118 protein-coding genes and 1 tRNA gene (1 of these 119 only partly in view) are annotated in these 92095 nt (G+C 70.8%); 39 read left to right on the forward strand and 80 right to left on the reverse strand.

Annotation, left to right across the window (positions count from 1 at the left end; all coding sequences use genetic code 11):
* The 7 genes from ACFYY8_RS33620 to ACFYY8_RS33650 all read right to left on the reverse strand — a co-directional run.
* On the reverse strand, positions 1–208 hold the start of the coding sequence (locus tag ACFYY8_RS33620) for a phage major capsid protein (RefSeq protein WP_390048026.1). It extends 1277 nt beyond the left edge of the window; the window shows 208 of its 1485 coding nt (coding positions 1–208); the start codon lies at positions 206–208; its stop codon lies off the left edge, out of view.
* Positions 208–1182 carry an HK97 family phage prohead protease gene (locus ACFYY8_RS33625; RefSeq protein WP_390048028.1) on the reverse strand — a complete coding sequence of 325 codons (975 nt, stop codon included), beginning with the start codon at positions 1180–1182 and terminating at the stop codon, positions 208–210. Before ACFYY8_RS33625 ends, ACFYY8_RS33620 begins: the two co-directional genes overlap by 1 nt.
* 25 nt (positions 1183–1207) lie before the next feature.
* Positions 1208–2578: a phage portal protein gene (locus ACFYY8_RS33630; protein WP_390048030.1), complete on the reverse strand. Its 1371-nt coding sequence runs from the start codon at positions 2576–2578 to the stop codon at positions 1208–1210.
* Positions 2578–2799, reverse strand: coding sequence for a hypothetical protein (locus ACFYY8_RS33635; RefSeq protein WP_352015356.1), 222 nt, complete (start codon positions 2797–2799; stop codon positions 2578–2580). The genes ACFYY8_RS33630 and ACFYY8_RS33635 overlap by 1 nt, the downstream gene beginning before the upstream one ends.
* Positions 2800–2812: 13 nt before the next feature.
* On the reverse strand, positions 2813–4327 hold the full coding sequence (locus tag ACFYY8_RS33640) for a terminase large subunit domain-containing protein (RefSeq protein WP_390048033.1): 1515 nt from the start codon (positions 4325–4327) through the stop codon (positions 2813–2815).
* The gene (locus ACFYY8_RS33645) at positions 4311–4754 is read right to left on the reverse strand and encodes a hypothetical protein (RefSeq protein WP_386197152.1); all 444 of its coding nucleotides are present in this window, start codon (positions 4752–4754) and stop codon (positions 4311–4313) included. Before ACFYY8_RS33645 ends, ACFYY8_RS33640 begins: the two co-directional genes overlap by 17 nt.
* A 381-nt stretch (positions 4755–5135) precedes the next feature.
* Positions 5136–5465 (reverse strand): HNH endonuclease, encoded by a 330-nt coding sequence (locus tag ACFYY8_RS33650; protein WP_352015359.1) that lies wholly within the window; start codon positions 5463–5465, stop codon positions 5136–5138.
* Between the two features lie 246 nt (positions 5466–5711).
* Between ACFYY8_RS33650 and ACFYY8_RS33655 the strand changes: the two genes are divergently transcribed.
* Complete coding sequence (locus ACFYY8_RS33655; RefSeq protein ID WP_390048036.1) at positions 5712–6029, forward strand: hypothetical protein; 318 nt, start codon at positions 5712–5714, stop codon at positions 6027–6029.
* A gap of 12 nt (positions 6030–6041) precedes the next feature.
* Here the strand turns inward: ACFYY8_RS33655 and ACFYY8_RS33660 are convergent, their stop codons facing one another.
* The 34 genes from ACFYY8_RS33660 to ACFYY8_RS33825 form a co-directional block, all read right to left on the reverse strand.
* A complete protein-coding gene (locus ACFYY8_RS33660) occupies positions 6042–6311 on the reverse strand; it encodes a hypothetical protein (protein ID WP_390048038.1) in 270 nt (89 codons plus the stop codon).
* 181 nt (positions 6312–6492) lie between these two features.
* A complete protein-coding gene (locus ACFYY8_RS33665) occupies positions 6493–6654 on the reverse strand; it encodes a hypothetical protein (protein WP_390048040.1) in 162 nt (53 codons plus the stop codon).
* Between the two features lie 79 nt (positions 6655–6733).
* Positions 6734–7228 carry a hypothetical protein gene (locus tag ACFYY8_RS33670; RefSeq protein WP_390048042.1) on the reverse strand — a complete coding sequence of 165 codons (495 nt, stop codon included), beginning with the start codon at positions 7226–7228 and terminating at the stop codon, positions 6734–6736.
* A 9-nt stretch (positions 7229–7237) separates the two neighbouring features.
* A complete protein-coding gene (locus tag ACFYY8_RS33675; RefSeq protein WP_390048044.1) occupies positions 7238–8086 on the reverse strand; it encodes a hypothetical protein in 849 nt (282 codons plus the stop codon).
* Positions 8087–8111: 25 nt separating this feature from the next.
* Entirely contained in the window at positions 8112–8510 is a 399-nt protein-coding gene (locus ACFYY8_RS33680; RefSeq protein ID WP_390048046.1) for a hypothetical protein, read from the reverse strand.
* Entirely contained in the window at positions 8507–9082 is a 576-nt protein-coding gene (locus tag ACFYY8_RS33685) for a hypothetical protein (protein WP_390048048.1), read from the reverse strand. Before ACFYY8_RS33685 ends, ACFYY8_RS33680 begins: the two co-directional genes overlap by 4 nt.
* Positions 9079–9375, reverse strand: coding sequence for a hypothetical protein (locus tag ACFYY8_RS33690; RefSeq protein ID WP_390048050.1), 297 nt, complete (start codon positions 9373–9375; stop codon positions 9079–9081). The genes ACFYY8_RS33685 and ACFYY8_RS33690 overlap by 4 nt, the downstream gene beginning before the upstream one ends.
* Positions 9372–9980, reverse strand: a complete 609-nt coding sequence (locus ACFYY8_RS33695; protein WP_390048051.1) for a hypothetical protein — start codon at positions 9978–9980, stop codon at positions 9372–9374. The genes ACFYY8_RS33690 and ACFYY8_RS33695 overlap by 4 nt, the downstream gene beginning before the upstream one ends.
* Positions 9977–10897: a hypothetical protein gene (locus ACFYY8_RS33700; protein WP_390048053.1), complete on the reverse strand. Its 921-nt coding sequence runs from the start codon at positions 10895–10897 to the stop codon at positions 9977–9979. The genes ACFYY8_RS33695 and ACFYY8_RS33700 overlap by 4 nt, the downstream gene beginning before the upstream one ends.
* A gap of 112 nt (positions 10898–11009) precedes the next feature.
* Positions 11010–11219 (reverse strand): hypothetical protein, encoded by a 210-nt coding sequence (locus tag ACFYY8_RS33705; protein ID WP_390048055.1) that lies wholly within the window; start codon positions 11217–11219, stop codon positions 11010–11012.
* Between the two features lie 48 nt (positions 11220–11267).
* Positions 11268–11750 carry a hypothetical protein gene (locus ACFYY8_RS33710; RefSeq protein ID WP_390048057.1) on the reverse strand — a complete coding sequence of 161 codons (483 nt, stop codon included), beginning with the start codon at positions 11748–11750 and terminating at the stop codon, positions 11268–11270.
* Entirely contained in the window at positions 11747–12481 is a 735-nt protein-coding gene (locus ACFYY8_RS33715) for a hypothetical protein (RefSeq protein ID WP_390048059.1), read from the reverse strand. The genes ACFYY8_RS33710 and ACFYY8_RS33715 overlap by 4 nt, the downstream gene beginning before the upstream one ends.
* Before the next feature lie 258 nt (positions 12482–12739).
* Positions 12740–13087: a hypothetical protein gene (locus tag ACFYY8_RS33720; protein WP_390048061.1), complete on the reverse strand. Its 348-nt coding sequence runs from the start codon at positions 13085–13087 to the stop codon at positions 12740–12742.
* The gene (locus tag ACFYY8_RS33725; protein ID WP_390048063.1) at positions 13084–13518 is read right to left on the reverse strand and encodes a WhiB family transcriptional regulator; all 435 of its coding nucleotides are present in this window, start codon (positions 13516–13518) and stop codon (positions 13084–13086) included. Before ACFYY8_RS33725 ends, ACFYY8_RS33720 begins: the two co-directional genes overlap by 4 nt.
* Complete coding sequence (locus ACFYY8_RS33730) at positions 13515–14645, reverse strand: ParB/RepB/Spo0J family partition protein (protein ID WP_390048065.1); 1131 nt, start codon at positions 14643–14645, stop codon at positions 13515–13517. The genes ACFYY8_RS33725 and ACFYY8_RS33730 overlap by 4 nt, the downstream gene beginning before the upstream one ends.
* Positions 14642–14962 (reverse strand): hypothetical protein, encoded by a 321-nt coding sequence (locus tag ACFYY8_RS33735; RefSeq protein WP_390048067.1) that lies wholly within the window; start codon positions 14960–14962, stop codon positions 14642–14644. The genes ACFYY8_RS33730 and ACFYY8_RS33735 overlap by 4 nt, the downstream gene beginning before the upstream one ends.
* On the reverse strand, positions 14959–15465 hold the full coding sequence (locus ACFYY8_RS33740; RefSeq protein WP_390048068.1) for a RusA family crossover junction endodeoxyribonuclease: 507 nt from the start codon (positions 15463–15465) through the stop codon (positions 14959–14961). The genes ACFYY8_RS33735 and ACFYY8_RS33740 overlap by 4 nt, the downstream gene beginning before the upstream one ends.
* Positions 15462–15770, reverse strand: coding sequence for a hypothetical protein (locus tag ACFYY8_RS33745; protein WP_390048070.1), 309 nt, complete (start codon positions 15768–15770; stop codon positions 15462–15464). Before ACFYY8_RS33745 ends, ACFYY8_RS33740 begins: the two co-directional genes overlap by 4 nt.
* Positions 15767–15961 carry a hypothetical protein gene (locus ACFYY8_RS33750; RefSeq protein WP_390048072.1) on the reverse strand — a complete coding sequence of 65 codons (195 nt, stop codon included), beginning with the start codon at positions 15959–15961 and terminating at the stop codon, positions 15767–15769. The genes ACFYY8_RS33745 and ACFYY8_RS33750 overlap by 4 nt, the downstream gene beginning before the upstream one ends.
* Positions 15952–16083 carry a hypothetical protein gene (locus ACFYY8_RS33755; protein ID WP_390048074.1) on the reverse strand — a complete coding sequence of 44 codons (132 nt, stop codon included), beginning with the start codon at positions 16081–16083 and terminating at the stop codon, positions 15952–15954. The genes ACFYY8_RS33750 and ACFYY8_RS33755 overlap by 10 nt, the downstream gene beginning before the upstream one ends.
* A complete protein-coding gene (locus tag ACFYY8_RS33760) occupies positions 16080–16253 on the reverse strand; it encodes a hypothetical protein (protein WP_390048076.1) in 174 nt (57 codons plus the stop codon). The genes ACFYY8_RS33755 and ACFYY8_RS33760 overlap by 4 nt, the downstream gene beginning before the upstream one ends.
* On the reverse strand, positions 16246–17121 hold the full coding sequence (locus ACFYY8_RS33765; protein ID WP_390048078.1) for a VVA0879 family protein: 876 nt from the start codon (positions 17119–17121) through the stop codon (positions 16246–16248). Before ACFYY8_RS33765 ends, ACFYY8_RS33760 begins: the two co-directional genes overlap by 8 nt.
* A complete protein-coding gene (locus tag ACFYY8_RS33770) occupies positions 17118–17333 on the reverse strand; it encodes a hypothetical protein (protein WP_390048080.1) in 216 nt (71 codons plus the stop codon). The genes ACFYY8_RS33765 and ACFYY8_RS33770 overlap by 4 nt, the downstream gene beginning before the upstream one ends.
* Positions 17330–17875, reverse strand: coding sequence for a hypothetical protein (locus ACFYY8_RS33775; protein ID WP_390048082.1), 546 nt, complete (start codon positions 17873–17875; stop codon positions 17330–17332). Before ACFYY8_RS33775 ends, ACFYY8_RS33770 begins: the two co-directional genes overlap by 4 nt.
* 55 nt (positions 17876–17930) lie before the next feature.
* Positions 17931–18314 (reverse strand): hypothetical protein, encoded by a 384-nt coding sequence (locus ACFYY8_RS33780; RefSeq protein WP_390048084.1) that lies wholly within the window; start codon positions 18312–18314, stop codon positions 17931–17933.
* Positions 18314–19342, reverse strand: coding sequence for a PD-(D/E)XK nuclease family protein (locus tag ACFYY8_RS33785; RefSeq protein ID WP_390048086.1), 1029 nt, complete (start codon positions 19340–19342; stop codon positions 18314–18316). The genes ACFYY8_RS33780 and ACFYY8_RS33785 overlap by 1 nt, the downstream gene beginning before the upstream one ends.
* Entirely contained in the window at positions 19342–19518 is a 177-nt protein-coding gene (locus ACFYY8_RS33790) for a hypothetical protein (RefSeq protein WP_390048087.1), read from the reverse strand. The genes ACFYY8_RS33785 and ACFYY8_RS33790 overlap by 1 nt, the downstream gene beginning before the upstream one ends.
* Positions 19518–20342 carry a hypothetical protein gene (locus ACFYY8_RS33795; protein WP_390048089.1) on the reverse strand — a complete coding sequence of 275 codons (825 nt, stop codon included), beginning with the start codon at positions 20340–20342 and terminating at the stop codon, positions 19518–19520. The genes ACFYY8_RS33790 and ACFYY8_RS33795 overlap by 1 nt, the downstream gene beginning before the upstream one ends.
* Entirely contained in the window at positions 20339–20764 is a 426-nt protein-coding gene (locus tag ACFYY8_RS33800) for a hypothetical protein (RefSeq protein WP_390048091.1), read from the reverse strand. The genes ACFYY8_RS33795 and ACFYY8_RS33800 overlap by 4 nt, the downstream gene beginning before the upstream one ends.
* Positions 20761–20937: a hypothetical protein gene (locus ACFYY8_RS33805; RefSeq protein ID WP_390048095.1), complete on the reverse strand. Its 177-nt coding sequence runs from the start codon at positions 20935–20937 to the stop codon at positions 20761–20763. Before ACFYY8_RS33805 ends, ACFYY8_RS33800 begins: the two co-directional genes overlap by 4 nt.
* A complete protein-coding gene (locus ACFYY8_RS33810; protein WP_390048098.1) occupies positions 20934–21395 on the reverse strand; it encodes a hypothetical protein in 462 nt (153 codons plus the stop codon). Before ACFYY8_RS33810 ends, ACFYY8_RS33805 begins: the two co-directional genes overlap by 4 nt.
* Positions 21392–21673 (reverse strand): hypothetical protein, encoded by a 282-nt coding sequence (locus tag ACFYY8_RS33815; protein ID WP_390048100.1) that lies wholly within the window; start codon positions 21671–21673, stop codon positions 21392–21394. Before ACFYY8_RS33815 ends, ACFYY8_RS33810 begins: the two co-directional genes overlap by 4 nt.
* Positions 21674–21748: 75 nt before the next feature.
* Entirely contained in the window at positions 21749–22072 is a 324-nt protein-coding gene (locus tag ACFYY8_RS33820; protein ID WP_390048102.1) for a hypothetical protein, read from the reverse strand.
* Positions 22069–22296, reverse strand: coding sequence for a helix-turn-helix domain-containing protein (locus ACFYY8_RS33825; protein ID WP_390048104.1), 228 nt, complete (start codon positions 22294–22296; stop codon positions 22069–22071). The genes ACFYY8_RS33820 and ACFYY8_RS33825 overlap by 4 nt, the downstream gene beginning before the upstream one ends.
* 152 nt (positions 22297–22448) lie before the next feature.
* On the opposite strand from ACFYY8_RS33825, the gene ACFYY8_RS33830 reads away from it, so the two are divergent.
* From ACFYY8_RS33830 to ACFYY8_RS33840, 3 genes are all read left to right on the forward strand, one after another.
* The gene (locus ACFYY8_RS33830; RefSeq protein WP_390048106.1) at positions 22449–22922 is read left to right on the forward strand and encodes a hypothetical protein; all 474 of its coding nucleotides are present in this window, start codon (positions 22449–22451) and stop codon (positions 22920–22922) included.
* A 164-nt stretch (positions 22923–23086) separates the two neighbouring features.
* The gene (locus tag ACFYY8_RS33835) at positions 23087–23473 is read left to right on the forward strand and encodes a hypothetical protein (protein WP_390048108.1); all 387 of its coding nucleotides are present in this window, start codon (positions 23087–23089) and stop codon (positions 23471–23473) included.
* A 7-nt stretch (positions 23474–23480) separates the two neighbouring features.
* Positions 23481–25016, forward strand: coding sequence for a tyrosine-type recombinase/integrase (locus ACFYY8_RS33840; RefSeq protein WP_390048110.1), 1536 nt, complete (start codon positions 23481–23483; stop codon positions 25014–25016).
* A 15-nt stretch (positions 25017–25031) separates the two neighbouring features.
* On the opposite strand, the gene ACFYY8_RS33845 is transcribed toward ACFYY8_RS33840, so the two are convergent.
* The 4 genes from ACFYY8_RS33845 to ACFYY8_RS33860 all read right to left on the reverse strand — a co-directional run bounded on the left by ACFYY8_RS33845 (position 25032) and on the right by ACFYY8_RS33860 (position 28195).
* Positions 25032–25104: transfer RNA gene (locus ACFYY8_RS33845), tRNA-Thr, on the reverse strand.
* A 197-nt stretch (positions 25105–25301) separates the two neighbouring features.
* Positions 25302–26270 carry a 23S rRNA (guanosine(2251)-2'-O)-methyltransferase RlmB gene (gene rlmB / locus ACFYY8_RS33850; RefSeq protein WP_390048112.1) on the reverse strand — a complete coding sequence of 323 codons (969 nt, stop codon included), beginning with the start codon at positions 26268–26270 and terminating at the stop codon, positions 25302–25304.
* Between the two features lie 23 nt (positions 26271–26293).
* A complete protein-coding gene (cysS, locus tag ACFYY8_RS33855) occupies positions 26294–27691 on the reverse strand; it encodes a cysteine--tRNA ligase (RefSeq protein WP_390048115.1) in 1398 nt (465 codons plus the stop codon).
* A 114-nt stretch (positions 27692–27805) separates the two neighbouring features.
* Complete coding sequence (locus ACFYY8_RS33860; RefSeq protein WP_390048118.1) at positions 27806–28195, reverse strand: PPOX class F420-dependent oxidoreductase; 390 nt, start codon at positions 28193–28195, stop codon at positions 27806–27808.
* A gap of 67 nt (positions 28196–28262) precedes the next feature.
* On the opposite strand from ACFYY8_RS33860, the gene ACFYY8_RS33865 reads away from it, so the two are divergent.
* Positions 28263–29534: a DUF2637 domain-containing protein gene (locus tag ACFYY8_RS33865; RefSeq protein ID WP_390048120.1), complete on the forward strand. Its 1272-nt coding sequence runs from the start codon at positions 28263–28265 to the stop codon at positions 29532–29534.
* Between the two features lie 97 nt (positions 29535–29631).
* Here ACFYY8_RS33865 and ACFYY8_RS33870 read toward each other — a convergent pair whose 3' ends face one another.
* The 4 genes from ACFYY8_RS33870 to ACFYY8_RS33885 all read right to left on the reverse strand — a co-directional run bounded on the left by ACFYY8_RS33870 (position 29632) and on the right by ACFYY8_RS33885 (position 31404).
* Positions 29632–29898, reverse strand: coding sequence for a GlsB/YeaQ/YmgE family stress response membrane protein (locus ACFYY8_RS33870; protein WP_352014675.1), 267 nt, complete (start codon positions 29896–29898; stop codon positions 29632–29634).
* Positions 29899–29991: 93 nt separating this feature from the next.
* A complete protein-coding gene (locus ACFYY8_RS33875; protein WP_352014674.1) occupies positions 29992–30258 on the reverse strand; it encodes a GlsB/YeaQ/YmgE family stress response membrane protein in 267 nt (88 codons plus the stop codon).
* 166 nt (positions 30259–30424) lie between these two features.
* On the reverse strand, positions 30425–30904 hold the full coding sequence (gene ispF, locus ACFYY8_RS33880; protein ID WP_390048123.1) for a 2-C-methyl-D-erythritol 2,4-cyclodiphosphate synthase: 480 nt from the start codon (positions 30902–30904) through the stop codon (positions 30425–30427).
* Positions 30905–30921: 17 nt separating this feature from the next.
* A complete protein-coding gene (locus tag ACFYY8_RS33885; protein WP_012887713.1) occupies positions 30922–31404 on the reverse strand; it encodes a CarD family transcriptional regulator in 483 nt (160 codons plus the stop codon).
* 262 nt (positions 31405–31666) lie between these two features.
* On the opposite strand from ACFYY8_RS33885, the gene ACFYY8_RS33890 reads away from it, so the two are divergent.
* A complete protein-coding gene (locus ACFYY8_RS33890) occupies positions 31667–32317 on the forward strand; it encodes a copper chaperone PCu(A)C (protein ID WP_390048125.1) in 651 nt (216 codons plus the stop codon).
* 353 nt (positions 32318–32670) lie between these two features.
* On the opposite strand, the gene ACFYY8_RS33895 is transcribed toward ACFYY8_RS33890, so the two are convergent.
* Both ACFYY8_RS33895 and ACFYY8_RS33900 read right to left on the reverse strand, forming a co-directional pair.
* The gene (locus tag ACFYY8_RS33895; RefSeq protein ID WP_390048127.1) at positions 32671–33360 is read right to left on the reverse strand and encodes a response regulator; all 690 of its coding nucleotides are present in this window, start codon (positions 33358–33360) and stop codon (positions 32671–32673) included.
* On the reverse strand, positions 33357–34535 hold the full coding sequence (locus ACFYY8_RS33900) for a sensor histidine kinase (protein WP_390048237.1): 1179 nt from the start codon (positions 34533–34535) through the stop codon (positions 33357–33359). The genes ACFYY8_RS33895 and ACFYY8_RS33900 overlap by 4 nt, the downstream gene beginning before the upstream one ends.
* A 159-nt stretch (positions 34536–34694) precedes the next feature.
* Here ACFYY8_RS33900 and phoU point away from each other — a divergent pair, with 159 nt between their 5' ends.
* Positions 34695–35366 (forward strand): phosphate signaling complex protein PhoU, encoded by a 672-nt coding sequence (gene phoU, locus ACFYY8_RS33905; protein ID WP_390048129.1) that lies wholly within the window; start codon positions 34695–34697, stop codon positions 35364–35366.
* A 93-nt stretch (positions 35367–35459) separates the two neighbouring features.
* Here phoU and ACFYY8_RS33910 read toward each other — a convergent pair whose 3' ends face one another.
* From ACFYY8_RS33910 to mshA, 3 genes are all read right to left on the reverse strand, one after another.
* Entirely contained in the window at positions 35460–36203 is a 744-nt protein-coding gene (locus ACFYY8_RS33910; protein WP_390048131.1) for a phosphoglyceromutase, read from the reverse strand.
* Between the two features lie 83 nt (positions 36204–36286).
* A complete protein-coding gene (locus ACFYY8_RS33915) occupies positions 36287–36766 on the reverse strand; it encodes a YbjN domain-containing protein (protein ID WP_352014668.1) in 480 nt (159 codons plus the stop codon).
* A 9-nt stretch (positions 36767–36775) separates the two neighbouring features.
* Entirely contained in the window at positions 36776–38062 is a 1287-nt protein-coding gene (gene mshA / locus ACFYY8_RS33920; RefSeq protein ID WP_390048134.1) for a D-inositol-3-phosphate glycosyltransferase, read from the reverse strand.
* Between the two features lie 113 nt (positions 38063–38175).
* Between mshA and ACFYY8_RS33925 the strand changes: the two genes are divergently transcribed.
* From ACFYY8_RS33925 to ACFYY8_RS33985, 13 genes are all read left to right on the forward strand, one after another.
* The gene (locus ACFYY8_RS33925; RefSeq protein ID WP_390048136.1) at positions 38176–38913 is read left to right on the forward strand and encodes an SDR family NAD(P)-dependent oxidoreductase; all 738 of its coding nucleotides are present in this window, start codon (positions 38176–38178) and stop codon (positions 38911–38913) included.
* Between the two features lie 3 nt (positions 38914–38916).
* Positions 38917–39705: a class I SAM-dependent methyltransferase gene (locus ACFYY8_RS33930; protein WP_390048138.1), complete on the forward strand. Its 789-nt coding sequence runs from the start codon at positions 38917–38919 to the stop codon at positions 39703–39705.
* Positions 39706–39749: 44 nt separating this feature from the next.
* The gene (locus ACFYY8_RS33935) at positions 39750–40271 is read left to right on the forward strand and encodes a GNAT family N-acetyltransferase (protein ID WP_390048140.1); all 522 of its coding nucleotides are present in this window, start codon (positions 39750–39752) and stop codon (positions 40269–40271) included.
* Between the two features lie 61 nt (positions 40272–40332).
* Positions 40333–40689, forward strand: a complete 357-nt coding sequence (locus ACFYY8_RS33940) for a BlaI/MecI/CopY family transcriptional regulator (protein ID WP_184712514.1) — start codon at positions 40333–40335, stop codon at positions 40687–40689.
* Complete coding sequence (locus tag ACFYY8_RS33945; protein WP_390048142.1) at positions 40686–41615, forward strand: M56 family metallopeptidase; 930 nt, start codon at positions 40686–40688, stop codon at positions 41613–41615. Before ACFYY8_RS33940 ends, ACFYY8_RS33945 begins: the two co-directional genes overlap by 4 nt.
* Positions 41616–41674: 59 nt before the next feature.
* A complete protein-coding gene (locus ACFYY8_RS33950) occupies positions 41675–42181 on the forward strand; it encodes a helix-turn-helix domain-containing protein (protein WP_390048144.1) in 507 nt (168 codons plus the stop codon).
* Positions 42182–42186: 5 nt separating this feature from the next.
* The gene (locus ACFYY8_RS33955) at positions 42187–42603 is read left to right on the forward strand and encodes a hypothetical protein (RefSeq protein WP_390048146.1); all 417 of its coding nucleotides are present in this window, start codon (positions 42187–42189) and stop codon (positions 42601–42603) included.
* A 235-nt stretch (positions 42604–42838) separates the two neighbouring features.
* Entirely contained in the window at positions 42839–43171 is a 333-nt protein-coding gene (locus tag ACFYY8_RS33960) for a DUF2516 family protein (RefSeq protein WP_390048148.1), read from the forward strand.
* 43 nt (positions 43172–43214) lie between these two features.
* Entirely contained in the window at positions 43215–43796 is a 582-nt protein-coding gene (locus ACFYY8_RS33965; RefSeq protein ID WP_390048150.1) for a GNAT family N-acetyltransferase, read from the forward strand.
* A 118-nt stretch (positions 43797–43914) separates the two neighbouring features.
* Positions 43915–44451: an NUDIX domain-containing protein gene (locus tag ACFYY8_RS33970; RefSeq protein ID WP_390048152.1), complete on the forward strand. Its 537-nt coding sequence runs from the start codon at positions 43915–43917 to the stop codon at positions 44449–44451.
* A gap of 226 nt (positions 44452–44677) precedes the next feature.
* On the forward strand, positions 44678–44806 hold the full coding sequence (locus ACFYY8_RS33975; protein ID WP_390048153.1) for a hypothetical protein: 129 nt from the start codon (positions 44678–44680) through the stop codon (positions 44804–44806).
* 54 nt (positions 44807–44860) lie between these two features.
* Positions 44861–45457, forward strand: a complete 597-nt coding sequence (locus ACFYY8_RS33980; protein ID WP_390048155.1) for a TetR/AcrR family transcriptional regulator — start codon at positions 44861–44863, stop codon at positions 45455–45457.
* A gap of 76 nt (positions 45458–45533) precedes the next feature.
* A complete protein-coding gene (locus tag ACFYY8_RS33985) occupies positions 45534–46493 on the forward strand; it encodes an NAD-dependent epimerase/dehydratase family protein (protein ID WP_390048157.1) in 960 nt (319 codons plus the stop codon).
* Here the strand turns inward: ACFYY8_RS33985 and ACFYY8_RS33990 are convergent.
* Positions 46453–47142, reverse strand: coding sequence for an SGNH/GDSL hydrolase family protein (locus tag ACFYY8_RS33990; protein ID WP_390048159.1), 690 nt, complete (start codon positions 47140–47142; stop codon positions 46453–46455). The two genes, ACFYY8_RS33985 and ACFYY8_RS33990, sit on opposite strands and share 41 nt — an antisense overlap.
* 186 nt (positions 47143–47328) lie before the next feature.
* Positions 47329–48231: a neutral zinc metallopeptidase gene (locus ACFYY8_RS33995; protein WP_390048161.1), complete on the reverse strand. Its 903-nt coding sequence runs from the start codon at positions 48229–48231 to the stop codon at positions 47329–47331.
* Between the two features lie 327 nt (positions 48232–48558).
* On the opposite strand from ACFYY8_RS33995, the gene ACFYY8_RS34000 reads away from it, so the two are divergent.
* Together ACFYY8_RS34000 and erm are read left to right on the forward strand one after the other, a co-directional pair.
* Positions 48559–50202, forward strand: a complete 1644-nt coding sequence (locus ACFYY8_RS34000; RefSeq protein WP_390048163.1) for a DUF2207 domain-containing protein — start codon at positions 48559–48561, stop codon at positions 50200–50202.
* A gap of 220 nt (positions 50203–50422) precedes the next feature.
* Entirely contained in the window at positions 50423–51247 is an 825-nt protein-coding gene (gene erm / locus ACFYY8_RS34005) for a 23S ribosomal RNA methyltransferase Erm (RefSeq protein WP_390048165.1), read from the forward strand.
* 64 nt (positions 51248–51311) lie between these two features.
* Here the strand turns inward: erm and ACFYY8_RS34010 are convergent, their stop codons facing one another.
* Positions 51312–52505, reverse strand: a complete 1194-nt coding sequence (locus ACFYY8_RS34010; protein WP_390048167.1) for a serine hydrolase domain-containing protein — start codon at positions 52503–52505, stop codon at positions 51312–51314.
* Between the two features lie 231 nt (positions 52506–52736).
* Between ACFYY8_RS34010 and ACFYY8_RS34015 the strand changes: the two genes are divergently transcribed.
* Both ACFYY8_RS34015 and ACFYY8_RS34020 read left to right on the forward strand, forming a co-directional pair.
* Complete coding sequence (locus ACFYY8_RS34015) at positions 52737–53921, forward strand: sensor histidine kinase (RefSeq protein WP_390048169.1); 1185 nt, start codon at positions 52737–52739, stop codon at positions 53919–53921.
* A complete protein-coding gene (locus ACFYY8_RS34020) occupies positions 53918–54601 on the forward strand; it encodes a response regulator (RefSeq protein WP_390048171.1) in 684 nt (227 codons plus the stop codon). Before ACFYY8_RS34015 ends, ACFYY8_RS34020 begins: the two co-directional genes overlap by 4 nt.
* Positions 54602–54828: 227 nt before the next feature.
* On the opposite strand, the gene ACFYY8_RS34025 is transcribed toward ACFYY8_RS34020, so the two are convergent.
* Positions 54829–55440: a TetR/AcrR family transcriptional regulator gene (locus tag ACFYY8_RS34025; protein WP_390048173.1), complete on the reverse strand. Its 612-nt coding sequence runs from the start codon at positions 55438–55440 to the stop codon at positions 54829–54831.
* 45 nt (positions 55441–55485) lie between these two features.
* Here ACFYY8_RS34025 and ACFYY8_RS34030 point away from each other — a divergent pair, with 45 nt between their 5' ends.
* The 4 genes from ACFYY8_RS34030 (at position 55486) to ACFYY8_RS34045 (ending at position 59459) form a co-directional block, all read left to right on the forward strand.
* On the forward strand, positions 55486–56391 hold the full coding sequence (locus ACFYY8_RS34030) for a CPBP family intramembrane glutamic endopeptidase (protein WP_390048175.1): 906 nt from the start codon (positions 55486–55488) through the stop codon (positions 56389–56391).
* A gap of 235 nt (positions 56392–56626) precedes the next feature.
* Entirely contained in the window at positions 56627–57499 is an 873-nt protein-coding gene (locus ACFYY8_RS34035) for a putative protein N(5)-glutamine methyltransferase (protein WP_390048177.1), read from the forward strand.
* Positions 57500–57527: 28 nt separating this feature from the next.
* Entirely contained in the window at positions 57528–58901 is a 1374-nt protein-coding gene (locus ACFYY8_RS34040) for a serine hydrolase domain-containing protein (protein ID WP_390048179.1), read from the forward strand.
* Between the two features lie 138 nt (positions 58902–59039).
* A complete protein-coding gene (locus ACFYY8_RS34045; RefSeq protein ID WP_390048181.1) occupies positions 59040–59459 on the forward strand; it encodes a hypothetical protein in 420 nt (139 codons plus the stop codon).
* Between the two features lie 127 nt (positions 59460–59586).
* Here ACFYY8_RS34045 and ACFYY8_RS34050 read toward each other — a convergent pair whose 3' ends face one another.
* Positions 59587–60531 (reverse strand): asparaginase, encoded by a 945-nt coding sequence (locus ACFYY8_RS34050; RefSeq protein WP_390048183.1) that lies wholly within the window; start codon positions 60529–60531, stop codon positions 59587–59589.
* Positions 60532–60612: 81 nt separating this feature from the next.
* Between ACFYY8_RS34050 and dtd the strand changes: the two genes are divergently transcribed.
* Positions 60613–61038 (forward strand): D-aminoacyl-tRNA deacylase, encoded by a 426-nt coding sequence (gene dtd / locus ACFYY8_RS34055; protein WP_390048185.1) that lies wholly within the window; start codon positions 60613–60615, stop codon positions 61036–61038.
* A 118-nt stretch (positions 61039–61156) separates the two neighbouring features.
* On the forward strand, positions 61157–62002 hold the full coding sequence (locus ACFYY8_RS34060) for a hypothetical protein (protein WP_390048187.1): 846 nt from the start codon (positions 61157–61159) through the stop codon (positions 62000–62002).
* A 54-nt stretch (positions 62003–62056) separates the two neighbouring features.
* Here ACFYY8_RS34060 and ACFYY8_RS34065 read toward each other — a convergent pair whose 3' ends face one another.
* From ACFYY8_RS34065 to ACFYY8_RS34085, 5 genes are all read right to left on the reverse strand, one after another.
* Positions 62057–63043 carry a YgfZ/GcvT domain-containing protein gene (locus tag ACFYY8_RS34065; RefSeq protein ID WP_390048189.1) on the reverse strand — a complete coding sequence of 329 codons (987 nt, stop codon included), beginning with the start codon at positions 63041–63043 and terminating at the stop codon, positions 62057–62059.
* A 20-nt stretch (positions 63044–63063) separates the two neighbouring features.
* A complete protein-coding gene (locus ACFYY8_RS34070; protein ID WP_352014639.1) occupies positions 63064–63477 on the reverse strand; it encodes a Fur family transcriptional regulator in 414 nt (137 codons plus the stop codon).
* A 352-nt stretch (positions 63478–63829) separates the two neighbouring features.
* The gene (locus tag ACFYY8_RS34075; RefSeq protein WP_390048192.1) at positions 63830–65062 is read right to left on the reverse strand and encodes an acyltransferase family protein; all 1233 of its coding nucleotides are present in this window, start codon (positions 65060–65062) and stop codon (positions 63830–63832) included.
* Positions 65063–65720: 658 nt separating this feature from the next.
* A complete protein-coding gene (locus ACFYY8_RS34080) occupies positions 65721–66026 on the reverse strand; it encodes a DUF2470 domain-containing protein (protein WP_352014635.1) in 306 nt (101 codons plus the stop codon).
* Between the two features lie 159 nt (positions 66027–66185).
* Positions 66186–67340 carry a sensor histidine kinase gene (locus ACFYY8_RS34085; protein ID WP_390048194.1) on the reverse strand — a complete coding sequence of 385 codons (1155 nt, stop codon included), beginning with the start codon at positions 67338–67340 and terminating at the stop codon, positions 66186–66188.
* Positions 67341–67508: 168 nt separating this feature from the next.
* Here ACFYY8_RS34085 and ACFYY8_RS34090 point away from each other — a divergent pair, with 168 nt between their 5' ends.
* Together ACFYY8_RS34090 and ACFYY8_RS34095 are read left to right on the forward strand one after the other, a co-directional pair.
* Complete coding sequence (locus ACFYY8_RS34090; RefSeq protein ID WP_390048196.1) at positions 67509–67739, forward strand: hypothetical protein; 231 nt, start codon at positions 67509–67511, stop codon at positions 67737–67739.
* A 50-nt stretch (positions 67740–67789) separates the two neighbouring features.
* Positions 67790–68728 (forward strand): hypothetical protein, encoded by a 939-nt coding sequence (locus ACFYY8_RS34095; protein ID WP_390048198.1) that lies wholly within the window; start codon positions 67790–67792, stop codon positions 68726–68728.
* Positions 68729–68976: 248 nt separating this feature from the next.
* Here ACFYY8_RS34095 and ACFYY8_RS34100 read toward each other — a convergent pair whose 3' ends face one another.
* Positions 68977–69462 carry an FABP family protein gene (locus ACFYY8_RS34100; RefSeq protein ID WP_352014631.1) on the reverse strand — a complete coding sequence of 162 codons (486 nt, stop codon included), beginning with the start codon at positions 69460–69462 and terminating at the stop codon, positions 68977–68979.
* A 67-nt stretch (positions 69463–69529) separates the two neighbouring features.
* On the opposite strand from ACFYY8_RS34100, the gene ACFYY8_RS34105 reads away from it, so the two are divergent.
* Complete coding sequence (locus tag ACFYY8_RS34105; protein ID WP_390048200.1) at positions 69530–69892, forward strand: DsrE family protein; 363 nt, start codon at positions 69530–69532, stop codon at positions 69890–69892.
* A 55-nt stretch (positions 69893–69947) separates the two neighbouring features.
* Here the strand turns inward: ACFYY8_RS34105 and ACFYY8_RS34110 are convergent, their stop codons facing one another.
* From ACFYY8_RS34110 to ACFYY8_RS34125, 4 genes are all read right to left on the reverse strand, one after another.
* Positions 69948–70664, reverse strand: a complete 717-nt coding sequence (locus tag ACFYY8_RS34110) for a type 1 glutamine amidotransferase (RefSeq protein WP_390048202.1) — start codon at positions 70662–70664, stop codon at positions 69948–69950.
* Complete coding sequence (locus tag ACFYY8_RS34115) at positions 70654–71967, reverse strand: MurT ligase domain-containing protein (protein WP_390048204.1); 1314 nt, start codon at positions 71965–71967, stop codon at positions 70654–70656. Before ACFYY8_RS34115 ends, ACFYY8_RS34110 begins: the two co-directional genes overlap by 11 nt.
* Positions 71968–72199: 232 nt before the next feature.
* Positions 72200–75169, reverse strand: a complete 2970-nt coding sequence (locus tag ACFYY8_RS34120; RefSeq protein ID WP_390048206.1) for an ATP-binding protein — start codon at positions 75167–75169, stop codon at positions 72200–72202.
* Between the two features lie 172 nt (positions 75170–75341).
* A complete protein-coding gene (locus ACFYY8_RS34125) occupies positions 75342–77288 on the reverse strand; it encodes a hypothetical protein (protein ID WP_390048208.1) in 1947 nt (648 codons plus the stop codon).
* A 165-nt stretch (positions 77289–77453) separates the two neighbouring features.
* Between ACFYY8_RS34125 and ACFYY8_RS34130 the strand changes: the two genes are divergently transcribed.
* From ACFYY8_RS34130 to ACFYY8_RS34140, 3 genes are all read left to right on the forward strand, one after another.
* Complete coding sequence (locus tag ACFYY8_RS34130) at positions 77454–78095, forward strand: hypothetical protein (RefSeq protein WP_390048210.1); 642 nt, start codon at positions 77454–77456, stop codon at positions 78093–78095.
* Positions 78095–78757 carry a hypothetical protein gene (locus ACFYY8_RS34135; RefSeq protein ID WP_390048212.1) on the forward strand — a complete coding sequence of 221 codons (663 nt, stop codon included), beginning with the start codon at positions 78095–78097 and terminating at the stop codon, positions 78755–78757. The genes ACFYY8_RS34130 and ACFYY8_RS34135 overlap by 1 nt, the downstream gene beginning before the upstream one ends.
* Positions 78758–79509: 752 nt before the next feature.
* On the forward strand, positions 79510–80646 hold the full coding sequence (locus ACFYY8_RS34140; RefSeq protein ID WP_390048214.1) for a hypothetical protein: 1137 nt from the start codon (positions 79510–79512) through the stop codon (positions 80644–80646).
* Here ACFYY8_RS34140 and ACFYY8_RS34145 read toward each other — a convergent pair.
* Positions 80636–81922: a hypothetical protein gene (locus tag ACFYY8_RS34145; RefSeq protein WP_390048216.1), complete on the reverse strand. Its 1287-nt coding sequence runs from the start codon at positions 81920–81922 to the stop codon at positions 80636–80638. The genes ACFYY8_RS34140 and ACFYY8_RS34145 overlap by 11 nt on opposite strands.
* A gap of 460 nt (positions 81923–82382) precedes the next feature.
* Here ACFYY8_RS34145 and ACFYY8_RS34150 point away from each other — a divergent pair, with 460 nt between their 5' ends.
* Positions 82383–83315 carry a DsbA family protein gene (locus tag ACFYY8_RS34150; RefSeq protein ID WP_390048218.1) on the forward strand — a complete coding sequence of 311 codons (933 nt, stop codon included), beginning with the start codon at positions 82383–82385 and terminating at the stop codon, positions 83313–83315.
* A 57-nt stretch (positions 83316–83372) separates the two neighbouring features.
* On the opposite strand, the gene ACFYY8_RS34155 is transcribed toward ACFYY8_RS34150, so the two are convergent.
* The 9 genes from ACFYY8_RS34155 to ACFYY8_RS34195 all read right to left on the reverse strand — a co-directional run bounded on the left by ACFYY8_RS34155 (position 83373) and on the right by ACFYY8_RS34195 (position 88138).
* Positions 83373–83669, reverse strand: a complete 297-nt coding sequence (locus tag ACFYY8_RS34155) for a DUF1416 domain-containing protein (protein WP_352014620.1) — start codon at positions 83667–83669, stop codon at positions 83373–83375.
* Complete coding sequence (locus ACFYY8_RS34160; RefSeq protein WP_390048220.1) at positions 83669–84508, reverse strand: sulfurtransferase; 840 nt, start codon at positions 84506–84508, stop codon at positions 83669–83671. The genes ACFYY8_RS34155 and ACFYY8_RS34160 overlap by 1 nt, the downstream gene beginning before the upstream one ends.
* A 15-nt stretch (positions 84509–84523) precedes the next feature.
* Complete coding sequence (locus ACFYY8_RS34165; RefSeq protein ID WP_352014618.1) at positions 84524–84922, reverse strand: DUF4395 domain-containing protein; 399 nt, start codon at positions 84920–84922, stop codon at positions 84524–84526.
* A gap of 62 nt (positions 84923–84984) precedes the next feature.
* Positions 84985–85095: a putative leader peptide gene (locus ACFYY8_RS34170; RefSeq protein ID WP_390048222.1), complete on the reverse strand. Its 111-nt coding sequence runs from the start codon at positions 85093–85095 to the stop codon at positions 84985–84987.
* Between the two features lie 62 nt (positions 85096–85157).
* Positions 85158–85574 (reverse strand): TlpA family protein disulfide reductase, encoded by a 417-nt coding sequence (locus ACFYY8_RS34175; RefSeq protein WP_390048225.1) that lies wholly within the window; start codon positions 85572–85574, stop codon positions 85158–85160.
* A gap of 94 nt (positions 85575–85668) precedes the next feature.
* A complete protein-coding gene (locus ACFYY8_RS34180; RefSeq protein WP_390048227.1) occupies positions 85669–86484 on the reverse strand; it encodes an anti-sigma factor family protein in 816 nt (271 codons plus the stop codon).
* A complete protein-coding gene (locus ACFYY8_RS34185; RefSeq protein WP_184712468.1) occupies positions 86481–87032 on the reverse strand; it encodes a sigma-70 family RNA polymerase sigma factor in 552 nt (183 codons plus the stop codon). The genes ACFYY8_RS34180 and ACFYY8_RS34185 overlap by 4 nt, the downstream gene beginning before the upstream one ends.
* Positions 87033–87059: 27 nt before the next feature.
* Positions 87060–87740 carry a DUF2993 domain-containing protein gene (locus ACFYY8_RS34190; RefSeq protein WP_390048228.1) on the reverse strand — a complete coding sequence of 227 codons (681 nt, stop codon included), beginning with the start codon at positions 87738–87740 and terminating at the stop codon, positions 87060–87062.
* Between the two features lie 146 nt (positions 87741–87886).
* Entirely contained in the window at positions 87887–88138 is a 252-nt protein-coding gene (locus ACFYY8_RS34195) for a MoaD/ThiS family protein (RefSeq protein WP_352014615.1), read from the reverse strand.
* 205 nt (positions 88139–88343) lie between these two features.
* Between ACFYY8_RS34195 and ACFYY8_RS34200 the strand changes: the two genes are divergently transcribed.
* Positions 88344–89057: a winged-helix domain-containing protein gene (locus ACFYY8_RS34200; protein WP_390048231.1), complete on the forward strand. Its 714-nt coding sequence runs from the start codon at positions 88344–88346 to the stop codon at positions 89055–89057.
* Positions 89058–89105: 48 nt separating this feature from the next.
* On the opposite strand, the gene ACFYY8_RS34205 is transcribed toward ACFYY8_RS34200, so the two are convergent.
* A complete protein-coding gene (locus tag ACFYY8_RS34205) occupies positions 89106–90935 on the reverse strand; it encodes a bifunctional metallophosphatase/5'-nucleotidase (RefSeq protein ID WP_390048232.1) in 1830 nt (609 codons plus the stop codon).
* A 131-nt stretch (positions 90936–91066) separates the two neighbouring features.
* Here ACFYY8_RS34205 and mshD point away from each other — a divergent pair, with 131 nt between their 5' ends.
* Positions 91067–91975 carry a mycothiol synthase gene (mshD, locus tag ACFYY8_RS34210; protein WP_390048234.1) on the forward strand — a complete coding sequence of 303 codons (909 nt, stop codon included), beginning with the start codon at positions 91067–91069 and terminating at the stop codon, positions 91973–91975.
* The last annotated feature ends 120 nt before the right edge of the window (positions 91976–92095 follow it).

Raw genomic sequence — 92095 nt, forward strand, 5'->3', positions numbered from 1 at the left:
CGGTCGCGGTGGCCGCGGCCCGCACCCGCTCCAGCGCGCTCTTGCGCTCCAGCTGGCGGCGGTGGTTGTCGACCTCGGCGAACTCGCGGGTGAGCTCGTCGAAGGTCTGCTCGTCTTCGGCGGTCAGCTCAGGCTTCTCGCCGAGCCGCTCCAGCTCGGCCTTGATGTCCTTCAGGCGGATCACCGCCTGCTGGTGGGACAGCTCCACTACGTCTCCTTCGGAATGGTCGCCAGCCGCTCCGCCATCAGGCCCGCGATCTCGCGGATCTGGCCTCGGAGCCGGTCAGCGGATGGTGGGGGCGCCGACGGGTGCCCACCAGGGGGCGGCGCGTCGGGAGACGCCGGCGGGTGCTCGTCAGGGAGCGGCGCGCCCTCGTCATGAAGAAGCCCCGCACGTTGGCGGGGCTCAGAGGTGGACGGGTGCCCATCATCGGGCGGCGCGTCCGAAGCCTGGTCGCCGAAGAGGATGGCGCGGGCCACCTCACGGCGGGTGTCCGGGTCGCCCAGGTCCTCGATGCCAGAGGCCGGGCGGGGAATCGTCTCGCGGGCCAGCGACGCGCGCACCTCGTGCGCCAGGACCCGGTCACGGCCGATCAGCTCAGCGACCTCACGGGCGCGCACACCCACACTGGTGCCCGCGTAGGCAGGAAAGACCACTGGCCCGAGTTCGGCGACCCGCAGCTCGATCAGTTCGCGCTGCAGCGGACCGCGCTCGCCTGGGTCCCAGAGCAGGCGGCCGAGCTCGTCCTCTCTGACGAGCTTGCCGTTGACGTCGCGCCACTCCTCACGGATCACCGTGAAGCGGAAGCTCATGCCGTCGATGGAGCCCTCGGCGATCGCCTGGCGGACCGGCTCGACGAGCCAGTTGTCCGACAGGCGAGCGGAGACCGCCAAGCCCTGATCGTCCTCGCGCAGGTCATGGATGGCGCCGATGGGGATGGAGCCGATGAGGGGGTGATGGCCATGGTCAAACTGCAGGACCGGTGTCCGCTCCCGGATGCTCTTACGGAAGGCGCCTTTCCTGATCGACTCGTCGAACATGCCCTCCCATGAGTCGATGCGGGTCGCCTGGCCGAAAACGGCCGCGTAGCCGTGCAGAGTCAGGCCGTCGTCGGTGTCGTCGCCTTCGGCGCGGACGATCTCGAACGGAACCGACCTGAGCAGTCCCTCGCGTGCGCTCACGTCCTCGTCCTCTCCTCGTCGAGGCTCATCCGGTGCCTCCTTCGTCGCCAGCACCGATGGCCGGCGCCGTGCTCGTTCCGGGCGGCTGCAGCTGCACGGAGTACAGGCCGCTGTGCTCCAGCAGCGACATGTCGTCGGCCTCCACGGCCGCCTTGACCGAGTCCGAGGTGTAGCCCGCATCTCCCAGCGTCCTGATGGTGGCGGCCCGGATCTGCTGGATCTCGGCGGCGTCCTTGGCGTCCTCGCGAAGGAACGGCACATTCCTGGTGTCGAACCACAGCCGAGCACCCGGAGGCGGAGAGACGATCTGCTGCAGACTCCCAGCGGCCGAAGACCACAGTGCATGCATGGTGCCGTCGGCGAACTGCCTGCGCGCCTGGCCGAAGTTGCCGGCGTTCAGACTTGACCCCTGCAAGCCCTCGGAGAAGCCGACGATCGTCACCGGGACGCCGGCGGCGGCCGCCAGTCTGGTCTCGCCCCGACCTTGGACCCCAGTGAACGCCATCTGGTCGAAGTTGGCGCCGACCACGGTCACGTCGGCGCCGCCGCCCACCATCAACGTTCTGTAGGCGTTCTCCACACCCTCGTGCCGCTCCCGGAACTTCGCGACGAAGCGCTCCATCATGTCGGGCTTCACCGCGGCGTCCAAGCTGATGACCATGTTCGGCGTCGCGCCGTTCTCGAAGAACTTCCGCTGATGGACCTGCATGAGCTTGTCGTTCTGCAGCTCCCGCAGGACCGGCGTCAGCCACGACATACCGCGGTAGGTGGCCAGCGGGTCCGGCTCCATCGTGAAGTGGCACACCTCGTCCGGCAGCAGCGGGATTCCGCCACCGTCCCCGTAGCCGAGGCCGCCCTCCTGGTACAGGTAGCCGATCCGGCGATAGCCAAGGGTGCCTCCACGGAACTGGCGCGGCTCCAGCACGATGCTCACCCAGTCGGGCCGCAGCCTCACCAGCTCGCCACCCACCCGGGTGAAGTACGAATTACCTGTCAGGTCCAGGTCCACGATCATGGCGGTGAGCAGATCCTGGGTGGTCCCGCCCACCCAGGGCGTCTCCAGCAGCGACAGATCGGAGTTCCCGAAGAACTTTCCAGGCCGGCCGTTGCCGCCACGCACCTGCTGCCAGACCAGCCGCACCGAGGAGAACACGCGCATCCGCACGGCCATCAGCGCGAACACCGGCCCGTGCGCGGCGTACGCCGCCGACGCCAACCCGGCCAGGTCGACGGTGATCCGCTCGGCCTGCCCGGCGATCGTCTGCTGCACTCCGCCGCCGTACAGCGCCCCGCCGTACATGAACTGGCTGACCGCCAGGGCGTACTCGTCGATTGTCGTGATCGACCGCGCCGCAGGGCGGCCCCGAGCGTTGGCGATCCGCTCCAGAACACTCATCAGCGCCGCGCACCCCTGCCGCGTTCATCCGACGCTCCCGCAGGGCCCGACTCCCAGCCGACCCTGACCGCTGCGACCGCGAACGACGCCACGAACCACACCGCGCGAGCCGTCCAGCCGAGCGCGAGCGGCAGCGCCGCCAGGCACAGCAGGAAGAACCGCGCCGGGTCATAACCACGAGCCTGCTCGGCCACCCGCTCGACTGGGATGTTCAGGGTCACCACCGCGTCCTCCTCACACCCACGCTGCCCATGGCTCGGCCCCATCCTCGACCGGGGCGCACGCCCGCCACAGCGCCATCACGGCGGCGATGGCCAGGTCGATCTTCCGAGGGCTGTTGCGGGCGTCCTTCATGATCCGGCTGCCCCGCTGGTCCGTCTTGATCGTGCAGTTGTCGAAGTGCCGCGCCAGCCTGGGGTCTCCCGAGTGCGTGACCTGCCGATTCACGACCGCCTCATACATCCGCTGGGTGGCCGGCACCATGCGGGCAGGGCTCTGCGGGAACTCCACGATGGGCAGGCCTTCCTCTTCGAGGATCTGGTAGGTGCGCGACCACCGGTAGGGGTCGCAGCAGATCTCCCGCACACTCCACCGGCGGCACGCCTCCCGGATCGCGTCCTCCACGTCGGCGATCGGCACCCGCCAGTCCTGACCCGCCTCGGGCGGACGCTCCCAGCACGCCGCGACGTCGATGTGCGGCACGTCGCCCACCTCCACGACCACGAGGGCCGTGCTGTCGTTGGAGAACGATCCGTCGAACCCCAGCACGACCTCGGCGCCGTCGGGGATCGGCCGCTCATCGGCGCACGCCGCCCAGGTGCCGGTCGGCAGCCACGCCTTCGCCGTACTCACCCACTGGTTGCAGCGCTTGGTGCGGAACTCGGCCTCCGGGGTGCGCAGCACCGCCGCGGTGAAGTCCTCAGCCGCCACCAGGTCGCCGTAGCCGGGGTTGGCCTGCCGCCAGGTGTCCTGGCCTCGGTGGTCGGCCGCCGCGTCACCCGGCTCCCACCACGCCATCAGGAACGACGGGTCGTCGACCTCACCCGCGGCGACCCGCTTGCCGTACTGGTACAGGCCGTAACACAGCGAGTCCGACCCGGTGGAGTCCGTCCGCACGCCCGCCGTGGTGATCCCGACCATGAGCGGCTCGACCCGGGCACCCATGGCCAGCGCCATCACGTCCCACAGCTCACGGGTGGGCTGCACGTGGACCTCGTCGAAAAGGACCGTCGTCGGGTTCAGGCCCTCCTTGGTGAAGGCCTCCGCCGACAGGACCCGATACACCGACCCGGTCGCCGGGACCTCGATCGCGTCCCGGTAACACTTGCAGATATCGGCGAGCTCCGGCTCCATCTCCACCATGCGGCGCGCGGTGCCGAACACGATCCGGGCCTGCTCCTTCTCGCCCGCGCAGGAGTAGACCTCGCCGCCCTCGGGGCCCATCACCAGCCCGTACAGGGCCAGGCCCGCACCGAGCGCGCTCTTGCCGTTCTTGCGGGCGACGCCGATGAGCGCCTGGCGGTGCCGGTAGCGGCCGTCCGGCCGGCGCGCGAGCAGATGCCCCAGGACCTGCCGCTGCCAGCCCCGCAGGGCGATCGCCGACCCGGCGCCGCCCGCCACGCTGTCCTTCGTCACCCGGCACAGCGCCTCGATGAAGTCAGCGCAGTGCTCACCGTCGCCCCGCTTCACGTCGGCGGCCGGCACCGGCGTCAGCCACCGAGGCGGCCACCCGTCAACGCTTCTGGGCACGCAGCGCCTCCAGCTTCGACACCCGGGTCACCTCGGCCACGCCGAGCCGGGTCCGGGAAGCCGGGTCGAACCCCAAGGCGCCGAGCGCCGCGGCGAGCTCCCGGTGGAAGGTCGCCACCATCCGGCCGTCGGCCGGCTCCCGGGTCGCCCGGTACCGGTCGCGGGCGATCGCAACATCGTCGGCCAAGCGGCACGCCTGCTCAGCCGCCTCCGCGTCGCTCTTGGGCGAGATCCAGGTGACGCCGTCCTGCCAGATCCGCTCCCACAGCCGCCGCGCTTCCAGCCCGAAGTCGGCGGGCGGCTCGGGGATGCCGTCGGCCATCGGCAGGGCGACCACGGTCGCCACATCCGGTGTCCGGTCGGGGCGCGCCGTACCGCGGCGGCGCTTGATCTCGTTGGGGACGGGCGGGCGACCGGCGGGTGCCATAAGTCACCCCCGGCCCGGAATCGAGAATTTCGACGATAAAAGTGCAAGCACGAAACACGGGTCAGGTCGCGCTGCTCTGGCTTACGTGACCGCCCCACCCCCCTGGGGGTACTCCCTGGGTGTGTATGTCCGCTTTCGTACAGTTCGGAGAGTTGATCGTGATCTTGTGATCCGCTCTCGGCTCAACGGGCGAAGCGCTCGCGTCGAGCCATCGAGCGCGAGCGTTGGTGAGCGACCACACGTCCTGCCGTGCGGGACGGGTGGGCGGCAGGCAGGTGGGTGGAGCGGGGGCAGGACCCTGGGGTGGGGGTGGCCGCCCCTCAGGGCCGCGGCGATCCGAAGCGGTTCAGCGGACCGCAGCGGACGTTGATCCGATGAGCGTCAGCGTCCATGCTGACGCTTGCCGTAGTTGCAGCGCTGGCACTCGGGTTGGTAGTTGTCCAGCTCGTTCGTGCCGCCGTCGACGCGGGCGATGATGTGGCCTGCGGTCAGCGGGTTGTCCTCGGTCGGTGGGAGTCCGCAGATCGCGCACGTTGTGGCGTCTGTGAGGACGAGCTTGGCTGCCTGCTGGTGTGACCACCCGAGGCCTCGCTCCGTGGTGGTTCCGCGTGCTGCGTCGCGTGCTCGGTCTTGCTGGGTGGTGCAGGGCCCGCAGCGTGGCCCCGTCCCCCGATGTAGCCCCCGGCAGGTGAGGCACTCCCGTAGAGGCATCGCGCACCTCCTGCACCCTCGTGACTGAGAGGTTGAGCGAGCACGGGCCGGACGCCTCGTGCGTCCCCGACGATGTGGCCCCGAGTCGAGTGCCCGCCCGGTTCGACGGGGCGCCCCTGAAACCCTGGGCCCCGGTGCTTCGATGTACCGGCTGTGAGAACGCCCGCTCGATACGTCGCCGCTCTGGTCCTGCTCTCCGCCTGTGGCCAGTCGCCACCGCCACCTGCTCAGCCTGCCGCTCTGACGGTGAGCGGGACGGTAACCGTCGCGGACTTCTCCGCCGTCACGACGATGGACGAGGTCAGGTGCGCCACCCGCGGCGGCTACTCCGACATCCAGGAGGGCGCTCAGGTCGTGGTGACAGACGCCTCGTCGACCACGATCGCGCTGGGGCGGCTCGCCTACGGGTCGTGGAACAGGCACACGGGGTGTGTCTTCCTCTTCAACGTTGAGGGCGTGCCGGGTGGCCACAAGTTCTACGGCGTCGAGGTCAGCCACCGCGGGCGCCTGCAGTACACCGCCGAGCAGGTCGCTCAGCCGCTCGCGTTGACGATCGGCGGGTGAGGGGGCCTTCGCCTACTGGGCCCTGATCCAGGCGAGGGCAGTGGCCACGTGGCCCTGGATCACGGACAGGCTCGGGCACGGCCCGGTGATGTCGACCGACACGGGGATGAGCGGGTCTCCAGCCGAGTCGTAGCCGACGAACTGGAGCCAGATGTGAGGGATCTCGCCGCCGGGCCGGTAGGTGATGACCATCATCACTTCGTGGTCGATGACCTCGCCGGGCAGCGTCTGGTCGGCGAGGGCGGTGGTGATGAACTCGGAGACGCGGTCGGTCAGGCGCACAGGAGCTCCTTCGTGATGGTGCGGGCGGGCGGCCCGCCGCAGCGTCAGGCCACCCGCCCGGCCGAGAGGCGGCCCGGCCCACAGCGCTCCTCAGTCGCCGGGGCCGGGCCGCGGGGCTCACGCACCCACGGGTTGGGGGCCTGGGTGCGGAGCCGGGCGCACTCCCGCCAGGGGTGCGCGTCTAGTGCTCGTCGAGGTCGAGCAGGGCGTACGCCAGTTCGCGTCGCTGCTGAGGGTTGAGCCGCACCGGCCAGAGGGCGGGCAGCAGGAGGACGTCGTCCTCGTCGAGGATGGGGACGATGTCGAGCGGACGCGGGAAGACGATCACAGGTGCCGTTCTCATGCGAAAGGCCCGCTCGGTGGCGGGCCTTCGTGTCGTAGCTGAGCACATGGTGGCGTTCGCGCAGGTCGCTGTCAAGCGATCACTGCCGCGCCTTGAGCGCCTCCACCTCCTCGGCGAGGAGTGCAGCCCCGGCGACAAGCTTCTCCAGACCTTCTGGCGCGCACCTTGCGAGGTACTTCTGCAGGGTCTCTCGGTCGCCGTGGTAGGCCATCCACAGCGCCATTTTCACCGCGTCCCTGTTCTCGACTTCGGGGTCGAGAGATTCTTTGCCCACCTGGCGCATCGCCGCGTCGAGCAGTGCGCCAGCATCACTGGGCTCGCCGTCCAGGACTCTTTCCAGGTCCCAAGGGCCAGCCCACCCTCCGAAGCTTCCCCTGCCCCAGAAGGGGCCTTCATCTCCGTCCCACTGCACGTAGACGCAGAAACAGATCCCCTCCTGATTGACGAGGTGCGCCGCACCAGAGTCCTGTGCTTCAGGAGGAGATTGGGCGATCGCGCCAGCCCTGTCGTGAACCCGGTGACGGACTCGGGTGCCGATGGGGAGGTGCTTCCGTGCCTGTTCGATGGTGAGCATCGGGCCTTCTCATAAGACCAGGTCCAGTACGTCTCCGACACGGTACAGCGGGCGACCAAGCTCGTTCTCGCCTTTTGCGGTGATCCTGCCGCGGTGGGCGTAGCCGCGGATCATGGCCGGCGTTAGGCGGTCATGGAAGCCGTGCAGGGCGCGGGCGATCTCGGCGGCGGTGCCGAGGACGTCGGCGACCTGGTCGAGGAGCCATTCCTCCCGAGCGGCGGCGTCGTGGGCGGCCCGGCAGGTGTGGCAGCGAATAGTGCGGACTCCGTGTCGGGCGTACAGGTCGGCGGTGCAGTCCCGCACTCCGCAGGGCCCTGCGTACCAGGTGGCGGCTGGTCGGTCGATGGCACGCCTGGCCTGCCGTACGGCGTCCGCCAGCTCGTCGACGGCCTCTTCGACGGCCGGGTGGGCGAGGAGCGCGCGCCGCTGCTGGATGAGCCATCGTGCGAGTGCGGGCAGCGTGTCGGTGGGGGTGCGGCTGGCGGCGATCCACACGCAGCTCGGGTGGTCGCAGGCCTGGCAGGTCGGCCCGGGTCGCTCGTCGTCGGCCAGGAGCACGCGGACCCACCCGACGAGCGCGCTCCGCAGGACGTCCCTGGCCTCGCGGGCTCGCTGGTCCCAGGGCAGCGGGGTTCGCCGGAGGGTGAGCCCGACCTCGGGGTCGATCTCGTCGGAGGCCTCGGCCCGGCCGCCGGACGTGCCGAGTTTGGCCTGCCGGGTGAGGGCCAGGTCCAGGTGCAGGTCGAGTGAGGGCACGTCAGTGAGATCTCGGAGCAGGCCGGTGGAGCAGGCCCGGCAGACGGTGAGGTTGCCGGGCATGGTGCGGGTGCAGGTCGGGACGGGGCAAGGGCGGGACAAGGGGGCTCCGTGGTGCTGGTCGGGGTCAGACGGGGTGTACGGCGGCGGGGGTGTCAGGCATCTCGTTCGGTTCCTCGTCGTCAGCGGGGTCCCAGGTGGCGAGTGGGTCCCGCTCTTCGGTGGCCCACACGTAGGTCGGGCAGGGCCACGGGTTCCCGCATTCGGTGCAGCAGCCGGACGTCATGCCGCCCTCGGTGATCTCCTTGGTGTGGGCGTGGGCGATGCGTCCGAGCCGGTCTGCGGCGGAGGTCAGGACGATGTGGTGGCCGCGGATGGCCTTGATGTCGGCGAGCGGCTGGGTGTCGATGGTCGAGGGGTTGCTGCGCCAGCGGATGGTGGCGGTGCGGTCGGGCCAGAGGATGCCGTCGGCGACGGTGGTGTTGTCGTGGTCGCGGGTGAGGTGGAAGCGGCGGGGGCCGTTCATCGGGTTGCTCCTGCGAGTGCGGCGCGTGCGGCCGCTGCGCCTCGCGCGGCTGTGGTGGCCTGTGAGGCTTCGTGAGGCTTGGGGGTGGCCCGTTGTGTGCGTGGCGCGGTTCCGCCCGTCTCCGTGGCTCTCAGCGCCTCCTGGGGGCCAATGTGGGGCCGGGCGAGGGTGACGATGTACGGCTGCCCGCAGTGCGCCATCCGGTAGCGCCTGCCGTACTGGGCGGCGTGCCAGTGGACCCGCGTGCAGAACGGGCAGGTGACGACGGCGATCTTCCTGCCGGGCTCGAATCCGTGGATGCCGACGACGACCCGCGCGGTGACGTGGACGGTGACGAGGCACACCTCCACCAGGTCGGCCTGGGCGACGTGGACGCAGGTGACCGAGCAGCGGGGGCTGCACAGTCCGCGCCCTTCGGCCTTCCCGCACACCAGGCAGGAGGGCTCGCAGGGTTCGGCCTGGCTCTCCCGGGTCCGGCGGGGCCGGGGTGTGTGGGTGGGGCGGCGCGGCGGGCGCGCGGGCTCGGCGGGTTCGTCCCAGAGCGCGGGCTGGTCGAGGACGGCGCGGGTCATGCCACTCGCCTCCGCGCGGCGATCAGCTCGGCTTCGAGTTCGGCCCGGTGCTCGGCGGCCTGCCGTTCGGAGACGGGTGGTGCGCCGCGGGTCCAGTCGGCGAGCGTGGTGAGGGCCTGGTCGTCCGGCACCAGGGCGGCGAGAACGACGGCGAGCGCGCGCAGCTCGACGAGCCCGAGGCGGTTCAGCACGTCGTGGGAGGCGCGGTCGTCGCGGTCGTGGACGGCGGCGATGAGGCGGGTGGCAGGCCAGAGCATGCGGTCGGCCAGCTGGTCGAGGTCGGTGGTGCTCACGACTGCGCTCCGAAGAGGACAGCGCGGCGCACGCCGTTGACGTCGCGCCACTCGGCGAGCCCGGCATCAACCAGGCGCCCTTCGTGGGCGGGGGCTCCGGGCAGGCGGCGTCCGGCGGCGTTGACGCAGGACTGGCCGACGGCGGCCCGGCAAGGCTGCCAGGGGCACGGGACCTGGTTGGCGGCGACGCGGAGCGGGTCGCGGTCGGCGCCGCGGGCCTGGGTGTACTCGGGGGTGGGTGGAGCGCCGGTGCCGGTCGCGATCGCCGCTCTGGGGATGTGCGCGCCGTTGGCGAGACGCTCGATGGAGGCCGCCAGCCGGGCCTTGTAGGCGTGGGCGTTGTCGGCGAGTTCGGCGGGCGGTGTGGGGACCGGGTGGCGGGCGATGCGCTCTTCCCGGATGCGGCGGACCTCGCTCACGATCTCGGCGAGCGAGGTGAAGGGGTGGAGTTTCACCAGCCGGTCGACGGCTTCGGCGGCGTCGTCGGGGTTGATGTCCTTGAGGGCGGCGGCGTACCAGGCGTCGGGGGTGCCGTCTTCGAGGCGTTGCTGGGGCCAGAGGCGGCCGACGTGGCGGACGAAGCGGACGGCTTCGGTGGGGGTCATGAGGCGAGTTCTCCTCTCACGGGGTCGGTGCGGGCGGCCATGGCGGCTTCGGCGGCGAGGGCGCGCTCCATGGCGGCGTCGAGGATCTGGGCGTTGCGGGACTTGCCGGGTTGGGCCGGGGTGGTGCGGTTCATGACCTCGTTGACCACGGCGGGCAGCGTGCTGGGGCTGAGGCCCTTGGCGGCCCAGGCGGTCATGCCGTCGCGGACTGCGTCGGGCGGGATGCCGTCGTCGAGCAGCTGCTTGACGCGTTTGCCGAGTTGGCCGAGGACGTCGCTGGGGGGCCGGTGGCGGCAGGTGTCGATGTATTCGGCGACGAGGGTCTGCGCGGTGACGGCGGCGGCGGGGTGTTCGTCGGCGGCACCGGGCGGGGCGGGCGCGCGGCGCGGCGGAGCCGTGCCCGCCGAAGGCGGAATCCCTGCTCCCTGCTCCCTGCTCCCTGCTCCCTGCTCAGGGGCGAGGATCTCCGGAGGGCTCTGGAGACCCTCCGGAGGATTTCCGGAGGGTGGGTGAGGAGGTTCGGGTTCGGGGTCGTTTCTGCTGGTCGCAGCGTTGAGCGCCGCTTCGATCTGCTGCTCGGAAGGCCGGGGGTAGCGGGGTTTCGCGGGGTGGGAGACCTTCTGGTGTTCATCCCAGCTGCGGATGAACAACAGGGGCTTTCCGGAGGCCTCATACCGCACGATCAGACCCGCCGTGGAGAGTCTCCGGAGATCCTCCCGAGTCCTCTGGAGGGACTCGCGAGGGTCGTCCTCAAGCGGCCAGATGGCCGCGTTGATGAGCTTCTCGTTGTCAGGGGCGACACCGTTGTCGTCCACGTGCGTCCACAACCCGATGAACAACAGCCGCGCCGACAGGGGCAGTGTTGCGATCTTCTCCGAGGTGAAGAAGTCGGGTTTGATACTGCGAATCCGCGCCACGGAGGCGTCTCCCTTGATGCTGGTAGGGCTTATTGGGACAGCGGGAGCAAGGCCTGTCTTCGGCGCGTGGGCACGCCGAGGAGGGCTCCTGGCGACGTTGGCGCTGCGGCGGTCAGAACAGGGCGGCCTGCTCCTGCTCCTCGTTCGGCTGCCCGTACGGCTCCTCGACGAGGGGCCCGGCGGCGCGGGCCTTCTCCCGGTGCCGTGGCGCGCACGCCGTGCAGCTCAGGGCGGCGTAGTAGCTGCGCCCCGGGGTCCTGCCGGTGATGACCAGCGTTGCGGGGCGTCTGCAACTGCTGCAGGTGCTGGGCGGCCAGGGCATGGTGGACTCCGCGGGTCCGGGGGCTGCTGCGGGTGTACCCGGTGCGGATCATGGCGTCATCTCCCGCTTCAGGAGGACGATCCGCCCGAACAGCGGAACCGGGGTCGCGCAGCACTCGTCGTCGGCGCACCCGTTCGCGCACCAGCCGCACTCCTGGAGGCAAGCGCCGTCGGGGCGGTGGGCGGTGCAGGTGGGGTCACACACGCAGCACTCGGCCCGCTGGGCTCCGGGGGCGGGGCATCCGGGGTGCGGGTGAACGCAGGCGTGCAGGCCGAGGACGGTGACGCCGCCGGGCTGGTAGGCGCCGACCGCGATGCCGAGGGCGGTGGCCGACAGTACGCCGGTCGCCTTCTTGCCCTTGCCGAACATCATCTCGTCGGCCTGGGTGGCGATCAGGTCGGCGTCGGCCGCGACGCGTTCCTGCCGCTGCTCGAAGGTGGTGCCGCGCAGTTCGGCGATGGCCAGCGGCACCAGGCCGAGGAGGGCCCCCTGGAGATTGGCGTAGGTGTCGGCGATCGTGCGCACGGTCATGCCGCCTCCTGCCGTTCGGCGCGGCGCTGGGCGTCGCGGGCACGGCGGGCCAGGACCTTCGTCGGCCTGTCGTGGCGGCGGTCGGCGCGCCGGTCGGTCCCCCAGGGCCTCGACGGGGTCTCGCCTTCGTGCCACAGTTCGCGGAAGCGCTGTCGCCCCTTGGCGATGTGGCTCTTGAACGTCGCGGGGGTCATGTCGAGGAGCGCGGCGGCGGCCTCGTACAGGTCGGCGGCGGCCAGCGCGTAGATCGCCTCTCGCTGGCGCGGCGTCAGGCTGGGGAGGATCTGCTCAAGGGCGAGCCGTTCCACGACCGCCCCTTCGGGGGAAGCGGTGTGGCGGGTGATGTACTGCCAGTACTGCTGGTACTTCGGTGAGGACCCGGGCCCGTGGGCCTGGCCGTCGGTGTGCTCCCGGTAGAAGCCCATCTCCCGGTACTCGGACCTGATGAGGGCGTAGATGGCGTTGCGGCCGACTTCGACCAGCTGGTGGGCGGTGGGTGGTTCCGTGCTGGTGTAGAGGTGTTCGACGATCGCGGACCAGGCTTCGTCACGGCGGTCGAGGTAGTGCATGACGATCTTGCGGCCGGTGTTGGTGGCCAGGGCGGCGATGCGGTCGAGCTGGGCGAGGGTGTAGCCGTGCTTCAGCTCTGCGGGGTTCCACGGCGGGTCGTAGTGGACGTCGGGCGCGGCATCTTCGCGGGTCCGGGGCGGGTAGTAGGTGAGCTGGGTCATGGTGCTGCCTCCTTGGGGAGCGAGGCGTCGTGCTTGGACGGGGTGTCGCCTTGTCTTGCTGAAGCCGACGTCGTCGGCGAGAAGTGGGCGCCGGGCTCCGGTTCGCCCGCGAGGGCGGCCGGGGTGTGGCGGGGACAGCGGGGCCCGGCGATGAAAGGCCTCACGTCACTGACCGCGCCGCAGCGGCGCGCCTCGGTGGGGATCCAGTACCTGCAGGCCCGGCCGCGGGTGGCGGCCGGGCTGGAGGCGATGGTCCGGTCAGGCACGGAGGTCCTGGGCGATGGTGGAGGCCTTGGGTCCCAGCGGCTTCGCACCCGGGTAGGTGAGGTGGTCGGGGGCGGTCGGCAGGGTGCGCGCGGTGGTGGGGTTGCCGAGCTGGGCCTTGTAGGTGTCGGCCTGTTCCTCTAGCCACGCGATCGCGTCGAGCGTCGGCGGTTCCTCTTCGCCCTGGCAGGCTCGGCAGGTGGGGACCATGGCGTCGGGCGGTACCGTCTGCCACAGTTCGCCCGGGTCGGTGGTGTCGAGGCCGCACACCGTCTTGTCGCCGTCGAGGGGGTGGTGGGCGTAGGTGAGGGCGCGGCGTGCGGGTGCGATCCGGCCGGTCATGCGGGCACCCCGGCGTCCTGCTCGGCGACCCACGCCCAGGCGCGCTCCATCGCGTCGGGGTTCATGCGGCGGCCGGAGCCAAGCTTGCTGACGAGGGCCTCGGTGACGCCGAGGGCGTCGGCGACCTGACGCCACGTCCAGTCGAGCCGCTCACGGCAGGCGTTCAGGGCCTGACGGAGCTGGAGAGCACCAACGTCAGGAGCGGACGCACGGGGGCCGCGGAGAAGTTCGGCGCGCTCAGCCGGGGTGAGGCCACCCCAGATCCCGTCGGGTTCGGCCGCTTCCAGGGCGTAGGTGCGGCAATCGGCCAGGATCGGACAGCCGGAGCAGACCGCCTTGGCTGCGTCCACCGCGGGGCGGATGGTGTAAGAGACCGGGAAGAACAGCTCGGCGTCAACCCGTCGGCATGCGGCCCGCTCGACGCCTTTCACGAGGCGCTCCCCTGGTGCTCGGCCTCGGTGGCGATGACGACGCGCTCGTCGCCCCTGATGACGGTCTCCCAGCACTGGCCGCACGCGACCCGCCCGATCCGGCGGCGGGCGGTGTGCTCCCTGGCCTGACACAGCCGGGAGGCCTTCTTCGCGAGCGGGTGAGTGGTGGTCAGGTAGTCGGGCTCCCACGACCACGCCGGAACCGCGGAGGACCCGGCGGCGCGGGCTTCGCGGGCCTTCTTGCGCAGGCGGCGGACGGCGGCGACGGCGTCGGTGGCGGTCAGCTCGCCGGTACGGACCCGCTCCTTGGAGGCGTCGTCGAGCTCCAGGAGCGCCAGGAGGTAGGAGACGGTGCCGGAGGCTATGCCGGTGCGGGCGGTGATGAGGGCGCCGGAGTAGCCCTGGTCGCGCAGCGCGCCGAGCGCTTCGGCTTTCTCGATCGGGTTGAGGTCTCTCCTCTGCACGTTCTCGACCAGCATCACCTCGATCGCCTGGGTGTCGGTGACGTCGTGGCGGATGACGGCCGGAACGGTGGTGAGGCCTGCCTGGAGGGCGGCGGCGCGGCGTCGGTGGCCGGCGAGCAGTTCGTAGTGGCCGGGCTTGGCCGGGTGGGGGCGGACGGTGAGGGGCTGCAGGAGTCCCTGGGCGGCGATGCTGGCGGCGAGCTCGTCAAGGTCGCCGAGTTCGCTGCGGATGTTGCCGGGGTGGTCGTGGATCGCGGCCAGAGGCAGGTCGACGGCGGCGGCGCCCTTGACGGGGCGGGGGCTGCTGGCGGCGGGGGGCTTCGGGTGCGGCGCGGCGGTCGGGGCGGGCTTCGGCGGGGCGGCCGGTGTCGCGGGGGTGGGTGCCTGGAACTGGATGGTGCGGGGGGTTCCGTCGAGAAGGCTGCGCGCCCAGGTGAGGTCCTCGGTGGGTACGTCGTCGGGGACCTGGGCCTTGTACTTCGGTTTGCTGGGGTCGTAGACGCGGCCGTTCTTGTCGATCATCCAGCCCTTTTGGCCGTTGGCGAGGCCGCGGACGGCGGAGATGGGCCAGCCGGTGTGTTCGGCGACGGCGTGGATGGTGTGGCCGGCGGCGAGGAGGGCGAGGGCCTTGCTTGTGTCGGGTCGCATGGCGGTTGCGGTCATGCGGCGGCGCTCCTTTCGGTGGTCTGGGCGGTCTGGTGGCGGTGGGCGGCGGCGTAGCGCTGGATCTGCCGCTCGCCGAGGGACAGCTCCCACCGGATGCGGGCCGGGGAGGCTTTCGCGGCGAGGAGCGCGGCGTACTGCGCCAGGAGGCGTCGGCCCCGGGCGCTGACGGGGGTCCAGATGGGGGCGGCGCCGACGGTGCGTGGGTAGCGGTCCAGGGTGTTGTGGACGCGGTGGCGGGTGTAGCAGGCGGTGGTAAGGCCGCGAGCGTGGTGGGTGCCGGGGCGTCCGCAGCAGGCGCAGGCCACGGTGGTCACGGCGTCACCGCCCAGATGCGGATGACCACACCCGGCGCGAGGAGGGCGTCGGGGTCGGTGTCGCCGACGTAGAGCTTGCGGGGGTTGTGGTAGCGGACGACTCGGGCGTCGTCGGCCCAGATCCCAGCTGCGGTGAGCGCGTCCTCGGTGGACCTGATCAGCTTGGACAGGTCGGGGTAGGTGGTGTGGTGGGGGCGTTTGACGGTCTTGCCTCGGTGGAGGGTGAAGGCCATCTCGACGATGAGCGGCTGGTCGAGGGGTTCCCATTCGACGAGGCCGAGGGCGGCGCAGGCGGGGTCGGTGGCTTCGACGGCGGCCTGCCGGACACTCGCCCGCCAGGGGGCGACCTTCTTGGAGGACTCGATGAGGCGGCCGTCGCCGACGTGCCGTTTGCTGCCCTGGGGGCCGGGGGTGCCGTAGACGACGACGGTGATGAGGGGCGGGGTGGTGCCCGCCGCCGGGCTGGGGATGGGCTCGGCGGCGGGGGTCGTGGGGGCGGTCACCGGACAGCTTCGCTCTCGAGGGCGAGCCGGATGGCGGTCGCCCACTCCTGCGGGATCTGGGCGCGGACAGCGGCCACGAACGCCGCTGGGTCGGGCTGGCCGGAGTTGAGGTAGACGTCGGCGATGGCCGACTCCTCCCGCAGGCTGGCGAGGTGGTCGCGGGCGCCATCCCACCGTCCGGCGTCCAGGGCGGCCAGGGCGCGGCCGAGGTGCTCGATCATGAGCGCGAAGTGCTTCGCGGCTTCGCGGTCGCGAAGGGCGTTGGCAGCGACGCGCGGCAGTTCGGCGAGGGTCTGGGTGCTCATGCCTGGGCCTCCAGGACGGTGTGGGGAGCCTGCTCGGGCTCGGCGGGGATGAGGAGGAGGGTCGCGGCCACGGCGGCGAGGTAGAGGGTGAGCGCGAGGGCGGCCAGCCAGGTGATGCGGCGGCGGGAGGCCCAGATGCTGACGCCTGCTGCGGCGATGGCGGCGAGGGCGGTGAGGATGCTCAGCAGCACGTTGTCCTCCGGCGGATGTCGTCGAGGCCATCGCGCACCGGAACCTGGTCGGCGAGGTCGCGCATCGTGGCGAGCGCGAGTTCGACGTCCGTCTCGTCGAGGCGTGAGGGGCGGTCGGTCACTGCCGCCTCCACTTGTCGAGGGAGACCAGCCCGTCGTAGTCGTCGTCCGGGTCCGCCAGCTGTTCCAGCGGCTTGGAGCGGCGGGGCATCGGGGACAAGAGGAGGTAGAGCAGGGCGGTGATGGCCAGGCCGATGAGGGCGGCGCCGGTCCACAGGAGGAGGTCACGCATCGGGAGCCACCCCCACCACGGCGTCGGCGAGCGGGAAGCACCACATGCTGCGCCCGTCCGTCAGGGTGACCTCCCACGGCCCACGGAACAGGCCGTAAGCGACCCAGGTGCAGCCGCGGCCCGTCCAGCTCCCGGCGCGGCCCTTCAGGGCGCCGAGGGTCCGGCCGATGCACTCCTGGCCGATGACGTCGGACGCCAGGACCGGCTTCCTGTTGCTGTGCTTGCGAGGGTGGGCGGCCAGCGCGTCCTTGAAGTCCTGGCCGGTGGCGACGTCGCCGCAGCTGGGGCACTGGAACGCCCACTTCATGGGGTCCTTGCCGAATTGCTTGGCCGCTTCGGCGAGAAGTTCGGCCTGAGTGAGGGTGCGGTGGGTGCTGGTGGCTCCACCGCCGTTCGGCGCGTCGACGAGAAGGAGGTCGTCGGCGGCGGCGCGTAGCGCGTCCACCACCGTCTCCTGGGTTTGCGGCCGGTCGTTCCACTCACGCCCGACCGCCACCTCCAGGCGGTTCGAGCGGACCTGCTGCCGGTAGGGGGTTGCTACGTCGTCGGTGGGAAGGCCGAGCCGGAGGTGCTTCGCGAACGCTTCGGCGGCGGCCAACGCCGCTTCGAACTGGTCGGGGTCGATCGGCTCGACCTCGCTGATGGGGTCGACCTGCTTGATGGTGCTTGCCCAGGCGGTGGGCGGGAGGCCTGCGGCGATGGCGATGGCGCCGAGGGAGCAGACGCGGCAGTCGCGGCTGGAAGTGCCTTCGCAGATCTGCTGGTCTTCGTCGTAGTAGTCGGCGATCATCAGGCCGTTGCGGTCGATGATGGTGGCGGCTCTGCGGAGGATGGCGGCCGGGGACAGGTCGAGTGTGGTGGCGCTCATCGGGGCGTCCTTCCGTGGTGGGGTGCGCGGGGGTGGAGGGTGATGCCGCGGACGGTGGCGGCGAGAGTGGCGCGGGCCGCTCGGGCCCGGCGGGCAGCCAGCGCGGTGATGCGGTGGCGGAGGGCGGGCCGGTGGCGCAGGTGCTGGGCGGCCAGGGCGACGGTCAGCAGGGCGGCCAGCAGCCAGCCCGTGCCGGGTAGGAGGGCGGTCACTGGTCGGCCCCCGGGTTCAGGACGGGGTGGACGCCGGTCGGGGTCGGGTCGATGTACGGCGGGTGACCGACCGCGGAGGCGCGGAGACCGAGCGGCTCCTCGACCTCGACCGGCGTGGCCGGCGACTCCGTGGTGTTCCGGTCGCGCCAGGAAGCGGCCACGTCCATACGCTGCTCGTCGGTCAAGTCGGCCAGGAGGTCCATCACCTCCTCCCGCACGGCGTCCAGGTGGCGGACGCGGGCGGGCGAGTCGGAGGGCAACGTCGACGCGGCCACAACGCTGTACAGGGCGCGGGCCAGCTGCAGCAGCTGCCCTTCGGTCCAGACGGGGCCGGTGTGGGTGATGGCGTCCAGGACGTTCGCGCCCGCTCCGGCTGCGGAGGCCAGGGCGCGCAGCCAGGCGGAGTCGTTGGTCCACAGAGCCCGGCGGGGGCCGAGGGCGATCGATACTCGGGGGCCGTGCTCGTCCTGGACGAGTTCGCCGGCGACCGGCTTGCCGATCTCTTCGGTGGTGGTTTCGGTGAGGTAGGCGGTGTCGCCCATGAGGTTCTCCAGGCGCGAGGGGCCCCGCCCGCCGGGGCGCGGCGGGGCCTGTGGTTCAGGGGTTCAGACCGGCGGCTTCGCGATCACGGGAGACATCCCAATTGCCGCGGTAGTCCAGGCAGCGGGCGATCTCACAGCCGCTGCATTTGCACTCGGCCACCACGTCGCGGTCGCCCTCGGGAGTCCAGGCGAACGTCTGGTGACCCCGCAGGACGTCGTTGAAGACCCGCTGTGCTCTGGCGCGTTCGGCGCGCCACTCGGCCAGGCCCTCGGCGTGCGCCGCTTCCCGGCAGTCGCACGCGGTCCGGTGGTCGATGCAGGCGGCGTAGCGCGGGTCGAGGGTGCTCTTGGGCAGCGGGTACGGCAGCGTCACCTCGACCCGGTTCTCCCAGGGGCCGAACCTGATGACGGTTCGTCGGACGAGTTCGGTGGAGGCCATCACCCCTCACCGCCCGGCACGAACACCTCGTCGCCGGCGTCGACCAGCTCGAGCTTCACTTCGCCCTTGAGCGGCTTCTTCGTCGGCACCGGGCGCCCCGCGGCGGCGTAGTCCTTGCGGACCTGCGCCGTGTCGATGCGCTCGGGGAAGGAGACGGTGTACTTCAGGACCTTGTCGAACCCGGGGATCGCCACCAGTTCGGCACCGGCGGTGTTTGGGCGGATCGCGTCCAGGGCGCCCTTGGCTTCCTTCTCGTCGGTCTCGGCGGCCTTCTTGCGGGCGCGGGCGTCCTCAAGTTTGGTGGCCCAGGAGGCGGCGTCGGGGTCCTCGACGAACAGCACGCTGCGGGGGTCGCGGTCGGTGACGGCGCCTTCCCAGCACAGGTCGCGGAACGGGCAGTGCTCGCACCAGGCGGAGTCGGGCTGGTGGTCGCGGGGCAGCTCGTCCAGCGGGGTGGCGCGCACCTCGGTGACCCATTCCAGGGCGTCGCGGACGTGCTGCGGGTCGAAGCGGCCCGTCCAGCGCCACTGTTCGCCGGTGTCGCGGGCCAGGTAGTCGATGACGATCCGCTTGACGGTGCGGCCCTGGGCGATCAGGGCGGCGCCGTATCCGTGGGTCTGCCACAGGTGCGAGGTCGGCGGCCCCTGGACCTTCAGTTTCCGCAGCCACCGGTCGGAGGTCGTCTTGATGTCGACCAGCGACGCGGTGGCCGTCTCGTACCGGTCGAGGTGGCCGAGGATCCCGGCGAAGGACACTTCGTGCTCGATCAGGTCGTCGGCCGGGATGACTCCGGCGGCCTGCTGGTCCTTCAGGACGGCGGCGGCGGCTTCGTGGATCGCGGTGCCCATGACGGCCTGCAAGGAGCCGCCGGTGTTGGTCGCGGCGGTTCCGGCGAGCCGGTATCCGGCGCGGCGGCGGCAGTCGCCGAGCTCGGACATGCCGAACGCGGTCTGCAGGCTGCGGGGGCGGGTGCGGTCCCAGTCGAGCAGCAGGTCAGCGGTGGTGTACGTGGCGATCGTGGTGGCCATCAGAACGGGGGCACCTCCTCGATCGCGGCGAGCACGCCCGCCAGGCCGGTTTCGAGTCGGCCCCACCAGCGGGCCGCGTCGACCTGCTTGCCGTCGGCGTCCTGGGACTCCTTCAGCAGCTGGCGTGCCGCCGTCACGCGCGCGTCGCGGTGCAGCTGGTCCGCGGTCGCGCCCATCAGCGCACCGCCCCGGAGGTCGGGCACTCGTCCTCGAAGTGCTCGCCGAGCGCGCCGCAGATGCACTCGTAGTCGGCCGGGACGCCGTCGGGCCGGGTGTGCTGGGCGGCCAGTTCGAGGAGTTCCTGGCGGAGTTCTTCCTCGCTGGGTTCGTCTTCGACGAGGTCGGCGTCGACCGTGTCCTCCGGCTCCGCTGGGGTGGAGCGGGTGCGGGCGTCGACGGCGACGGCGAGCGCCACCTCGGGGGCGGGGTTCGGCTGGTCGGGTTCGGGGAGTTCAGCGCCGAAGCCCATGGCGACCTCGGGGCAGATCGCGGTGGCGCAGTTGGCGACGGCCCGCCACAGCAGCATCCGCTTGGGGTGCTGCTGGTAGGTGTCCTTGCTGAGCAGCTTGGCCCGGCGGGCGTCTTCGATGGTGAAGGTCTCTTCCCAGTCCTCGCCGGTGTCGCCGCGTGTGATCTTGATGGTGCACACCTCGGCGGTGTGCTCGATCTTCTCGACGCGGTGGCCGGCTTCGCGGACCTTGGCCAGCCAGAGCCGCCCGGAGATCTGGGGGCGGCCGTTGACGACGTAGATCTCCTGGATGGACTGCATCGGGGCCAGGCCGAGTTCGGCGCCGTACAGCAGGATCAGCGTGACGTTGGCTTGCGTCGTCTTCGGGTTCTTGGTGAGGCTGGCGGGCAGGAGGCTGGACTGGCCGAGGTTGCCGGCCAGCCGCCAGACCTGGTCCAGGCTGCTCAGGGGCTTGGCGAGCGGGACAGAGACCTTGGTCGGCGCGGCCTGGGCGCGGGCCGGGCTGTTGTGGTTGACGGTGTCGATGGTCACCGTGCGTCTCCTTCGGGGAGGTCGTCGAGGCGTTCGCGCCGGATCTGGTCGAGGTCGTAGGCGTCCAGCTGGACCGGGGGTTCGGCGCGGACGGTGACGATGAACACCTGGCCGTCGGCGTGGCGGACACCGATCACTCCGTCGCCGGGCTCCACGGCGGTGATGCCGGGGATGGTGCGGATCCGCTGGGCGGCCGCCTGCACGAAGGCGGGCAGGTCGGCGGGGGCGGGTTCGGTCCAGAGGCGGCCGATCTTGCCGTGCTTGATGAGCAGGCCTTCGTCGGCGAGCCGGTTGAGCAGCACCCGGGCCCTGCCGGACGTGATGGTCGCGTGCAGGGCGTCGACGGCGCGGCGGGTGGTCCAGTCGCCGCCGCGCTTACGGACGGCGGCGCGCAGCTGGTCGAGGTAGGTGGGGGCGCTCACGCCTTCCTCCCGTCGGCGTAGGGCTGGCGGGTGTCGGTGGGCCTGATCGCCGCGAGGTGCTCCGCGGCCTCGACCTCGACGGCGGCGTTGCGGGTGCGCCAGCGGGCGAGGTAGGCGAGGAGGGCCTGCGTCGCCCACGTCGGCCGGTGCGGCAGGTGGGGGTGTGCTCTCATCGGACGCCCAGCGCGAGGTCCAGGAACAGCAGGTCCTGGTGGCTAGCCACCTGTAGGCGAAGGGCCCGGTGCACGTCGGTGCGGGCGACCTCAACGTCGGTCCACGACCCGGCCAGCTGGTGCCAGCCGTCGGCTTCCCGCCGGAATCCGTACAGCACGGGGCGGCCGCCGGGCTTGGTGTGGGCGACGATGGCGTCGAGGGCTCCGCCGGGGCGAGCGTGGGCTTCGATGAGTTCGCGGGCGCCGTCGGCGGTGGCCAGGAAAGCCAGCCTGTCGGTCGGCTCCTGGTCAGCCTTGGGCTGCTTGTCCCTGGCGCGGCGCTCGACCAGCATGTCGAGGGCGTAGCCGAGGTGTTCCGGCGCCCGAACCGCCAGCGCGCCGAGCAGGAAGCGGGCCTCGCGCTCGTCCGGGACGATCTCCTGGAGTCGGGCGAAGACATCGTCAGCGGGGACGTTCACTGGGCCGCCTCCGTCCGGGTCGTGACGAGCGGGTACGGCATGGGCCGCAGACCGGCCCCGGCCTGCTCGACGCGGGCCACGTACACCAGCTCGGCGGCGTCGAGTACGGCCTGAACGCCGTTCGATCCGGGCTCGCGGAGAAGGTTCTCCAGGTCGATCCGCACGCGGTGCTGAGCGCGGTCGCCAGTGAGCTCCAGGTCGGCGATGCGGCGGGCCAGCGTCATGGCCTGATCCGGCGGGGCGGTGGGGGTCGTGTGGGGTGGTGCGAGAATCGTCATGCGACGCGTCCTCTCAAGGTGGGGATGTGGTCGAAGCGGGGGCCTGGCCGGGGCACGGCTGGGCCCCTGCGCATGTCAGGAGGCGTAGCGGCGGCCGGGCTTGGACCGGAGCGGCGTCACACCAGCGGCGACAGTGATCTCCTGCGGCTTCGGCTTCTGCCGGGAGGTGCGAGTCGACGGGCTGGGCCGCGCGGCGGGCTGCGAGGTGAGCGAGCCGCCGCGGGCGTGGTACGCGATGGCCGCCGCGATCTGGGCGTCCGTCCACAGGAGCTTGCCGCCCGCGTAGGTGGCCTCGACCACACGCGCGGCGGCGACCCTCTTGAAGAAGCTCTTGGAGAGCTTGCCGCCGGTGCGCGCGGCCGCTTCCTGGCTGGTGTAAAGGGCCGGGATGGCGGTCACTTGGCCATCAGCTCCCCGACCTCGCAGGTCAGTGCGAGCGCGAGGCGGTGGAGGACCTTGACGCCAGCGGACGCCTTACCGGCCTCAATCTTGGACATGTGGCTCGGGGAGATACCGGCGCGCTGGGCGAGTTCCGCCTGCTCAAGGGCGTTGAGCAGGCGGTGCTTGCGTACGGCGGCGGGGTCCTGAGCCAGGGGGCGCTGCCGTGTGCGTGTCGTCTGCATGTAGAGGAAAGTAGAGCAAAGTAGAGCCGTATGCAAGGCGTTGAGCTGGATTTATCTCTACACCGATGGAGTGACTTGCAGTTGCGGCCCTAGTTAGGCCACCCTTTGCCTGTAATCCACTGGACTTTCCTCAACACGAAGGACGACAGGCCATGACGAAGGACCTGCCGCCGCCCGCAGCCGACCTGCCCGCGCCCACGCCGGAGGGCGCACTCATCCGGCGCGTACGCGAGAGCCTGCGCCCGCGGCTGTCCATCCCGGCCGCCGCCCAGCTCGCCGACGTGAGTGAGGCGACCTGGGGCAACGTCGAGCGGGGCTACCGCACCAAGAAGGGCGGCCAGGACCCCGTTCCCGTGGCCGGCAGTAGCGCGACGATCGCCCACATGGCCTATGCGATCGGCATCGTGCCCGCCGACCTCGAGGCGGTGGGTCGCGCGGACGCGGCCGCCGTGCTGCGAGAGATGCAGGGGCCGGAGAGCGAGGCGGTGGGCGTGCGGACCGACCGTGGTGTTGTGGTCATCTCCGTGCCGCCAGACCTCGCCGAGGAGGACCGGGAAGAGTTGCGGCTGTGGGGCGCCCAGATGGCAAAATTTCTTGACGAGCGGCGCAAAGATCAGAAACCTTAACGGTTGATGTATAAACAGTTTCCGGATGGCAACGGTTAGATAACCGAGCCTGAATTCGCACCTATTTTCGAGGGCGGAGAGCTACCTCAGAAGGTGCACCCGCGACCGGCCTGCTCCCACGGCTTCCGGTTGTACGTACGTAGCACCATCCGAAAGGCACCTCCATGCTCGTGCAGTACCTCGGCGTGGCCCCCCACCTCATACGCACGCCCGCCGCCCTCGTCCCCTCCGTCTCGGCGGCCAGCGTGTACTGCCTCCTTGACCGCAGCCACATCCTCGACGCCCGCCTGCTCGGAGTCCTCGACACCCTCACCACCACGGTGATGGCGATGCTCACTCCACGCCAGGCCCCGCCACACGAGGCCCCCTGGGGGCGACTCCACCTCCCCCTCGTCGACGAGCACGCGGGCGAGGTGCTCGTCCCAAGAATCCGCCCCGGCGCCCTCGTGATCCCCCTCCCCCGCTCGCTCCTCACCAAGGACCTGGCGCAGACCCTGGCCACCCTGGGCACCGACTGCCTGCGGCTATACGACCCGCCGCCCGACAAGTAGGAGACTCGTGGCCTATCCCGAGAAGCGCGGATCCCGCTACCGCGTGCACTACAAACGCCCCGACGGCGCATGGACCTCGTCCAGCCGCGACGAGCATGGCCAGCCCTTCCTGACCAAGGACGCCGCCCAGGCGTACGGCGACGCCCAGGAGCTCGACATCCGGCGAGGCGTCTGGCGCGACCCCACACTGGGGCAGATCACCCTTCAGGAGTGGGTCGACCGGTGGTGGCCCGCCCAAGACATCGCCCTCGGCACCCGGCGCAACTACCGGTACGTGATCGAGTCACACGTCCTTCCGACGTTCGGACACCGGCCGTTGAAGGGAATCACCCATGTCGAGGTCGCTACGTGGGAGCGCTCCATCATCGCGGCCGGGTACGCCGTCAACGTCGCGACCAACGCCCGGGCCCGGCTGATCACCATCCTCGGCGATGCCGTGGCCGACGGCCTGATCCAGGTCAACCCCGCCCTGCGCCCCCGCAAGCGAGGACGTAAGCGGGCCGTCGGCGGCCGCGGCGTCGAGAAGATCTGGCCGAACCCGCTGCAGGTGCTACTGATCGCCGAGCGGGCCGCAGTCGTCTCTGGGCGCGAGGAGGAGTTCATCCCGCCGATCGCGATGGCGTGGACCGGGATGCGGTGGGGCGAGTGGGTCGGCCTGGACCGGGCGCACCTACGACTCGGCACGATCCGGGTGGACTGGCAGCTGTACGAGGACGCCGGCCGTTTCTACCGGCTCCAGCCCAAGGACGACTCTCGGCGCACCATCGACCTGCCGCCGTTCCTGGCTGGCCTGCTGTCGTGGATGGTGCAGCAGCACCCCGAACGGCGCTGCCAATGCACCGGCGGACCCCCGGCCGAGGGCGGCGGGGAAACCCCCTGCGAGGGCGGCCAGCCGTACCTGTGGCTCGGTGGCGGCCGAGTCCGGAAGAAGGGGCAGGAGGCGGTCATCGAAACCGGGCACCCCCGAGCGAGTAACTACGCGCGTCGCATCTGGGATCCGGCGGTCGATGGCGCGCACCCGAAGGACGGCTCCCGTCGGCCACCGATGCCGGTGCTCGTCGACGTCGCCGACGCGCTGTGGCCCGGGGCCCCGCGCCAGCCGTGGCCGATGGCGACGCCGGGCCAGGAGTTCGCCGTGCCGCGGGGGCGCGGGGTGCCGGTCTACGACATCGAGCGCCACCACCTGGCGAGCTGGCTGCCGATCCTGAGGGGGCTGACCCCGCACGGCCTCCGGCACGGGCACAAGACCTGGATGGCGGAGGACGGGATCCCTGAAGTCCTGCAAGCGGACCGAATGGGGCACGCCGTACCGGGAATGCGGGGTGTGTACACGCATGTATCGGATTCAATGCGTGAGCACCTGTTAGAGGCTTTACAGGTCAGATGGGAGAAGGCGCTCGCGCAGCGGGCCGCGATTTCGTTCCGGTCACCCGTCGGGGTTCTGGACGACATGCTGGAACCGTTCCGAGCGGGCCGCATGAAGATGATCTCCCACTCGTCTCCCAAAATGGCCAGAGGCCCCATCCGGATGATCTCCGGTTAGGGCCTCTGAGCTGCGAGCCGACGAGGGGAATCGAACCCCTGACCTACAGTTTACAAGACTGTTGCTCTGCCGATTGAGCTACGTCGGCATGGTCAACTGATGAGTGTAGTCGGCCCGCACCGTGGACGTCACCGACGGAGCCCCCGAAACGCCGATTTCCGTACGGCCAGGCCGCCGAGAGACGGCGGCGGCCAAGAGGCAGCCGGACCGCCGAGGGACGGCCGTACCGCTGAGAGACAGCCGGGGCTGCGCAGAGCGGGCGGACGTCACCCCGGCCGGGGAAGGTCAGCGGCGGCGGTGGCGGGCCACCTCGTACAGGGCGACGCCCGCGGCGACACCCGCGTTGAGCGACTCGGCGGCGGCGTGCATGGGGATGCGCACCACCAGGTCGCAGGACTCGGCCACCAGGCGGGACAGACCCTTGCCCTCCGAGCCGACCACGATGACCAGGGGGCCGTCGAGGAGGTTGGCCTTCTCCAGGTCAACGCTGCCCTCGCCGTCGAGGCCGACGACGAACAGGCCCGCCTCGCGGTACTCCCGCAGAGCGGAGGTCAGGTTGGAGGCCCGGGCGACGGTCAGGGTGGCCAGCGTGCCCGCCGAGGTCTTCCAGGCTCCTCCGGTGACCCCGGCCGAGCGGCGGGAGGGAACCAGCAGGCCGTGAGCGCCGAAGGCGGTGGCCGAACGGGCGATGGCGCCAAGGTTACGTGGGTCGGTGACACCGTCGAGCGCGACGATCAGCGGCACCTCCCCGGCCTCCTGGGCGATACGCACGAGGTCGTCGGGGTGGGCGTACTCGTACGGCGGGATCTGCAGGGCGACGCCCTGGTGGATGCCGCCCTCGGTGAGCCGGTCCAGCTTCTCCCTGCCGACCTCGAGCAGCGCGATGCCCCGCTCCGCGGCGAGCCGTACGGCCTCCTTGACGCGGTCGTCGTTGTCGATGCGCAGGGCGACATACATGGCGGAGGCCGGCACACCAGCGCGTAGCGCCTCCAGGACAGGGTTACGCCCACCGATGTACTCGGGGGCGTCCTCGCTGCGCCTGGCACGCGTCTGCGGGCGCTGGGAGGTGGTCCTGCCGGTGCGCTCCTCCCGCTCGACCCGCTCGGTCCTGGCCTTGTCCTTGTGCCAGTGCCTCATGTGCGCCGGCGGGGTCGCCCCCTTGCCCTCAAGGCTTCGGCGCTTGTTACCGCCCGTGCCCTTGGTCGGACTCTTCTTCTTCGCGGGTCGTCCGGACCCTCTACCGCCAGCAGCCATGGTGTCTAGGGTATGGCCTGCGTCTACCGGGAAAGTTCCCAGCGCGGTCCCTGGGGGGTGTCCTCGACGAGGATGCCCGCCTGGGCCAGCTGGTCACGGATGCCGTCTGCCGCCACGAAGTCCTTACGGGCCCTGGCCGCCTGACGCTGCTCAAGGGCCACGCTGACCAGCGCGTCCACGGTCGTGCGCAGACTGGAGTCGTCGCCGGAGGAGCGCCACTGCTCGGAGCGCGGGTCGAGACCGAGCACGTCGAGCATGTTCTGCGTCTCGGCCAGGAGCCTGGCCACCTGCTCCTTGTTGCCCTGGGCCAGGGCGACGTTGCCCTCCTTGACCACCTCGTGCACGACCGCGAGTGCCTGCGGGGTGCCCAGGTCGTCGTCGAGCGCGTCGGCGAACGCCTGGGGCAGCGGCGCGTGAGCGTCCACGTCATGGATCACCTCGGCCGCCCTGGTGACGAACCCCTCGATGCGCTGGTAGGCGGCGGCGGCCTCGGCCAGCGCCTCCTCGGAGTATTCGATCGCGGAGCGGTAGTGCGGAGCGGCCAGGTAGTAACGCAGCTCGACCGGGCGGACCTTCTTGGTCACCTCGGGGATCAGCAGGGAGTTGCCGAGCGACTTGCTCATCTTCTCCGCGCCGATCTTGAGCATCCCGTTGTGCATCCAGTAGCGGGCGAAGCCGTCCCCGGCCGCCTGCGACTGGGTCAGCTCGTTCTCGTGGTGCGGAAAGATCAGGTCGACGCCACCGCCGTGGATGTCGAAGGTCGGGCCGAGGTACTTGGTCGCCATGGCGGAGCACTCCAGGTGCCAGCCGGGCCGGCCGCGCCCCCAGGGGGTCGGCCAGGTCGGCTCGCCGGGCTTCTCGCCCTTCCACAGCGCGAAGTCGCGCGGGTCGCGCTTGGCGGAGTCGGTTTCGGTGTCACCGGCCGCCCACATGTTCTCCAGGCGCTGGTTGGACAGCGAACCGTACCGGTCGGCGTAGGAGACGACGTCGAAGTAGACGTCTCCGTTCGAGGCGTAGGCGTGGCCGGCGGCGATGAGCCGCTCCATCAGCTCGATCATCTCGGGCACGTGGCCGGTCGCCCTGGGCTCGACGGTCGGCGGCAGGCAGCCGAGCACCTGGTAGGCCCAGGTGAAGGCGCGCTGGTTGCGCTCGGCGATGACGAACCACGGCACGCCCTCCGCCGCCGCGACCCTGATGATCTTGTCGTCGATGTCGGTGACGTTGCGGCAGAACGTGACGTCGTACCCCGACCGGATCATCCACCGGCGCAGCACGTCGAAGTTGACGCCGGAGCGGATGTGCCCGATATGCGGAGGAGCCTGCACGGTGGCACCACACAGGTAGATCGACGCCCGGCCGGACTCGACCGGAACGAACTCGCGGACCGTACGTGCGCTGGTGTCGTATAGGTGCAGGCTCACGGAGGAAAGGCTAACGCCTTACCTCACCTCACAAGCCGTGTTACGAGACGTTGGGGCTTGCCGACGGCACTTTTTATGGCAACGAGGGCGAATGTCGCCCCATGCATTCCCCGGTCACCCGTGTAGATGCACCTTTTCCGGGATCACTCGGACGATCAGCCGCTGCGTGTCAGGACGAGATTCCTCCCAGCCCTTGCCGGTGTATTTGTGCGCCAGTTCCTGGATGAGAGCGCCCGTCGGGTCTTCCGTCACCGTGACCCTCCCGCGCACCTCCGCGTAGCGGTAGGGGTTGGCGTGGTCGATCACCACGACGGCGGTCCTGGGGTCACGGGCGAAGTTGCGGTCCTTGCGCCGCCCCCTGACCGTGGAGAACACGATGTCGTCGCCGTCGGTCTTCACCCAGATCACGCTGGCCTGCGGGCTGCCGTCCTCGTTCAGACTCGTCACGGTGGCGAAGTTCGCCGCGTCGAAGAGCGCCCGCACGCCATCGGATAGTTCGGACAACTTTCCTCCTTGTCGTGCTTCGATGCACAGATCATGCCAGGTGTCGATTCTGTAGGCTCGGAGCGCCATGGACGTGAAATCCCCCGCGGCGGCAGGCATCGCCTCCCGCCCGTCCTCGATCCCGCCCTCCCAGCCGAGCAGAACCGCCGTCGCGCTGCGCCGTACCGGGATCGCCCTGGTCGGTGTCGGTGTCGCCGCGCTCGCCGCAGCGGCGTGCGTGCTCTCCTTCGAGGACCTGCGGGCCCTCGCGATCACCGGTGAGGCCCCCGTGGGCCTCTCCTACCTCTACCCCGCCGCCTTCGACGCGCTGCTGGCCGTCTCGCTGATCGCCCTGCCCCTGCTGCGGGGCGCGCGCTGGCCGATCCGGCTGCAGGCGGGCGCGGTCCTGGTCCTGCTCTTCGCGGGCGCGGTGGCGGCCGAGACGGCCACCGCCGTACGGGCCACGGTCGACGTACGGCGTGCCGCGGTGGTCGTGGCCGTCTTCCCCTGGGTGGCGCTGTTGCTCGCCCTGTGGCTCTGGCTGCTGCTGATCAACCACGCGGCGGCCAGACGGGCGGCGGCGAACGCCGTGGGCACGACACCGGAGAACGGTGCCGGCGACATCGTGCCCTTCCCTGACGGAGACCTGCCGACCGCCGAGTACCCCGTCCCGCTCACCCGGCCGGAGCATCGGGATCACCCGGGGTGGCACGAGGAACCGGTGCACCACCGGCCTTCCGAGGTGGTGCTCGACCCGCAGGCCGCTCCCCCTCTTGACCCGGCGCCACACCACGCCCCGTCCGCCGCGCCTCCCGCCTCCGACCCGGTCGTCGGCCCGACGGCCGCCCCGGAGACGCCCGAGGTCCCCACCGCGCCGGAGCCCCCCGATCCGGTCCCCGCCCCCCGCGCGGAGGCCGACCCGGACAGGCCGCTCCGCTGGGGCGACCTGGTACGGCCCCACCCCGGCGACCAGCTCGTCCACCCGCCGCGCTCCGCCGTACAGGACTCCCCTGAGGAGCCCGAGGGGCGGGTCAGCGAGCGGGTCGAGACCTGGGAGGCCGAGCACCCCGGCCAGGCCCCGGAGAAGCCCTCGGAAAGGGCCCCGGAGGAGACCACGGAGAAAGCCGTGGAGGACGAGCGGCCCGACGACGAGGATCCGGGCGAGGACACCCAGCCGATGGCCGCGGCGACCGACGAGCCGGATGAGCCCGGCGACGCCGGGAAGCGGCGTGCGGCCGTCGTCGATGACGACGACCTGGACACCACGATGCCCGACCTGGAGGTCGTCGTGCCCGGCGAGGAGAGCGCCGCGCCGCCCTCGGGGCGGATGCGCAGCACTCCCGTCCCGCCACAGGAATAGCCTCAGGAAAAGACGAATCGGGCCGGCTCCGGGGCCTTGGAGGAGCCGGCCCGGTCTGGGGGCCGCGTTGACGCGGACGGTGTCGTCCCCGCGCGGGTCAGACCCTGGATCGCCTCATGCTCGCGACCAGGCCGACGCCTACGGCGGCGAGGACGACCTGCATGACGAGTTCGATCCAGTCGATCCCGTTCGTGGTCGCCACCCCGAGCACCTGGGCGATGGCTGTGCCGATCAGCGCGGCGACGATGCCGACCACGACGGTCAGGACCCATCCGATCGGCTGTCTACCGGGAAGCAGGAGACGACCCAGGGCGCCGACGACGGCGCCGATGACGATGGCCCCGAGAATGGATGCGATGGTCATATCGTGAACCTCCCAGTGAGGTGACCTTCACGCTCACGGGAGGTCGGCTACCCCCTACGTCACGGATATTCCTGGGAACGGCAAAATTCCGGCTCAGTGCGTCTTCCTCGCCTGCATCTGAACCACCAGCAGCACTCCGATCACCGCGAGCGCGAGCTGGATGATGTGCTCCCACCAGTTGATGCCCCTGGTGTGGGTGAGTCCGAGCGCCGCCGCGATGGCGGTGCCGATGAGTGCCGCGACGATACCCACGATGAGCGTCAGACCTATCGACAGGTTCTGCCGCCCGGGAACTATCAGACGGGCGAGGGCACCGATGATGGCACCAATGACGATCGCGGCGATGATCGAGCCAATCATGTCCGGCTCCCCCCGATGACGAGACATGGTTAATAAGGGGTTACCCAGGACATTCGCCGATCATTCCGAAAAAGAAGGTGGCCCGTACCGCGCCAGTAAACGGGCCACCTCGAATGCGGCGACGGGCCTTCACACTCCACCCGCCGGAACGCTTTCGCGCTCCGTATCAGGAGACGCCCGACTCCGGAGAGTGGTTGACGACTATCGCGGTCGCGATGGCCGCGACGCCTTCACCGCGCCCCGTCAGCCCGAGGCCGTCGGTGGTGGTGGCACTGACGCTCACCGGTGCGCCCAAGGCGGCGCTGAGCGCCCTCTCAGCCTCCGTACGGCGTGGCGCCAGCTTGGGACGGTTCCCCACGATCTGGAGGGCCACGTTGCCGATCTCGAAGCCCGCGGCGCGCACCTGCCTCGCGGTCTCCTGAAGGAGGACGACGCCGGAGGCGCCCGCCCAGCGAGGATCCGCGGTGCCGAAGAGACCGCCGATGTCACCCAGGCCCGCGGCCGACAGCAACGCGTCACAGGCGGCGTGAGCCGCCGCGTCGCCGTCCGAGTGCCCGGCCAGACCGGTTTCGCCCGGCCAGTGAAGTCCCGCGAGGTGCAACTCGCGGCCCGATGCGAACGGGTGGACGTCGACCCCGACGCCCACCCGTGGAAATGTTGTGTTCAGGAGTTGAGAACCTCGTCGAGCAGGGCCTCGGCCTTGTCTTCGTTGGTCTTCTCGGCGAGCGCGAGCTCGCTTACCAAGATCTGCCTCGCCTTGGCGAGCATACGCTTCTCTCCTGCGGAGAGCCCGCGCTCCTTGTCACGCCGCCACAGGTCGCGAACGACCTCGGCCACCTTGTTGACGTCACCGGACGCCAACTTCTCCAGGTTGGCCTTGTAGCGGCGGGACCAGTTGGTGGGCTCTTCGGTGTGAGGCATGCGAAGCACGTCGAAGACGCGCTCAAGGCCCTCCTGGCCGACGACATCGCGAACGCCGACGAGTTCGGCGTTGTCAGCCGGCACCTGGACGGTAAGGTCGCCCTTGTCGACCTTGAGAACCAGGTAGGTCCTTTCCTCACCCTTGATGGTTCGGGTCGTGATGGCCTCGATCCGAGCAGCCCCGTGGTGGGGGTAGACGACAGTGTCGCCGACCTGGAAAGTCATGTGACAAGTACCCCTTCCGCTGTACTCAAGAGTACCACGTATCCACAGCCTCCCGGAACAGTGAAATCACCATAACTGCAGGTCAAAGCCGCATATTAAGGCTTGACAAGTGTTCGACTCTGTGAATCAGCGCTGTGAAAGGCCTCCACGACCTGCGGACCGCACCTCCCCATGATGGGGCGGGTCGGCGGAAAACCCGGCGAAGTCCACGGATAGGGTTGGCTCTGCCATAGCCTCGTGTTTGACAAGGAGTACCCGCACCGTGACCCGCAACAGCCGTCACTGGGCGATCGCCGCCGCCGCGTTCCTCGCAGCCGCCCCGGTCCTGGCCGGCTGCGGTGCCGGGTCGGACGCGATCACCAGCATGCCCTACACCCCGACCGAGGCCCTCAGCGTCCAGGTCAAGGGCATCGCCGTCTCTCAGGCGTTCTTCCTGGGCCCAGACTCCGGTTCGAAGCTGGCCGAGGGCGGCGCCACGCCGCTCTACCTGTCGCTGCTGAACACCACCAAGGAGGCCGACCAGCTCATGGGCCTCGGCGTCGACCCCGCCTTCGGCACCGCCAAGGTCGTCTCCCCGGTGAGCCTGCCCGTCCAGCAGCGCGTCAACGTCGGCAAGCCGACCCCCACGATCATGATCGAGGGCCTCAAGAAGCCGCTCAGCGGCGGCGAGAGCATCCCGGTGCAGCTGCAGTTCGCCAGGGCGGGCGTCATCACCCTGACGATCCCGGTCGTCACCCGCAGCCGCGAGTTCGCCGACCTGCCGCAGGCGCCCGCCTCGACCGCCAGTGCGAGCCCCTCAGCCAGCGCGAGCCCCTCGTCGAGCGCGAGCCCCTCGGCCGGCGCGACCGACGCCGCGCCCGCAGACCCCAGCGATCCCGCTGAGCCTACGGCCCCGGCTACCAGCGCTCCCTGACTCCTTGCTCCGCCTGGCGGCGTCGCGGGCTGTGTTCCTTTGCTCCGCCTGACGGCGTCGCGGGCTTGGGCGCTCCGAGTCGGTGCTTTCCCTCGTCACTCCGTCGCTGCGCTCCCGCGTTCCTCAGTCCAAGCACCGACGCGCCCAAGCCGACACTCCTCACACTGAGGGCCGACGCACCCAAGCCGGACGCTCCTCACGCTGAGGGCCGGTAAAGCACAGGAGCGAAACTCTTCTGTTTGGCGCCGGTAAAGCACGGGTGGAAAACGCTCAGCGTTCGAGGACTGGGAATATAACGATAAATCCGGAAAGGGGCACTACCCGTTTGGGTAGTGCCCCTTTCCGGATTTTGGTTAATCCTCGGCGGGGTCGAACTTGTAGCCGAGGCCCCGGACGGTGAGGATGCAGCGGGGGTTGGAGGGGTCGGCCTCCACCTTGGCGCGCAGACGCTTCACGTGTACGTCCAGGGTCTTGGTGTCACCGACGTAGTCCGCGCCCCAGACGCGGTCGATGAGCTGGCCTCTGGTGAGCACCCGGCCCGCGTTGCGCAGCAGGACCTCCAGCAGCTCGAACTCCTTCAGCGGGAGCTGCACCTGGTCGCCGCGGACGGCGACGATGTGGCGGTCCACGTCCATCCTGACGGGGCCGGCCGACAGGACGGCCGATTCGAGTTCCTCGACGTCGCCCTGGCGGCGCAGTACCGCGCGGATGCGGGCGACCAGTTCCCTTGAGGAGAACGGCTTGGTCACGTAGTCGTCGGCGCCGAGTTCCAGCCCGACGACCTTGTCGATCTCGCTGTCCTTGGCGGTGAGCATGATCACCGGGACGTTGGAACGCTGACGGAGGGAACGGCAGACCTCCGTGCCGGGCAGTCCCGGCAGCATCAGGTCGAGCAGCACCAGGTCCGCGCCGTTGCGATCGAAGGCGTCCAGCGCCTCGGGGCCCGTGGCCGCGACCGCGACCTCGAAGCCCTCCTTGCGCAGCATGTACGACAGGGCGTCCGAGAAGGACTCCTCGTCCTCGACAACAAGCACGCGAGTCACTGCGCGGCCTCCAAGGGGATGGTGGTGTTACCGTGTACGGCCGCCGCCGCGCCACCGAAGGCGGGCAGGCGAAGTGTGAAGGTCGAGCCCGACCCTTCCTTGCTCCACACCGTCACCGTGCCGTTGTGGGCGGCGGCGACGTGTTTGACGATGGCCAGGCCCAGGCCCGTGCCTCCGGTCGCGCGTGAACGGGCGGCGTCCACGCGGAAGAACCGCTCGAAGATCCGCTCCTGGGCGCTCTCCGGGATGCCGATGCCCTGGTCGCTGACGCTTATCTCGATCGAGTCACTGTGCGGCCCGGCGGTCCGCGCGCTGACCACGACGCGGGTGTGCTCGGGGCTGTAGGCGACGGCGTTGTCGATGAGATTGCGCAGCGCGGTGACGAGGAGGTCGTCGTCGCCCCATATGCGCAGCCCCTCCGCGCCTCCCGCGACGAGGGTGATGTCCTTGGCCGCGGCCGTGGTGTTGCAGCGGTCGATGGCCTCGTGCACGACCTCGTCCACGGGGACCGGGCCCGGGGTGGGGATGGGTTCGGCCCCCTGGATGCGGGACAGGGTGATGAGGTCCTGAACGAGGTAGGTGAGCCGGGCGGCCTCGTGCTGCATGCGTCCGGCGAACCGGGTGACGGCCTCCGGGTCGTCCGCGGCGTCCTGGATGGTCTCCGCGAGCAGCGAGAGCGCGCCGACCGGCGTCTTGAGCTCGTGGCTGACGTTGGCGACGAAGTCACGCCGCACGGCCTCGACCCTGCGGTGCTCGGTCTGGTCCTCGGCCAGCACCAGCACCTGCCCGTGCGACCCGAGCGGGGCCACCCGTACGGCGAAGCTCGTCGAGTCCTGGCCGAACTTGTGGCCGGCGACCTCGATCTCGCTCTCGCGGATCTCGCCGTCCCTGCGCACCTGCCTGGCCAGCGCGAGCAGTTCGGCCGCCATCAGGTTCTCGCCCCTCACCAGGCCGAACGCCCGCGCGGCCGAACTGGCCCGCAGCACCCGGTCCTCCTTGTCGAGCACGACCGCCGACGACGGCAGGACGGCCAGCACCGAGGCGACGCCCTGCGGCAGCGTGGCGGGCTCGTGTGAGTCCGACGCCGTGGGAGCTCCCCGTCCCGCGTTCTGACGAACGACCATCACGGCCAGCGCCCCCACGACGAACCCGGCCAGCGCGGCCAGACTCGCCATCAGTTCACTCACATGCTCCTCCTGTCCGCTTCAACGTCCTTGATGGTAGGCGGGGCTTTCCCCATTGGGGCAGCTCATGGGGGCATGACCAAGGCCTTTCCCGCAAAGTTCACTTTACGGTCGAGGTTCGTTCACTGTTACACACATACGGTGAGGGCCATGCGCGACGCCTACCATGATGAGCTCGACGCCCTCACGGGCCGGCTGGTGGAGATGACCCGACTCGTGAGGTCGGCGATCTCCCGGGCCACCACCGCACTTCTGGACTCCGATCTTCAACTCGCCGAGAGCGTGATCTCCCAAGACGAGGAGGTCGACCGGATCTTCTCCGAGATCGAGGCCTCGATCTTCGGCCTGATGGCCACCCAGCAACCGGTGGCCGTCGACCTGCGGGTGGTCATCGCGGCGCTGCGGATGGGTACCGACCTCGAACGGATGGGCGACCTGGCCGAGCACGTGGCCAAGGTGGCGCGGCTGCGGCACCCCGAGTCGGCGATCCCGGCGGAGGTTCGCGCCACGATCGTTGAGATGGGCCAGATCGCCGAGCGCCTGGTCACCAAGGCCGGCAGTTGCATCGCCTCCCGTGATGTGGACGCCGCCCTTGAGCTTGAGGACGACGACGACGCGATGGACAGGCTGCACCGCAGGCTGTTCAAGGTCCTGATGGCCCCCGACTGGAAGCACGGCGTCGAGCCCGCCATCGACGTGACGTTGATCGGGCGTTACTACGAGCGTTACGCCGACCACGCGGTGCGCGTCGCCCGCGACGTGGTGTACCTGGTGACCGGCACCCGGTCGCCCGACGCCGCCGACCTCGCAGACCTCGCCTAGACCCCCGTTCAGGCCCGTCCAAGGCCGCAGGCAACGCGAAAGGGGCCCGCCGACCGGCGGGCCCCTTCGACGTGTCCGAGGATTGTCCGGGGGTTACCTGCCCTGGTTGGCCACGGCTTCGATCGCCGCCTTCGCGGCGTCGGGGTCGAGGTAGCGGCCTCCCCTGGTCACCGGGGTGAAGTTCTCGTCCAGGTCGTAGACGAGCGGGATGCCGGTGGGGATGTTGAGTCCGGCGATCTCGTCGTCGCCGATCTTGTCCAGATGCTTGACCAGCGCCCTGAGCGAGTTGCCGTGCGCCACGACGAGGACGGTCCTCCCCGAGGCCAGGTCGGGCACGATCGAGTCGTACCAGTACGGCAGCATGCGCTCGACGACGTCCTTGAGGCACTCGGTCTTCGGCAGCAGTTCGCCGGGAAGCAGCTCGTACCGGGCCTCGCCCGCCTGGGAGAACTCGTCGTCGTCGGCGATCGGGGGCGGCGGGGTGTCGTAGGAGCGGCGCCAGAGCATGAACTGCTCGTCGCCGAACTCGGCGCGGGTCTGCGCCTTGTCCTTGCCCTGCAGCGCGCCGTAGTGACGCTCGTTGAGCCGCCAGGACCTGACGACCGGCAGCCACAGCAGGTCGGCGGCGCCGAGCGCGAAGTTGGCCGTCTGGATCGCACGGGTCAGCACCGAGGTGTGGACCACGTCCGGCCGCACCCCCGCGTCGTTCAGCAGCCGCCCGCCGCGCCGTGCCTCCTCCTCGCCCTTGGCGGAGAGCCCGGCGTCCACCCATCCGGTGAACAGGCCCTTAGCGTTCCACTCACTCTCACCATGCCGAAGCAGCACCAATGTCGCCATGCGGCCAAGCTTAGTGGGGTCCCTCGGCGCCTCCCCGGGGGCGCTCAACAGGCGAGACACCCGGCACGGCCGGGTACGGCGGGTCAGCGGGCGGGGTCGGCGAACCTGGCGAAGGCCTGGAGGTTGGCGAGCGACTCACCACGTTTGGCCCGCCACTCCCACTCTCTGCGGATGGAGGAGGCGAAGCCGAGTTCGAGCGCCCGGTCGAAGCCCTCGTCGGCGTAGGTGAGCACGCAGCCGAGCACCCGGTCGATCTCCTCGTCCGAGACCGCGGCCAGCGGGACGCGGCCGACGAGGTAGACGTCGCCGACCGGGTCCAGGGCGAAGTGCACGCCGTACGTCGAGCCGTTCTTGGTCAGCAGCCAGCGGTAGAACTCGGCGTGGTTCTCGTCGGGCTGACGGCAGAAGAACGCCTCCACGTGCAGGACGTGGTCGCCGACGATGAGCCAGGTCATGGTCGCGAGCTTGTGCTGGCCGGGGAGGCGTACCAGGAAGGCGCCCGGCCTGGGCTCCTCGAAGGACGCCTCGGCGGCCCGCAGCGCCGCCTCGATCACCTCACGCATGCGCCCACCCTACGAGCCCGCCGCGACCGGCACCTCGCTCAGGTGCGTCATCGCCCGCGCGTAGACGTCGGCGAGCCTTGAGGCGGTCGCCGACCAGCCGAAGGAGGCCGCCTGGGTCACCGCCCCCGCGGCCAGGGCGTCGCGCCAGGCGGGCTGGTGCACGAACCGGCTGAGCACCCCGGCCCAGTCGTGCGGATCGTGCCCCTCGACGAGCACCCCGGAGACCCCGTCCCGTACGGCGGTGCGCAGCCCGCCGACCGAGGCGGCGGCGACCGGTGTCCCGCACGCCTGGGACTCCAGGGCGACCAGCCCGAAGGACTCGCTGTGCGAGGGGACCACGGTCACGTCGGCGGCGCGGTACCAGTCGGCCAGTTCGTGCTGCGGGGCGGGCGGCACGATCCTGACCACGTCGGAGATGCCCAGCGAGGCGGCCACCTCGGTCAGGTAGGACGGCCGGGCGAGCCCGTTGCCGCTGGGGCCGCCGACACAGGCGACGACCAGTCGCGACCTGAGCGCCGGGTCCCCGGCGAGCATCAGGGCGGCGGCGCGCAGCAGCACGTCGGGGGCCTTGAGCGGCTGCACCCTGCCGACGAAGAGCAGCACGTGCGCGTCGTCCGGCAGCCCGAGGCGGTGCCTGGCCGCGCTCTGGGAGGCGGGCTGGAAGACGGTGAGGTTCACCCCGGGACTGACGACCTCGACGCGGCCGGGGGCGGCGCCGTACAGCTCGACCAGTTCCCTGGCCTCGGTCGGGGTGTTGGCGACCAGGCGGTCGGCGATGTCCACGACCTGCTGCTCACCGGCGACCCGGATCTGGGGCTCCGGGTTGTCGTCGTCGGCGAGCAGGAGGTTCTTCACCTTGGCCATGGTGTGCATGGTGTGCACCAGGGGGACACCCCAGCGCTCCTTGGCCAGCCAGCCCACCTGGCCGGACAGCCAGTAGTGGGAGTGGATGACGTCGTAGCGGCCCGGCTCGTACATCGCCTCGGTGCGCAGCACACCGGACAGGAAGCCGCAGAGCTGGCCGGGCAGGTCGCCCTTGTCCAGTTCCTCGTACGGCCCCGCCGTGATGTGACGGACCGAGACCCCCGGGACGATCTCGGCGACCGGAGGCAGGTCACGCGCGGTCTGCCTGGTGAAGATCTCCACTTCGACGCCCAGTGCCGCCAGGCGCTTGGCCACTTCGACGACGTAGACGTTCATGCCGCCCGCGTCCCCGGTCCCCGGCTGGTCAAGCGGGGACGTGTGCATGCTGATCGTCGCGACCCGGTTGACCCGTCGTCTACCCCGCCGCCTCACCGGCACCACCTCCGAGAGGGATATAACCACCCAATAGTTCGCGTCATTCCCGCCCCCCGGGGGCTTGGGAGGCGGTGCCGTCGTGGCCCGGCGTCCTGGCAGGATGGGGGGTCATGGACAGGACAGCAGTGGTTACGGGCGCCAGCAGCGGGATCGGCGAGGCGACCGCCCGCCGGCTGGCCGCCGAGGGGTTCGACGTGGTGGCCGCGGCGCGGCGCCGGGACCGGCTCGACAAACTGGCCGCCGAGGTGCCGGGTGTCCGGGCGGTGACCCTCGACGTCACCTCCCAGGAGTCGGTCGACGCCCTGGCGGCCTCGTTGGAGCGCTGTGACGTGCTGGTCAACAACGCGGGCGGGGCAATCGGCCTTGAGTCCGTGGCGAACGGCGACGTGGCCGACTGGCAGCGGATGTACGACACGAACGTGCTCGGCTCGCTGCGGCTCACCAAGGCCCTGCTGCCCCGGCTGGTCGCCTCGGGCGACGGCGTGCTGGTCATGTTGACCTCGGTCGCGGGGCTGGTCTCCTACGAGGGCGGTGGCGGCTACAACGCGGCCAAGCACGCGCAGACCGCGATGACCGAGGTGCTCAGGCTCGAACTGTGCGGCGAACCGGTCAGGATCGTCGAGGTCGCCCCCGGCATGGTGCACACCGAGGAGTTCTCGCTCAACCGCTTCCGTGGTGACTCCGCCGCGGCGGACCGCGTCTACCAGGGCGTTCCCGACCCGCTGACGGCCGACGACGTGGCCGACGCCATCGCCTGGTGCGTGACCAGGCCCGCGCACGTGAACGTGGACCGTCTGGTCATCCGCCCCCGCGCGCAGGCCGCCCAGCACAAGATCCACCGCGTCTGAGCCGTGCCGAAGCCGATCGGGGAGATCACCAGGGGCACGACGGGCCACAACCGGCTCAGGCGGGCCGACCGCTGGGTGGTCGCCGTGCACGGCCGCCTGCTGCGCTCGGTTGACCGTCCCCTGGTGGTCGACCTGGGCTACGGCGCCTCGCACACCACGACCCTCGAACTGTTCTCGCGGCTGCGGAGGATCTGTCCCTCGGTCGAGGTCGTCGGCGTCGAGATCGACCCGGCGAGGGTCGCGGCGGCCAGGCCGTACGGGCGGGAGGGGCTGTCCTTCGTGCTCGGCGGCTTCGAACTGCCCGTGGGCAGGCCGCCGACCCTGGTCAGGGCCTTCAACGTGCTCAGACAGTACGGCGAGGCCGAGGCGTGGGATTACTGGGCGATGCTCCGCCGGCGGATCGCCCCCGACGGGGTGATCGTCGAGGGCACCTGCTCGGAGGTCGGCCACCGGGCCGTGTGGGCCGGGCTCGACGCCACGGGCCCCAGGACGCTGACCTTCTCGGCGCGGTTCGGCGGGTTCGAACGCCCCTCCGACCTGGCCGAGCGGCTGCCCAAGACGCTGATCCACCGCAACGTCCCCGGCGAGCCGATCCACGCCTTCCTGCGTGACTTCGACCACGCCTGGGCGGTCAACGCCCCCCTGGGGGCCTACGGCTTCCGCCAGCGGTGGATCGGCACCGCACGGACGCTGGCGCGGACCTGGCCGGTCGCGACGCGCCCTCCGCTGGGCGGCCGGGCCCGCTGGCGGCTCGGTGAACTCACTCTCCCCTGGTCCGCCCTGGACCGTTGACCCCGCACGCCCCGGACCCCGAAGCGGCGGTTAGGGTCGTCGGCATGCCCCCTCGTTTCGTGACAGATCCCGAACTGACCGAGGAGCTCGTCGGCGAACTGATCGAGTGTTGGACCGAGGTGAGCAACGCGGGCGGGGCGGTCGGCTTCGTGCCGCCGGTCACCGCCGCCGAGGTCCGTGAGCTGGCCCTGCCGACCTTCGCCCGCTGCGGCGCGGACGGCCCCGACCATCTCCTCGCCGGTTTCGACGAGGACGGGCGGGTGGCGTGCTGGCTGGTTCTGGCCGACGCCGGGTCCTGGCTGCGGGCGCACTGGCGCTGGGTGCTGCGCGTGATGGTCCACCCCAAGCACCAGGGCTCCGGGTACGGCGCGCTGCTCATGCGCGCGGCCGAGGAGGCGGCCCGTGGCCTGGGGGTCGAGGCGCTGCATCTGACGGTGCGCGGCGGCACCGGGATCGAGGCCTTCTACGCGCGGTTCGGCTACGCGGAGGTCGGCCGGGTCCCCGGCGCCATCCGGCTGTCCGACGGGGACGACCGCGACGAGATCTACATGGTTCTTCAGCTGTGACGGAAATCACTCGACAACCCGTAGTACTACCCCTCGTGGTGCGGGAGTTAGGCTTGGTTGTGTGAAGGGTCTGGGCGAGCTTGAACGAAGCATCATGGACATCATCTGGGCGCAGTCATCCCCCGTGACGGCGCGGGAGGTAGGGCGTCTGATCGCCGATCGCGACCTCGCGCCGACCACGGTGATGACCGTGCTCGACCGGCTGACCCGCAAAGGGTTCCTGCAGCGGACCCGGGACGGGCGGGCGTGGCGCTACGAACCGGCCGAGAGCCGTGACGCGTACGTCGCTGAGCTTATGCTTGAGGCGTTGGACCTGACCGGAGACCGGTCCGCCGCCCTCACCCGGTTCGCCCAGGCCGTCTCGGGCAGCGAGGCCGAGATCCTGCTCAAAGCGTTGACGGAGCTGGAGGACGAGTGATCACCGCGGCAGCCCTGGCGACCCTCGCCCTGGTCTGCGCGGTCGGAGCCTGGCGGTTCACGCGGGCACGGTGGACCTACCGCGCCCCCCACGTCGCCATCGTCCTGTGGCAGGCGCTCGGGGTCACCTGGGGTCTCGCCGGGACGGGAGCGCTCCTCTCCTACGCCCTCGAACCCTACGGACAGGGCGTGCTCCAGGGGCTGGGCGCCTTTGTCGTCTCGGCGATGAACGGGGGCTACGGTCCCGCCGGGTCCTTCACGCTGCCGAGAATCCTCGCGCTCATCGCCGGTCTGACCGCGCTGACCATCCTGGTCGTCGTGCTGCTCACCGCGGGCGCGCAGACGCTCCGCGCCCGGCGCAGGCACCGTACGCTGCTGGCCCTGGTCGCCCGTGAGGATCCCGAGGTCCCCGGGGTCAGGGTCGTCGACCACCCGGGCCCGGCCGCCTACTGCGTCCCCGGCCTGCGCTCCGAGGTCGTGGTCAGCGAGGGGACGCTCAAGCTGCTGTCCCCCGCCGAGCTGACCGCGGTGCTCGCCCACGAGGCCGCGCACGTCCGCGAGCGCCACGACCTGGTGCTGCTGCCGTTCGCCGCGCTGCACAGGGCGCTGCCCTGGTCGCGGGTCGTCGGCAGGGTGCAGAGCGAGGTCGGCCTGCTGGTCGAGATGGCCGCCGACGACGTCGCCCGCCGCTACTGCTCGCCGCGCCGCCTGGCCACCGCCCTGCTCCGTTTCGGTACGGCGGGCGCCGCGCCGACCCCGCAGGGCGCCCTCGGCGTCTCGGAGACGGCGGGATCCGCGGTGATGGCCCGGGTCGAACGCCTGGTCAGCCCCGGCCCCGACCTTCCCAGGCAGGTCCGTTACGCCATCGTCGCCTTCTCCGTCACGCTGACGGCCTCGGCCCCGTTGCTCTGGCTGATCCCCCACTGACGCTTGCAACTGTTAGCCACCGCGTTTGCAACTGCAAGCGTCGGGGGTAGACTGCCGGCATGGCACTACCGAAGGTCGGCTCGATCGGCGAGTACATCCGGGAGCAGCGCACCCACGCGAAGATCTCGCTGCGCCAGCTCGCGGCGGCGGCGGGGGTCTCCAACCCCTACCTCAGCCAGATCGAGCGAGGACTGCGCAAACCGAGTGCGGAGATCCTCAACCAGATCGCCAAGGGACTGCACATCTCCTCGCAGGCCCTCTACGTCCAGGCCGGTCTCATCGAGGAACGCGAGCCGGACAGCGACGTGCTTGCCGCGATCAGGGCAGACCATCTCATCACCGAGCGTCAGCGCCAGGTGCTGATCGACATCTACGAGTCGTTCCGCCGGGAGAACCAGGTCGGGGCCCCGGATGAGGAAGCGCAGACCTCCCAGAACGCGCCTTCCGCACCGGAGCCCCAAGGGGGCGACGCGAATCCGCTGCCCGAGGGGTATCTCGCCGCGTTGAAGCCCTACGCGGCCCCCGTGGACAGCCAGAACGTCACACCGGAATCCAAGGAAGGTTAACACCCATGACTCTTGCCACCGAAGTGAAGAAACTGGCCGAGACCAAGCCGTTCTACGCCGTCGCGGGCGCGGGCGACTACGCGGTCGAGAAGCTCCGCGAACTGCCCGAGCACCTGCAGCGCATCCAGGGCCGCCAGGAGGACATCCGCGAGGCCGCCAGGGAGGCCGCCAAGGACCTGCCGGAGAAGGCGAGGGAGCTGGCCGACAGGGCCGAGGTCTACGCCAGGGAGTTCCCCGGCCGGGCCCGTGGCTACGCCGACCAGGTCAGTGACAGGGCCACCAGGCTGTACGAGGAGTTCGCCTCCCGGGGCCGCAAGGTCGTCTCCAAGACGAGCGGAGAGGCCTCCCGCGAGCTTGAGCAGGTCTCCGCGGCCGCCAAGCCCGCCAGGAAGAGCAGGAACGGCTCGTCGGCGAAGTCCTGACCTCGGGATCTTCCCTGGAACCCCACGAGGGGCCGCCCCGGCGCACCGGGGCGGCCCCTCGGTTCCGGGTGCGAGGTCTCCCGGTGCGGGCCGTTCCTCGGTACGGGCCGTTTCCGGGCGCGGGGCCGTACGGAAGGGCCTCGGGCCGGTTCGCCCGGAAGGAGGTCCGCCGCGGGGAGGCTTCCGGCATTAGGGTGGTTGCTGTCAGCAGGGCGAGCACGGTGGAGTGACGACGATGATTTCCGTAGGGCTGGACCTCGTCTTCTGGGTCCTCAGCATCATCGCCTTCGGCATGTCCGCCTGGGCGCTGTTCCACGCGACGCGCACCCCCGTCCGCGCGTTCGCCGTGACCGGCAAGCAGTCCAAGAGGTTCTGGCTGATCGTCCTGGGTCTGGCGGCGCTGTTCTCCTTCGCCTCCGCCGTCGGCTACTTCGGGATCGGTCTCGGGCAGCTCAACATCTTCGCCATCGCGTCGGTCGTCGCCTCCGGGATCTACCTGGCCGACGTGAAGCCCGCGGTGAGCGAGATCGGCAAGGGCGGCAACCAGGGCCCCTACGGCCCCTGGTGAAACCTGTTGCCCCAGGTCGCACTGACCGGGTAGACAACCTCGGGTGACGTCGTTCGCGAAGAAACCCACCCTGTACGGCAGCCGCGTGACCCTCAGGCCGGTCGGCCCCGAACACGCCGACGGCCTCTGGAAGCTGGTCAACGACCCGGAGACCGCCCGCCTCACCGGTTCGCACGGCGTCATGGACCGCGCGACGATCGACCTGTGGTGCCGCACCCGCGCCGACCAGGACGACCGTCTCGACCTGGCGATCTGCGCCGTTGACGACGACGCCTACGTGGGCGAGGTCGTGCTCAACGACCTCGACTCGCACAACCTCTCGTGCAACCTGCGCATCGCCCTGTCCGGTCCCCAGGTGTACGGCAGGGGCTACGGCACCGAGGCGATCCGGCTGATGCTCGACCACGCCTTCGCCACCACCGACCTGCACCGGATCGAGCTTGAGGTCTTCGCCTTCAACGATCGCGCCGCCCACGTCTACCGCAAGGTCGGCTTCGTCGAGGAGGGCGTGCGCCGTGACGCCCTCCTCTGGGACGGCCGGTGGCACGACGCCGTCGTGATGTCCGTCCTGGCCCCCGACCGGCCCGCCACCGGGATGCGACCCGGCCAGGCGGGTAGGGGGTGAGAGTGCCCGGTCTGATGCGGGGGGCATCGGCCGGGCACCCAGGAAGACCACTTCCTCCAGGCTCACGCGAATCGGGCGAGAATCGGGGAGACGTCGTGGGCTCTTCTGGAGGTTTGGGTTGGGTGACATCGAGCGGCTTTCCAGCACCGTGGTGCATGAGACGCGTTACATGCGGTTGCGTCATGACGAGATCCGGCGCGCGGACGGATCTCTCGGGGTGTACTCCTACGTCGACAAGCCGGACTTCGCGTTGGTCATCCCGATGGAGAACGACGGCTTCCACCTGGTGGAGCAGTACCGCTATCCGATCGGGCGGAGGTCGTGGGAGTTCCCGCAGGGCACGATGCCCGACCTGGCGACCGCCGATCCCGAGTACCTCGCCCGGGAGGAACTGCGCCAGGAGACGGGCCTGACGGCGGCCTCCATGCGCCACCTCGGGCATCTGCACTGCGCGCCCGGGATGACCGTCCAGGGCTACGACGTGTTCGTGGCGACCGGGCTTCGGCAGGGGCAGGCCGAACGGGAGGTCGAGGAGCAGGACCTGCGCCAGCGGTGGTTCCCCCGGCGGGAGGTGGAGAGCATGATCCGTGAGGGAGTGATCGTGGAGAGTTGCAGCCTCGCCGCCTACAGCCTGCTGCTCCTCGACCAGGGCTGAGGCCTTCACGGGCCCGGGGTGTCATAAACCGGGTGGAATTTGATCTTCCACCTTCCATCGGAGGGTGATGAATCCTATTCTGACCGTTATCGGGGTTCGTGAAGCCCTCTGACGCCTCTCACGGCCCCTGGCGTGTTCCGTCCGCGCCCCGGCACCACCTCCGCAAGGCACCCCCGGCCTTCCGGCGGCCCCGGGGCCGCCGGCGACTCCCCTATCGAGGTAGGTCATGAGAACACGACGCGCGCGGCTCGCCACACTCCTGCCGGTCTTCCTGGTCCTGGTCACCCTTCCCGCGACGCCCGCGCGCGCCGCCGCCACGGCTCCGGCGGCCGCCTCCGCCTTGCCGTACCGATGAGTCCGGGACCTTCGGCCCTGGCGACAGGTTGTTAGCAGCTGCTAACTTCGTGGTGTGACAGGGGTCGAGGTGTTCCTGGTGGACGACCGGGATCCGCCGTCGAAGCGGCGGATGCTGGTCGAGGCGCTGCGGTTGTTCGTCGAGCGGGGCGTGGACGGCACGACCGTGCGCGACATCGCCGCGGCCAGCGGTTACAGCAATCCCGCGCTGTTCAAGTTCTTCGCCTCGAAGGAGGAACTCGCACTGCACCTGTTCGCCAGGTGCTACACCCGGCTCGGCGAGCGGGCCGCACTGGCCACCGCGCCGGGGCGGCCGTTCGGCGAGCGGCTCGACGCGCTGATGCGGGCCTTCGGCGAACTCCTCGACGAGGAGCCTGAGGTCCTGCTCTTCACACAGGACAACCTCCGGCTCTACCTGCCCAGGCTCTCCGCCGAGGAACGCGGGCCGTCCCTGCTCGGTCTGCTGCGCGGGCTGATCGGCGACGGGGTCGCCTCGGGCGAGGTCACCACGGAGATCCCGGTCGATCTGCTGGTGGCCGCGCTCTCCGGCACCGTGGCGCAGTACGCCAGGATGCGTCACTTCGACGAACTGCCCAGGGGGGCGGCACTGGCCGCCCTGCGTCCCCTGGTCACCCGCATGGTCACCCCGTAGAACCCGGCCCCGGCCCCGGGGCCTTTTTCACGCCCATCGAGTTAGCAAATGCTAACCACGTCTCCCTGGAGGGATCATGAAACTGCTCGTTCTCGGCGCCGGAGGCTTCATCGGGCGCACCGCGATCCGCGAGGCCGTCATCGCGGGCTGGGAGGCCGTCGGCCTGGTCAGGAACGACGAGGCCGCCCAGCGTGTACGGCGGGCGGGCGGCACGCCCCACCACTTCTCCGTCGGCGACCCCGCCACCTGGGCCGAGGCCGCCAGGGGGGCGCACGCCGTCCTCGACCTCATCCAGCCGAGCCTGCCGGGGCGGCTGACGAGGCGGGCCATCGACCGGGTCGCCGCCGTCCGCGGGGAGACCACCGAGGGAGTGCTGCGGACGCTGCTCTCCCTGCCCGCCGGGGAACGGCCCCTGCTGGTCTCGGTCAGCGGGATGGACGACCTCACCCCCGGGCCCGACCGTACGGTCTCGCACCTGTCGCCTCCGCGCTCCGTCCCGGTGGGGTTCGCCCACGTGGGGCTGCCGGTGCGGCGGATGGTCGAGGCGTCGGGGACGCCCGCCGTACACGTCTGCCTGGGGAACATGGTGTACGGCGCGGGCAAGGGGTTCGGCGACATGATCGTGCCCGGCCTGGCCAGGGGCCGGATGCCGGTTCCCGGGACGGGGCGCAACCGGCTGCCGATCATCCACGTGGAGGACGCCGCTCGGGCGCTGGTGCACGTGGCCGGGCTGCCCGGCGTCGCGGGGCGGAGCTTCGTGGCGACCGACGGCACGGTCACGACGCTGGGTGAGCTGTTCGACGAGACGGCCGGGATGCTCGGCGCGGCCAGGCCCCGCAGGCTGCCCAGGTGGCTGACGGCGGCGTTCGCGGGCGGGGTCGCCGTACGGACGCTCACGCTCGACGTCGTCGCCGACATCTCGGCGCTGACGGAGACGGGCTTCGAGCCGCGTTACCCGTCCTATCGGGAGGGGGTGGCCGCGACGCTGGCCGAGCTCAGCCGTCCGGCTCGGCGCCGTGCTCACGCAGTGCGGTGACCAGCCAGTTCGCCAGCCTCCTGTGCCCCAGGAAGGTGGGATGGACGCCGTCGGGCAGGATCGCCCCCCGCCCCCAGGGGTGATCGAGCGGGTCGAGGAAGACGGTCGCCTCCTCGTCGGCGGCGACCGCGATCGCGTCCCTGACCGCGGGGACCCAGCGGGGCTCCGGGCCCATCCAGATGGGGCCGATCACCACGACCCTGGTCCGTGGCCAGCGGGCCCTGGCCGTCATGAGCAGGCGTCTGGCGGCGCCGTACACCCTGCCGGGGGTGGTGTGGTCGTTGTGCCCACCGGAGAGGATCAGCAGGTCGGGGGCGGGACGCCAGGAGAGCTCGGCGTCGAAGGACTGCTGGAACGTCCTGCGCACCCTGCCGGGGTTGACGAAGCCCGTCCCCGCGGCGCCCGCCGTGACGAGCTGCCAGCCGAGCGTACGGGCGGCCCGCGCCGCGTAGCTCTCCCAGCGGGGGACCGGTCCCGACCCGGCGGTGAAGCTGTCGCCGAGCACCATGACCACCGGGGCCCTGACCAGGCCGCCCTGCTGCGGGTTCTCCCGCGCGGTGGGCGGGTTGAGGATCGGGATCGGCCCGGCCGCGTCCCCGCTGGCACATCCCGAAATAAGACAGAAAATCACCACAGAAGCTGCGAGCACGGATGCTCGGGAACGTCGGCGCACAGGCCCGCGCATGCCACTCCGGGGAGATTCGGACTGCCGATATGAAAGTCGATTCCCCCGGACGGTCACGGCGAAATCACCGTCGGGGAGATCGTCTTGAGCAGGTCGGCATTCTATCCGTGTGGCAAGGGACGACCCGGAGATCGTCCCAAGCCCCCGGCGTCAGCTCACGTAGGAGGAGGGCACGCTCCAGGTGTTGCAGTAGGCGAGCCTGGAGTACTTCCAGCCCTGGTTGAGCCAGCCCGCGTAGTGGTCGCCGTTGCCGTGGTCACGCTTGCCCAGGCCGTTCTGGTCGTCGCCCCGGCCGTAGTCCGTACGCAGCAGCGACTGCCAGCGGTCGGCGGTGACGGCCAGGGGAGTCCGGACGGCGCGGACGAAGATCCCGGACAGGCACTGGGCCTGGAGCTCCGCGCGGCGGGAGTGCGCGTCCTGGGCGCTCTTCGAGCGGTTGGCCACCTCCCACCACCAGGCTCCGCCGATGCCCGCCATGGACTGCACGTGATGACCGTATTCGTGGGCGAGAACGGCCAGGTAGGGGACGTGGTTCTCCGCCGGGTCGACGTCGCCGCTCTGCCTGATGACGTGGGTCAGGCCGATGTACATGCCGCGGTTGGACGGGCAGTAGTAGGCGGCGGCCCCGGACGACGGATAGGTGCCGCACGGCCCCCGCCCCGGACGGTTCCAGTAGACCCGGCGCGGGGCCAGGAAGGTCGCCCGGGCCTGGGCGAACTTGCCCGCCCACGCCCGGTCCAGACAGCCGGTGACGGCATTGAGATAGCTGTACATGGCGGCGGGCTGGGTCGAGGGCCGCGGAGCGCGACAGGCGACCGATCCCATGACGCCGGCACCGTACAGAGGGTTGCGCTTGAGCCTGGCGGTGGTGTCCGTACGCCGCATGTTACGCAGGTCGAAGCTCGTGCCCGACTGGGCCGAGGCCAGCGTGATCGCGGTGCCGCCCGCGCCGTTCTCGTCGCCGAGCTTGAGCGGCGACGGCGGCCTCACCTCGGGCGGGGCGACCTCGGTGCCGCCGGACGACGGCGTGGACCTGCCGCCTCCGGTCGCCACGGGACCCGTCTCAGGCCCGGCCGGAACCCCTGTTTCGTTCCCCTTGACCAAACCTGCGATCACGACGACCGCCGCGAAGGTCAGGGCGAGGACCCCGAAAACACCAAAGGCCAGAGGGCTTGACCTTCGCGGACGCATGCGACCACCTCTCCGAACTGCTGATCTCCGGGCGGCAATCTAGCGGATTTCGGCACATAAACGTGATTGTCCGAAAAACCTGAAAGGGTCGCTGCAGTCATGTGTGGGTGGTTATCGGTAGGCTCCCGGGCCATGTCGGCATCCCTATTGCACCGAACGGCCGCGAACGTGTGCCGGGCGGTCGGAAGCGTGGCCACGATCGCCACCTGCGCGTTGGCCCTCAGCGCCTCCCCCGCCCTCGCGGCCGGTACGGCGCACACGTCACCGGGTAAGGCCGCCACTTCGGCAGGCAAGATCAAGAGTGACGCGCTCGAACTCGAACTGCGGCAGGACGGCGTACTGCACGTCAAGGAGACGGTCACGTTCGACGGCACCGCGCCGACGAGGAAGCTGGTCGACCGGACGCGCTACGACGACGGCAACGACCGGCTCTACCAGGTCGTCAACCTCAAGGGCGACGCCACCCTGACCGGTTCCACGATCACGTTGAAGGGCTCGGGAACCGCCAAGTTCGAATACGACGTCAAGGGGACCATCACCCCGCTCGGCGACGTCCAGGAGCTGCGCTGGTACGCCGCGGGCGGCTGGTCGGCGCCCGTCGAGCTGGCCAAGGCCAAGGTGACCGGCCCCGCGCAGCTGCAGAGCCTGTCCTGCTTCGCCGGGGCGCTGACCTCGGCGATCGGCTGCACCACCGCCTCACCGGACCACACCGGGGTCGAGGCCGAGTTCGAGCAGCAGGGCCTGGGGGTCGACGAGGTCCTCACGGTGGTCATCGGCTACCCGGGCGGCGTGACCAAGGGCGAGCCCATCCTGGAGCGCCGCTTCGAGCTGTCCAACGCCTTCACCCTGAACACGGTCACCGGCGGCGCCCTGGCCGGCCTGCTGGTCCTGCTGCTGGGCGGCGTCGGCCTGCTGTACTGGACCCGGGGCCGTGACGCCCGGGTGGTCGGCCACGAGTCGGGCGCGGTCAGCGGGGTCAGCAACGGCCACTTCTCCCCGCCCGACGGCGTACGGCCCGGCCAGATCGGCACGCTCATCGACGAGCAGGCCGACGTGATCGACGTGACCGCCACGATCGTCGACCTCGCGGTGCGGGGCTACCTCAGGATCGACGAGCAGCCCAGGCAGACCTACGACACACCCGACTGGGTCCTGGTGCGGATGCCCAACGCCGACCTCAAGGCGCTGCAGTCCTACGAGCGCGCCCTCTACGACGCGATCTTCGACGGCCGCGACGCGATCCCGCTCTCGCACCTGAAGGGCTCCTTCACCTCCAAGCTCAGCAAGGTCCGCGACGCCCTCTACCGGGACGTGGTCGCGCAGGGCTGGTTCGCCCGGCGCCCGGACACCGTGCGAACCCGCTGGACGACCCTCGGCGTGCTGCTCACCGTCGCCGGTGTCCTCGGCACCGTCGCGCTGGCCTGGTTCACCACGTACGGCCTGCTCGGCCTGGCCTTGATCATCGCCGGAGCCGCACTGGCCGTCGGCGGACAGTACATGCCCGCCAAGACCGCCAAGGGCGCCACGGCCCTGGCCCACACGCTGGGCTTCCGTGAGTATCTGGCCTCGGGCGACGCCGGTGGCGACATTCCTCCCGCCCAGCGGGTCGAGCTGTTCTCCCGCTATCTGCCCTATGCCGTGATCTTCGACAGCGTGGACCGCTGGGCCCGCGTCGTCTCCTCGATCACCGGCAACGGCAGGCAGGCCGACCACCTGTACTGGTACCAGGGTCCCGCCGAGTGGGACCTGTCGAAGTTCGCCGACTCGATGCGGACCTTCACCATGACGACGTCGGGAGCCATCTCCTCGACCCGGCAGTTCCGCTCCCTGTAGACATCTCGCGCGCTTCCCGTCTCCCCTGCTCCGGGGAGGCGGGAAAACCGTTTGTGCCGCTCATCGGGGTTCTCCTAGGGTGAGCCGCATGTGTCACATTCCTTCGTACTACATCCGTATGCGCCGCGGCCCGATCCAGGGCCGCTAGAGAATCTCACTTCTCCGCGCGTGCCCCGGATCTTCCGAGACCACTTCATCTCGGACCCGAAGGGGCAAGACTGTGGCGCGTTCTTTCGCACACGGAGATCATTCACACACCCAGAAGAAGGTCGCGAACAGGGGCGGCAGGACCGCCCGCGACCAGGCCAGGCGCACTCTCTCGCAGAACCTCATGGTGGACCGCCAGGCCGTACGGCGCGTCGCCGAGGCGGCGGGGGCGCGCGGGCTGGTCGTCGAGCCGGGGGCGGGCGAGGGTGCCCTGACCCTGGCGCTGGCCGAGACCTGCGACCAGGTCGTCGCCTACGAGATCGACCCGCTGCTGGCGGGCAGGCTGACCGTCCGCACCCGCGACGACTCCCGCGTCCGGGTCGTCAGGGGGGACTTCCTGGCCGCCCGCGCGCCGCGTGAGCCGTTCGCGGTCGTCGGGAACATCCCGTACTCGATCACCTCGAAGATCGTCGACTGGTGTCTGGGGGCACCCGGGCTGACCTCGGCGACGCTCGTCGCCCAGCTTGAGTACGTCCGCAAGCGCACCGGCGACTTCGGCCGCTGGAGCGCGCTGACCGTGCGGACCTGGCCGTGGTTCCGCTGGGAGATGCTCGGGCACATCGGCCGGGAGGCGTTCCGGCCGGTGCCCGCGGTCGACTCGGCGATCCTGCGGCTCGAACGCCGGGCCGAGACGCCCGGCCTGCCGGGTTACGAGGCCTTCGTCGACTACGGCTTCACCGGCCTGGGCGGTTCCCTGGACGCGACCATGCGGCTGCGTCACCCGGCCGCCCTGGTCGGGGCCGCCTTCGCCGCCGCGGGGGTCCCGGAGGGAACGGTCGTCGCGCACGTCCACCCTGACCGGTGGCGTGTCCTGTACGACCGTCTCGGTCACCTCTGAGACATACGCCCGAGCCACCGATCCGGCCGGGATCCCCTGCGACGGGGTCCCGGCCGGAGAGGGGCTACCGGCCGCACAGCACCCGGTCGACGACGTCGCTCGCGACCTTCTCCTGGCGCTCGGAACGCTCGTCGCCGAACTGCGTGGTCAGCGAGATCGTGACGCTGCGCCTGCCGTCCGCGCTGACACCCGTCCTCGTCTTGTACCCGTAGTCGTCGCCGCCGTGATGCCAGTAGACCCCGCCGCAGGACAGCGGACGGGAGCTGAGGCCCAGGCCGTAGCGGGCCCCCGGCCAGTTCTGCTGCCACATCGGGGCCACGACGGTCTTCTGCATCTGCGCGAGCTGCTCGGCGGGCAGCAGCCTGCCGCCGAGCAGCGCCATGTAGAAGCGGTTGACGTCCCTGGTCGTGGACAGCAGGCCACCGGCGGCGTCCCCGTCGAAGTGCCGGGTGACGTCGACCGGCTTGCGGGGCGGCAGCACCAGGTAGCCCTTGGCGTGCGGGTTCGGCACGTCGAGGGAACGGCCCGACCACAACGTACGGCTGAGCCCCAGCGGCCTGCTGATGCGCCGGTCGACCTCCTCGTGCCAGGGGCGCCCGGTCACCTTCTCGATGATCATGCTGATCAGCACGTATCCGGTGTTGGAGTACATCCACTTCTTGCCCGGCTCGAAGTTCGGCGCGTGCTTGACGGCCTCGGCCACGATCTGCTCGCTGGTGAACAGCTCGTCACGGTGCTTGAGGAACTCCTCGACGGAGGTGTAGGCCGGGTAGCCCTCGTGGATGCCGCTGGTGTGCTGCAGGAGCTGCCTGACCGTGATCTTGTTGCCGTCGTTGCCGTTGCCCTTGACCACGCCGGGCAGCCTGCTCTCCACGGTGTCGTCCAGGGAGAGTTTGCCCTCCGCGACGAGCTGGAGGGCCACCGTGGCCACGAACGACTTGGTGGTGCTGGCGATCCTGACGTAGCCGTTCGCCGGGACCGGGCGTCCGCTCCCGAGTGCGGCGACCCCGCTCGTCGCGACCAGCTGACGGCCGTCGGAGGTGGTCACGCGCGCCTGGACGCCGCTGGTGCCGATCGCGCGCAGGGCGTCCACGTCACGTTGCAGGTCGGCCTTGCCGTACTTCGAGACCTTCGCCGGAGCGTCCGTGGGGCTCGCCGCGGCGGCCGGGGAGGCCAGGGAGGCCACAGTCGTGGTGGTCAGGGCCGCGACCACGGCCAGCAGCGCCGCACGCCGTACGGGGGCACCGAAGGTGCGCATAAATCCTCCCAAAAGATGACAGACCGGATGTTCCGGCTCGCATTTCAACCCTAGAAATCGGAACCCGCCGAGACATCGGCCATTGGCCCGGCTCCGCCGTGCCCCCTGGGGAGGAATCCGCCCCGGACGGCGCAACTTTGGTTGTCTCCGGCTCCGTGCAGGTCACGGCCGCGCCTACCCTTGGGCGGAGGAAACGGGGGCGGTGCGGCAGTGCGGGATCACATCGACGGGATGAGGCGGTGGCTCGCCGCCAGACCCCGGTTCGCCGACGTCCTGTTCGCCCTGGCCCTGACGGTCGCGGCGCTGATGCTCAGGCTGAGCGAGGGCGTTCCCGACGACCCGGCGACCGCCGTCCTGGTGACGGCCCTGCTGCTCACGCAGGCCGTACCGCTGGCCTGGCGCAGGACGCACCCGTGGCCGGTCATGGTGGCGGTGAGCGTCACCTACGTGGTCTACGAGGTGGTCGACCCCATGGTCGCGCTCAGGGACGGCCTGTACGTCATGTTCGCCGCCTACGCCGTGGCCCGCTACGCCCGGCCACCGGCGAGCGTCGTGGTCGTCGGCGTGGCCGGGGTGACGGTGGTGGCCCCCGACCTGCTGCGTTCGCCACTCGGCCTGCCGTTCCCCGCCGAGTTCCGGCCCACCCTCTTCGAGATGATCATGATCTCCGGCCTGTCGCTGGCGCCGTGGCTGCTGGGCGTCTCCCAGCGGCACATCCACGCCGACGCCGCCCGGCTGCGTGACCTGACCGCCCGGCTGCGCGCCGAGCAGGAGGTCAGCGCCCGGCGGGCGGTCACGGCAGAACGGGCCAGGATCGCCCGTGACCTGCACGACCTGGTCGCCCACCACGTCAGCGCGATCGCCATGCAGGCGCGGGCGACCGCGGAGGTGATGTCGGAGGACCTCCACCTGGCCCGGCGGGGGGTGACCGGGATCGGCACGGCCGCCGACGCCGCCCTGGTCGAGATGCGCCGGCTGCTCGGACTGCTCGCCGACGACGCCCCCGCCGGTCCTGGCGACCCGGAGCCGTCGCTGCGCCACCTCGACCGGCTCGCCACGACCGCCCGTGCCGCCGGGTGCCGGGTCGAGGTCAGCACGGGGCCGGGCCCCGAGGTCCCGGCGGCGGTACAGGTCTCCGCCTACCGGGTCATTCAGGAGGCGCTCACCAACGTCCTGCGGCACGCGGGCGCGACCGACGTCAGGATCGCCGTACGGCGGGCCGCCGAGCAGCTCGTCGTCACGGTCGAGAACGGCCCCGCCGCGCCGTTCCACCGGCCCCTCGCCGGTTCCGGGCTCGGGCTGGTCGGCATGCGTGAGCGGGCCGCGCTGTTCGGCGGCAGCCTGCGGGCCGGTCCCCGCGACCAGGACGGCGGCTGGCTGGTCGAGGCCGTCTTCCGCTACGGGGAGGCCGGGTGAACCCCGTCCGCGTACTGATCGCCGACGACCAGGAGCTGGTGCGCGCCGCGCTGCGGATCATGCTCGACCGGCGCGCCGACCTGCTTGTCGTCGGGGAGGCCGCGGACGGTGAGGAGGCCGTCGCCGCCGCCCTCGACCTGCGCCCGGACGTGGTGCTGATGGACGTGCGCATGCCCGGTATGACCGGCGTCGAGGCGACCCGGCACATCGTCGGGCGGTGGCCGCACGAACAGCCGCACCCCCGGGTGCTGGTGCTGACCACCTTCGACCTCGACGAGTACGTGCACGCCTGCCTGCGGGCCGGGGCCGCCGGGTTCATCCTGAAGAACGTCTCCCCCGACCAGCTCGCCGACGCCATCCGGGTGGTCGCCTCGGGTGAGGCCATGCTCGCGCCGAGCGTGACCAGCCGTCTCATCGGCGCCTTCACCGCGCTGCCGCCCGCACTGGTCGAACCGTCCCCCTCCTCCCGCGCCGGGGCGCTCGGTGAGCTGACCCGGCGCGAGCTCGAAGTGCTCGTCCTGGTCGCCAGGGGCCTGTCGAACGCCAGGATCGCCCGTGACCTCGGGCTCTCCGAGGCGGGGGTGAAGAGCCGCATCAACCGCATCCTCACCCGGCTTGGCCTGGAGAACCGGGTACAGGCGGCGATCGCCGCCCGCGAGGCGGGTCTGCTCGGCGAGTGATCGGGCCTGGGACCTGGGAGGACGTGAGGTTGCAGTGCGGGTGGAGAGCATGTCCCCTTTGATCATCCGTGCAGGAGTTCGGGGGACGGCAAGGAGGGGGCTGTCAGGAGCGTCGTGGTCCGCGGTGCAAAAAGGTCGTCGTGCGCGACCGCCGGTCGTTCGGCCGGGAGGTCCGGGGCCGGCAGGCCGTGGAGGTCACCGGCCCCGGACCTCCCGGCCGGAAGTCGTCACACCTCGGTCAGCAGACGTAGCTCTTCACGGACGATCGCCCGGATGCCTCGCGGGGTGAAGTTGTGCGGGCAGGTCACCGTCTGCAACGTCAGACCGTCCATGAACGTGTGAAGCCGCACGGCCTGCCGTTCCAGGACGGCGTCGGCGAGCTCCTGCCCGATATCGGGCAACGGTGTGTCGTGGCAGGAGGCGACCGCAAGACGGCAGATGTGACGTTCGCCCGCCCAGGCGGTGCCACGCGACTCCGCCAGAGACTCCTCGACGCGTGAGCGCACCAGGCACGCCAGCCACACGTCGGCTTCGACGCGGCGGTTGTCATCCAGCGGAAGAAGTTCTTCGAGCATGAGCTGAGCGCGCTCCAGCCCTGGCAGGTCCGCGTGCAGGTGTCCGGCGACACGTGCGGTGACGCTTCTGCCGATCGCGTACGCGGCGAAGACGAGCAGGCCACGCTGGTTGTCGAAATAGTGGCGCAGCCCGCCGACCGAGACGCCCGCCGCCTCGGCGACCTTGCGGACCGTGGCGCCCTCGATGCCTTCCCTGCTGATGACCTCCCATACGGCGCGGACGAGCTCGTCGCGCCGCTGCTCGTGGTCGACGATCTTCGGCATGTTCCCATAATCGCACGGTTGTACGGTTTACTATAAAGTACAAGTGTGCTGAATAAGGTGCCGCAGCGAATGCCGTACCACCGCACGCCGAGCCTGGGCGTGCTGATCGCCGGACTGGCCGTGATCTTCGGATCAGCGTTGTGGCTGGCGCTGACCACCGTCGGCGAGATCCGCTACACGGCCGACCACGCCGGCACCAGGCCCATGTGGCACGTATGGATCCCCGCCCTCGTCGGACTGGCACTCACCCGGCTGACGCCTTTGCCATCCCGGGCGGCCCCGGTGGACGGAGCACCGGCACCGCGAGAGCTTCACCGGCAGGCGGGCGCCCTCCTGGCGTCGGCCGTACTGTTCGCGGCGGCGCTGCGAATCGTGACGGACAACGGTTACGACGCCGAGCCGGCACACACCATCTTGAAGCTCGTTCTGCTGCTGGCCGTACCGGTGCTGGTATTCCGGTTAACACGCCACGGCGCCACCCGTCGAGAACCGGTGCGCGGGCGGATCGAGGCCTGGCGCCGCTACGGGCCGCTGGTGCCGGTGGCGGCCTGGCTCGTCCTCCACCACGCCGGACCGTTCGCCCGGCCACCCGGCGACAACGCCTGGGCGGCGGACTCCGGCCCCTCCGCACTGTTGATCACCATGATCGTGGGCTTCGCCGTCAACGCCCTGCTCGAAGAGGCCTTCTACCGGCGTTGGCTCCAGACCCGATGGGAGCACGTCATCGGCCGCTGGCCCGCCATCGTGTTGACGAGTCTGTCCTTCGCTGCCTGGCACATCGGCATCCACGGTACCGGCCACCTTCTCACCGACCTCACCTCGGTCTTCGTTCACCAGGGGGTACTGGGCCTGTTCCTCGGCTACCTGTGGAGCCGGTACCGGCTGATGTGGCCCATCCTCACTGTTCACGGCGCGATCAACGCCGCCCCCGTCCTGCTGGACATGCTGTAGCGCCTGCCGCGTCCTGGCCCGAGACCGAACCCCAACCGCGGTTCGACGCCTCCGCCGAGCACGGGTACGGCCCACTGTCCGAGGGGATCGGGTAGTGTTACCCGCCCCAGTGGTGAACGCGTCGAGGAGGTGAGTCCGATTCCCACACCAGGTCGGGCGCTCTCCCTCACGACCGCTCGGTCCATCTGACGCAGGTGGCCCAGGGAGCGCCCGTCGGCATCCCGAAAGGCTCCTAGTGTCTCCTGCACCCTCCCTTTCCACCGTCGCCGCCACCCTGCGGGCGGCGGGCTGTGTCTTCGCCGAGGACGAGGCGGAACTCCTCGTCTCGGCCGCGTGCGCCCCTGAGGAACTGGCCCTCATGGTCGAACGACGCGCCCACGGGCTGCCCCTCGAACACGTCCTCGGCTGGGCCGAGTTCTGCGGCCTGCGGATAGACGTCGATCCCGGGGTCTTCGTGCCGCGGCGCCGTACCGAGTTCCTCGTCAGGCAGGCGATCGACCTGGCCCGTGGCGGACCGGCCGTCGTGGTCGACCTGTGCTGCGGCTCGGGCGCGCTGGGCGCCGCACTGGCCACCGCGCTGGGCACCGCGCCGGGCGCCGTACCGAGCACTGTGTCAGGCACCGCGCCGGGAACGGCCCTCGGCGCGGCCGTGGAACTGCACGCGGTGGACATCGACCCCGCCGCGGTGCGGTGCGCCCGCCGCAACCTCGCCGCCGTCGGCGGGCGGGTCCACGAGGGCGACCTGTACGACCCGTTGCCTGCCGGGCTCCGGGGCAGGGTCGGCCTGCTGGTGGCCAGCCCGCCGTACGTGCCGACCGAGGCGATCAGGCTGTTGCCCGCCGAGGCCCGTGTCCACGAGCCGATGGTGGCGCTCGACGGCGGCGTGGACGGCCTCGACGTGGTGCGGCGGGTGGCGCGGACGGCGCCCCGATGGCTGGCGCCCGGTGGCCACCTCCTGGTGGAGACGAGCCTGCGGCAGGCGGCCGGGACCGTCGAGACCATGGAACTGGCGGGATTGGAGGCGATGGTGGCCGACTGCGAGGAACTGGGGGCGAACGTCGTCATCGGTACGATGCCCGGCGCACCGGTCGCGGGGCCTAAAGTCTGAGTCGGCACGGCGGAAGGGATGTTCGATCATGCTTGAGGGACTCTCCCAGCACTGCGCGCAGGCGCTCGCCACCCATGGCTGCGCCTCGGTCTCCGTCGCGGTCGCCCATCGCGACCGCGTGGTCTTCGCCGAGGCGTACGGCCTGGCGGATGTGGCGCGAGGGGTGGCGGCCACCCCGGAGACCGTCTACTCGATCGCCTCGGTGACCAAACCGATCACGGCGACCGCGGTCTGCCTCGCCGCCGACCGGGGGTTGCTGAACCTCGACGACCCGGTCGAGAAGTACCTCTCCGGCTTCCACCTGCCCAGATACCGCGACTACAGCGAACCGACCCTGCGCCAGGTCCTCCAGCACCGGGCCGGGTTCGGCGGGCACTACGACTTCGCCTACGCCGGACTGCCCGCGATCCGGCACGGCGTCGAGCACTATTCGACGCTGTACCGCGAGCCCGGGTCCCGGTTCGAGTACTCCAATCTCGGATACGGCGTCCTCGACGCGGTCCTGGAGAAGGCGACCGGCCGTACCGCCGCCGACTTCACCGCCGAGCAGGTCTTCGCCCCGCTCGGACTGACCGACTGCCAGATCGGCCCCTCCTACGAGGGCGAACGACCTCGGGCGCTGCGTTACTCGGCCGACGGCAGGCCGTACCCCGACTACGACACCACCCACCGCGGCGCCTCGCTCGGCTGGGCGAGCGCCTCCGACCTGGCGATGTTCGGGCTGTTGCAGGCGGGCGGCCCCGGGGTGCTGAAGCCGGAGACGGCCGCGGCCACCCGCACCGCGCTGCCGATCACCGCGGAGCAGGGCTACGGCCTTGGCTGGTTCGTCTCGCGCGGCGGGCCGCACCAGGTGGTCGCGCACAGCGGCGGCATGGGCGGTGTCTCGGCGATGCTCGCGGTCGTGCCCGAGCTCGAACTCTCGATCTCCGTGCTCGCCAACCAGACCGGGGGCGAGGTCCGCACCTCGGTCGTCAACCGCGTCATGGCGGAGCTGGTGCCGGACCACCCGTCCTCGTCCCTGCCGCCGAGCTTCCTCCCCGAACGGGCGGTCGCGGTCCCGCAGGGGCTCTGGGAGGGGCACGTGCGCGCCGAGGAGGGGTCCGTGCCGCTGCTGCTGCGGGTGCTGCCCGACTCCGGCGCCGAGGTCGGGCTCGACGGCGGGCCGATGGTTCCGGCGGACGTGGTCTCGGCCTCCGACGACTGGGACCTGCGGGTCAGCGCGCCGCTGCAGCTGCCGACCGAGGACGCGCGGGTGAACAGCCCCCGGCTGGTCCTCGAACTCAACGCGCGCCACGGCCATCTCGTCGGCGCGGCACGGGCGATGAAGAACGGCGAGGGTGACGGCTGGCTCGGCAACTGCCTCAGCCACTGGTGCGAGGCCACCGAGGCCACCGGGGCCTGAGCCCGACCCGGTTCCCCGACCCGGGCCCCGGCCCCGGCCTGGGTCAAGGACCGTCAAGAAAGAACCGCCTCCCGGGTGAAGCGGATAAACAACGGGAAGGAGCATGATTCCCGGACCATTCAACCCTTGTGAGCACTTATGAGGATCTTGGCTCGCCCGCACCAGCTCCCCGTACGGCTCGCCACCGGCGCGTACATCCTGAACGCCGGACTGTCCATGGCCGCCGGGGACGAGGGCAACGCCGCCGCCGTCCACGGGATGGCCGCCAACGCCTACCCGTTCCTGAAGAAGATGAGCCCCAGGACGTTCGTTTGGCTGCTGTCGAAGACCGAGATCGCCGTGGGCGCGGCCCTGCTGGTCCCGGTGGTGCCCTCACTGGTCGCGGGCGCGGCGCTGACCGCCTTCGCCGGTGGGCTGGTCGGCCTCTACCTGCGCACCCCGAGCCTGCGCCAGGAGGGCAGCCTGCGCCCGTCCCAGGAGGGCATCGGCGTCGCCAAGGACGTCTGGCTGCTGGGCGTCGGGACGAGCCTGGTCGCCGAGGAGCTCTGCCGTCCCTGACCGTACGGCTTCGCCGGCCCTCAGCCGCGTCCTCCAGCTCCCGTCAGGCCCCGTCCCCCACTCCCGCGCGCCCCGCTCCGCGTGCGCGGCCCTCGGTCCTCGCCGGCCTCAGCGGCCCGCGCCGGTCTCAGCGGCGCAGCCGTACCTCGCCGACCGGACGGCCACCGCCGAGCAGCACGCCGACGGCCAGGTCCTCAAGCACGTCGGCCTCGAAACCCAGCGCCCGAAGAGCCTCGACGGTGGCGGGCATCCTGGCCCGGTAGCCACCGTCCTCGATCTTGACAGCCCCGGCCCTGCCGTCCGCGAAGGCGAAGGCGTCGAACGCCTCGGCACCCGACTTGAGCATCAGCCCGGGCAGCGCCCGCATCAGCCGGGCCTCTGGCTTGGTCGTGCCCGAGGTCCACTCGGGGTGCGCGCGGAAGGCGTCGGCGATCCGGCGCTCGGGCGTGCCCTCCTCGGCCAGCACGAGGGAGCGGAAGGCCCTGGTCACGCCGACCATCGACACGAAGAACAGCGGCGCGCCGCAGCCGTCGACCCCGGTGGCCGCGACCCGCTCCCCGGTGAGTTCCTCGACCGTGTCACGCAACGCCTTCTGCAGCGGGTGCGCCGGGCTCAGGTAGGTCTCCAGCGGCCAGTCGTTGGCCGCGCAGGTGGCGAGCATCGCCGAGTGCTTGCCCGAGCAGTTCATGTAGAGCGGCGAGGGAGCACCTCCTGAACGCAGCACCCGCTCACGGGAGGCGGCGTCCTCCGGCAGGTCCGCCGGGCAGCGCAACGCGCTCTCGTCGAGTCCCGCCCCGGCCAGGACGCGGCGAGCCCCCTCGACGTGGAAGGGCTCCCCCGTGTGGCTGGCGCACGCCAGGGCGAGCAGTTCGCCGTCGAGCCCGAGCCCGGCGCGCACCATGCCGAGCCCCTGCAGCGGCTTCAGTGAGGAACGCGGGGAAACCAGGACGTCGACGGCCCCGTGCACCCGCACCGGCGAACCGGCCGCGTCGACGGCCAGCATGCGGGCCCGGTGGGTGGACTCCACGAACCCGGAACGGACGACCTCGACGACCAGCGACTCAGCAGACACCTCAGCTCCTTTCGGGTGGATTCTACGGAGGACGGAATCACCGGTTTCCGGCGCGGTCGGAACAACCGGGATGATGGACGCATGCGTGCGGTGGTGCAGCGGGTGAGTTCCGCGTCGGTGACGGTCGACGGCGAGACGGTCGGCGCGATCGACGAGCCCGGACTGCTGGTGCTGGTCGGGGTGACCCACGACGACACCCGGCAGCAGGCGGCCAAGCTCGCCGCCAAGCTCTGGGGCCTGCGCGTCCTGTCGGGCGAGAAGTCCTGCTCCGACGTCGGCGCCCCGCTGCTCGTGATCAGCCAGTTCACCCTGTACGGCGACGCCCGCAAGGGCCGCCGCCCGACCTGGCACGCGGCGGCCCCGGGACCGGTGGCGGAACCCCTGGTCGAGGCCGTCTGCGCCGAGCTCCGCGCGCTGGGCGCGCACGTCGAGACGGGCGTCTTCGGCGCCGACATGAAGGTCTCCCTGACCAACGACGGCCCCATCACCCTGATCCTGGATGTCTGATTCCCGGACCGATACCACGATCACCGATCGCGATGATCCGCTAGGGTAACCGCTTGTCCGCGATGAATCCGTTCATCCGTGATGAAACACCCGAAAAGTCGCACCCTTGGGGAGGGTCATGCGCATCTTCGCGTCCATCGCCGTCGCGTCCGTCGCCACCGCCGCCCTGGTCACCACCGCCGGATCGGCGGCCAACGCCCAGGTCAGCGCCCAGACCGGCGCCCAGGCCGCGCCCGCGTTCAGCGCCTACCACGGCGTCACCGGCCAGCAGCAGACCGAACGCTTCAACACGCTGCGTGGCCAGGGCTACCGGCCGATCACCTTCACGGTCGACGACGCGTCCGCACCGCGTTACGGCGCCGTCTGGGTCAAGCGGTCCGGCCCTGCCTGGGCGATGATCCAGGGCATGTCGGCGAGCGGCTACCAGAAGAGGTTCGACAGCTACCTCTCCCAGGGGTACCGTCCGACCTCGGTGAGCGCCACCGGCTCGGGGAACGACGCCGTCTTCGCCGCGATCTTCGAGAAGGTCCCGGGCAAGTTCTTCGCCAAGCACAACCTCACCACCGGCCAGTTCACGGCCGCCAACGCCGACGCCGCCAAGCGGGGCTACGTGCTCACCGCGGCCAACGCCTACGGCACCGCCGACGACCCGCGCTACGCCGCCGTCTGGACGCAGGGCTCGCAGTCCTGGTCCGTCACCGTCGGCAAGTCCTTCGACGAGCACCACGCGGAGTTCCTCGCCAGGACCAAGAACGGCGAACGGCCCTCGCTGGTCACCGTCGGCCCCGACGAGTCCTACACGAGTGTCTGGGTCAAGGACTCCGGCTCCGCCTGGTACGAGTACACCGGCATGACCCCCGGCGGTTACCAGAAGCGCTTCGACGAGCTGAAGGGCAAGGGCTTCCTGCCCACGCTGCTCGACACCGAGGGCGGCGCCTACACCGCCATCTGGACCAAGGGCTGATTCCCGCGGGACCCGCGCGCCGTACCCCGTCGAGGGCACGGCGCGCGGGGCCGCTCAGCGGACGCGGCGGCGCAGCGCCGGGTCGATCTGAACGTTACGGCCCGCGTCGGGCGGCACGATGACCTCCTGGGAGGCCGCGACCCCGCCCGCCTCAAGGGGAACGTCGACCGGGACGGTCCGCTTGACCACGGCCAGCGCGATCGGGCCCAGCTCGTGGTGACGGGCCGAGCTGCCCACGAAGCCGACCTCCTCACCCCCGTTGAGGACAGGGGTGCCGTGCCCCGGCAGGATGTCGGCGCTGCCGTCGAGGTGCAGGAAGACCAGACGGCGGGGCGGGTGCCCGAGGTTGTGGACCCGGGCGACGGTCTCCTGGCCCTTGTAGCAGCCCTTGCTCAGGTGCAGGGCCGTACCGATCCAGCCGACCTCGTGCGGGATGGTCTTGTGGTCGGTCTCGAAGGCGAGCCGGGGGCTGTGCCCCTCGATGCGCAGCGCCTCGTAGGCCCACAGCCCGGCCAGGCGCATGCCGCCGAGGCGCTCGGCCAGCAGGTCACGCGGCAGGAGCAGGTCGTCGCCGACGACGACCGCCCCCTCCGGCGGGGTGACACGACTCGCGTCGGCGACGGAGACCACGGCGTATTCGGCCGTGACGTCGGCCACCTCGACCCTGAGCATGAAGCGCATCTTGTCGAGGAAGGCGACGAGGTCGGTCCCGGTGCCCGGCTCGACGTGCCCCCACACGGCCTCGCCGTCGTCGACGAGCGTGAGGTGGTGCTCGACCCTGCCCTGGGCGTCCAGGAACAGCGTCTGGGTCGGTTGACCGGGTTTGAGGTCGTCGAGTTTCTGCGAGCTCAGGCTGTTGAGCCAGCTCAGCCTGTCGGGACCGGAGATCCGGAGGACCTCACGGTTGCTTCGGTCGACCAGCGCCTCTCCGGCGAGGAAGGCGCGCTGCTCGGCGAACGGGTCGCCGTAGTGTCCGGCAACGCCGGCGTCGGGGGCCTCGGCCGCGACCGCGCCCGGGGTGTCCAGCAGAGGGCTTCGCATGGCTCCAAGCCTACGAGGCCTCAGCGACACTTCCTGCAGCGGCCGAAGACCGTGAGATGGTGCACGTTGACGGCGAAGCCGAACTCCTCGTCCAGCTTGGTCACGAAGTCGTCGACCAGCTCGGGACGGATCTCGTTGAGCTCCCCGCAGTCGTGGCAGACCAGGTGGACGTGGTCGGCGTCCTCGGCCAGGTGGTAGGTCGGCGCGCCGTGCCCGAGGTGGTTGTGGGTGACCATGCCGAGCTCTTCGAGGAGTTCGAGCGTGCGGTAGACGGTTGAGATGTTGACCCCGCGGGCGGTCTCCCGCACCTTGCCGCAGATCTCCTCCGGGGTGGCGTGCTCAAGGGCCTTGACCGCCTCAAGCACCAGCTGGCGCTGCGGGGTGATCCGGTAACCGTGCGCCCGCAGTTGCTCATGCCATGACGTCTCGGCCATGCAGAGAGTCTACGAGCAGACCAGCCCTACTGGGATCGCTACAAACACCAACAAATCACTCACTACGCACGGTTTTCCCGCAGGTTACGCCGCCCCGGTGGACGGGGAACCGACGGACGCGCCGCTGTGGATCCTGGCGGGTGCCCCGGGAGCGGGCAAGACGACACTGTTTCCGCGCCTCGTCCGGCGGGCCACCCGGTCCCCTCCCCCGAGGACCTGGTCCCCGACACCATACGGCTCGACCGCCTGACGGCCGGGAACCGGCCCCGGGACCGGATCGACGAGAGCGATGGCGGGCGCGGCCCAGGCCGGCGCGCTCGTCCCGACGGCCCTCGACGGCGGCGAGGAACCCTCAGCCCTGACGGACCGCGTCCTCCGCCGGACGCGGGGAGACGGCCGCCGAGGAGCCCTTCACCAGGCGCCTGCCCAGCCGCTGCGCGGGCGCCTCGACGAAACGCCAGGTCAGCGCACTGATCCCGAGCAGCACCCCGACCAGGCCGACCAGCGCGACCAGCCGAGCCCCGAGCGGTACGGCCAGCGGGTCCGGCCAGACCATCTGGACCACCTTCAACAGCAGCGGATGGAGCAGATAGACCGAGTAGCTGACCAGCCCGAGCCAGGGCAGCACCCGGGGCATCTCGCGATCGCGCAGCGCCATCCCCACGGCGAAGGTCAGCCAGGCCGCGACCAGCGCCAGCCACAGGCCGGGCGTGTCCCTCGTCAGCCAGATCCCGGCCGCCGGAACCAGGAGCACCCACCCGGCCCGCGCCCAGGTGATCTCGCCCTGTTCCGCCCGGTACAGCACGGTGCCGGAGAACATCGTGGCCAGGATCAGCAGCCCCTGCCAGGTGCCGGGATATTCCTGGTTGACCGCCAGCAGCACCAGCACGGTGCCCCCGGCCGCGACGGCGCCCGCCCGCCGCACCACGAGGGGCCCCCTGAGCGTCATGGCCGTTCCGACCACCACCAGCGCGACCACCGTCAGCGTGACCGTCAGCATCCGCGTCCCGTCGCCGTACGAGAGCAGCTTGGTCGGCAGCACGCCCGCCCCCAGCACGGCCGCCGCGGCGAACCCGAGCGCGGCCGTACGGCTCGCCCGGTTCACCCCGAGGGTGAACATCGAGCCCAGCAGCAGGTAGAAAGCCATCTCGTAGGAGAGCGTCCACAGCACGTTGACCGTGTTCGGCATGTACAGCAGGTCCTGCAGCATCGTCAGATGGCCCAGCGTCAACGACAGGGGCCGGGTTCCCCACCAGGAGTGCATGCCGTCCCACCCCGCGGCGATCAGCAGCAGCACGCCCACCGCGCAGACGCCCAGCATCGGGTAGAGCCGGAAGACCCGGGAGATCCAGAAGGCCCGCAGATCGCCCCGCCGCTCCAGCGAAGCCGGCACGATGTACCCACTGACCAGGAAGAACACCATGACCCCGTACCACCCGGGTTCGAAGGCCGCCTTGAACGGAGAGCGGATCTCGGGCAGCAGCGGCGACAGCGCGTGTTCGAAGACCACCGCCAGAGCCGCGAATCCTCGTATGGCGTCAAGCCATGCCAGTCGGCCTCGCCGCCCTGCTTGATCGGTAATCACCTGGTTCATGCTAACGACCGGCCGACGGGCACCCGGGTTCGACGGACGACCGCCACCGCCCCGGAAGGGGGCCGGTTTCCCGGCACGGGAACGGTCTCCCACCCGGTGTGGAGATCGTCCGCGGCGCGCTTCCTCCGAGGCCCTTCCTCCGAGGTCAGGGCGTGTTCGACCGGAGGGCGAAGGGGCGGGGACAACCCGGGCGAAAATAATCGTTTGCCCTGGCTGCGGAGATTTCATAACGTACAAGCACGCTGAAAGGAGGTGGTCCGAACAATGGTTGATCATAGGGCTAGCGAGGTGGCTGTCCGCTAGGACGCCCCAGCTTCCGGACTCCGTCCGGACGTCTGGTGACGTTCGGCGAATTCACGGCAATCACCGGAACCCCGGGTCCGCCAGGGTGGTGGGAGTGCTCTCCCGCCTTTGGTCCCCTTGGCCCTCCCACCCACGGGAGGAACAGACCCGGGGTTCTTCCCTTTCCGGCCCCGCCTCCAAAGCCCGGTGTCCCCTCCCAGGACCTGGCCTCTCCACCTCCGGAGCCCGGGGCCCGGTGTCTCCCAAAGCCTCCGAACCTCTCCCCGGTCTCCCAAGGCCCCTGGCCTCTCCCGAAGAGCGGCTCCGGCTCCCGGGCCCTCCCGGCATTCGCCCCGGTGCCCGTGTCTCAGTGCTCGCCGCGGGCCGGGACTCCGAGTGCGGCGCACGCCTCCCGGTACAGCCTGACGACCTCCGTGCGGACCTGGGCGCGCTCGGTCAGCGTCGTGCTCCACGGCACCCTGACCGTGACCTCCCGCCCCTCGACCGTCGCGAGGAACTCGATCGCCTCGGCGTCCACCCCCGACGTGACCGCGCTGGTCGCCTCGGGCCGGCCGCCCAGGGCCCGGCAGATCAGCAGCGAGTCGTCGGCGTGGTCGTCGTTCATGTGGCGCTTGATCGCCTCGACCACATCAGGGGTGAAAGGAGTGCTCATGCCCGTGATGGTATTCCCTCACCCTCCCCCAGGACCGCACCGCAGACCTGCCCTCCCAGGACCGCACCGCGGACCCCGGCGCGACGCCCACCCCGGCTCGCCCTCCTCGGGACCGCACCACAGCCGCCCCGGTCCCCCCATCCGGACGTCGGCACCGCTTCACTCCGGCCAGGGAAGCCAGGCCCCCAGCCGCCAGCCTCCCGACGTCGTGGGACCGTACTCCAGGCGCCCCTCGACCAGCGCGACCCGCTCCGCCAGACCGATCAGCCCCCGCCCCGGCCGGACCCCGGTGACCCCGACAGGCCCGGCGGACCCGGCGTCGTTGACGATCTCGACGACCAGTTCCGCCCCCAGCGCCCCCGCGATCAGCACCCGCACCGGCGCCCCCCGCGCGTGCCTGCGCGCGTTGGTCAGCGCCTCCTGCACGATCCGATAGGTGGTACGGCCGAGCCGGTCGGGCACGGTCCCGGTGTACTCCTCGACCATGGTCACCCGCATCCCGGCCCGGTCGGACTCGGCGACCAGCTGCCTGAGGTCGGCGTAGGTCGGCTGAGGCAGTTCCCCGACCGGAGCGCGCAGTACCCCGATGACCTCACGCAGGTCCTGCAACGCCTGGTGGGCGCTCTCCCTGATCACCCTGGCCGCGTGGGCGATCTCCTCGCTCGGGGCGTCGGGGTGGTATTCGAGCGCCCCGGCGTGCACGCTCAGCAGTGAGAGACGGTGCCCGAGAACGTCGTGGATCTCCCTGGCGATCGCCGTACGGGCCTCCTGACCGGCCTGTTCCGCCCGCAGGCGCGCCTCGGTCTCCATCCGGGCCGCCCGTTCGCGCATCGCGGCGGCGAGCTTGCGCCGGTGGTGGACGTACAGGCCCCAGCCGACCACGGCCCCCTGGATCGCGCCTCCCATGACCCACAGCGCCAGCCGGGGCACGTCCGGCTCGGGGCGCAGCAGCACGTACACGACGCCCGCGACCAGACCCGCCACAGAGACGATCATCGTGGTCCTCGGCGGGCGGTGCACCGCGACCGTGAACAGCGCGATCAGCATCGCCCCCGTGATCAGCTCGGAGAACGTCGAGAGCACGATCAGCACGACGGCCAGTTCCGTCGGCCGGCCACGGCGCAGCCACAGCGCGGCGCAGCCGACCACGGCGGTCACCTGGTCGAGGTCGAACAGCCACTTGGGCGGTCTCGGGGAGGTGTCGAGGCGCAGCCCGGCCAGGATCAGCCCGGAGAACACCGCCACCAGGAACAGGCAGGCGTCGACCAGCCAGTCGTGCGGTCCACGCCTCGGCGCGGTCGTCGATTCGTCCATCCCCAACGAGCCTAGGGTCGCCCGTCCCCGTCCCGGCCCGCCGCGATACCAAAGTCGCCGGGGCGAACACCTTCGTCGCGCGCCGGGCCCGACCGGGGAGACGTCCGTCGGCGTGGAGCATCCCGATGACCGATCCGCGAGGCGGCCCGGGATTCCTAGCGTTCAGACATGCGCGAACTCATCAGAATCCTGGGGCTGTTCTTCCTCCTGGAAGGGGTCAGCGGAGCCATCGACCGGGTGGCCGTCCAGCCCTTCATGAACTTCTTCCTCAACTTCTTCGACCGGGTGATCGTCGGACGTCTGGACTTCCTGACCGGCTACGAACTGTTCGCGAACCTCGCCCTGGCCGCCCTGGGCGGCCTGATGCTCGCCGCCACGCGAAGCGGGGTCCAGACGTGACACGGGGTTCCCGCTTGACGCGGGAAGGCGCACCTCGGACACGAGAGGGCGTGGCACGGCGCCTGGCACCCGCCGTCGGACTGTTCCTCCTGGCACCGCTGGTCGCCGAATACCTGCTCGGCAACGTCCCCGTGGCCGACATCGGCGGCCTGCTCGTGCTCGCCCCGATGTACGGCGGCGGCGCCCTCCTGATCAGGGAGGCCGCCCGCCGTACCGGACGTGGCTGGCCCACGATGATCCTCCTGGCGGCGGCGTACGGCGTGCTTGAGGCGTGCCTGATCGACCAGTCGCTGTTCAACCCGTCGTTCGAGGGACACGACTTCCAGAGCGTCACGCCGATCCCGTGGCTGGGCGTCAGCGCCCACTACGCGCTGAGCTTCGTCGGCGGTCACGTGATCTGGAGCATCGGTGTGCCGATCGCGCTCGCCGAGGCCCTGACGCCCCGCCGCGGCACCGTCCCCTGGCTCGGCCTGCCCGGCCTGGCCGTCACCGGTGTCCTGTTCGTCCTCGGCTCGCTCGTCGTCTTCCAGAGCATGTTCGCCGAGGGCGGGTTCGTCGCCCCCGCTCCACGGCGGATCGGCGCCGCCGTCGTGGTCGTCCTCCTGGCCGGTACGGCCTTCGCCCTCGGCCGCCGTCCGCGTCCTCCGGTTCTCGGGGCCGCTCCCCGCCCGTGGCTGGTCGGTCTCGCGGCCTTCGCCGCCTCCGGCCTGTTCTTCGTCGGGACGGAGGACTGGCCGGGGGTCGCCCTGGCGGCCGGCCTGCTGACCGTCTCCGCCGTCACGGTCTCCCGCTGGTCACGCCGTACGGGGTGGGGTCCCGCCCACCGGCTCCACCTGGCCGGTGGCGCGCTGCTGACCTACGTCTGGGGCGGCTTCGTCCTGCTGTCCCTGGAAGGCGACGCGACCCCCCTGAACCTGACCGGCCAATCCCTCCTGGCCCTAAGCGCCCTAGTCCTCCTCCTATTCACCGGAACCCGGCTTCAGGAGTGAGGAGTTCCGGCTTGGGCGCATCTTGCGCTTTACCGGTGCCGTGCGTGAGCGGTGTCCGGCTTGGGCGCGTCGGTGCTTGGACTGAGGAACGCAGGAGCGCAACGACGAAGAGACGAGGGAAAGCACCGACCCAGGGCGCCCAAGCCCGCGACGCCGAAGGCGGAGCAAAGAGGCACAGCCCCGCGACGCCGCCAGGCGGAGCAAAGAGGCACAGCCCGCAACGCCGAAGGCGCCGCAAAGCGCCACAACTACACCTTCTTCAGCTCCGCCGACAGGTGGGACTGGAGGGGCTCGCCCATGGCGGCCATGTCGTAGGCCCACATCAGGTTGCCGTTGACCAGGCCGTAGAGGCGGTGGCCCGCGGTGTACTCCTTGGCGGTCGCGGTGCGGGCGACCACGTCGGTCTGCAGTTCGATCTTGTGGAAGACGACCTCGCCGACGTAGATCTCCACGATGCCGGTCGGGTGCGACAGGCACACCTCAAGTCTGCGCTCGGGCAGGGCACGCCAGAAGCCGGTCTCCGTGCCCAGCGGCCGTACCTTGTTGCCTTCCTTGTCCAGCAGCCACGTCCGGCTCTCATAGGTCAGGAACGGCTTGCCGTTGTGACCGAAGACGATCTCCTGGCCGAAGTTGAAGCTCTCGATCGTCGGATATCCACCAACCCCGGCACCTTCCCACCGGCCCAGGAGAAAGGCGATCGGCTCAAGGGCGGAGTGCAGTTCGGGAACGTCCATGTATCCGAGCCTAGAGCCGCCCCGGTACGGCTCGCGCCCGCGACACCGGCCTCATAGGCTTCGGGGTATGGCACGATCACTGGTGATCAAGGTGACCGCCGGCGCGGACGCGCCCGAGCGATGCAACCAGGCGTTCACAGTCGCGGCGGCGGCACTGGCGAGCGGGGTCCCGGTCTCGCTCTGGCTGACGGGGGAGGCCTCGTGGTTCGCCCTCCCCGGACGCGCCAAGGAGTTCGCCCTTCCGCACGCCGCCCAGCTCGGCGACCTGGTCGACGTGGTCCTGGCGAGCGGCCGGATGACGCTGTGCACGCAGTGCGCGGCCAGGCGGGACATCACGGTCGACGACGTGATCGAGGGCGTGCGCATCGCGGGCGCCTCGACCTTCGTCGAGGAGGTGCTCGGCGAGGGGGTTCAGGCCCTCGTCTACTGACGGTCCTCACGCGTACGGCCCCGCCGCGAGGACGGGGCCGTACGTCGTGTGCCGTTCAGCCGGGCAGTACGGCCGCCAGCCGCTCCCTGCGGAGCTGGTCGAACCAGGTGTCGTCGAGCGGTGGGAGCTGGAATCCGACGGCCCAGGTCAGCAGCAGGTCGGCCAGGCCGGGGTTGCGGGCCAGCGCGGGGCCGTGCAGGTAGGTTCCCACGATCTTGCCGACGTGGCAGCCCTCGGTTCCGTCGCCGTTTCCCGTGCCGACGATCGTGCGGGCCAGTGGCCGTACGCCGGGGCCGAGGCGGGTGACGCCCATGTGGTTCTCGAAGCCGGTCAGCGTCGGGATGCCGAGCACGGAGTCGGCCTCGCCGGCCAGTTCGCCGACGGCGCGGGCGGCGCCGCGCCCGCTGGAGATGTCGATCAGGCCGAGGCCGTCGACCGGCTGCCCCTCCTCGCCGCCGAACGTGGTGCCCATGATCTGGTAGCCGGCGCAGACGGCCAGCAGGCAGGCGCCACGGGCGATGGCGCGGTGCAGCCCGCCGTCCCTGCGCAGCCGTTCTGCGGCCAGGATCTGCGGGCGGTCCTCGCCGCCGCCGATGAGGTAGATGTCGCCGCCCTCGGGCACCGGGTCGGCCGAGCGCACGTGGTAGGTCTCGACCGGGATGCCACGGCGCTGGGCGCGCTGTTCGAGGACCAGCACGTTGCCCTGGTCACCGTAGGTGCTCAGCAGGTCCGGGTAGATCCAGACGATTCGCAGGATGCTGTCAGACGGCACGACCGAACTCCGATCGGATCTGCTGGAAGGCGGTGTAGTTGGCGATCACGTCTACCTTGCCGGGCGGCTGGAGGGCCAGCGCCTCCTCGAAGGAGTTCGTCAGCTGGAACGGCACTCCCGCGACGTCCAGCCTGAGGGCCAGGTCGAGTCTGCGTTCCCCGGTGACGTAGACAGGGCCGCCGCGCAGCACGCGGTAGTCCACGTCCCACAGCCAGGAGGTGTCGCGGCCGTCGGGGCCCTGGGCGTTCACCGAGAGGATCACCGGCAGGGAGCGGTCCAGGACGTCGAACGCCTCAAGCCAGCCCGCCGGGTTCTTGGCCAGCAGCAGCCGGGCGTGCCTGCCGTCGCGCTGGACGACCGTGTAGCGGCCCGCGACGGAGGTGACCTCGCGCAGCCGGGGCAGTGCCCGCTGGATCGGAAGGCCGAAGACCTCCGCGGTGGCCAGGGCGATCACGGCGTTGGCCCGGTTCGCCCGGCCGGGAAGCTGGACGTCCAGCACCCAGCGCTGCCCACGCGGGTCGATCACCGCGTCGTCGTCGAGGAACCAGCTCGGCTGGGGACGCCGGAAGGCGCACTCCCGGCAGGCCCAGTCGTTCTCGGCTGCGCGGGAGACGATCCCGCCGTGGGCGGCGGCCGGGACGGGGCCGGGGGCCGCGCTGCCCGGCGGGACGTAGTCCATACCCTTGCGGTCGAGCGGGCCGCCGCACTCGGGGCAGCACCAGGAGTCTTCCTTCCACGGCTGCCCCGCGGAGACCCAGGTCACGCTGGGGACGGTCGAGGCGCCCCAGGTCACCAGGGGATCGTCGGCGTTGGCGATCACGTGGACCGGCCTGTTCGCCAGTGCCCGCCGCCACTTCTGGGCGAGCAGCCAGATCTCACCCGCCCGGTCCATCTGGTCGCGGCTGAGGTTCATCAGGACGACCACCCCGGCGCCGGTGGTGTCGATCACCTCGGGGAGGTACTTCTCGTCGACCTCCAGAACGCCGTAGGGGGCGTGCTTGGCCGAGGACAGCGCCGAGACGTGCCCGGCGGGCATGTTGGCGCCGAAGGCGTTGGTCGCGACCTCGCCGAGCTCCTGCAGCGCCGAGGTGATCAGCCGGGTGGTCGTCGTCTTGCCGTTGGTCGCGCTGACCAGCGCGAGCTTGCGGTCCTGCGCGAGCTTGCGCAGCAGGTCGGGTTCCAGCGCCAGGCCGATCCGGCCGCCGATCACTGATCCGTCGCCTCTGCCCGTCGCCCTGGACAGGGTCGCGGCCGTCCGGCCGAGAGCGCTCGCGAGCTGCGCCCGCAGCGGAAGCTGAGTCATGCCGTCTCCTCGCGTAGCGACCCGTCGCAGGACGATCCGGCAGCCGGAAAGCCCGGGATAGCCGAATCGTTCATGCCGCCGATCCTAGCCGTGGTTGGGCGGCGGCACCGTCGTATGCCTATTCGGAGCAGGTGGTCGCCACCTGTCCGATATTACGGATTGACCTGGGGAAACCACCCTGGAGGCACCCCTGGAAACCTCCCAGGGAACGCGTTCCCCGCCACGGGCCACCTCACTCACTGAAGGCCAGCTCCGCGCTCTCCGTTGAGGCCGCGTCGAAGGGCAGCACGAAGCGCCGTGGCCACGACAGCACGCTCTCCAGCCATCCCGCCCCCATGGTCTGCGCCACGTGGCGCAGCCGTTCGGCGGGGTCGATACCGATCGTCACGGTGAGGATGTCCCGTTCGACTCCTTCGTGCTCGTCGTCGCCGAGGATGACCCGCCAGGCCAGTGCCCTGTTGCGTTCGACCTCCATGGACAGCGGGTGGTGGCGCAGTGCCTTGGCCCGGTGGCCGAGCAGTTCGGTGCCGTTGTGCTGACGACTGAACAGGGCGTACTCCATGACCGGGGCTGCGCCGCGCGGGTTGGGGGCGGGCTGGCCGTACGGGAAGAGTTTGTCCACCTCGTGCAACCAGCGGACCTGCGGGATGACCCACGCGGGTCCGGGGCGTTCGCCGGGCTCCCTGTCGGGGCCGAGCAGCCGGGTGGCCGCCGCCGCGACCTGTTCGGTCAGTTTCGCCGGGTCGCCGATGGTCCGCAGCGACCAGGCCCTGCGCCCGACGCTGCGTTCGACGGCCGTGGCCAGCATGCACTCGCGTCTCCTGGGCGGCGGTTCGTCCCACATGTCGGCCAGGGCCCTGGGCACCCCGGGCGCGGGACGGTTGGCGCAGAAGGCCAGCACCAGCGTGTCGGTCCAGATCCGCAGCCAGGCCCATTCCGGCGCGTCGGCGAGCAGGTCGGCCTCCCGCAGTTCGACGAGGGTGCAGGCGCGTCCCGTCCTGCACTCCCGGCCACAGGCGGCCGAGCGGCGCCCGCAGATCGGGGGCGTGACGCCGGGCAGCTGCCGTTCGCGGTCCTCCCCGAGCGGCACCTGCACGCGCAACGGCCGGTCCATCCCGTCGGCGAAGATCGCGGCGACGCCCGGCTGGAGGGAGACGACCTGCCTGGACTGTTCCTCGCTGAGGTTCATCGCGGCCCCGACGAGCTGGCGGTCGTCCTCGGCGGGCAGGCGGTGCACCACCTTCAGCGCGGTGTTCTTCACCACGTCGGAGACGAGTTTGGTGGGGATCTGCTCGGCGACCACGATGCCCTCGCCGTAGGCGCGGATCTCGGCGAGCATGCCCGCGAGCAGTTCGACGGCGTGGGTGCTGGCCCGTCCCGCGCCCCGGTCGCGCAGCAGCCGGTGCGCTTCCTCGATCACGATGACGTGCCGCAGTCCGCCGCCGCGCTCCTTCCTGGCCCGCATCCGCAGGTGCTCGACGATCCGGATGATCAGCGTGCCCATCAGGAACGCCTTGTCCTCGTCGTTGGCCACGTCCTCGATGGCCAGCACCACGTTGCGCCGCAGCAGGTCGCCGATGTCGGCCGGATGACCGCCCTCGAAGAAACGCCCTGCCGAGCCGACCCGCAGCGACCGCAGCCGCAGGGAGATGAAGCCCTCGACGTCGGCCTGGACCTCCCTGCCGTAGCCGATCTCCTGGATCACGTCCATGGCGTGCTGCTGCAGCTGCTCAAGGGTCGGTACGGCGGGCCGCACGGCCGCGCCCGGGGCCGCCCACCCGGTGACCACGTCCCAGCCGTTGGTCTCGTAGACCCGCTGCAGCGCCAGCGACATGATCTGCGGGAACGGCTCCTCGGCGTCGAAGGCGGCCATGAACAGCGCCCGGACCATGTCGATGTGCGCCTGCACGGGATAGCCGGGTTCGGGGGCGAGCGGGTTGACGCTGAAGGGCACGCTGTCGGGCGCCGAGGGGTTGATCACGGTGACCGGGGCGAGGTGTTCGACCCGGCCGCCCATCGCGGCGTACTCGGACTTGGCGGGTTCGATGGCCAGCCAGGGGATTCCCTCCCCGGTGAGCTGTTCGAGCAGGTGCCTGACGGTCTGCGACTTGCCGGAACCGGTGGCGCCGGTGACGAAGGCGTGCCGGTTCAGGGTGGTCAGCGGCACCCGGAACGAGCCGACCGCCCTGTCCTGGCCGTCCAGGATCGCCCCGAGGTCGACGGTCGGCGCGCCGGGGGCGATGTCCGCCTCGCTGGTCACGTCGAAGAAGCCCGCGTCGAGCACCCTGACCCCCGGCACCTCCCTGCGCGGCAGCCCCGCCAGGGCGGCCAGCGCGCCCGCGGTGGCCGCGAACGGCGCCGCGGTGCCGTCGGCCGGGTCCTGCAGGGTGACCGAGAGCGCCTCTGCGAAGCCGTGCACGGGGCCGTCCAGGGCGCTGCGCAGCCGGTAGGGGTGGTGGCTCATCTCGGCGGACCCGACCAGCACCGGGGCGATCTGGCGCAGTTCCTCGGGTCCGGAGGCCCCGGCGAGCACCCGCACGCTCCACAGCCCGGCCTCGCGGAAGGCGTCCAGCTCCTGCATGCGCCGTTCGGCGCGTTCGGCGTCGTAGCGGGAGCGTTCCGAGGCGTCGCCGTACTGCCTGAGCACGTTGAGCTGGGTGCGCAGGTGGGCCACCTCGGTGTCCAGCTGGTCGGTCCGCTCGGCGACGACCAGCCAGGCGAAGGGCCGGGACATGAGTGTGACCAGGGTCGACTCGAAGAGCGTGGGCCGTTTGACCTCGTCGGCGTCCGGTTCGCGGCGTCCGCCGAGCGGCGGGGCCTGGCGGCCGGGACAGACGGTCCAGGCCAGGTCCGACAGGTCGCTCAGCCACTCGTCGCCGATGCGCACTCCTCGCGCGCCGCTGGGGAACAGCAGCGGCTCCGGCCCCGCCGGGGCCTGGTCGGGCTCGGCGGCGGCCCTGCGGGGCGATCTGGGCGGGTTGAGCGGCCCCGCGTTGGTGATGAGTTCGAGCGGGGCGCCCGCTCCCCGGGAGAGCCACCCGACCACGAAGGGCCGGTTGCGCTGCGCCGCCGACAGTACGGCGGGCAGCACGGTGACGAAGTCCCACTCCGCCGACGAACTACGGGAGGGGGCCGTGATGGCCTGGATCCGGTACCAGGGACCGGCCAGCTGGCTGGGGGAACGGGACACACTCGGTTGCATTTGTTCTCCACCCGGGGGACCCGGCCTCAGGCCGGAGGGGTCGACGCTTCACGGATCGCTCCGCCGTACGGCACGGCGAACCCGGGGCCGGGGGCACCCCGGCAACCAAGGTCGGCCCTCCCCGGGTGATCACACATCCGCATTGACCAGGTCGTTACCGCGAGGGGACGGTTCATTGCCGCCTACGCCAGTCGAGCCTCGCCGGAGGTGGCCCGAGGTTGGGCGGGGCGCTCTCGAAGGGGGTCGGCTCGTGGCGCCGTGTCTCCTCGGCGCGTTCCAGCACCGCCTCCTTGATCTCGTCGAACTCCCCGAGGGTGGTCTTGGGGAAGGTGAGGATGGCCGGGTTGGCGTCGGCGAGACGGACCCTGCGGCCATGGGCGGTGGCGTCGGTGACGATGACCGACGTGGTGGGAAGCTGCTGGAGCTGGTGGGGTTCGACGAGGAACTCCCGCGAACGGTGCAGGACCCGTTCGGTCTCCCCCATGGCCTTGCTCGCCTGACGACCCCACTCCGTCGAGGAGGTTATGTCCTCCTTGAGATCGGTGCCTCTGACGTCGCGGTCGTCCTCGCCCGTGTCGGCGTGACCGACGGTCGAGACGTAACCGCCGTCGAGCCCGGCACCCGCGGCGCTGATCGTCTCGGTGAGCTGGGCGATTTCGAGGCGGTGCTCGGTGCCGACGTGCTCGCTGGCGATCCTGGCGTCCTCGGCGTTGCCCAGGCGCATGAACGCCACGGCGGCGTGGCCCCGCCCGAGGCGCTCCCGCACGGTCGGGGTGAGCGCGCGGTAGGTGAGCACCAGGCCGGTCCGCGAGGTCTCACAGGCGTCCATCAGCCGGTCGAGCACGTCACCGCGGAGCTTGTCCGCCCCGGCGACGATGATCGTGTGGTACCACGGCCGTTCCGAGGCGGGTGACTGGCGCAGGATGTGGGTGAGCGCGGTGGCGACGTAGGTGCCCAGGACCCGGTTGCCGAGCACCCCGGCCTGCCGGTCCATGGAGACCACCCGCAACCGCGCGGGCGGCAGCCGTACGGCCTCCGAGCCGAGCGTCTCCAGCTTGCGCAGCTGCGACTCGAGTGCCCAGGCGCGCTCGATCACCACCCGGTCGCTGACGCCGCGGCCGAACAGCGTGCCGATGCGTTCGAGCTGGGTCGCGGTGATCAGGCCGGTCAGGAGGTCCTCGCGCGGGTCGCCGACCTGGGCCAGGGCGCGCAGGGCCGCGGTGACCTGGTTGATCGTGGCGTTCTCGCCGAGGACCTCAAGGACGCGCTCCAGGATCGCGTTGTCGAACGACAGGTCCCTCGGGTGCTCCTCACTGACGCTCACCACGTGGGCGAGCACGTCGGCGAAGGCCTCGGGCGGCAGCGTCGCGCCCAGGTCGAGCCGGGGCAGATCACCGGGCAGCACCCAGACCAGCGGGTCGTCGCCGCCCCTGCGCGCCAGCTCTATCAGGTCCTTGGCGATCGCGCCCTCGGACAGGTCGAGCACGGTCAGGTGGCCGCCGCTGTACAGGCGGGTCGCCCCGAGCAGTGTGATCAGCGCCGACCAGCCGGGCAGCGTACCGCCCGCGACGTCGATGCGGTCGATCTCGTCGGGCACGGTCACGGCGTACCAGGTGAGCTGGCGATCGTGGCGTTCCTTGCGCTCGGCCCACTCCCGGTAGCGCAGGGCGTGCTCCTCCTGGGCCTGGAACAGTTCCCTGTCACGTTCCTCGCGCTGCCGGTCGCCGACCGCCTGGCGCTCGCGGATCCGGTGCTTGACCGCCCGGTTCCCCTGGCGGATCGCGTAGCTGCAGAAGACCGCGATCCCGCCGGAGGCCACCAGGCCGGCCGCCGCGAAGGACCAGCGCAGCAGCTCGGTGACGCCCAGGACGAGGATCAGCACCGCGAGCGCGGTCATGAACACCCTGAAGACCTTCATCGGGCGGGTCAGCAGGGCCTCGTTGAGGCGCTCCCTGCGCATCCACTCGGCGTCGGCCCTGTCGTTGGTCACGGACCCGCCGTCCGCCGGGGAGGGTCGCCTGGGAGCCGGACCCGGATCAGGGTGCAGCAGGGCGTACTGCCAGCCCAGGTAGATCCGGTCCGCCTGGAGCTGCGCATGCTCGGGATGCACGTCCGCCACGGAACCTCCGCCATAGGGCTCTCGCCGCCTCGGAGACAGCGTAAGAGTTGGACCTCCGATTCGGGCAGCGTTCCCGTCAATCTGCTGCATTTTCCCCATGTTCATCGCCGCTTAAGGGATGAATGAGTCGGATGGGGTGAAGGTAAGCGATTACCATCCTTTGTCATGACGTCTCCCTCCGGTGGCGAAAGCACGCGACGGCGCCCGGTCGCGGTTCCGGTAGCCGCTCTGGTGGTGGCCACCGGTCTGGGAGTCACCGCGGCCTTCGGTGGACTCGCCGAGGCTCCCAAAGAGCCTCCCAAACAGCTCGGCCCCGGCGCGACCGTCGATCAGGGTGAGTTCACGACCACCTTCGTCGAATCACGCACCGCCTTCCAGCCCGACGAGTACGGCGGGGAGGGCAAGCGCTTCCTCGAAGTCGTGATGAAGGTGACCAACAAGGGCGAGAAGACCACCACGGTCGGCTCCCCCTGGTCCGGCACCCAGCGGGGCCTGCTGTTCGGCGCGGGCCTGCTCAAGGTGACCCCCGAGCTCAAGACCCCGTACGGCCCGCTGACCACCGTCGCCGCCGAGGGCGTCCCGAGCCAGCAGCTCCACCCGGGCGTCCCCTCGACCGTGGTGATCAAGTACCAGCTGACCGACGGGCAGCGCGCCCCCCAGCAGGTGAAACTGGACGTGGGCACCTTCGAGTTCAACGAGGGCTTCAGCCACGAGCTCGGCTGGGTGCTCGTCAGCGAGGACCCCAAAGGACCGCCGACCGTCGCCGCGCAGGTCACCCTCCCGGTCCAGCGTAAGGAAGGCGTCTGATGGGAACCGTCGCCCCCGAACGCGCGGGCGCGCCCACCCGTGGACGCCGCCGTGCCCCCTCCCAGCCGAACAGGTGGCGCAGGCCGGTCGGGCTGCTCGTCGGGGTCGCCTTCGCCGCGACGGCGGTGTGGGCGCAGACCTTCGCCTACACACGCGACGATCGGGGCGGCCCGCTCACCTGGACCGGCGGCGTCGGTGACGAGGTACGGGCCTCGCGTGCCTGGGTCCAGGCCAGGGCGGTGTACGCGGCCAAGACGATCGAGGCGCCGGGACTGGGCGGCAAGACGGCGATCGCGAAGACCACCGGGATCTTCCTCGTGGTCGACCTGGCGGCCCAGGCGACCAGGGAGCCTCAGAAGATCGCCTCGCTGGAGATCCTCACGGCGGACGGCAAGCGTTACGCCTCGACGGACCGGGTTCCCGAGACCCAGACCATCAAGCAGTTCTTCATCCAGCCCGGCTGGTGGGCCACCGGACCCGCCGTCTTCGAGCTGCCCGTCTCCGAACTGGCCGGAGCCCGTATCGTGGTCAGCTCCGTGCGCGGGTTCATCGTCGAACCGTCCCTGCCCGAGGTGGAGATCGACCTCGGCCTGGACGAGGCGGGCGCGGCCCGGTTGGTATCCGAAGCCAAGGACGTCTACTCGTTGGGGAACAAGAAGTGACGGGCACGCCGCATCCCGGAGACGACACCACGCCCGGTTGGTCCTCTCCGGCGGAGTCCGGCCGGCCCGCTCCGGAGGAGGAGCCCCACGCCCTCCCCCCGTACGGCCTGCCCACCCCGCCCCCGGCCTCCCCACAGGACGCCCCCGGGCATGACTTCTTCCGCCCCAGCACCTCCCACCAGAGCCTCCCCAGGCCTGATGCCTCCCCCCAGGGCACCCCGGGACCGGGCGTATCCCACCAGGGCCTCGACGCCCATCCCCAGGACCTCCCCAGGCCGGACACCTCTCGTCAGGACCTCCCCGGGCCAGGCGTCTCCGGGCAAGACCTTTCCGGGCCGGAGACCGCCCACCAAGGCCTCCCCAGGCCTGACTCCTCCCATCAGATCCCCCCAAGGCCGGATATATCCGGACAGGCCCCTTTCTTCCAGGACGCTTCCCGCCAGGACGCCCCTTGGCCGGACGCCCCCCGCCAGAACACCCCTTGGCAGGACGCTCCCCGGCAGGGCGCTTCCCAGCAGAGCCCTCCGGCTTCCCCGCCGGGCGCCCCGTGGCCTTCCCAGGGAGCCCGGGAAACCTGGCCCCAGCCACCCGCCGCCCCCGGCACGCCCTCCCCCACCGTGCCCTCCGCCCCGGCGCCTTCCTCCCCCACCGCGCCCGTCCCGCCGCGGGCCCAGCCCACCCCGGTCCATCCGGGCTCGGCTCACCCCGCCCCTCCCCAGGCCTTCCCGCCCCACCCAGGCCCGGCCCAGCCCATGTCGGCCTACCCCGGCCCGGCGCAGCCCGGCCCGCCTCACTCCGACCCTCAGCCTGGCTCGCACCCCGGGCTCCAGCCCGGCCCGGCGCCGTCCGGCCCCCAGGCAGGTCCGGCTCACCCCGGTCCTCACCCTGGCCCGCACTCCGGCCCTCAGGTCGGCCCGGCCCAGCCCGGCCCCCAGGCGGGTCCGGCTCAGCCCGGCCCTCAGGTCGGCCCGGTCCAGCCCGGCCCGCCTCACCCCGGTCAGGCGCCGGCCGCCCCGGCGCAGCCCGTACGGGCTCCCCAGGCACAGCCCCCGGCGGGCCCCTCCTGGTTCGCCTCCGACCGTGGCGCCTTCCCCGACCAGCAGGTCTGGCCCCCGACCGTCCGTGAGGAGCACGCCGGGATCTCGACGCAGCCCTTCCCCGCCGTCCCCGCCGCCCCACTGCCGCCCAGGCAGCCCGTACCCGCCATGCAGCCCCTGGGCATGACCCAGGAACCTCCCCCACCGCCTCCCCCCGTCGCCGCCCCGGTCGCCGGCGACGCCGAGCCTGACGGGACCGCCGGACCCGCTGACCCGGCACCGGCCAGGCCTGGCCGTACGGCGTTGCGGGCGGTCGGCGCGGTGCTGGCCCTGGCGGTCGCCATCGCCGTTCCCACCATGGACGGTTACACGACCTACCGTGAGGCACGTCCCCCGGACCAGATCCACACCTTCGCCGCCGGTCAGACCGCGTCGTTCAAGCATGTGTCCTGGCAGGTGAACGTGGAGGTCGTCGACAGCATCCCCAACACCCGCCCGACCCCGCCCGACCGTCAGTGGCTGAAGATCAGGATCACCCGGGTCGCCCTGGACCAGGAGGGGATCATCCGCCGGGTGCCCCCCGAGGTTGAGGTACGGGCCGCCGACGGGCGTGTCTGGAAGGTGGAGCCCCTCGACGACGACCTGCCCCTGGATGCCAAGGACTACAGGGTCGGCGCGCCGTACCACTACAACATGGTCGGCGTGGTGCCCAGGGCTCTCTCCTCCCAGGTGGAGGTCTACCTGCGCCCCAGCCCGGCGCGGATCATCGAGAACGAGTCCGTGGAGGACATGTTCAAACGGTCCGCGAAGGAGGAGGAGCTGAAGGACAACGTGCTGCGCTTCAGGCGCTGATCACCTCTCCGGCCTCGCGGCTACGCGTGGCGGCGATGTCGAACGTGGCCGCCAGCAGGCAGATGGTCAGCACCTTGACGAGGAGTTCCCTGATCACCCCGGCGGGGTTGCCGAAGAGCACCCAGATGAAGGGTTCCTCGTTGCCGATCAGCATCCGTATCCCCTGGTCGGCGTAGTCTGTGCCCACCCGGATCAGCACGTAGCACAGGCAGAACAGCCCGAACAGGGCCGCCCCTCCCCGTACGGCCAGCCGGAAGGCGTTGGCGGGCGGAACCCAGCGCTCCTGGAACCCGGTCGTGGCCCGGGTCATGGTCGAGCGGGTGAGCGTGTGGGTCTGCTCCATCCGGTCGGCCACGGTGTCCAGCCTGGTCCCCCGTACGACCGCGCGGGTGTCCTCGGCGAACGCGCCGTAGACGAGCGAGGCGACCGTCAGCCAGGTCAGGGGTTCGACCAGCGCGGAGACCACGTACGGCCAGGCCTCCCCGATGGCGCCGGTCACCTCCTTCCACCCGGGGATGTCGCTCCGGGCCTGCTCGGCCCAGCCGTTCAGGGTGGCCACCGCGACCCGGCCGGACAACCAGTCGGAACGCGCGGAGACGAGGGTGAACATCGCGTTGATGCTGTAGAAGGCGAAGGCCAGCTCGAAGAAGGCGGCCATGATGCCGCTCCCCCTGACCTTGTCGTTGGCGTGCCACCAGCCGAAGAGCGCCTTGAGCCCATAGGCCGCGACCGCGATGCCGAGCGAGATCCGGACGTCCAGGCCGACCAGGCCGGTGCCCGTGGTGATGGTCTCACCGGCGAAGCTCCGCGCCAGGTCCTCCCCGACGTTGTGGGTGATGTCGAGAGCGACGAAGTCCCTGGCGTCCTCGACGTGGAAGCTCCAGGCCATGTAGATGGTGGCGAAGACCAGCGTGGCCCGGTTGAGCGCGCCGAACAGGTTCTCCTCGGCCTCCTCCCCCGCCCGCCGTACCTGGATCTCCCTGAGCGCGCCACGCACGGAGTAGAGCATGCCGACGGTGATGACGAGCTCGTTCATCACGATCAACGTGAAGATCAGCATCGTGATGACGAGCCGGACCTGCCGGTAGTCGCCGTGCGACAGCTCGGTGCCCGCCCACAGCAGTCCCGCGCGGATCGCCCGTCCGGCGGAGAACCAGAGCACCAGGGAGATCCCGCAGGCGCCCAGGATTCTCAGGGTGTGCAGGGGCAGGGAGTACGCAGTGAGCGCGCTCGGCCCGCGGCCCGCGGCTCTCGATGGCGGTAGCGGCGGGGACATAGCAGGCGTTCCGGACACCCCAGGATCCTAGCGGCCCACACGGGCAGGAACGCGAGAACGCCCCCGGCGGAAGCCCTCCCGGAGAGTCCTGAATCAACGGCTCGAATTTCTCCTCGAATCCGACGGACATCCCGTGGGGCGGTCGATTCGTCGATCGTCCCACCGCCGCCGACAAGCGGATCGGCGGGCCCAGGACCGCCAGTAATTTTCTTTCCCGCATTCGTGGGCCATACATCGAAAAGGGTTCCGACGGGGATTCCCCCATCGGCGGGCTCAACGATCTGCCAGGGAGGACACCGTTCACCGGAGATCCACAGAAGAACGTCGAGCGCCTCGGGGTTCCGAGCGAACCCTTGATTCGTTCGACAGAAAACGTGCAAAACAATCATGCGATTCCGGCTCCGTACAGGCCTGCCGGAGGCCGTCGAATAAACCACGGGGCCCGTTTGTTGGAGCGGCTATGAAGCGCATCGAAGTCTGGGCGGACATGGTCTGCACCTGGGCCCACGTCGGCAGGCAGCGCCTGGTGAGTGCGGGGCTCGGCGAGGACGTCGAGGTCGTCTGGCGTCCCTACCAGCTCGACCCGACGGCCCCGGGGCCCCGGGACGAGACTCCGCGCGACCCGGCCACCCCCACGGAAGAGGCCCCGCGGGGCCCGATCTGGGGTGCCGTCCCGCAGCCCAACACCTTCGACGCCCACCGGGTGATCGCCATCGCCTACGAGCGCGGCGGCTCCGCCCTGCAGGGCGCCGTCGTCGAGCGGATTCTGCGCGCCCACTTCACCGACGGTTCGGACATCGGCGACCGCGCCGTCCTGGCCGATCTGGCCGCCGAGGCGGGTCTGGACGGCGTGGCCGAGGCGCTCGCCGCCGGAGAGGGCACCGAGCAGGTCCGCTACCAGCTCCTGCGCGGCAAGGCCATCGGCATCGGCACCTCACCGACCTTCGTGGTCGGCGACCAGGCCGTCGCGGGCGCCCAGTCGCCGGAGGTCCTGCGCGACCTGGTACGGCACGCCGTCCCCGGCCGTGATCTCCCCGAGGAGGTCACGCGCCTGCGCCACGCGGAGTCCCTGCTCGACGCCCGTGACCCGCTCGGCGCGCTGGAGATGCTCCGTCCGCTGCTCGAAGACCACGGCGACGACCCGGCGGTCGGGCTGCTGGCCGCCCGCGCCTACTTCGGCTCGGCGCAACTCGGCCGGGCGCTGCGGACGCTTGAGTCGCTGGTCGAGCGCGCCCCCGGCGACCACTACGCCAGGTTCCTGCTCGGCCGGACCCTCGAACGGTCCAACCGCCCCGGCGAGGCCCTGCCCCACCTGCATCTGGCCGCGGCCATGTCCTCCGACCCCGCCTACGCCGACGCGGTCCGCAGAGTCGAACGACGCGGAGCCGCGTAGAACACGAGAAGCCGGTGCCCCAAGCTGGGGCACCGGCCTCTCGGAGATCAGGTCTGGTCAGACAGCCACGGCGAGCTGCGTGACCTCACCCAGGCGGGCCTGGGCGGGGATGTCCTTGGTGACGCCACCACCCGCGATGATGCGGACGGTCCACTCACCGGGAGCGGCGAAGAAGCGGAAGATGCCCTCTTCGGACACCACAACCTCACCGGTGAACTCGCCGGAGTGGTCGAGCAGGCGGGCGTAGGCCGTGCCCGTGCCCGAGACCACTCCCTGGATGACGGCCTGGGTCGAAAGGTCGATCCCGGCCGGAAGGGCGATCGTCTGTTCCGGAGCAGCGCATCCCTGAGTCATTATCGAGCCTCTCCCAGTTCGATCGGCACGCCCACGAGCGAGCCGTACTCTGTCCACGAACCGTCGTAGTTCTTGACGCTGGCCTGACCGAGCAGCTCGTGCAGGACGAACCAGCTGTGGGCCGAGCGCTCGCCGATACGGCAGTAGGCGATGGTGTCCTTGGCGAAGTCGACGCCCTCGGCCTCGTAGAGGGCCTTCAGCTCCTCGTCGGACTTGAAGGTGCCGTCGTCGTTGGCCGCCTTGGACCACGGGATGTTGCGGGCGGTCGGCACGTGGCCGGCGCGCTGGGCCTGCTCCTGCGGAAGGTGCGCGGGGGCGAGCAGCTTGCCGGTGAACTCGTCGGGCGAGCGCACGTCGACCAGGTTGAGCTTGCCGATCGCGGCGACGACGTCGTCACGGAAGGCGCGGATGGCCAGGTCCTGCTCCTTGGCCTGGTAGTTCGTGGCCGGACGGTTGGGGACGTCCTTGACCAGCTCGCGGGAGTCGAGCTCCCACTTCTTACGGCCACCGTCGAGCAGCTTGACGTTCTCGTGGCCGTAGAGCTTGAAGTACCAGTAGGCGTAGGACGCGAACCAGTTGTTGTTGCCACCGTAGAGAACCACGGTGTCGTCGTTGGCGATGCCCCGGGAGGAGAGCAGCGCCTGGAAGCCCTCGCGGTCCACGAAGTCGCGGCGGACGGGGTCCTGAAGGTCCTGCCTCCAGTCGACCTTCACGGCGCCACGGATGTGGCCCTTGTCGTAGGCACTGGCGTCTTCGTCGACCTCGACGAGGACGACGCCCTCGGTGTCGAGGTTGGCCTCGACCCAGTCAGCGTCCACCAGGACGGCGGAGCGGCTCATCGGAATCCTCCGGGATTAATTTGCGGCGGGAAATATACGGCGAATGATCAGGAACATCTCGCAGCCAAGGCAGAAACCGAAGGCGGCGTTGAGAAAGGCGGCGAAGAGTGCCGCGGCGGTGGCGCCGAGGGCCAGCGGCGTGATCTGCGTGACGTAGCCGACCAGACCCACCAGGGCGAAGACCAGACCCACACCCTGCGCGAAGCGCGGGGGGGTCGCGTCCTCCAACTCCGGCGGAGGGCTTTTCACGATCCCTTTGAAAATCATCCCGTACGGCGAGGCACCGAGAAGGCCGAGCGCGAACACCACGGTCTGGGCTCCCAGCAACCAGACGCTGCCCGTCACGAGGACGAGAGCGAGGACGACGGTCGTCAGAGCCGCGGAGAAGCGAAGGGCACGGGGATCAACCTGCATCGCTCGATGCTCCTGAAGGGGTGTACAGATCGGTGCGGCATGGGACCGCTTGAGATCGCCCTTTAGGAAGCGCGACAGAGCGCGGTGGCGACGCGGCAGAAATCTACCGCGCGCCGCTTAGTCAGCAGCTCTGTCGAGGGGTTCATGTCGAAGACACTACATTGACGCTCCATCGTCTGTCACATCCCTGCCCACAGTGTGAGACAAATTTGCCCAACGAGTGATATTCACCTGTTCACTCACCGACCGCGAGGCCGAGCGCCCCGATCACGTCGGCCTTACGTGGCTGCCCGGAGGCACGTTTCACAACACGTCCTGACGCGTCAAGGATCAGTACGGTCGGGGTTCGCAGAACGTTCAGCGAACGGACGAGGTCGAGGCGGGACTCGGCGTCGATCTCCACGTGCTCCACCCCGGCCACCATCGCCGTCACCTCGGACAACACCCTGCGGGTCGCCCGGCAGGGCTGGCAGAAGGCGCTGGAGAACTGCACCAGCGTCGCCCGCTCTCCCAGGGGGACTCCGAGATCGCCGGACGTCAGCCGTTCCACGTCGCCCCCAACCTCACGCGGCACGCCGTCGCGCCGCCGTACGATCACGCCGACCAGCGTGGCCAGGGCCAGCGTGACGAGAACCACTGCCAATCCGGTCACGGAGCACGACAACACGCGCCCGCGACCGGTCATTCCCCGCGACCGGTCCGGGCCCGGCCCGAACCCGGGCCCGGACCGGAGTGACGGGACCCGTTCAGGGAACGGCCACGCCGACCAGCACGCGTCCCTGGGCCGTGGTGACCTCGACCCTGGTGACGGTCCCGAACGGGATCGTGGTGCTCCCCTGGAAGGGGCCGGAGCGGTCGTAGGCGGCCTTGTTGACCACCCAGTTGGCCGCCGTCTGGCGCCGGCCGTCCGCGCCGACCACGTCGAGTCTGCACGGGGTGCCCTTGGCGATCCCGGAGACGACGACCTTGACGGTCGTGGTGCCCTCCCCCTCGGCCATGCTCACCGTGACGTGGACGGGGCCGTTGTCCCCCTTGACCGTCCGGCGCCTCTCCGGGACGTCGGAGAAGATCCGGGCGTCCTGGGAGGTCTCGTTCGAGGGGGCCTCCGAGGGCACGGTGGCGTACCCCTGCCCCCCGTCGTCCTTCATCGCCTTGGACAGCTGCCCGCTCTCACCGCCCGCCGAGGCCGAGACCGCCGCGGGCAGCGCCTCGGAGGAGGCACCGTCCTGAGCCGGGCGCATGGCCGACCACATGGTCCCGCCCAGGCCGACGACCAGCACCGAGGCCGCCAGCGAAAGCAGCGTCCTGCTCATCCTGCGCCGTCTGACTCGCGCGCTCAGCAACCGGTCGAGTACGGCGTGCGGCGGGCTGACCGCCTGCGCCGCGTCCTCCTGGGACACCTTCTCCAGGAAGGCCGCGACCCCCGTCAGCTCCTCGAACTCCGCGCGGCAGCCCTCGCACTCGGCCAGGTGCGCCTCGACGAGCACGCACTCCTCCGGTTCGAGCGCCCCGAGCACGTACACCCCGAGCGACATCCGCACGTCGTCACAGGTCATCATCATGGCGCGAGCCCCCGCTCCTCCAGCGCCAGCTTGAGCGCCCGAAGCGCGTAATACGTGCGCGACTTCACCGTTCCGGCGGGGATACCGAGCGCCTCGGCGGCTTCCTTTACCGACTTCCCCTGGTAGTAGACCTCGGCGAGCACCTCGCGGTGCTCCGGTCTCAACGTGGCCAACGCCTCGGCGACCGCCCACGACTCGACGGCCCGCTCGAGCTCGTCGTCGGCGGGCACGACGGCCAGCGCCTCGTCCCCCATCTCCGGCGGACGCGCCTTGCGCGCCCTGTGCTGGTCGACGACGAGGTTGCGGGCCACCGTGAACAGCCACGCGCGGATGGGCTTCCCGCTGAGCGCGTCAGGGTGCCGCCACGCCCGCAGCAGCGTCTCCTGCACGACATCCTCCGCTCTCCCCGGGTCACCCGTCAGCCGCAGAACGTAACCGTAGAGTGGGCCGCCATGCTCGTCGAAGAGCGCTCTGACGAGCTGCTCGTCGGCGGTTCCGGCTTGGCTCACACCCTCACGACGTACGGCGCGGCGCTTCGGTTCAGTCATACGTCGCCCACCTGGGAGAGCGCGTCCTCAGCCGTGCAGGGGAACGTCGGTCGCCTCACCGGAGACCCGTATCCCCTGGGGCACGACGCGCACGCCAGTGATCTTCACGCCGAACGGCAGGTCCTTGACCGGGATGCGGTAGTCGATGAACCGCTCCGGGTTGGGCACCGGGATGCCGCCGCCGACCGTGACCTTCTCCGGGGCGAACCGGATCTCCCCCGCGGAGACGCCGATCTTCAGGTCGGCCTTGACCGGGACCTTCTGGCCGAGCACCGTGACCTCCCCGTCGACCGTCAGGGTGTCGCCGTCGACCGCGACCCTGATCCCGCGCGGCGCCCTCTGGTTCAGGACCTGCAGCGGGACCACCACGGTTCCCTCGACCCGTCCGGCGCGGATGTCGGCCCGCCCCGAGTCGAACAGCAGGTCGGACAGCGGGGCGGTGACGTCGTGAAGGGTGAAGTCGACGCTGGACAGGCGCAGCCCGTTCAGGACCATCGGGCCCGCCGCGACCTTGACCTCGTCGTAGCGCCCTGCGACCGCCTGTGTGAGGAACGGGATGCCGAGGATGCTCACCTCCGGCGATCTGTCCAGGTCGTATCTCGCGGTCGCCTGCCGGGCGATCTCCCGCTGCGCCCCGGCCACGGCCACCCTGTCCAGGATCGCGAGCAGAACGAGCAGCAAAACCAGGAAAGCGACCAGCCTGCGCATCTGACTCCCCGTTCCGTGCCTCGACCCGGTGTCTCGACTCAGGGCCTCTCAGTGCCTCGGTTCAGTGCCCCGGTCCGGCCAGAGTGCCATCGCAGCACATCCCCCGGCAATTCTTCGCAAAACACCTCACCAACCGCCGGATCCGATCACCCACCGGCGAACGGCGGCAGCACCTCGACCGTCACGCCGTCGGCGAGGACGACCGTCTCGTGCGCCCGCCTGCCGACCGGATGACCGTCGACCAGGAAGGACGAACGCCCGACCACCCTGGCCAGCTCCGCGCGTCCCCGGGTGACCTCCGCGAGCAGTTCGGCCAGCGTCCCCGCCTCGAAGGGCTCCTCCGCGACCCCCGAGGCCTCCTTCGCCGCCGCCCAGTAGCGAATAGTTCCTCTCGCCATAGTCCGACCAACCCCTCCCATACACACTGGGTCATCATCCTGTTACCGTGAATCCACGAGGTGAACCGTGTTCATCAGCTGGACACTCCATGGACGCCTCAGCCACGTCGGCTATCCTCACCTACACGGGACCTGGGCGACGTAGCCCCCGGGTCCTTACGTGTTTGTACGGCCAGCAGCCGGCACGACGCGGGAAGGAGGCACCGTGAGCAATCTCCTGCTGCTCACCAACGCCCTTGAGCCCTCCTCAGAGGTGCTCCCGGCGCTGGGACTTCTCTTGCACTCGGTGCGGGTCGCCCCCGCGGAGGCCTCGGCGCTGATCGACATCCCGCCCGCCGACGCCGTACTCGTCGACGCGCGCCGTGAGCTGGCCCACGCCAAGGGACTGTGCAGGCTGCTGCGGACCACGGGCATCACCTGCCCGCTGCTGGTCATCGTCACCGAGGGCGGTCTGGCCGCCATGACCGCCGAGTGGGGCGTCGACGACGTCCTGCTGGACAGCGCGGGCCCCGCCGAGGTCGAGGCCCGGCTGCGGATGGCCGTCGGCAGGCTCGACCTGTCCGCCGTCGAGGAGGTCCCCGACGAGATCCGCAGCGGTGACCTGGCGATCGACGAGGCCACCTACACCGCGCGGCTGCGCGGCCGGGCGCTGGACCTGACGTTCAAGGAGTTCGAGCTGCTGAAGTACCTCGCGCAGCACCCGGGCCGGGTCTTCACCCGCGCCCAGCTACTGCAGGAGGTCTGGGGCTACGACTACTTCGGCGGCACCAGGACCGTCGACGTGCACGTCAGGAGGCTGCGCGCCAAGCTCGGCGCCGAGTACGAGTCGCTGATCGGCACCGTGCGCAACGTCGGCTACCGTTTCGTCCCCGAGCGCGGCGGCGAGTCCGCCGGCGAGCGCGAGCCCGCCCACCACTGACGGGCGCCACGCGGGACCTCGACCGGCCCCGCGCGACGCCCCGGATCGTCAGGGAACGACGGTGATGTGGGTGGGAGCCGGAGGCGTGATCGTCGGGTTCGCCGCGAAGTAGGCGGCGAAGGAGTCGATGTCGAGCGGCCCGCTCCACACGTCCGTGCCCTTGGTGAACTCCGCGAAGGCGTCACCGCCGCCGACGAGGAAGTTGTTGACGGCGACCCGGATGCTCTGGGTGTCCGTCACGGCCACTCCGTCGATCTTGAGGCCGGAGACCTTCGAGCCCCACGCGGCACCCGTGCTGTAGGTGTAGGTGAGGTTCGAGGACGGCTGCAGGATCTTGGTGAACGGCTGCGCGTTGGGGCCGCCGGGGAACTGCTGCTCCAGGACGGTCTTCAGCTGGGCGCCGGTGAGGGTGATCACCTGCACGAGGTTGTTGAACGGCTGCACCGTGAACGCCTCGCCGTAGGTCACCACGCCGTCGCCCTCCCCTACGGGGGAGCCCGCGTAGCTGAGGCTCGCCCGTACGCCGCCCGGGTTCATCAGGGCGATCTGCGCGTTCCCCCCGTTCTTGGACGCGGCGAGCTGGCCGTCGGCGATGAGGTTGCCCAGGGACGACTCTCCCGAGGGGGCCGCGGCGTTGGTGACATCGGCGGTGATCCTGCCGATCGGCTTGTTGGCCACCGGCGCGACGCGCTCCTTCCAGGTCTGCACGAACGCGGCGATCTCCGGGTCCGGGGTGACCGTACGGGTCACCACCTGGTTGTCGGCCACGACCGAGGAGCGCACCACGTCACGGGTACGGACGTCCACCCGGAAGTCGACCTTGGTGATCACCCGGCCGAAGGAGCCGCCCTGGCTGAACAGGCGGGTGCCGCCGGCCGGGTCGGTCACCTGGCACAGGTAGGCCTGGTGGGAGTGGCCGCTGAGGATCATGTCGATCTCGGGGTCGACCTGGGTGGCGATCCTGGTGCCCGCGCCCGGCTGCGCGCTGCAGGCGTCCGGCGACCGGCCGGGCGTGACCTGGTCGCCCTCGTGCATCAGCACGACCTGGGCCTTGACGCCGACCAGCTTCAGCAGCTTCGAGGCGACGTTGGCCGCCTTGACCTCGTCGGCGAACCGCAGGTCCTTGATGCCCTCGGAGGTGACGATGCCCGGGGTGGTCTGGGTGACCAGGCCGATGAAGCCGACCGGTACGCCGTTGACCCAGCGGACGGCCACCGGCGGCAGGGCCGGGATGCCGTACCCCTTCAGCAGGTCGTGTAGGGATCCGCTGTCCTTCCCGCCGAGCGCGGCGAGCGCCTCCCGCTCCGCTCCGCCGCCCGGGTTCTTGAAGAGCACGTTGGCGCCCAGGTAGCTGTAGCGCGCGCCCTTCCAGGGCCCGGCGGGCGAGCAGCCGTCCGTCGGGTGGCAGCCGCCGTACATGATGCGCCGCAGTTCGGAGTACCCCTCGTCGAACTCGTGGTTGCCCACGGCGGAGGCGGTGACGCCGATCTTGCCGAGGAACTCGACGGACGGCTCGTCGTGGTAGGCGGCCGACAGCAGCGGGCTGGCTCCGATCAGGTCTCCCTGGGCGACCTTCAGGGTGTTCCCGTCCGTCAGTTGCTTGAGGTGGGTGGCCACGTAGGCGGCGCCGCCGGCCTCGACGGTCGCTCCGGTCTCGTCGACCATGCGGCCCGAGGAGCCGGTCGGCGGTTCGAGGTTGCCGTGGAAGTCGTTGAGGGAGAGCAGGCGGACGGGGACGGTCCGGGGAGCCTTGTACGCGTTGTGCGCGTTATGTGCGGTTCCCTGGGTCGCCGCGGTCGCCGGGCCCATCGCGAGCATGAGGCCCGCTCCGGCGAGAGCCCCGGCCATGGCCAGGCGCTGGAAGGTACGAGACGTCATGAACCACGACATTAAAGTGACGACCTATGCAAGGAATGTCCTAGAGGTAACGATTAACCGTCCCGAATGGTGGCGGCTTTTGCCACTCCCCGACCATCGGCTGAAATGCCACTGCGCATAAAGTCCAGAACATGAACGTGCGCGTGGAACACAGGGAACGACTCTCCGATTCTCAGGTGGCCGCCGTCCTGGCGACGGCCGAGGCCGCGACGGAGGCGGACGGCGTGGGACCGCTCAACGAACAGGCGCTGCTGCAGCTGCGCCACGGCGGTGAGAAGACGCGTTCCGTGCTGCTGTACGCCGGGGACGACCTGGCCGGTTACGCGCATGTGGACCTGGCCGACTCGACCGCCCCGAGCGGGGAGCTCGTCGTCCACCCCGCCTTCCGGCGGCGAGGCTACGGGCGTCGCCTGCTGCTGGCCGTACTGGAGGAGACGGGAGGGCGCCTGCGCGTGTGGGCGCACGGGGGGCATCCCGGGGCCGAGGCCCTGGCCGCCGTCGCGAATTTCACCAGGGCCAGGTCGCTGTGGCGGATGCGCCGCCCGCTGGCCGTCGAACTCCCCGCCTTCGAACTCCCCGAAGGCGTACGGCTGCGCGCCTTCGAACCCGGCTCCGCCGACGAGGAGGCCTGGGTCGCGCTCAACGCCAGGACCTTCGCCGACCACCCCGAGCAGGGCGCCTGGACCCTGGAGGATCTCAGGCTGCGCGAGCGGGAGCCGTGGTTCGACCCGGCGGGTTTCTTCCTCGCCGAACGGCACGACCCCGCGGACGGTACGGCACGCCTGGCGGGGTTCCACTGGACCAAGGTGCACGACGGCCCCGAGCCGATCGGCGAGGTCTACGTGGTGGGCGTCGACCCCGCCGAGCGGGGTGGCGGACTGGGCAGGGCGCTCACCCTGGCGGGCCTGGCGCACCTGCGCTCCCTGGGGCTGGCCCAGGTGATGCTGTACGTCGACGAGAGCAACACCGCGGCGGTCCGCCTCTACGAGAGGCTGGGCTTCACCCGCTGGGATGTGGACGTCATGTACCAGCGTCTCTGACGGGGTCGCGGGGGGGGGGCGGGGGGCCCCCCCCCCCCCCCCCCCCCCCCCCCCCCCCGGCGCGGGCCCCCCCCCCCCCCCCCGCCCCCCCCCCCCCCGGGGGCCCCCCCCCCGCCCCCC

The sequence above is a fragment of the Streptosporangium sp. NPDC001559 genome, assembly GCF_042893955.1.
In the GTDB taxonomy this organism is placed as follows: Bacteria; Actinomycetota; Actinomycetes; order Streptosporangiales; family Streptosporangiaceae; genus Streptosporangium.

Excerpts from the sequence above, each read along its gene's own strand:
- rlmB (WP_390048112.1), bottom strand. The coding sequence starts at position 26,270 with ATGGCTGCTGGCGGTAGAGGGTCCGGACGACCCGCGAAGAAGAAGAGT.
- ACFYY8_RS34185 (WP_184712468.1), bottom strand. The coding sequence starts at position 87,032 with ATGACTGAACCGAAGCGCCGCGCCGTACGTCGTGAGGGTGTGAGCCAA.
- ACFYY8_RS34160 (WP_390048220.1), bottom strand. The coding sequence starts at position 84,508 with ATGAGCCGCTCCGCCGTCCTGGTGGACGCTGACTGGGTCGAGGCCAAC.
- ACFYY8_RS33955 (WP_390048146.1), top strand. The coding sequence starts at position 42,187 with ATGACTCTTGCCACCGAAGTGAAGAAACTGGCCGAGACCAAGCCGTTC.
- ACFYY8_RS33950 (WP_390048144.1), top strand. The coding sequence starts at position 41,675 with ATGGCACTACCGAAGGTCGGCTCGATCGGCGAGTACATCCGGGAGCAG.
- ACFYY8_RS34145 (WP_390048216.1), bottom strand. The coding sequence starts at position 81,922 with ATGTCCCCGCCGCTACCGCCATCGAGAGCCGCGGGCCGCGGGCCGAGC.
- ACFYY8_RS33910 (WP_390048131.1), bottom strand. The coding sequence starts at position 36,203 with ATGGCGACATTGGTGCTGCTTCGGCATGGTGAGAGTGAGTGGAACGCT.
- ACFYY8_RS34085 (WP_390048194.1), bottom strand. The coding sequence starts at position 67,340 with ATGGACGAATCGACGACCGCGCCGAGGCGTGGACCGCACGACTGGCTG.
- ACFYY8_RS34060 (WP_390048187.1), top strand. The coding sequence starts at position 61,157 with ATGCGCATCTTCGCGTCCATCGCCGTCGCGTCCGTCGCCACCGCCGCC.
- ACFYY8_RS33805 (WP_390048095.1), bottom strand. The coding sequence starts at position 20,937 with ATGAGAGCACACCCCCACCTGCCGCACCGGCCGACGTGGGCGACGCAG.
- ACFYY8_RS33870 (WP_352014675.1), bottom strand. The coding sequence starts at position 29,898 with ATGACCATCGCATCCATTCTCGGGGCCATCGTCATCGGCGCCGTCGTC.
- ACFYY8_RS33630 (WP_390048030.1), bottom strand. The coding sequence starts at position 2,578 with ATGAGTGTTCTGGAGCGGATCGCCAACGCTCGGGGCCGCCCTGCGGCG.
- ACFYY8_RS34080 (WP_352014635.1), bottom strand. The coding sequence starts at position 66,026 with ATGAGCACTCCTTTCACCCCTGATGTGGTCGAGGCGATCAAGCGCCAC.
- ACFYY8_RS33835 (WP_390048108.1), top strand. The coding sequence starts at position 23,087 with ATGCTCGTGCAGTACCTCGGCGTGGCCCCCCACCTCATACGCACGCCC.
- ACFYY8_RS34115 (WP_390048204.1), bottom strand. The coding sequence starts at position 71,967 with ATGACTCAGCTTCCGCTGCGGGCGCAGCTCGCGAGCGCTCTCGGCCGG.
- ACFYY8_RS33830 (WP_390048106.1), top strand. The coding sequence starts at position 22,449 with ATGACGAAGGACCTGCCGCCGCCCGCAGCCGACCTGCCCGCGCCCACG.
- ACFYY8_RS34015 (WP_390048169.1), top strand. The coding sequence starts at position 52,737 with ATGAGGCGGTGGCTCGCCGCCAGACCCCGGTTCGCCGACGTCCTGTTC.
- ACFYY8_RS33790 (WP_390048087.1), bottom strand. The coding sequence starts at position 19,518 with ATGGGCGCGACCGCGGACCAGCTGCACCGCGACGCGCGCGTGACGGCG.
- phoU (WP_390048129.1), top strand. The coding sequence starts at position 34,695 with ATGCGCGACGCCTACCATGATGAGCTCGACGCCCTCACGGGCCGGCTG.
- ACFYY8_RS33705 (WP_390048055.1), bottom strand. The coding sequence starts at position 11,219 with ATGCCCTGGCCGCCCAGCACCTGCAGCAGTTGCAGACGCCCCGCAACG.
- ACFYY8_RS34190 (WP_390048228.1), bottom strand. The coding sequence starts at position 87,740 with ATGCGCAGGCTGGTCGCTTTCCTGGTTTTGCTGCTCGTTCTGCTCGCG.
- ACFYY8_RS33715 (WP_390048059.1), bottom strand. The coding sequence starts at position 12,481 with ATGACCCAGCTCACCTACTACCCGCCCCGGACCCGCGAAGATGCCGCG.
- ACFYY8_RS33745 (WP_390048070.1), bottom strand. The coding sequence starts at position 15,770 with ATGAGCACCCAGACCCTCGCCGAACTGCCGCGCGTCGCTGCCAACGCC.
- ACFYY8_RS33765 (WP_390048078.1), bottom strand. The coding sequence starts at position 17,121 with ATGAGCGCCACCACACTCGACCTGTCCCCGGCCGCCATCCTCCGCAGA.
- ACFYY8_RS34150 (WP_390048218.1), top strand. The coding sequence starts at position 82,383 with ATGAAGCGCATCGAAGTCTGGGCGGACATGGTCTGCACCTGGGCCCAC.
- ACFYY8_RS34135 (WP_390048212.1), top strand. The coding sequence starts at position 78,095 with ATGGGAACCGTCGCCCCCGAACGCGCGGGCGCGCCCACCCGTGGACGC.
- ACFYY8_RS34040 (WP_390048179.1), top strand. The coding sequence starts at position 57,528 with ATGCTTGAGGGACTCTCCCAGCACTGCGCGCAGGCGCTCGCCACCCAT.
- ACFYY8_RS34045 (WP_390048181.1), top strand. The coding sequence starts at position 59,040 with ATGAGGATCTTGGCTCGCCCGCACCAGCTCCCCGTACGGCTCGCCACC.
- ACFYY8_RS34105 (WP_390048200.1), top strand. The coding sequence starts at position 69,530 with ATGGCACGATCACTGGTGATCAAGGTGACCGCCGGCGCGGACGCGCCC.
- ACFYY8_RS33985 (WP_390048157.1), top strand. The coding sequence starts at position 45,534 with ATGAAACTGCTCGTTCTCGGCGCCGGAGGCTTCATCGGGCGCACCGCG.
- ACFYY8_RS34090 (WP_390048196.1), top strand. The coding sequence starts at position 67,509 with ATGCGCGAACTCATCAGAATCCTGGGGCTGTTCTTCCTCCTGGAAGGG.
- ACFYY8_RS33720 (WP_390048061.1), bottom strand. The coding sequence starts at position 13,087 with ATGACCGGCCGGATCGCACCCGCACGCCGCGCCCTCACCTACGCCCAC.
- ACFYY8_RS33760 (WP_390048076.1), bottom strand. The coding sequence starts at position 16,253 with ATGCGTGACCTCCTCCTGTGGACCGGCGCCGCCCTCATCGGCCTGGCC.
- ACFYY8_RS33785 (WP_390048086.1), bottom strand. The coding sequence starts at position 19,342 with ATGGCCACCACGATCGCCACGTACACCACCGCTGACCTGCTGCTCGAC.
- ACFYY8_RS34165 (WP_352014618.1), bottom strand. The coding sequence starts at position 84,922 with ATGCAGGTTGATCCCCGTGCCCTTCGCTTCTCCGCGGCTCTGACGACC.
- mshD (WP_390048234.1), top strand. The coding sequence starts at position 91,067 with ATGAACGTGCGCGTGGAACACAGGGAACGACTCTCCGATTCTCAGGTG.
- ACFYY8_RS34065 (WP_390048189.1), bottom strand. The coding sequence starts at position 63,043 with ATGCGAAGCCCTCTGCTGGACACCCCGGGCGCGGTCGCGGCCGAGGCC.
- ACFYY8_RS33865 (WP_390048120.1), top strand. The coding sequence starts at position 28,263 with ATGGACGTGAAATCCCCCGCGGCGGCAGGCATCGCCTCCCGCCCGTCC.
- ACFYY8_RS33975 (WP_390048153.1), top strand. The coding sequence starts at position 44,678 with ATGAGAACACGACGCGCGCGGCTCGCCACACTCCTGCCGGTCTTCCTG.
- ACFYY8_RS33780 (WP_390048084.1), bottom strand. The coding sequence starts at position 18,314 with ATGGCCTCCACCGAACTCGTCCGACGAACCGTCATCAGGTTCGGCCCC.
- ACFYY8_RS33730 (WP_390048065.1), bottom strand. The coding sequence starts at position 14,645 with ATGACCGCAACCGCCATGCGACCCGACACAAGCAAGGCCCTCGCCCTC.
- ACFYY8_RS33915 (WP_352014668.1), bottom strand. The coding sequence starts at position 36,766 with ATGCGTGAGGTGATCGAGGCGGCGCTGCGGGCCGCCGAGGCGTCCTTC.
- ACFYY8_RS33680 (WP_390048046.1), bottom strand. The coding sequence starts at position 8,510 with ATGAACGGCCCCCGCCGCTTCCACCTCACCCGCGACCACGACAACACC.
- ACFYY8_RS34195 (WP_352014615.1), bottom strand. The coding sequence starts at position 88,138 with ATGGCGAGAGGAACTATTCGCTACTGGGCGGCGGCGAAGGAGGCCTCG.
- ACFYY8_RS33665 (WP_390048040.1), bottom strand. The coding sequence starts at position 6,654 with ATGAGAACGGCACCTGTGATCGTCTTCCCGCGTCCGCTCGACATCGTC.
- ACFYY8_RS34170 (WP_390048222.1), bottom strand. The coding sequence starts at position 85,095 with ATGGAGCGTCAATGTAGTGTCTTCGACATGAACCCCTCGACAGAGCTG.
- ACFYY8_RS33925 (WP_390048136.1), top strand. The coding sequence starts at position 38,176 with ATGGACAGGACAGCAGTGGTTACGGGCGCCAGCAGCGGGATCGGCGAG.
- ACFYY8_RS33960 (WP_390048148.1), top strand. The coding sequence starts at position 42,839 with ATGATTTCCGTAGGGCTGGACCTCGTCTTCTGGGTCCTCAGCATCATC.
- ACFYY8_RS34140 (WP_390048214.1), top strand. The coding sequence starts at position 79,510 with ATGTCGGCCTACCCCGGCCCGGCGCAGCCCGGCCCGCCTCACTCCGAC.
- ACFYY8_RS33825 (WP_390048104.1), bottom strand. The coding sequence starts at position 22,296 with ATGCAGACGACACGCACACGGCAGCGCCCCCTGGCTCAGGACCCCGCC.
- ACFYY8_RS33685 (WP_390048048.1), bottom strand. The coding sequence starts at position 9,082 with ATGACCCGCGCCGTCCTCGACCAGCCCGCGCTCTGGGACGAACCCGCC.
- ACFYY8_RS33710 (WP_390048057.1), bottom strand. The coding sequence starts at position 11,750 with ATGACCGTGCGCACGATCGCCGACACCTACGCCAATCTCCAGGGGGCC.
- ACFYY8_RS33815 (WP_390048100.1), bottom strand. The coding sequence starts at position 21,673 with ATGACGATTCTCGCACCACCCCACACGACCCCCACCGCCCCGCCGGAT.
- ACFYY8_RS34010 (WP_390048167.1), bottom strand. The coding sequence starts at position 52,505 with ATGCGCACCTTCGGTGCCCCCGTACGGCGTGCGGCGCTGCTGGCCGTG.
- ACFYY8_RS33645 (WP_386197152.1), bottom strand. The coding sequence starts at position 4,754 with ATGGCACCCGCCGGTCGCCCGCCCGTCCCCAACGAGATCAAGCGCCGC.
- ACFYY8_RS34120 (WP_390048206.1), bottom strand. The coding sequence starts at position 75,169 with ATGCAACCGAGTGTGTCCCGTTCCCCCAGCCAGCTGGCCGGTCCCTGG.
- ACFYY8_RS33875 (WP_352014674.1), bottom strand. The coding sequence starts at position 30,258 with ATGATTGGCTCGATCATCGCCGCGATCGTCATTGGTGCCATCATCGGT.
- ACFYY8_RS33935 (WP_390048140.1), top strand. The coding sequence starts at position 39,750 with ATGCCCCCTCGTTTCGTGACAGATCCCGAACTGACCGAGGAGCTCGTC.
- ACFYY8_RS33775 (WP_390048082.1), bottom strand. The coding sequence starts at position 17,875 with ATGGGCGACACCGCCTACCTCACCGAAACCACCACCGAAGAGATCGGC.
- ACFYY8_RS33670 (WP_390048042.1), bottom strand. The coding sequence starts at position 7,228 with ATGCTCACCATCGAACAGGCACGGAAGCACCTCCCCATCGGCACCCGA.
- ACFYY8_RS33695 (WP_390048051.1), bottom strand. The coding sequence starts at position 9,980 with ATGACCCCCACCGAAGCCGTCCGCTTCGTCCGCCACGTCGGCCGCCTC.
- ACFYY8_RS34130 (WP_390048210.1), top strand. The coding sequence starts at position 77,454 with ATGACGTCTCCCTCCGGTGGCGAAAGCACGCGACGGCGCCCGGTCGCG.
- ACFYY8_RS34070 (WP_352014639.1), bottom strand. The coding sequence starts at position 63,477 with ATGGCCGAGACGTCATGGCATGAGCAACTGCGGGCGCACGGTTACCGG.
- ACFYY8_RS34155 (WP_352014620.1), bottom strand. The coding sequence starts at position 83,669 with ATGACTCAGGGATGCGCTGCTCCGGAACAGACGATCGCCCTTCCGGCC.
- ACFYY8_RS33650 (WP_352015359.1), bottom strand. The coding sequence starts at position 5,465 with ATGCCTCTACGGGAGTGCCTCACCTGCCGGGGGCTACATCGGGGGACG.
- ACFYY8_RS33900 (WP_390048237.1), bottom strand. The coding sequence starts at position 34,535 with ATGGCGAGTCTGGCCGCGCTGGCCGGGTTCGTCGTGGGGGCGCTGGCC.
- dtd (WP_390048185.1), top strand. The coding sequence starts at position 60,613 with ATGCGTGCGGTGGTGCAGCGGGTGAGTTCCGCGTCGGTGACGGTCGAC.
- ACFYY8_RS33885 (WP_012887713.1), bottom strand. The coding sequence starts at position 31,404 with ATGACTTTCCAGGTCGGCGACACTGTCGTCTACCCCCACCACGGGGCT.
- ACFYY8_RS34205 (WP_390048232.1), bottom strand. The coding sequence starts at position 90,935 with ATGACGTCTCGTACCTTCCAGCGCCTGGCCATGGCCGGGGCTCTCGCC.
- ACFYY8_RS34025 (WP_390048173.1), bottom strand. The coding sequence starts at position 55,440 with ATGCCGAAGATCGTCGACCACGAGCAGCGGCGCGACGAGCTCGTCCGC.
- ACFYY8_RS34100 (WP_352014631.1), bottom strand. The coding sequence starts at position 69,462 with ATGGACGTTCCCGAACTGCACTCCGCCCTTGAGCCGATCGCCTTTCTC.
- ACFYY8_RS34180 (WP_390048227.1), bottom strand. The coding sequence starts at position 86,484 with ATGATGATGACCTGTGACGACGTGCGGATGTCGCTCGGGGTGTACGTG.